This window comes from Aeromonas enteropelogenes (assembly GCF_000819845.1).
Classification (GTDB): Bacteria; Pseudomonadota; Gammaproteobacteria; order Enterobacterales; family Aeromonadaceae; genus Aeromonas; species Aeromonas enteropelogenes.
On the sequence record NZ_CDCG01000002.1, the window covers coordinates 1 to 109,254 of the forward strand.

106 protein-coding genes, 5 tRNA genes and 3 pseudogenes are annotated in these 109,254 nt (G+C 60.6%); 77 read left to right on the plus strand and 37 right to left on the minus strand.

Annotation, left to right across the window (positions count from 1 at the left end; translation table 11 throughout):
* Positions 1-160, plus strand: a pseudogene (locus BN1123_RS21935) (MFS transporter); the annotation flags it as partial.
* Positions 161-164: 4 nt separating this feature from the next.
* Here the strand turns inward: BN1123_RS21935 and BN1123_RS00015 are convergent.
* Together BN1123_RS00015 and BN1123_RS00020 are read right to left on the minus strand one after the other, a co-directional pair.
* Complete coding sequence (locus tag BN1123_RS00015) at positions 165-1,247, minus strand: protoglobin domain-containing protein (RefSeq protein WP_042024770.1); 1,083 nt, start codon at positions 1,245-1,247, stop codon at positions 165-167.
* A 181-nt stretch (positions 1,248-1,428) separates the two neighbouring features.
* Positions 1,429-1,782 (minus strand): DsrE/DsrF/TusD sulfur relay family protein, encoded by a 354-nt coding sequence (locus BN1123_RS00020; RefSeq protein ID WP_026458710.1) that lies wholly within the window; start codon positions 1,780-1,782, stop codon positions 1,429-1,431.
* Between the two features lie 162 nt (positions 1,783-1,944).
* Between BN1123_RS00020 and BN1123_RS00025 the strand changes: the two genes are divergently transcribed.
* Complete coding sequence (locus BN1123_RS00025; RefSeq protein WP_042024771.1) at positions 1,945-2,340, plus strand: DUF1090 domain-containing protein; 396 nt, start codon at positions 1,945-1,947, stop codon at positions 2,338-2,340.
* Between the two features lie 54 nt (positions 2,341-2,394).
* Here the strand turns inward: BN1123_RS00025 and BN1123_RS22035 are convergent.
* The 8 genes and pseudogenes from BN1123_RS22035 to astB form a co-directional block, all read right to left on the minus strand.
* Positions 2,395-2,475, minus strand: a pseudogene (locus tag BN1123_RS22035) (YfhL family 4Fe-4S dicluster ferredoxin); the annotation flags it as partial.
* 135 nt (positions 2,476-2,610) lie between these two features.
* Positions 2,611-2,859 (minus strand): YfhL family 4Fe-4S dicluster ferredoxin, encoded by a 249-nt coding sequence (locus BN1123_RS00030; RefSeq protein WP_005303946.1) that lies wholly within the window; start codon positions 2,857-2,859, stop codon positions 2,611-2,613.
* A 1-nt stretch (position 2,860) separates the two neighbouring features.
* Positions 2,861-4,225: a prephenate-dependent tRNA uridine(34) hydroxylase TrhP gene (gene trhP / locus BN1123_RS00035; protein ID WP_042024772.1), complete on the minus strand. Its 1,365-nt coding sequence runs from the start codon at positions 4,223-4,225 to the stop codon at positions 2,861-2,863.
* Between the two features lie 257 nt (positions 4,226-4,482).
* Positions 4,483-4,764 carry a hypothetical protein gene (locus tag BN1123_RS00040; RefSeq protein ID WP_042024773.1) on the minus strand — a complete coding sequence of 94 codons (282 nt, stop codon included), beginning with the start codon at positions 4,762-4,764 and terminating at the stop codon, positions 4,483-4,485.
* A gap of 140 nt (positions 4,765-4,904) precedes the next feature.
* Positions 4,905-4,989: transfer RNA gene (locus tag BN1123_RS00045), tRNA-Tyr, on the minus strand.
* A gap of 31 nt (positions 4,990-5,020) precedes the next feature.
* A tRNA-Tyr gene (locus BN1123_RS00050) sits at positions 5,021-5,105 on the minus strand.
* Between the two features lie 31 nt (positions 5,106-5,136).
* Positions 5,137-5,221: transfer RNA gene (locus tag BN1123_RS00055), tRNA-Tyr, on the minus strand.
* Between the two features lie 242 nt (positions 5,222-5,463).
* Positions 5,464-6,801: an N-succinylarginine dihydrolase gene (gene astB, locus BN1123_RS00060; RefSeq protein WP_042024774.1), complete on the minus strand. Its 1,338-nt coding sequence runs from the start codon at positions 6,799-6,801 to the stop codon at positions 5,464-5,466.
* 343 nt (positions 6,802-7,144) lie between these two features.
* Here astB and topA point away from each other — a divergent pair, with 343 nt between their 5' ends.
* Positions 7,145-9,766, plus strand: a complete 2,622-nt coding sequence (gene topA, locus BN1123_RS00065) for a type I DNA topoisomerase (protein ID WP_042024775.1) — start codon at positions 7,145-7,147, stop codon at positions 9,764-9,766.
* A gap of 97 nt (positions 9,767-9,863) precedes the next feature.
* Complete coding sequence (locus BN1123_RS21595; protein WP_197064410.1) at positions 9,864-10,028, plus strand: hypothetical protein; 165 nt, start codon at positions 9,864-9,866, stop codon at positions 10,026-10,028.
* A gap of 18 nt (positions 10,029-10,046) precedes the next feature.
* On the opposite strand, the gene BN1123_RS00070 is transcribed toward BN1123_RS21595, so the two are convergent.
* From BN1123_RS00070 to BN1123_RS00120, 11 genes are all read right to left on the minus strand, one after another.
* Entirely contained in the window at positions 10,047-10,400 is a 354-nt protein-coding gene (locus BN1123_RS00070; RefSeq protein WP_042024776.1) for an MGMT family protein, read from the minus strand.
* 65 nt (positions 10,401-10,465) lie between these two features.
* Entirely contained in the window at positions 10,466-12,019 is a 1,554-nt protein-coding gene (locus BN1123_RS00075) for a methyl-accepting chemotaxis protein (protein WP_042024891.1), read from the minus strand.
* Between the two features lie 209 nt (positions 12,020-12,228).
* Entirely contained in the window at positions 12,229-14,094 is a 1,866-nt protein-coding gene (locus tag BN1123_RS00080) for a beta-N-acetylhexosaminidase (protein ID WP_042024777.1), read from the minus strand.
* A complete protein-coding gene (locus tag BN1123_RS00085) occupies positions 14,079-14,951 on the minus strand; it encodes a glucosamine kinase nucleotide-binding domain-containing protein (protein WP_042024778.1) in 873 nt (290 codons plus the stop codon). Before BN1123_RS00085 ends, BN1123_RS00080 begins: the two co-directional genes overlap by 16 nt.
* Complete coding sequence (locus BN1123_RS00090; protein WP_042024779.1) at positions 14,944-16,659, minus strand: glycoside hydrolase family 9 protein; 1,716 nt, start codon at positions 16,657-16,659, stop codon at positions 14,944-14,946. Before BN1123_RS00090 ends, BN1123_RS00085 begins: the two co-directional genes overlap by 8 nt.
* A gap of 106 nt (positions 16,660-16,765) precedes the next feature.
* A complete protein-coding gene (locus BN1123_RS00095) occupies positions 16,766-17,758 on the minus strand; it encodes an ABC transporter ATP-binding protein (RefSeq protein ID WP_042024780.1) in 993 nt (330 codons plus the stop codon).
* 11 nt (positions 17,759-17,769) lie between these two features.
* Positions 17,770-18,789 (minus strand): ABC transporter ATP-binding protein, encoded by a 1,020-nt coding sequence (locus BN1123_RS00100; protein ID WP_042024781.1) that lies wholly within the window; start codon positions 18,787-18,789, stop codon positions 17,770-17,772.
* Positions 18,786-19,706: an ABC transporter permease gene (locus BN1123_RS00105; protein WP_042024782.1), complete on the minus strand. Its 921-nt coding sequence runs from the start codon at positions 19,704-19,706 to the stop codon at positions 18,786-18,788. The genes BN1123_RS00100 and BN1123_RS00105 overlap by 4 nt, the downstream gene beginning before the upstream one ends.
* Position 19,707: 1 nt before the next feature.
* The gene (locus tag BN1123_RS00110; RefSeq protein ID WP_026456977.1) at positions 19,708-20,691 is read right to left on the minus strand and encodes an ABC transporter permease; all 984 of its coding nucleotides are present in this window, start codon (positions 20,689-20,691) and stop codon (positions 19,708-19,710) included.
* A 118-nt stretch (positions 20,692-20,809) separates the two neighbouring features.
* Positions 20,810-22,495: an ABC transporter substrate-binding protein gene (locus tag BN1123_RS00115; RefSeq protein ID WP_042024783.1), complete on the minus strand. Its 1,686-nt coding sequence runs from the start codon at positions 22,493-22,495 to the stop codon at positions 20,810-20,812.
* A gap of 416 nt (positions 22,496-22,911) precedes the next feature.
* Entirely contained in the window at positions 22,912-26,343 is a 3,432-nt protein-coding gene (locus BN1123_RS00120) for a hybrid sensor histidine kinase/response regulator (RefSeq protein ID WP_042024784.1), read from the minus strand.
* A gap of 249 nt (positions 26,344-26,592) precedes the next feature.
* On the opposite strand from BN1123_RS00120, the gene BN1123_RS00125 reads away from it, so the two are divergent.
* Both BN1123_RS00125 and BN1123_RS00130 read left to right on the plus strand, forming a co-directional pair.
* Positions 26,593-26,668 (plus strand) — tRNA-Gly (locus BN1123_RS00125).
* 57 nt (positions 26,669-26,725) lie between these two features.
* Positions 26,726-26,799 (plus strand) — tRNA-Cys (locus BN1123_RS00130).
* Positions 26,800-26,851: 52 nt separating this feature from the next.
* Here BN1123_RS00130 and BN1123_RS00135 read toward each other — a convergent pair.
* Positions 26,852-27,145 (minus strand): hypothetical protein, encoded by a 294-nt coding sequence (locus BN1123_RS00135; RefSeq protein ID WP_042024785.1) that lies wholly within the window; start codon positions 27,143-27,145, stop codon positions 26,852-26,854.
* 213 nt (positions 27,146-27,358) lie between these two features.
* On the opposite strand from BN1123_RS00135, the gene BN1123_RS00140 reads away from it, so the two are divergent.
* From BN1123_RS00140 to BN1123_RS00185, 10 genes are all read left to right on the plus strand, one after another.
* On the plus strand, positions 27,359-27,559 hold the full coding sequence (locus tag BN1123_RS00140; protein ID WP_042024786.1) for a YbfA family protein: 201 nt from the start codon (positions 27,359-27,361) through the stop codon (positions 27,557-27,559).
* A 222-nt stretch (positions 27,560-27,781) separates the two neighbouring features.
* The gene (locus BN1123_RS00145; RefSeq protein ID WP_042024787.1) at positions 27,782-28,114 is read left to right on the plus strand and encodes a DUF6506 family protein; all 333 of its coding nucleotides are present in this window, start codon (positions 27,782-27,784) and stop codon (positions 28,112-28,114) included.
* Positions 28,115-28,132: 18 nt separating this feature from the next.
* Positions 28,133-28,945, plus strand: coding sequence for a helix-turn-helix domain-containing protein (locus BN1123_RS00150; protein WP_224212400.1), 813 nt, complete (start codon positions 28,133-28,135; stop codon positions 28,943-28,945).
* A 366-nt stretch (positions 28,946-29,311) separates the two neighbouring features.
* Positions 29,312-29,575 (plus strand): BufA1 family periplasmic bufferin-type metallophore, encoded by a 264-nt coding sequence (locus BN1123_RS00155; RefSeq protein WP_026457179.1) that lies wholly within the window; start codon positions 29,312-29,314, stop codon positions 29,573-29,575.
* A 64-nt stretch (positions 29,576-29,639) separates the two neighbouring features.
* On the plus strand, positions 29,640-30,488 hold the full coding sequence (bufB, locus tag BN1123_RS00160) for an MNIO family bufferin maturase (protein WP_042024789.1): 849 nt from the start codon (positions 29,640-29,642) through the stop codon (positions 30,486-30,488).
* Positions 30,481-31,233 carry an HvfC/BufC N-terminal domain-containing protein gene (locus BN1123_RS00165; RefSeq protein WP_042024790.1) on the plus strand — a complete coding sequence of 251 codons (753 nt, stop codon included), beginning with the start codon at positions 30,481-30,483 and terminating at the stop codon, positions 31,231-31,233. Before bufB ends, BN1123_RS00165 begins: the two co-directional genes overlap by 8 nt.
* Entirely contained in the window at positions 31,230-31,673 is a 444-nt protein-coding gene (locus BN1123_RS00170; protein ID WP_042024791.1) for a DoxX family protein, read from the plus strand. The genes BN1123_RS00165 and BN1123_RS00170 overlap by 4 nt, the downstream gene beginning before the upstream one ends.
* 106 nt (positions 31,674-31,779) lie before the next feature.
* On the plus strand, positions 31,780-32,247 hold the full coding sequence (locus BN1123_RS00175) for a GNAT family N-acetyltransferase (protein ID WP_042024792.1): 468 nt from the start codon (positions 31,780-31,782) through the stop codon (positions 32,245-32,247).
* A 177-nt stretch (positions 32,248-32,424) separates the two neighbouring features.
* Positions 32,425-33,720, plus strand: coding sequence for a methyl-accepting chemotaxis protein (locus BN1123_RS21940; RefSeq protein ID WP_042024793.1), 1,296 nt, complete (start codon positions 32,425-32,427; stop codon positions 33,718-33,720).
* A gap of 151 nt (positions 33,721-33,871) precedes the next feature.
* Positions 33,872-34,426 (plus strand): DUF3332 domain-containing protein, encoded by a 555-nt coding sequence (locus BN1123_RS00185; RefSeq protein WP_042024794.1) that lies wholly within the window; start codon positions 33,872-33,874, stop codon positions 34,424-34,426.
* Positions 34,427-34,503: 77 nt separating this feature from the next.
* Here BN1123_RS00185 and BN1123_RS00190 read toward each other — a convergent pair whose 3' ends face one another.
* The 6 genes from BN1123_RS00190 to BN1123_RS00215 form a co-directional block, all read right to left on the minus strand.
* Positions 34,504-35,562, minus strand: a complete 1,059-nt coding sequence (locus BN1123_RS00190; RefSeq protein WP_042024795.1) for an FUSC family protein — start codon at positions 35,560-35,562, stop codon at positions 34,504-34,506.
* Positions 35,563-35,626: 64 nt separating this feature from the next.
* Positions 35,627-37,372 carry a bifunctional molybdopterin-guanine dinucleotide biosynthesis adaptor protein MobB/molybdopterin molybdotransferase MoeA gene (locus BN1123_RS00195; RefSeq protein ID WP_042024796.1) on the minus strand — a complete coding sequence of 582 codons (1,746 nt, stop codon included), beginning with the start codon at positions 37,370-37,372 and terminating at the stop codon, positions 35,627-35,629.
* Positions 37,369-38,013 carry a molybdenum cofactor guanylyltransferase MobA gene (gene mobA, locus BN1123_RS00200; protein ID WP_042024797.1) on the minus strand — a complete coding sequence of 215 codons (645 nt, stop codon included), beginning with the start codon at positions 38,011-38,013 and terminating at the stop codon, positions 37,369-37,371. Before mobA ends, BN1123_RS00195 begins: the two co-directional genes overlap by 4 nt.
* Positions 37,985-38,680, minus strand: a complete 696-nt coding sequence (locus tag BN1123_RS00205) for an energy-coupling factor ABC transporter ATP-binding protein (RefSeq protein ID WP_042024798.1) — start codon at positions 38,678-38,680, stop codon at positions 37,985-37,987. The genes mobA and BN1123_RS00205 overlap by 29 nt, the downstream gene beginning before the upstream one ends.
* A 43-nt stretch (positions 38,681-38,723) precedes the next feature.
* Positions 38,724-39,425: an ABC transporter permease gene (locus BN1123_RS00210; RefSeq protein ID WP_042024799.1), complete on the minus strand. Its 702-nt coding sequence runs from the start codon at positions 39,423-39,425 to the stop codon at positions 38,724-38,726.
* Positions 39,426-39,480: 55 nt separating this feature from the next.
* Positions 39,481-40,311: an ABC transporter substrate-binding protein gene (locus tag BN1123_RS00215; protein WP_042024800.1), complete on the minus strand. Its 831-nt coding sequence runs from the start codon at positions 40,309-40,311 to the stop codon at positions 39,481-39,483.
* Positions 40,312-40,562: 251 nt separating this feature from the next.
* Between BN1123_RS00215 and BN1123_RS00220 the strand changes: the two genes are divergently transcribed.
* Together BN1123_RS00220 and BN1123_RS00225 are read left to right on the plus strand one after the other, a co-directional pair.
* Positions 40,563-41,921 carry a sigma-54-dependent transcriptional regulator gene (locus BN1123_RS00220; RefSeq protein ID WP_042024801.1) on the plus strand — a complete coding sequence of 453 codons (1,359 nt, stop codon included), beginning with the start codon at positions 40,563-40,565 and terminating at the stop codon, positions 41,919-41,921.
* 25 nt (positions 41,922-41,946) lie between these two features.
* Positions 41,947-44,100 (plus strand): sensor histidine kinase, encoded by a 2,154-nt coding sequence (locus BN1123_RS00225; protein ID WP_042024892.1) that lies wholly within the window; start codon positions 41,947-41,949, stop codon positions 44,098-44,100.
* 89 nt (positions 44,101-44,189) lie between these two features.
* On the opposite strand, the gene BN1123_RS00230 is transcribed toward BN1123_RS00225, so the two are convergent.
* Complete coding sequence (locus BN1123_RS00230) at positions 44,190-45,056, minus strand: helix-turn-helix transcriptional regulator (RefSeq protein WP_026458090.1); 867 nt, start codon at positions 45,054-45,056, stop codon at positions 44,190-44,192.
* A gap of 76 nt (positions 45,057-45,132) precedes the next feature.
* The gene (locus BN1123_RS00235) at positions 45,133-45,990 is read right to left on the minus strand and encodes a formate dehydrogenase accessory sulfurtransferase FdhD (RefSeq protein WP_042024803.1); all 858 of its coding nucleotides are present in this window, start codon (positions 45,988-45,990) and stop codon (positions 45,133-45,135) included.
* A gap of 261 nt (positions 45,991-46,251) precedes the next feature.
* On the opposite strand from BN1123_RS00235, the gene BN1123_RS00240 reads away from it, so the two are divergent.
* The 10 genes from BN1123_RS00240 (at position 46,252) to BN1123_RS00285 (ending at position 58,216) form a co-directional block, all read left to right on the plus strand.
* Entirely contained in the window at positions 46,252-47,505 is a 1,254-nt protein-coding gene (locus BN1123_RS00240) for a DUF3644 domain-containing protein (protein ID WP_042024804.1), read from the plus strand.
* Positions 47,506-47,861: 356 nt separating this feature from the next.
* The gene (locus BN1123_RS00245) at positions 47,862-48,416 is read left to right on the plus strand and encodes a DUF3305 domain-containing protein (protein WP_042024805.1); all 555 of its coding nucleotides are present in this window, start codon (positions 47,862-47,864) and stop codon (positions 48,414-48,416) included.
* A complete protein-coding gene (locus BN1123_RS00250; protein WP_042024806.1) occupies positions 48,409-48,975 on the plus strand; it encodes a DUF3306 domain-containing protein in 567 nt (188 codons plus the stop codon). The genes BN1123_RS00245 and BN1123_RS00250 overlap by 8 nt, the downstream gene beginning before the upstream one ends.
* A gap of 104 nt (positions 48,976-49,079) precedes the next feature.
* On the plus strand, positions 49,080-50,801 hold the full coding sequence (locus BN1123_RS00255) for a 4Fe-4S binding protein (protein WP_042024807.1): 1,722 nt from the start codon (positions 49,080-49,082) through the stop codon (positions 50,799-50,801).
* A 7-nt stretch (positions 50,802-50,808) separates the two neighbouring features.
* The gene (locus BN1123_RS00260) at positions 50,809-51,441 is read left to right on the plus strand and encodes a TorD/DmsD family molecular chaperone (protein ID WP_042024808.1); all 633 of its coding nucleotides are present in this window, start codon (positions 50,809-50,811) and stop codon (positions 51,439-51,441) included.
* A 77-nt stretch (positions 51,442-51,518) separates the two neighbouring features.
* Positions 51,519-51,722 (plus strand): transcriptional initiation protein Tat, encoded by a 204-nt coding sequence (locus BN1123_RS00265; RefSeq protein ID WP_026457913.1) that lies wholly within the window; start codon positions 51,519-51,521, stop codon positions 51,720-51,722.
* A 23-nt stretch (positions 51,723-51,745) separates the two neighbouring features.
* The gene (locus BN1123_RS00270) at positions 51,746-54,625 is read left to right on the plus strand and encodes a formate dehydrogenase subunit alpha (protein WP_042024809.1); all 2,880 of its coding nucleotides are present in this window, start codon (positions 51,746-51,748) and stop codon (positions 54,623-54,625) included.
* Positions 54,626-54,629: 4 nt separating this feature from the next.
* Positions 54,630-55,289 (plus strand): formate dehydrogenase FDH3 subunit beta, encoded by a 660-nt coding sequence (gene fdh3B, locus BN1123_RS00275; protein ID WP_026457829.1) that lies wholly within the window; start codon positions 54,630-54,632, stop codon positions 55,287-55,289.
* Positions 55,286-56,257 (plus strand): formate dehydrogenase subunit gamma, encoded by a 972-nt coding sequence (locus BN1123_RS00280; protein ID WP_026457830.1) that lies wholly within the window; start codon positions 55,286-55,288, stop codon positions 56,255-56,257. Before fdh3B ends, BN1123_RS00280 begins: the two co-directional genes overlap by 4 nt.
* 243 nt (positions 56,258-56,500) lie before the next feature.
* The gene (locus BN1123_RS00285) at positions 56,501-58,216 is read left to right on the plus strand and encodes an NAD-dependent malic enzyme (RefSeq protein ID WP_042024810.1); all 1,716 of its coding nucleotides are present in this window, start codon (positions 56,501-56,503) and stop codon (positions 58,214-58,216) included.
* A 77-nt stretch (positions 58,217-58,293) separates the two neighbouring features.
* On the opposite strand, the gene BN1123_RS00290 is transcribed toward BN1123_RS00285, so the two are convergent.
* Together BN1123_RS00290 and BN1123_RS00295 are read right to left on the minus strand one after the other, a co-directional pair.
* Entirely contained in the window at positions 58,294-58,635 is a 342-nt protein-coding gene (locus BN1123_RS00290) for an RT0821/Lpp0805 family surface protein (protein WP_042024811.1), read from the minus strand.
* On the minus strand, positions 58,632-59,771 hold the full coding sequence (locus tag BN1123_RS00295; RefSeq protein ID WP_042024812.1) for a hypothetical protein: 1,140 nt from the start codon (positions 59,769-59,771) through the stop codon (positions 58,632-58,634). The genes BN1123_RS00290 and BN1123_RS00295 overlap by 4 nt, the downstream gene beginning before the upstream one ends.
* 305 nt (positions 59,772-60,076) lie before the next feature.
* On the opposite strand from BN1123_RS00295, the gene BN1123_RS00300 reads away from it, so the two are divergent.
* The gene (locus BN1123_RS00300) at positions 60,077-61,315 is read left to right on the plus strand and encodes a uracil-xanthine permease family protein (protein ID WP_042024813.1); all 1,239 of its coding nucleotides are present in this window, start codon (positions 60,077-60,079) and stop codon (positions 61,313-61,315) included.
* Positions 61,316-61,431: 116 nt separating this feature from the next.
* Here BN1123_RS00300 and BN1123_RS00305 read toward each other — a convergent pair whose 3' ends face one another.
* Positions 61,432-61,878: a GNAT family N-acetyltransferase gene (locus tag BN1123_RS00305; RefSeq protein ID WP_042024814.1), complete on the minus strand. Its 447-nt coding sequence runs from the start codon at positions 61,876-61,878 to the stop codon at positions 61,432-61,434.
* 150 nt (positions 61,879-62,028) lie between these two features.
* Here BN1123_RS00305 and BN1123_RS00310 point away from each other — a divergent pair, with 150 nt between their 5' ends.
* Positions 62,029-62,529, plus strand: coding sequence for an SRPBCC family protein (locus BN1123_RS00310; RefSeq protein WP_042024815.1), 501 nt, complete (start codon positions 62,029-62,031; stop codon positions 62,527-62,529).
* A 196-nt stretch (positions 62,530-62,725) separates the two neighbouring features.
* On the opposite strand, the gene glk is transcribed toward BN1123_RS00310, so the two are convergent.
* Entirely contained in the window at positions 62,726-63,694 is a 969-nt protein-coding gene (glk, locus tag BN1123_RS00315) for a glucokinase (RefSeq protein WP_042024816.1), read from the minus strand.
* A gap of 352 nt (positions 63,695-64,046) precedes the next feature.
* Here glk and BN1123_RS00320 point away from each other — a divergent pair, with 352 nt between their 5' ends.
* The 43 genes from BN1123_RS00320 (at position 64,047) to BN1123_RS00530 (ending at position 103,986) form a co-directional block, all read left to right on the plus strand.
* A complete protein-coding gene (locus BN1123_RS00320) occupies positions 64,047-64,901 on the plus strand; it encodes a MurR/RpiR family transcriptional regulator (protein ID WP_167334817.1) in 855 nt (284 codons plus the stop codon).
* 162 nt (positions 64,902-65,063) lie between these two features.
* Positions 65,064-66,503, plus strand: a complete 1,440-nt coding sequence (pyk, locus tag BN1123_RS00325; RefSeq protein ID WP_042024817.1) for a pyruvate kinase — start codon at positions 65,064-65,066, stop codon at positions 66,501-66,503.
* A 229-nt stretch (positions 66,504-66,732) separates the two neighbouring features.
* Entirely contained in the window at positions 66,733-67,512 is a 780-nt protein-coding gene (befA, locus tag BN1123_RS00330; RefSeq protein WP_042024818.1) for a beta cell expansion factor BefA, read from the plus strand.
* Between the two features lie 149 nt (positions 67,513-67,661).
* Entirely contained in the window at positions 67,662-68,045 is a 384-nt protein-coding gene (locus BN1123_RS00335; RefSeq protein WP_026456069.1) for a hypothetical protein, read from the plus strand.
* A gap of 123 nt (positions 68,046-68,168) precedes the next feature.
* Positions 68,169-68,486 (plus strand): flagellar hook-basal body complex protein FliE, encoded by a 318-nt coding sequence (gene fliE / locus BN1123_RS00340; protein ID WP_026456070.1) that lies wholly within the window; start codon positions 68,169-68,171, stop codon positions 68,484-68,486.
* A gap of 11 nt (positions 68,487-68,497) precedes the next feature.
* Entirely contained in the window at positions 68,498-70,201 is a 1,704-nt protein-coding gene (gene fliF, locus BN1123_RS00345) for a flagellar basal-body MS-ring/collar protein FliF (protein WP_042024819.1), read from the plus strand.
* The gene (fliG, locus tag BN1123_RS00350; RefSeq protein WP_026456071.1) at positions 70,194-71,255 is read left to right on the plus strand and encodes a flagellar motor switch protein FliG; all 1,062 of its coding nucleotides are present in this window, start codon (positions 70,194-70,196) and stop codon (positions 71,253-71,255) included. Before fliF ends, fliG begins: the two co-directional genes overlap by 8 nt.
* Before the next feature lie 69 nt (positions 71,256-71,324).
* Positions 71,325-72,128, plus strand: a complete 804-nt coding sequence (fliH, locus tag BN1123_RS00355) for a flagellar assembly protein FliH (protein ID WP_026456072.1) — start codon at positions 71,325-71,327, stop codon at positions 72,126-72,128.
* Positions 72,129-72,185: 57 nt separating this feature from the next.
* Positions 72,186-73,517: a flagellar protein export ATPase FliI gene (gene fliI, locus BN1123_RS00360; RefSeq protein WP_026456073.1), complete on the plus strand. Its 1,332-nt coding sequence runs from the start codon at positions 72,186-72,188 to the stop codon at positions 73,515-73,517.
* Positions 73,518-73,542: 25 nt separating this feature from the next.
* Entirely contained in the window at positions 73,543-73,983 is a 441-nt protein-coding gene (gene fliJ / locus BN1123_RS00365; RefSeq protein ID WP_026456074.1) for a flagellar export protein FliJ, read from the plus strand.
* A gap of 66 nt (positions 73,984-74,049) precedes the next feature.
* Positions 74,050-76,005, plus strand: coding sequence for a flagellar hook-length control protein FliK (locus tag BN1123_RS00370; protein WP_042024820.1), 1,956 nt, complete (start codon positions 74,050-74,052; stop codon positions 76,003-76,005).
* 57 nt (positions 76,006-76,062) lie between these two features.
* Positions 76,063-76,584 (plus strand): flagellar basal body-associated protein FliL, encoded by a 522-nt coding sequence (gene fliL, locus BN1123_RS00375; RefSeq protein ID WP_042024821.1) that lies wholly within the window; start codon positions 76,063-76,065, stop codon positions 76,582-76,584.
* Between the two features lie 7 nt (positions 76,585-76,591).
* Positions 76,592-77,662, plus strand: coding sequence for a flagellar motor switch protein FliM (gene fliM / locus BN1123_RS00380; RefSeq protein WP_042024822.1), 1,071 nt, complete (start codon positions 76,592-76,594; stop codon positions 77,660-77,662).
* A 49-nt stretch (positions 77,663-77,711) separates the two neighbouring features.
* Positions 77,712-78,104 carry a flagellar motor switch protein FliN gene (gene fliN, locus BN1123_RS00385; protein WP_011705280.1) on the plus strand — a complete coding sequence of 131 codons (393 nt, stop codon included), beginning with the start codon at positions 77,712-77,714 and terminating at the stop codon, positions 78,102-78,104.
* Between the two features lie 112 nt (positions 78,105-78,216).
* Positions 78,217-78,600 (plus strand): flagellar biosynthetic protein FliO, encoded by a 384-nt coding sequence (fliO, locus tag BN1123_RS00390; RefSeq protein WP_042024823.1) that lies wholly within the window; start codon positions 78,217-78,219, stop codon positions 78,598-78,600.
* A complete protein-coding gene (fliP, locus tag BN1123_RS00395) occupies positions 78,587-79,336 on the plus strand; it encodes a flagellar type III secretion system pore protein FliP (protein WP_042024824.1) in 750 nt (249 codons plus the stop codon). The genes fliO and fliP overlap by 14 nt, the downstream gene beginning before the upstream one ends.
* Positions 79,337-79,363: 27 nt before the next feature.
* A complete protein-coding gene (gene fliQ, locus BN1123_RS00400; protein ID WP_042024825.1) occupies positions 79,364-79,633 on the plus strand; it encodes a flagellar biosynthesis protein FliQ in 270 nt (89 codons plus the stop codon).
* Positions 79,630-80,427: a flagellar biosynthetic protein FliR gene (gene fliR, locus BN1123_RS00405; RefSeq protein WP_026457794.1), complete on the plus strand. Its 798-nt coding sequence runs from the start codon at positions 79,630-79,632 to the stop codon at positions 80,425-80,427. The genes fliQ and fliR overlap by 4 nt, the downstream gene beginning before the upstream one ends.
* Positions 80,420-81,550, plus strand: coding sequence for a flagellar biosynthesis protein FlhB (flhB, locus tag BN1123_RS00410; RefSeq protein ID WP_026457795.1), 1,131 nt, complete (start codon positions 80,420-80,422; stop codon positions 81,548-81,550). The genes fliR and flhB overlap by 8 nt, the downstream gene beginning before the upstream one ends.
* 107 nt (positions 81,551-81,657) lie before the next feature.
* Positions 81,658-83,760 carry a flagellar biosynthesis protein FlhA gene (gene flhA / locus BN1123_RS00415; protein ID WP_042024826.1) on the plus strand — a complete coding sequence of 701 codons (2,103 nt, stop codon included), beginning with the start codon at positions 81,658-81,660 and terminating at the stop codon, positions 83,758-83,760.
* 16 nt (positions 83,761-83,776) lie between these two features.
* Entirely contained in the window at positions 83,777-85,201 is a 1,425-nt protein-coding gene (gene flhF / locus BN1123_RS00420) for a flagellar biosynthesis GTPase FlhF (RefSeq protein WP_042024827.1), read from the plus strand.
* Between the two features lies 1 nt (position 85,202).
* Entirely contained in the window at positions 85,203-86,078 is an 876-nt protein-coding gene (locus BN1123_RS00425; RefSeq protein ID WP_185378279.1) for a MinD/ParA family protein, read from the plus strand.
* Positions 86,071-86,790, plus strand: a complete 720-nt coding sequence (locus BN1123_RS00430) for an RNA polymerase sigma factor FliA (protein ID WP_042024829.1) — start codon at positions 86,071-86,073, stop codon at positions 86,788-86,790. The genes BN1123_RS00425 and BN1123_RS00430 overlap by 8 nt, the downstream gene beginning before the upstream one ends.
* 123 nt (positions 86,791-86,913) lie before the next feature.
* Positions 86,914-87,285, plus strand: coding sequence for a chemotaxis response regulator CheY (gene cheY / locus BN1123_RS00435; protein WP_425278690.1), 372 nt, complete (start codon positions 86,914-86,916; stop codon positions 87,283-87,285).
* A 12-nt stretch (positions 87,286-87,297) separates the two neighbouring features.
* Positions 87,298-88,038, plus strand: coding sequence for a protein phosphatase CheZ (locus BN1123_RS00440; RefSeq protein WP_026457228.1), 741 nt, complete (start codon positions 87,298-87,300; stop codon positions 88,036-88,038).
* Positions 88,039-88,049: 11 nt separating this feature from the next.
* Positions 88,050-90,260, plus strand: a complete 2,211-nt coding sequence (locus tag BN1123_RS00445; RefSeq protein WP_042024830.1) for a chemotaxis protein CheA — start codon at positions 88,050-88,052, stop codon at positions 90,258-90,260.
* A gap of 32 nt (positions 90,261-90,292) precedes the next feature.
* Positions 90,293-91,411, plus strand: coding sequence for a protein-glutamate methylesterase/protein-glutamine glutaminase (locus tag BN1123_RS00450; RefSeq protein WP_042024831.1), 1,119 nt, complete (start codon positions 90,293-90,295; stop codon positions 91,409-91,411).
* 2 nt (positions 91,412-91,413) lie between these two features.
* Positions 91,414-92,151 (plus strand): flagellar motor protein, encoded by a 738-nt coding sequence (locus BN1123_RS00455; protein WP_042024832.1) that lies wholly within the window; start codon positions 91,414-91,416, stop codon positions 92,149-92,151.
* 2 nt (positions 92,152-92,153) lie between these two features.
* On the plus strand, positions 92,154-93,074 hold the full coding sequence (locus tag BN1123_RS00460; RefSeq protein ID WP_042024833.1) for a flagellar motor protein MotB: 921 nt from the start codon (positions 92,154-92,156) through the stop codon (positions 93,072-93,074).
* A gap of 4 nt (positions 93,075-93,078) precedes the next feature.
* A complete protein-coding gene (locus BN1123_RS00465) occupies positions 93,079-93,873 on the plus strand; it encodes a ParA family protein (RefSeq protein WP_026456541.1) in 795 nt (264 codons plus the stop codon).
* Positions 93,870-94,736, plus strand: coding sequence for a chemotaxis protein CheW (locus BN1123_RS00470; RefSeq protein WP_042024834.1), 867 nt, complete (start codon positions 93,870-93,872; stop codon positions 94,734-94,736). The genes BN1123_RS00465 and BN1123_RS00470 overlap by 4 nt, the downstream gene beginning before the upstream one ends.
* 69 nt (positions 94,737-94,805) lie before the next feature.
* Positions 94,806-95,294: a chemotaxis protein CheW gene (locus BN1123_RS00475; RefSeq protein ID WP_026456542.1), complete on the plus strand. Its 489-nt coding sequence runs from the start codon at positions 94,806-94,808 to the stop codon at positions 95,292-95,294.
* Between the two features lie 18 nt (positions 95,295-95,312).
* Complete coding sequence (locus BN1123_RS00480; protein WP_124240523.1) at positions 95,313-95,699, plus strand: DUF2802 domain-containing protein; 387 nt, start codon at positions 95,313-95,315, stop codon at positions 95,697-95,699.
* Between the two features lie 165 nt (positions 95,700-95,864).
* Positions 95,865-96,500: a cytochrome c biogenesis heme-transporting ATPase CcmA gene (gene ccmA / locus BN1123_RS00485; RefSeq protein WP_042024836.1), complete on the plus strand. Its 636-nt coding sequence runs from the start codon at positions 95,865-95,867 to the stop codon at positions 96,498-96,500.
* Positions 96,501-96,504: 4 nt separating this feature from the next.
* Positions 96,505-97,173, plus strand: coding sequence for a heme exporter protein CcmB (gene ccmB, locus BN1123_RS00490; RefSeq protein ID WP_026456545.1), 669 nt, complete (start codon positions 96,505-96,507; stop codon positions 97,171-97,173).
* A 170-nt stretch (positions 97,174-97,343) separates the two neighbouring features.
* The gene (locus BN1123_RS00495; protein ID WP_026456546.1) at positions 97,344-98,084 is read left to right on the plus strand and encodes a heme ABC transporter permease; all 741 of its coding nucleotides are present in this window, start codon (positions 97,344-97,346) and stop codon (positions 98,082-98,084) included.
* Positions 98,085-98,086: 2 nt separating this feature from the next.
* On the plus strand, positions 98,087-98,293 hold the full coding sequence (gene ccmD / locus BN1123_RS00500; RefSeq protein WP_005298845.1) for a heme exporter protein CcmD: 207 nt from the start codon (positions 98,087-98,089) through the stop codon (positions 98,291-98,293).
* Positions 98,290-98,781, plus strand: coding sequence for a cytochrome c maturation protein CcmE (ccmE, locus tag BN1123_RS00505; protein ID WP_026456547.1), 492 nt, complete (start codon positions 98,290-98,292; stop codon positions 98,779-98,781). The genes ccmD and ccmE overlap by 4 nt, the downstream gene beginning before the upstream one ends.
* A gap of 76 nt (positions 98,782-98,857) precedes the next feature.
* Positions 98,858-100,813, plus strand: a complete 1,956-nt coding sequence (locus tag BN1123_RS00510) for a heme lyase CcmF/NrfE family subunit (RefSeq protein ID WP_042024837.1) — start codon at positions 98,858-98,860, stop codon at positions 100,811-100,813.
* Complete coding sequence (locus BN1123_RS00515; RefSeq protein WP_026458715.1) at positions 100,810-101,340, plus strand: DsbE family thiol:disulfide interchange protein; 531 nt, start codon at positions 100,810-100,812, stop codon at positions 101,338-101,340. Before BN1123_RS00510 ends, BN1123_RS00515 begins: the two co-directional genes overlap by 4 nt.
* Positions 101,341-101,351: 11 nt before the next feature.
* Positions 101,352-101,831, plus strand: a complete 480-nt coding sequence (locus BN1123_RS00520; protein WP_042024838.1) for a cytochrome c-type biogenesis protein — start codon at positions 101,352-101,354, stop codon at positions 101,829-101,831.
* Positions 101,828-103,093, plus strand: coding sequence for a c-type cytochrome biogenesis protein CcmI (gene ccmI, locus BN1123_RS00525; RefSeq protein WP_042024839.1), 1,266 nt, complete (start codon positions 101,828-101,830; stop codon positions 103,091-103,093). Before BN1123_RS00520 ends, ccmI begins: the two co-directional genes overlap by 4 nt.
* Before the next feature lie 83 nt (positions 103,094-103,176).
* A complete protein-coding gene (locus BN1123_RS00530) occupies positions 103,177-103,986 on the plus strand; it encodes an MlaA family lipoprotein (protein ID WP_042024840.1) in 810 nt (269 codons plus the stop codon).
* 122 nt (positions 103,987-104,108) lie between these two features.
* On the opposite strand, the gene sodB is transcribed toward BN1123_RS00530, so the two are convergent.
* The gene (gene sodB, locus BN1123_RS00535) at positions 104,109-104,693 is read right to left on the minus strand and encodes a superoxide dismutase [Fe] (RefSeq protein ID WP_026455806.1); all 585 of its coding nucleotides are present in this window, start codon (positions 104,691-104,693) and stop codon (positions 104,109-104,111) included.
* Between the two features lie 287 nt (positions 104,694-104,980).
* Here sodB and BN1123_RS00540 point away from each other — a divergent pair, with 287 nt between their 5' ends.
* Positions 104,981-105,325, plus strand: a complete 345-nt coding sequence (locus BN1123_RS00540; protein WP_026455805.1) for a Grx4 family monothiol glutaredoxin — start codon at positions 104,981-104,983, stop codon at positions 105,323-105,325.
* Between the two features lie 62 nt (positions 105,326-105,387).
* Here BN1123_RS00540 and BN1123_RS00545 read toward each other — a convergent pair whose 3' ends face one another.
* Positions 105,388-106,599 (minus strand): RsmB/NOP family class I SAM-dependent RNA methyltransferase, encoded by a 1,212-nt coding sequence (locus tag BN1123_RS00545; protein ID WP_042024841.1) that lies wholly within the window; start codon positions 106,597-106,599, stop codon positions 105,388-105,390.
* A gap of 281 nt (positions 106,600-106,880) precedes the next feature.
* Between BN1123_RS00545 and pdxH the strand changes: the two genes are divergently transcribed.
* From pdxH to BN1123_RS00560, 3 genes are all read left to right on the plus strand, one after another.
* The gene (gene pdxH, locus BN1123_RS00550) at positions 106,881-107,519 is read left to right on the plus strand and encodes a pyridoxamine 5'-phosphate oxidase (protein WP_042024842.1); all 639 of its coding nucleotides are present in this window, start codon (positions 106,881-106,883) and stop codon (positions 107,517-107,519) included.
* 42 nt (positions 107,520-107,561) lie between these two features.
* Positions 107,562-108,176 (plus strand): glutathione S-transferase family protein, encoded by a 615-nt coding sequence (locus tag BN1123_RS00555; protein WP_042024843.1) that lies wholly within the window; start codon positions 107,562-107,564, stop codon positions 108,174-108,176.
* A 233-nt stretch (positions 108,177-108,409) separates the two neighbouring features.
* Complete coding sequence (locus BN1123_RS00560) at positions 108,410-108,946, plus strand: GNAT family N-acetyltransferase (protein WP_026455800.1); 537 nt, start codon at positions 108,410-108,412, stop codon at positions 108,944-108,946.
* A 45-nt stretch (positions 108,947-108,991) separates the two neighbouring features.
* Here BN1123_RS00560 and BN1123_RS00565 read toward each other — a convergent pair.
* Positions 108,992-109,254, minus strand: a pseudogene (locus BN1123_RS00565) (hypothetical protein); the annotation flags it as partial.

A 109,254-nucleotide genomic window follows, 5' to 3' on the forward strand; every position in this document is an offset into this window, starting at 1 on the left:
GGCGGGGGCCTTGCTGGGGGGCTGGATCATCGAGCGGTGGAGCGGGCAATGGCTCTACCTGCTGATGACCCTGCTCTGTGTCGTGACCTTCATGCTCTATGAATGGGGAGCCAGGTTGCAGGGGCGCAGGCCGTCGTCCCCCGTGCTGGAGCAGGGTTAAGAGATCAGTGGGTGTTGCCCGGGTTGACCTCCTTGAGCGCCTTCTTGGCGGCATACATGCGTTCGTCGGCAAGGCGGATGAGACTCAGGCCATCGTCGTAGCGCTCCGGGCCTGTCTGCACTATGCCGATGCTGAGGGTGATGTCTTCCAGCTGTTCCTTGAGAGTCTTGGTGAGCCGCTTGAGGTAGATGTCGCGGGCCTGTGATTCGCTGCAGTTGGGCAGGATCAGGCAGAATTCGTCCCCGCCATAGCGAAAACAGCTGTCTTCGGTGCGAGAGACTTTGCGAATGCAGTTGCCCACGACCCGCAGGATCTCGTCCCCCCGCTGGTGCCCCTCCGTGTCATTGATTTGCTTAAAGTTGTCTATATCGAGATAGGCGATGGCCACGGGCTCGGCCCGGCGCTGACAGGTGCGCAGGGTCAGCAGCAAGCGCTCCTGCAGATGGCGCACATTGAGCAATCCGGTCAAGGCATCGGTGCGATTGAGCTCCTCCAGCTGCTGGGTACGCTCGCGCACCTTCTCCTCCAGCAGTCTGGCGTAGTTGTCCGATTTCTCCTTGGAGGATTCGATCTCCGATACCAGGCTGCGGATATAGGTCTCGAATACCAGGGTGATGTCGAACAGAAACAACTTGTCGAGAGCGGTCAGCATGGCGATGCGATCCGCCTCTTCGCTTATCTGGTCGAAGATGTCTTCAATGAGCAGCGCCTTGAGGGTGTTGATGGCGGCAAGATAGAGCTTGGGTTCCACTCCGATCCGCTTGTGTACCAGCCCGATCCGCAGCCGGTTGTTGACGTACTCCAGATCGTAGAGGCCGCTGAACAGGTCGAGGATGTAGCGGCGCTGGGCCGTGCGCAGCCGGGTCAGGGTATCGGCGTCGCCGATCAGCAGGGCAATCTCGGTGATGGCAGTTTGTTGCTGGTAGAACTGATCCACCAGGGTATCGATACGGGGTTCTATATTGCCGTGATAGCTGCCGAGCAGGTTGGCATCCCGTTCGGTGAACAGCAACAGCGCTTTGCGATGGGCAATTTCGAATTCGGTGATGCGCATCTGTTCGAGCAGGGTCTGTTCGGTTGGATTCATTGTTGTCCTCTGTCCATGGCGACGCCGTCGTCCGGCGGGGAATGCGGTGCAGATAAAGCCGTGATGGCAATTGATATTGTAGTCAGTTGAATGAGAAGGGGCCTTAATGACCCCCAAACTATGAGGGCCATGGTGTGGACTATTAGTCGATGGAGGATAAAAAGTAATTAAAAACAGAGCATTAGAAAGTAAGGACCTTGTCGGCGGCGAGCGTCCACTGGGCCAGCATCGGCAGGGTGCCCACCTCGATCCCTTCGATGAGCGGCAGCGCCGTGATGCCGCGCGCATCGGTACAGGTCTTGCACAGCCGTATAATCACCCCCTGGGCCAGCAGGATCTCCAGCATCTGGCGCAGATTGTACCCCTCGGCCGGGGCCTGACCCGCCAAGGCTGCGCTCACCGCGTCCGACATCAGAAACAGTTTCAATGTGATGCCACCCTGTTCATTGAGGGCGATGGCCAGTCGCAGGGCATTGAACAGGGATTCACTGCCGTAGGGGGCACCGTTGGCGATTACGACAATATCTTGCTTCATAACAGACTCCAGCTTGCAAAAGCGACATTGTAGAACCAACGGGAGAGGGATGGCGTGACTCAGTACAACTTCTGTCGCACCTGTTTCCCGTCGTCTTGACCCGGCCTCGGATCGAGGTTTTTATGGGCAGCTCGAAAAGCAGATATAACCGGGTGGATCCTGATGTGGAAGATGATAGGTGCGAGCCTGCTGTTGCTGGCGGGCCAGGCCTATGGCAGCCAGGCTGTCGGCTGCAAGGCTCGTTTGAAGGCGGTCGATGAACAACTGGTTGAGGCTAAAGCTCAAAAAAATGGCGACAGAGTAGCTGGGCTGGAGCGGGCAAAACGCAATATTCAGGCCTACTGTAGCGACGAAGGGCTTTACCGGGAGCAGCAACAACGGGTGGCAAAGATGCAGCAAGAGGTGGATGCGTATCTGAGTGAATTGCAACAGGCGCGTGTTGCCGGCAGACCGGACAGGGTAGCCGACAAGCAGGGCAAGCTTGATGCTTCCCAGCTTCGCCTGCTGGAGGCCGAACGCGAGCTGCTGGCGCTGCAGCAGCTGATTGGAAAGTCCTGAGCAGTAGCCGAAAGACACAAAACAAGGCCGGGATATCCCCGGCCTTGTCGCATTCTATTGCCTGTGTATCCGCACAAACTTTTCCATCAGCTGTTCTTCCGTTTCCACATGGACGGGGTCCCGGATGATGCAGTCCGTGAACTGCAGACGCCGATGAAGGCGTTACTGCCTGTGCATCCGCACGAACTTTTCCATCAACTGATCTTCGCTCTCCACATGAGCGGGATCCCGGATGATGCAGTCGGTGAACTGCAGACGCTGATGAAGGCGTTACTGCCGGTGCATCCGCACAAACTTCTCCATCAGCTGCTCTTCGGTCTCCACATGAGCGGGATCCCAGATGATGCAGTCGATAGGGCAGACACTGATGCAGGTCGGCTTCTCGTAGTGACCGACGCACTCGGTGCAGCGACTGGGGTCGATCTCGTAGATCTCCTCGCCGAGGCTGATGGCCTGGTTCGGACACTCGGGATCGCACATGTCACAGTTGATGCACTTGTCGGTGATGAGCAGGGACATTTCAGGCGGCCGAGTGGGGCTGACGGGTATCCTCGCGCTCGCCGAGGTTGCGCAGCAGGATGCCGTAGTCAACGTCCACTTCCTTCGGTACCGGCACGTAGACCACGTGGCCGTTGCCCGGTGCGGTGTCGATGAGCTCGCCCTTGCGGTTCTGCATCTGCTCCAGATTGAAGCTGAGGTTGCCCTGCGGGGTCATCAGCTCCAGGCTGTTGCCCACCAGGAACTTGTTCTTCACTTCGACTTCGACCATGTCGCCGTTGCGACCGGTGATTTCGCCGACGAACTGCTGGGTATCGGAGACAGAGTAGCCGTAGTCGTAGTTCTGGTATTCGCTGTGGTTGTGACGGCGCAGGAAGCCCTCGGTGTAGCCGCGGTGGGCCAAATTTTCGAGGGTGCCCATCAGGCTGCGGTCAAACGGCCGGCCGGCTACGGCATCGTCTATCGCCTTGCGATAGACCTGGGCGGTGCGCGCGCAGTAGTAGAAGGACTTGGTACGGCCTTCGATCTTCAGCGAATGGACGCCCATCCTGGTCAGCCGCTCCACGTGCTCGACGGCGCGCAGATCCTTGGAGTTCATGATGTAGGTGCCGTGCTCGTCCTCGAACGCGCTCATGTACTCGCCCGGACGGTTGGACTCTTCCAGCAGCACCAGGGCATCGGTCGGTTTGCCGGCACCCAGGGTCGGGTCCACTTTCTGCACGGCGATGGGCTCCTGGCGGTGGACGATCTGGCCCACCTCGTCCTCTTTACCCTCGTGCACCTTGTACTCCCAGCGGCAGGAGTTGGTGCAGGTGCCCTGGTTGGGGTCGCGCTTGTTGATGTAGCCGGAGAGCAGGCAGCGGCCGGAGTAAGCCATGCACAGCGCCCCATGGACGAACACTTCCAGCTCCATCTCAGGCACCTGCATGCGGATCTCCTCGATCTCGTCCAGCGACAGCTCGCGAGAGAGGATGGCACGGGTCAGGCCCATCTGATGCCAGAACTTGACCGTGGCCCAGTTGACCGCGTTGGCCTGCACCGAGAGGTGAATGGGCATGTCCGGGAAGGCTTCACGCATCATCATGATGAGACCGGGGTCGGACATGATCAGCGCATCCGGGTTCATCTCCACCACAGGGCGCATGTCGCGGATGAAGGTCTTGAGCTTGGAGTTGTGGGGCTGGATGTTGGCCACCACGTAGAACTGCTTGCCGAGGGCATGGGCTTCGTTGATGCCGAGCTGCAGGTTCTCGTGATCGAATTCGTTGTTGCGTACCCGCAGGCTGTAGCGGGGCTGGCCGGCATAGACGGCATCGGCGCCATAGGCGTAGGCATAACGCATGTTCTTGAGGGAACCTGCGGGGGAGAGCAATTCTGGTTTAAACATGTCGGACTCTTATGTCTGATTGCAAATCAGGACGGCGCCACCTGATGGCGTCGTATGGGTTGAGCGGGGCTCGAGCAGCTTCTCGATGCACCACGACCCGGCGGTGTCTCCATGCTGCACGTTCACAGGGGAGGCACCGGAAACACGGGGTGCGAGATTGTACTCGTCCCTACGTCATCATGCAATTTAGCAGGGGGCGCCGGGAAGGCGCGAGCTGGCATGCCAGCCGCGTTTTGGGGACAGAGCCTGGGGGCAGATCAGTGAGCGAGATGCAACTGGGGAAAGTGGCTGTTCATGAAGTGGCGGGGAACGCGGCCATTGCCGGCCTTGGCCAACCACTCCCAGTTCAGCTTCGGAGAGCCCGCCTTGAAGCGCTGGTAGGCAACCCCCTGATGCACCGTCAGGAACAGGGTGGTAGGCAGCCCCAGCTTGTTGCTGTAACGCACCATCAGATCCCCCTGATAGCGGCTGACCCTGAGCTTGAGTGCCTGCAATGTGAGTCCGTTGGCATGACCATCCTGGTCCCAGACTTCAAACATGATATGAAGACTCCAATGAAGATGTGTCCACGATGCGCAATAGCCAGGGTTTTGACAAGTGTCAGATCTGACAGCAAGCAGAGGATAGGCGAGGAGCCAAAAAGCGAAAACCCGGCGCAGGGCCGGGTTTTCTTGAATGATGGTGGAGGGAGAAGGATTCGAACCTTCGAAGGCAGAGCCGTCAGATTTACAGTCTGATCCCTTTGGCCGCTCGGGAACCCCTCCACAGGGGCACTACACAAATTGTTCAGGAAGATGGTGGAGGGAGAAGGATTCGAACCTTCGAAGGCAGAGCCGTCAGATTTACAGTCTGATCCCTTTGGCCGCTCGGGAACCCCTCCACGGGGTATTTTCCTGATTGTTGCACTTGAATGGTGGAGGGAGAAGGATTCGAACCTTCGAAGGCAGAGCCGTCAGATTTACAGTCTGATCCCTTTGGCCGCTCGGGAACCCCTCCCCAAGTGCGAGGCGCATACTAACAGATCCTTGGGCTTTGTGAACCCCTTGCGAACCCTTCTGGCAGTAAAAAGTGACTGTTCGTCGATTTTTTGATACATCCCGCTCAAATTTCATGCTTATCAGCAAGTTGTGTGCTGTTTTTCTGCACAATGCGCATCGGTTACCTGTTCTGCGGGAATGAAAAACAGCATAAAAAAACAAGGCCGCCCTTAATCGGCGGCCTTGTGCTGCGAGGCAGGCTCAGCGTTGGAACGGGTAGACGGAGCCGAGTTTGAGGATCTGGGTCAGCTCGTCCAGTGCATTGCGGGACTCCATCACCAGGGCCGGATCCCGCAGATCGTCCAGGGTCAGGCGATCGCGGTAGTGACGTTCCACCCAGGCGTCCAGACGGGCGAACTGGGCATTGTTGATGAGGCAGGCCGGATTGACGGCGGCCAGCTCCTCGTCATTCATGGCGACCCGCAGTCGCAGGCAGGCGGGTCCGCCGCCGTTGCGCATGCTCTGCTTCACGTCCATGTAGTGCACCTGCTTGATCGGGGTGCCCTGGGTCAGCAGCTTGTCCAGATAGGCTGACACAGCCGGGTTGTCGCGACACTCGGTGGGGGCGATGATGGCCATTTCGCCCGAGGGCAGGGTCAGGATCTGGGTGTTGAACAGATAGGATTTCACCGCATCCAGCACGGAAACTTCCGCCGTCGGCACCTCGATGAAGTGCAGGTCCCCTTCGCCAAACTTGGTGCGCACCTCGGCCAGCGCCGACTCGGTATTGAGGAACGCCTGCTGGTGGAAGAAGAGCACGTTCTGGTTGCCCACCGCGATCACGTCGTTGTGGAACACCCCCTGATCGATCACATCCGGGTTTTGCTGGATGAACACCACGCTCTCGTCACCAAGGCCATGGAGACGGGCGATGGCCTGGCTCGATTCCAGGGTCTGACGGGCCGGGTAGCGCTTGGGCGCGGGGTGGGAGAGATCAAAGGCGCTGCGACCGTAGACGAACAGCTCGACCCCCGCCTCGCCATAGGCACGGCACAACCGGGTGTGGTTGGCGGCCCCTTCATCGCCGAAGTGATCGTTTTCCGGCAGGTGGAGGTGGTGGCTGAAGTGGCGCTCGTTGTTGAACACGGCGCGCAGGATCCGGCCGGTAACCTCGGGCTCCAGGGAGCGGTGGAATTTGTTGGTCAGGTTGGCGGGGGTGAAGTGGATGCGGCCATCCTGGGTGTCGGCACTCGGTGATACGGTGGCGGCGTTGGCTGTCCACATGCTGGAGGCCGAATAGCAGGCCGCCAGTACGGCAGGGGCCTGTTTGGCAGCCTGTTCCAGCACTCTGGCATCGTTGCCGGTAAAACCGAGGCGGCGCAGGGTGGCGAGATCCGGCCGCTCCTGCGGGGCCAGCACCCCCTGGGTCATGCCAAGTTCGGTCAATGCCTTCATCTTGCGCAGCCCCTGTTTGGCCGCCTCCTTGGGATTGGAGGCTTCCTGGGCATTGCTTTGGGAGGCGACGTTGCCGTAGGAGAGGCCGGCGTAGTTGTGGGTCGGGCCGACCAGACCGTCGAAATTGACCTCGAAGTGCTTCATTGAGTACATCCTTTCGATTTTTATGATGGGTAGCGGTTCCTTCCGCGCGCAATGCGTCGGGGTGGGGCCATTATAAAGAGATTTTATGTTTTTGTAACAACCCGATAACCATCCTCTGTTTTTATGTCGTTTCAGATATAAAAAGAGGAGCGGTATGGCAGAAAATTGAAAAAGCGGTTGCGTCTGGCCCGCACCCTTCGCATTAATAAATAAAGAAGCATGGTAGTTCGGGCTGGTCTGGCAAATTTGTTCACAAGATTGCTTTTTCTCGTCAAATCTCTTATACAGCCCCACAAAACCGCACACCAACCCCGTCGGGTGCAATGAGGATAATAGTTACAGCATGGGCAAATCACTGGTCATAGTGGAGTCTCCGGCCAAGGCCAAGACGATCAACAAATATCTGGGCAAGGACTACGTGGTGAAATCCAGCGTCGGTCATGTTCGCGATCTGCCTACCAGCGGCAGTGCCAGCACCGAGCCCAAGAAACCTGTCATTCGCGGCATCAAGTTGAGCGAATCCGAGAAGGCGGCCAAGGAGCGCAAGGCCCTGTTCGCCCGTATGGGTATCAATCCGACCGCAGGCTGGCAGGCCAACTACCAGATTTTGCCCGGCAAGGAGAAGGTGGTCAGCGAGTTGCAGAGTCTGGCCGAGAAGGCCGACACCATCTATCTCGCAACCGACTTGGATAGAGAGGGGGAAGCGATCGCCTGGCACTTGCGCGAGATCATCGGTGGCGATGACAGCCGCTACAAGCGCGTGGTGTTCAACGAGATCACCAAGAGCGCCATCCAGGAGGCCTTTGCCCAGCCGTCTGAGCTGAACATTCACCGCGTCAACGCCCAGCAGGCCCGTCGTTTCCTCGACCGGGTAGTGGGTTACATGGTCTCTCCGCTCTTGTGGAAGAAGCTGGCTCGCGGCCTCTCCGCCGGCCGGGTGCAGTCGGTCGCGGTGCGTCTCATCGTCGATAAAGAGCGCGAGATCAAGGCGTTCGTGCCGGTGGAGTTCTGGGATCTCAACGCCGATCTGCTGACCGGTGATAAAGCTGATCTGCGGATGGAAGTGGTCAGCCGCAATGGCGCCGACTTCAAGCCGGTGACCCAGGCCGAGACCTTCGCCGCCGTGGCCGCTCTGGAAGGGGTCGACTACAAGGTGGTGAACCGGGAAGACAAGCCGACCGGCTCCAAGCCGTCCGCTCCCTTCATCACTTCGACCCTGCAGCAGGCGGCCTCCACCCGTCTGAGCTTCGGGGTGAAGAAGACCATGATGATGGCACAGCGTCTCTATGAGGCGGGTTACATCACCTATATGCGTACTGACTCCACCAACCTCAGCAAAGAGGCGGTCGACGCGGTGCGTGAATACATCGGCGAGCAGTATGGCGCAGCCTATCTGCCGGCCGAGCCGAATCTGTACGGCGCCAAGGCCAATGCCCAGGAAGCCCACGAGGCGATCCGTCCCTCCAGCGTGCAGGTGACTGCCGAGATGCTGGAAGGGATGGAGCCGGACGCCATGCGCCTCTACGACCTCATCTGGCGCCAGTTTGTGGCCTGCCAGATGACACCTGCCCAGTACGACTCCTCGACCCTGACCGTCAAGGCGGGCGAGTTCGAACTCAAGGCCCGTGGTCGCACCCTGCGTTTCGCCGGTTGGACCAAGGCGCTGCCCCCCATGGGCCGCAAGGGCGAAGACAGCCAGCTGCCGGCGGTGACTGTGGGTGAGGTGCTGAAACTGGTCAAGCTGGATCCGCGCCAGCACTTCACCAAGCCGCCCGCACGCTTTACCGAAGCGGCGCTGGTGCGCGAGCTGGAGAAGCGCGGCATCGGCCGTCCTTCCACTTACGCTTCCATCATCTCCACCATCGTCGATCGCGGTTATGTGCGGGTCGAGAGCCGCCGTTTCTTCGCCGAGAAGATGGGGGAAATCGTCACCGACCGTCTGGTTGAGAACTTCGTCGAACTGATGAACTACGAGTTCACTGCCAAGATGGAAGACAAGCTCGATGGCATCGCCGAAGGGAGTCTGGAGTGGAAGAAGGTGCTGGATGCCTTCTACGCCGAATTTACCCAGGAGCTGGCGCAGGCTGACAAGGCACCGGAAGAGGGGGGCATGCGTGCCAACCAGATGGTGCTGACCGACATCGATTGCCCGGATTGCGGTCGCAAGATGGGGATTCGCACCGCCACCACCGGCGTCTTCCTCGGCTGCTCCGGCTACGCATTACCGCCCAAAGAGCGCTGCAAGAAGACCATCAACCTGGTCTCCGCCGACGAGTTCGTCTCCGCCACCGATGGTGACGAGGCCGAAACCGATGCCCTGCGCGCCAAGCACCGCTGCGGCGTTTGCGGCACCGCGATGGATGCCTACATCATCGATGACAGCCGCAAGCTGCACGTCTGTGGCCGTAACCCGGATTGCGACGGCTACGAGATCGAGAAGGGCCAGTTCAAGCTCAAGGGCTATGAAGGGCCGAGCATTGAGTGCGATCGCTGTGGCTCCGAGATGCAGCTCAAGAACGGCCGCTTTGGCAAGTACATGGGCTGCACCAACGAGACCTGCAAGAATACTCGCAAGATCCTGAAAAATGGCGATATAGCACCGCCGAAAGAGGATCCGGTGCCGCTGCCCGAGCTGAAATGCACCCAGTCCGACGCCCACTTCGTGCTGCGTGACGGGGCGGCCGGTCTGTTCCTGGCGGCCAGCAACTTCCCCAAATCCCGCGAAACCCGCGCGCCCTTGGTGGAAGAGCTCAAGCGCTTCAAGGATCGCATATCGGCCAAGCACAAGTACCTGGCTGAAGCACCGCAGACCGACCCGGACGGCAACCCCGCCATCGTGCGCTTCAGTCGCAAGACCAAGGAGCAGTACGTGATGAGCGAGGTTAACGGCAAGGCAACTGGCTGGACCGCCCACTACGACAACGGCACCTGGCAACAGAGCTTGCCAAAAGCGAAGAAAGCCTGATGAACAAGAGGCCCCGATACGGGGCCTCTTTGTTTATTGGAGGCGATATACTGAGAGCCGGCTGCAAGGAGTGCAGCGTTGGAACAAGGAGGTTGTGATGGAGATTAGCGAGATCCGTCCGGGCATGAATTATCTGACTCGGGAAGGGGCGGCCTATGTGCTGGAAGTGGACAGGCAGAGCTTGCTGGTGCTGGTGCAGCGCGAGGATGAAACCATTCCGGTGCAGGTGCGCAGCGATGCCATCCTGGCCTTGCTGGAGTAGCGTCGCCCCGTCATCTCGTCAAAACGGTAACAGGAAAAGCAGCTCGGCGAGATCGGGCTGCCACTGCCACTCCCGCATCCTGACTCGCCCGCCTGTCACCACGACTCCCTCCTCTTGCAGGCGCCCGGTCTGCTCTGCAAATCCGTTCGATCCTTTTGGCAGCGAAATGGTGCCGCCGGCCCCTATCACCCTGTGCCAGGGCAGCACCTTGTCGGTTTCCCGCAGCACCTTGCCCACCAACCTGGCGCGCCCTGGCAGGCCGGCCAGATCGGCAACCTGACCGTAGCTCGCCACCTTTCCCGGCGGGATCAGGGCGATGATGGCCTCGATACGGGCGATCTTGTTGGTTGGCAAAGAGGCGGTGATGGACATGGTGTCAGGTTTCCAAAAAGCAGAAGCGCCATTGTGGCGCTTCTGCTGCTTGCCTGACAAGCCGCTCAACCAAAGGTCTGGCTGATCCGCTTGAGCTGCTTGGCCCGTTCCAGCAGTTGCTGGCTCGACGCGTCCACGCACTGGATCTGCTCGCTGTTGGCCCGGGAGTACTGGGAGATCTGGTTGATGCTGCGGCTGATATCTTCCGCCACCGCCTGCTGCTGCTCGGCGGCGGCGGCGATCTGGGCCGAAAACTCCGATACCTGCTCAATTTCATCAAGCACGTCGTGCAGGCTGCTGGAGCCCTGGCGGGTCATCTCGGCGCAGCGACGAGTCTGTTCCAGATTGCTCTGCATCATGACTTTCCACTGTCCCAGGGTTTGCTGGATCTGGGTGATGCTGCCCTGGATCTGCTCGGTCGCCTTGTGAGTACGGGTCGAGAGGGTGCGTACCTCGTCGGCGACCACCGCAAAGCCGCGCCCCTGTTCGCCGGCGCGTGCCGCCTCGATGGCGGCGTTGAGGGCCAGCAGGTTGGTCTGATCGGCGATGCCCTGAATCTCCACCATTACGGTACCGATCCGCTCAGACTCGCTGGCCAGCTCCACTGCGGAGTGGAAGGCCTGCTCGGCCTGGCGGGTGAGCTGCTCAATCTGCTGCTCGGTCTGGCCGAGCTGTCGATCGGTATCCATGCAGTGGTTGCGGGCCTCGCTCACCTGCTGATTGGTATCCTGGATGTTGCGGGCGATCTCCTGAGCAGTGCTGGCCATCTGGGTCATGGCGGTGGCCATCTGCTGGGTCTGGGCATCCTGCTCCGTAATGTCGTGATAGGCCTGGTGGGAAGCCTGTTGCAGATTGGTTGCCAGGGTTTGCAGCGGATGGGTGGCATCATTGACTCGTCCCAGCACGGTCCGGATGCGGGCCTGCCACATCTTGAGGTGGAAGTCGGCGATGGCGCCGGGTTTGTCCCCCGAATAGATGAGCCGGGTCAGGCTGTCATATTCGTGCTCCAGCTGGCGCAGGTAGCGGGGCAGGGCGAACAGCTCGCGCCAGTAGGCGACAGAGAGCAGCAGCAGGGGCAACAGCATCCACAAAGCACCCAGCCAGCCATGCCAGTGGACGGCCGCCGCCAGGATGGCCAGCAGCAGGGCGGGCACCAGCAGATGACGCACCCTGGTCAGCGAGACGTTCAATTTGGCATGACCCTGCTCGCTTCTGAGCAGGTTGCGATAGGTGAGGGTGGCAATCTCCTTGTGACGGGGGTCCGGCCGGGTGCGTACCGACTGGTAGCCGCAGATCTGGTCGCCCTCATAGATGGGAGTGACATAGGCATCGACCCAGTAGTAGCGGCCATCTTTGCAGCGATTTTTCACCATGCCGCGCCAGGGTTTGCCCTCCTTGAGACGCAGCCACAGATCGGCAAACGCGACCTTGGGCATATCGGGATGACGCACCATATTGTGGTTCTGGCCCAGCAACTCTTCGCTGCTGTAGCCGGCGATCTCGCAAAAAGCGGGGTTGGCGTAGGTGATCACGCCGCGAAGATCGGTCGTGGAGACGAGCTGCACATCGGCAGGAACGTCCACTTCGCTATCCACAGTGTGGACCTCTCGGTGAGTCATGATCATGCGCCCCTTTTGTTATTGATAATGAAGTTTTTTAAGTGTGGCATATCCGACCCGGAGTGCTTCTTTTCCATATGAAGGGTAGGGTGGTTTCGTTGGGCGCCGAATTTTGTCAGGATATGGTGAGAAAAGGTAGAGGAAAGTTGTATTTTTGTTGGTGGTTTATAAAAAAAGGCGGCCAGCAGGCCGCCCAAAAAGAGACAACATTACCTCTGTGGCATCCGGTAGCGCACCTGCTGCTGGTCGAGGATCTGCAACTGTCCCGGCAGACGGGCAGCGAAATGATCCCATGCCTTGTGGACCGGATTGCTCCAGGCCACTTCGGCAGTCGCCAGCATGCGCGGAAACAGCATGTAGTCGAGACGATCACGGGAGGTGATCAATTCTGACCACAGGGGGCTCAATACCCCGAGGATGTTATCGTTGGCATGGAAATCTGCCGGAGCCGGGTCGCATGCGTAGACCTGCTCCAGATTAAGGGTGCCCGCCCAGTAGAGGCCAGGCTCGTGAATGTCCTGGCTCCAGGCCAGATCGAGATAGAGATACTGGGCCGGCGCCATGACCACCGGGTAACCGGCGGTGGCGGCATCCAGTCCTGCCTGGAAGCTGGTCCAGGCGAACACGGCGGCATCCCGGCTCACCTTGTCGCCATGCAGTATCTCCTCCCAACCCAGCATCTGCTTGCCCTTGCCGGCCAGATAGTGCTGGCAGTGGCGCAGCAGATGGCCCTGCAGCTCGCGGCACTCCTGGTATCCCTGTTGCGCCATCAGTCGCTGGCAGGCTGGGCTGTCGGTCCAGACGCCGGTCGGTACCTCGTCCCCGCCCATGTGTACCTGGGGGCCCGGGAACAGCTCGCACACCTCGTCGATCACCGTTTCCAGGAACTGGTAGGTGCCCGGCAGCGCCGGGTTGAGCACGTTGTCGTCGAAATGCTGTACCGACAGGTAGCGGGAGCGATCCTCCTCCTCGGTCAGCAACTCGGGCAGTGCCTTGATGGCCGCATGGCAGTGACCCGGAATGTCGATCTCCGGGATGATGGTGATGCCGAGCCCGGCGCCGTAGGCCACCAGTTCGCGCACTTCGCTCTGGGTGTAGTAGCCACCGTAAGGTTCGGGGCCGCCGCTCAGCTGGGGATCCACCGCCAGCCCGTGGCCCCGCCAGGCCCCCTGTTCGGTGAGCGCCGGGAAGGCCTTGATCTCGAGGCGCCACCCCTCGTCATCGGTCAGATGCCAGTGGAAGCGGTTGAACTTGTAGAGACTCATCAGCTTGAGCAGGCGCTTGATGGTCGCGGTGCTGTGAAAGTGGCGGGCGCAGTCGAGAAAGATGCCGCGAAAGCCAAAGCGGGGGGCATCCTCCAGCTTGACGCAGGGCAGGCTCTCCCCGTGTTGCAGGTACCACTGGGCCAGGCTGACCAGACCGTGGCGCCAGCCCGCCTCGCCCGCTGCACTGATCACTATCTCCTCAGGCGTGATGGCCAGATGATAGGCCTCGGGGGGGAGGGGGGCCTCGATGAGGCGGATCCCGGCGTCGTGATCCTGATCCAGGGCCAGCCCGGTGAGCTCGTTGAAGTGGGCCAGCAGGGCGCTCAGGTTGCCCGGTCCACTGACGTGAGCACGCTCCGCCAGCCTGAAATTTCCCTCCAGCAGGGCGATCTGGGCCGGCTGTGGCACTATGCCGCACAGGGGCTCCACCGGTGGCAGGTCGGGTTCACTGACGGCGGGGGCATCCAGCGCGATATCCTGCCCGGCCAGGGTGACGGGTTGCAGGCTGGCGCCCGTGGCGGCCTCCGGCAGGCTCAGGAAAAATCCCTGCGGCATGTCGGAGAGCCGCTTGATGGGGGTATTGCGGCAGCAAAAAGTCAGCTCGCTGTTGCTACCTTGGGGCGCCAGCACCTTGTAACTGCCGCTCTGGCGCTCAAGTCGGCCCCCCTGTACCGACGCGGGGTCGATGTGACGCGCCAGGCAGAAGTGGAGCTTCCACTGGGCGTCCGGCAAGTGGGAGAGATTGAACCGGAACCAGACATCTTCGCCATCACGTCGGACGACCTGGGTGTGGATCAGGGGTGTAGACATGGATATTCCTCCGATTGGGCAAACAGGATGGCGCCGTCAAGGGCATCGGCCTTGGGGGTCGCAAGGTTGAAACGGGCGAGGCGGGGGGCGAGACGCATGCCGATGCCGCCAAGCAGGGCGATCCGGTGCGCGCCAAGCTGCTGCATGCCATCCAGCAGCTGCGCCAGCTGGGTACAGGTTTCGTCAAGCAGCTGGCAGGCGAGCTCGTCGCCATCGCTGGCGGCATCGAATACCCAGGGGGCGAAGTGGCCATATTCGGCCGGGATGGCACGGGCCGCCCAGCGCACCACCTGGGCCTGATCCCGCTTGAAGTGATCCATCAGTCGCACCGCCAGGGTGCTGGGGGGCAGGATACCGTCGTGGCAGAGCAGGGATTGCTGGAGGGCGCGCAGCCCCAGCCAGGCGCCGCTGCCGAGATCCGAGATGGGAAAACCCCGCCCCGAACAGGTGCGGATCTGTCTGCCCTGATAAATGAGGCCGGCCGAGCCGGTACCGGCGATGAGGATGGCCCCCTCCTGGCCGCCGAAGGCACCGAGACAGGCACCGAAGGCATCGGAAGTCAGCTTGACGCTGGCAAAGGGAAAGGGCATGGCCAGCATGGCGTGATAGCAATCCGCCAGCTCGGCGGAGGCGAGCGCGAGGCCCACTCCCATCTGCTGTTTACACTCGGGGCCAAGTCCGGCCGCCTGCCGGGCGCTGACGATTGCCGCCAGCACGTTGGCGTGGGCATGCAGGATGCCGAGCTCCAGATTGGAGCCGGCGGCCCGTCCCTCGCCCAGGAGTTTGCCCGCCCGGTTGCGAATACGGGCGCGGGTGTGGGTGCCACCGCCATCTACCCCGACCCAGTACTCAATCATGGTGGCCTCCCTGCACGCTTTGCCAGCTGATGGCCAGGGCGAACCAGGCGGCGTGGGGGATCCACTGCTCGCCCCAGCGCCAGTTTTGATCGAGCCGCTCCTTGTACTCTTGCGGAATAAAGGCGACGTCAGCCTCGTCATCGAAGCCGGCAGTGATGCCGTTGCAGATCCCGCCTTGCGCATTGGGGTAGCCTGCGGTGTAGCTCGGGTTGTTGATGCCGTGGCCCGCCAGCATGCAGGCATTGAAGGGGTTTTGTCCCAGGATCCAGTCGAGCTGGCGCTGACCGAAATTGAGCAGAAGCTTGCGCTGGCGAGGCAACTGGGTGGCGGCGGCAAAGGCCATGGTGGCTAGAGAGGCCAGCCGGGCGTTCTCCCCCTGCCACCAATAACCGGATTCGTTGTGGTGGGGCATAAAGAAGCTGATACGCGGCGCTTCGCCAACCCCTTTCACATACTGGCGAGCGAGAGAGAAGGGGTTGCCCGCCCGGGCGCACAGCGCCAGCTCGGCGGCCAGCGCCTGCTCGATCACGCTCTGCACCGCGGCCTTGCGCTCCCGATCCGTCTCTACCCCCAGGTATTCAAGCAGCGCCAGCACCGGCAAGCCCGCTTCGGCGGCGTGGTAGTAGGGGCGCGAGCCATCCTGGTTGGCGGACCAGTAGTGGCCGAGCTCCGGGTGGCTGTGTTGGCGGGCGCACAGCTTGCCGGCCCGATCCCGCGCCTCGCCGAGCCACTCGGGCCCCAGCGTTTTGGTCAGCTCGACCGCCGCCAGCAGGGCGCAGTAGTCGTCGATGATGTTCTCGCAGCCATCGTCCAGATAGGCGTGGTTGTGCTCGCGCAGGTGCAGGTAGCCGCGCCGCGCCGCCTCGGCGTAACGGCTGGCATCAAAGTCGCCGCTGACGCTCTCGCGGGCGGCGCGGGCCAGGGCGGCGATGGCCATGCCGCCCCCTTGCCGAAAACCCGCCTGCCAGCTGGCGGACTTGAGCCCCTGCTGGGTAGCGTAGGCGCACAGTTCCCGCTGCTCGGGATCCTTGCTCCACTTGTCGAACAGGGTCATGTAGAAAAAGCCGCTCTCATCCTGCATGCGGCAGAGGAAATCGGCGCCGTGCAGCGCCTCGTCATTGAGTCGCTTGCACAGGTTGATGCCGTCGATGTCGCGACGTGTCGCCAGCAACTCGCGGCACTTGAGCAGGGCCCACACCACCATGGGGGTCTGCTGGGGATTGAGGTAGTTGGCGTAGGAGAGGTGGCTCAGATACTTGCTCATGTCACCGCTGGCGTCGAACCAGCCGCCGTGCACATCCCGGCACTGGTCAGCGCCAAACAGGCGGGCGTTGCGGTCGGCCCGATCGAAGGTGCCGCTGGCGCGCTGTCCCTTGAAATAGTGAATGACATCGGAGAGGCAACGGCTAGCCAGCAGATCGGAGCCGATGGCAAAGCGGGCGGAACGTACTATGCCCTGGGCGGTGATCGCCTCCAGCCGGTAGTGGCCGGGCTCCTTGCAGGGTGAGAAATCGGCTTTCCAGTAGGCCCGCCCCTGCCACCCATCCACCCGGCCGGCCGGTTGCAACGGGGTTTCCAACAGAGTCTGGCCATCATCGAGGCGCTGCAGCCGGACATAGCCGCCGAGATCGTGGGGGGAGCAGGTTTGCAGCAGGGCAATCTTCTGGGCGTCGCAGTCGTAACCCACCTGATTGATCAAAAGTTCCATCAAGGTTTACTCCAAAGGTTCTGCGGTCGGGGGGATGCATGGCCCAGGGCCAGAGTCCCCGAATCGAGGCAGGCCGGGCAAGGCTGCCCGGCCAGGGTGTGGCACATCACTCGTACAGGTAGCAGCGGACAAAATGGTTGCTGGCAAGTTGGGTGATGGGGGGCAGGCTCTCCTTGCAGCGGGGCATGGCCTGGTTGCAGCGTCCGGCGAACGGGCAGCCGCAGGATTCCGGCGTCCAGAGCGGGATCTCCCCCTTGCGGCCCCCCTCCAGCTCGGCATGGATGCTCTTCTCGGGATCCGGCACCGCCGAGATGAGCAGCTGGGTGTAGGGGTGCTGGGGGTGGTGCAAAATTTCGTCCACCTCACCCCACTCCACCATGTGGCCCACATACATCACCGCCAGATCCTCGGCCACGTAGCGAGCGGTGGCTATGTCGTGGGTGATATAGAGCATGGAGACGCCGAGCTCGTTCTTCATCTGCTCCATCAGGTTGAGGATGCCGATGCGAATGGAGACGTCGAGCATGGAGGTGGGCTCGTCCGCCAGCACCACCTCCGCCTCCACCGCCAGGTTGCGGGCGATGTTGACCCGCTGGCGCTGGCCGCCGGAGAGCTGGTGCGGGTACTTGGCCGCCGTCGCCTTGGCCGGGGTCAGCCCCACTTTTTCCAGCAGGGTGTAGACCATCTCGGGCAGATCTTTTTTGTCGATCACCTTGCTGTGCAGCAGCAGGGGGCGGGCGATGTGGTGGTAGATGGTGTGGGTGGGGTTCAGTGAACCGAACGGATCTTGCCATACCATCTGCACGCTCTGGCGATAGTCGAGCAGGGCTGTGCCCTTGTTGAACTCCTCCAGATCCCGGCCGCGATAGAGGATGCGGCCAGCGCTCAGCTTGTACATCTTGGCGATGATCTTGGCGATGGTGCTCTTGCCGGAGCCCGACTCACCCACCACCGCCAGGGCGCGGCCCCGGTGCAGGTTGAAGGTGATGTCGGAGAGGGCCCGCATCTTGCCACTCTTGATGGCATTGGAGTTGATGGGGAAGTCCTTGTAGAGGTGCTGGACTTCGATGATGGGGGCATCGGTGTTGGCGATTTGCATGACAGACATCCTTAACAGCCAGCGGCCTTGTCCAGATAGAACACGGGCTCTTGTTGTTCATCCTGCGCCTCATGGAGGTGGCAGGCAGTTTGTTGACCGGGGCGGATCTCGGCCAGCCGGGTGTACTCCTGGCGGCAGCGATCGTGCACCTTGCTGCAACGGGCCTGGAAGCGACAACCCACCGGCACCTCAAGCAGGTTGAGCGGGGTGCCCGGGATCCCCTCCAGCACCTTCTTCGGCCCGTGCAGGGGCGGGAAGGAGTTGCCGAGCCCCTTGGTGTAGGGGTGCAGCGGCGCGGTCAGGATTGCCTTGGACGGGGCCACTTCCACCAGCTCGCCGGCGTACATGATGCCGATGCGATCACAGAACTCGACCATGAGCGAGAGGTCATGGGTGATGAAGAGGATGGAGAAGTTGAACTTCTCTTTCAGGGCATAGACCTTCTGCAGGATCTCCCGCTGCACCACCACGTCCAGCGCCGTGGTCGGCTCGTCCATGATGAGCAGCTCGGGGTTGAGGGCCATGGCGATGGCGATCACCAGCCGCTGGCGCATGCCGCCGGAGAACTGGTGCGGGTAGTCCTTGAGCCGGCTCGGGTGGATGTCGACTATGGTGAGCAGCTCCTGGGCGCGTTTTATCGCTTCGTAACGGGTCATGCCCCGGTTGTGGGCCAGCAAGACGTCGCAGAACTGCTCCTCCATGCGCAGCACCGGGTTCAGCGCGTTCATGGCGGACTGGAACACCACAGAGACCTGGCGCCAGCGGTAGGAGCGCAGCCGCTCGTCACCGTAGTGGAGGATGTTCTCCCCCTTGAACAGGATCTCGCCGCCGCTGATGTAGGCGGGCGGCTTGTGCAGCCGGGCCACCGAGAAGGCGACGGTGGACTTGCCGCAGCCCGACTCGCCGGCGAGACCGAAGATCTCGCCCTGCTTGATATCGAAGCTCACCGAGTTGACGGCGCGCACGTCGCCGTTTTCGGTGATGTAGTCGACGCAGAGATTGCGTACCGACAGCAGAGGTTGCTGGTTCATGCTGTCTTCTCCTGTGCTGTGGCAACCGGCGTGGTGACCGGGGCCGCGAGTTTCTTCCAGCGGCTCAGCCCTTTGTGGGAGCGCAGCTGCGGGTTGGCGATTTCATCGATGGCGAAGTTGAGCATGGCCAGACCCGCGCCCAGGGTGGCGATGGCAAAGCAGGGGGCCAGGATCTCCCACCAGGCGCCGATCAGGATGGCGCTCGAGGTCTGGGCGTTGTAGAGCATGATGCCCCAGCTCACCACGGTCGGGTCGCCCAGACCCAGGAACTCCAGGGTCGCCTCGGTGACGATGGCGTAGATGATGGAGCCGATGAAGCTCACCCCGATGATGGAGATGAGGTTGGGCAGTATCTCCACCAGGATGATGCGCCAGGCCGGCTCCCCCAGCACCTCGGCGGCAATGACGAACTCTTTTTCCCGCAGGGCCAGGGTCTGGGCCCGGATGACGCGCGCGCCATAGGCCCAGGAGGTTAACCCTATGATGACGGCAATCACCGTCGGCGACGCCTCCCCGATAAAGCTCGCCAGCACCAGTAGCAAGGGGAGGTTGGGGATCACCAGCACCACGTTCATCAGGAAGGTGAGGCACTCGTCCACCAGGCCGCCGAAGTAACCGGCGGTAATGCCGATGGCGACCGCCAGGGCGCAGACCAAGAGACCCGCGCTAAAGCCCACCATCAGGGAGACGCGCGCCCCGTTGGTGAACTGGGCCCAGATGTCGTGGCCCATGCGGGTGCTGCCCATCACGAACTCGGCACTGGGGGGCTGGTGGGGGCGGGCCACCCGCTTGGTCGGCTCGTTGCTGGCCAGCAGGGGGGCAAAGATGGCCATCAGCACGAAGGTGACGACGATGGCGAGGCCGAAGGCTGCCTTCTTATTGCCCAGTAAAATCTTGAGAATGGTCGGCATACGCATCTTATTTGCCTCCTGTACGCAGACGGGGATCCAGGAAGACGTAGAGCACGTCGGCCAGGAAGTTGAAGCTGAGCATGGTGATGGTCATGATGAGCAGCTGCCCCTGAATGAGCGGGTAGTCGCGGGCCAGAATGCCCTGATAGAGGGTCAGACCCAGCCCCGGGTAGTTGAAGATCACCTCGGTGATGAGGGAGCCACCGATGACGAAACCGAGCGCCATGGAGAGGGCGGTGACGCTGGGCAGGATGGCGTTGCGGGCGCCGTAGTTGAAGATCACCCGGTTGCTGGAGAGCCCCTTGGCCTTGGCCATGGTGATGTAGTCTTCGCCGAGCAGGTTGATCATGTTGTTGCGCATGGTGATGAGAAAGCCCCCCACCTGCACCATGGCCAGGGTGCCGACCGGCATGATGGCGTGGAGCAATATGCTCTTGATGTGCTCCCAACCCCAGTCAGGCTTGATCTCCGGACTGTAGGCGTAGCCGATGGGCAGCCACTCCAGGCTCACCCCGAACAGGAAGAGGGCGAGCAGGGAGACCACCACCGGGGGGATGGCCTGCATCACCAGGGTGAGTGGCGAGAGGATGCTGTCCATCCGGCCACCGCGATACCAGGCGGCGAAGATGCCGACGATGGAGCCGATGGAGAAGCTCAGAATGGTGGAGGTGCCCACCAGAAACAGAGTCCAGCCGATGGCGCGACCCAGCACGTCAGAGACCTGCTGCGGGTAGAAGCGCACCGAGGTGCCGAGATCCCAGGTGAAGACGCTCTTCACATAGGTCAGAAATTGGGTGCCGATGGGGCCATCCACGAAGCCGAAGGTGGCTTTGAGGGCCTCCAGGGCGGCCGGCTCCATCATGGCGCCGGCGCGGGCAAACATCACGGAGACAGGATCGCCAGGCATGGCGCGGGGTAGCAGGAAGTTGATGGTGGCGGCTACCAGGAAGGCAACCAGATAGAAGGAGAAACGTCTCAGTATGAATCCCATGATAGTACCTTTTACTGCAAGCCTGCCCCGCATCGGGTATAGCTACCCCAACCCCGGCAGAACCGGGATAAAGGGGGATGAACGGGGAAGATGGCCCCCCGCAGGGGGCCGGGATTGATTAGCTGTTTGGCTTGAGGGACAACACGTGCAGCAGACGCTCGGGTGTGTCCGGGTGGAGCTGGGGTTTGGCAACCGGGTTGTCGGCACTGAACCAGCCATTGAAGCGCTTGGTGCTGTACTCGTACCAGGTCGGGTTGTTGAACACAGGGATGATGGTCTGGTTGGCACCGACCTTCTCCTGGATGGCGAACATGATCTCCTTCTGCTTGGCAGCATCGGCGGTCTGGGTGAAGTCGTCGATCAGCTTGTCCAGTGCCGGATCCTTGTAGCGGGGGGCCGCGAAGCGGTTGCCACGCTCACCCATGTTGCGGGAGTGGAACGCGGTCTCGAAGTACTTGTGCGGGTTGGCACCGGCAAAGTAACCCTGCAGCGCCACGTCGAAGTCGCCGGTGATCAGGTTCTCGGTCCACACGGTGGCTTCCGGGGTGGCGGTCTTAGCATTCAGGCCCAGTGCCTGCAGCCCTTCCACGCCGATCTGGACGGTATTGACCCAGTCGGTCCAGCCGTTCGGTACCAGTACCTTGAACTCGATCTTCTTGCAGCTCGGGGTGTCGAGGAACTTGTCGCCGTCACAATCCTTGTAGCCTGCTTCCTTCAGCAGTGCCTTGGCTCCTTCCAGATCGAACTTGTTGTACTTGCCGTACTTCTTGTCCACTTCCGGGTTGTTCCAGGAGTCGAATGCCTTGCCAAGGCCGGACGGGTATTCGTTGACGGTCGGGTAGCCGTAGCCCGCGATGTCCACCATGGACTGGCGGTCCATCGCCATGGAGAAGGCGCGGCGGAAGTTGATGTCGTTGAAGGCTTCGTGGTTGCCCGGATTCTTGGTCTGGAAGTTGACGTTGAACGCCACGGTACCGGAGGCCGGGAACCAGTACTTGTTGTTCTTCGGATCGTTGCCGACGTAGAGACGCTCGATATCCGGCACGAAGGAGCCGAACCAGTCGATGTCGCCCTTCATGACGGCGGCCAGCACCTGGTCGTTGGTCGCCATCTGCGGCATGCGGATACAGTCGATGGCGAGGTTGTCGTTATCCCAGTAGTGCGGGTTGCGGCACTGGGTGTAGAGCTGGGCGGAGAAATTGTCTACCTCGGTGAAGGGGCCGGTACCGACCGGCTTGTCGTTGGTGAAGGCGACCGGGTCTTTCACCGACTTCCACTGGTGCTCGGGCACGATGGGCACCAGCACTATGTCGTTCACCACGTTGGTGTTGACCTCGGTCAGATCGAAACGGACCTTGTTGGGGGCCAGCTTCTCGACATTCTTGATCTGGGTCCAGATAGAGCGCTCATCCAGGGCCTTGTTGGCCTTGACCAGGTTGAAGGAGAAGAGGATGTCGTCTGCATCAAAGGCTTCGCCGTCAGACCACTTCACCCCGTCACGGAGATCGAAGGTGACGGATTTGAGGTCATCGCTGAACGCATAGTTGGTGGCCAGACGATAGACGGGTTTGCCACCCTGCATATCGTTGAAGATCACCAGCGGCTCATAGATGAAGTGACGGGTGGTGTGCAGCAAGCCCGCTTGCAGGAAGGGGTTGAAGTTCTTGACCCAGGCGGTTTCCTGTTGCGCGACCATGGTCAGCACGGTTTTGTTTTCTGCGGCCATGGCGTTGCCGGCGGCACCGGCGAGCATCATGGTGCCCAGCATTACAGCGGTAGAGATTTTGGATACTTTGGCAAGCATATGTTTTCCTTTCTTATTTTTTAGGCATTCCTGAGGGATTCGCCTTGTTTTGTGTGAGCACCGGCTTCGCATGCTGAGGAAGTCGGCCCTCCATGTTGGTCGGGCTGTGCACCCTTGTCGTTCTGTTTTCCAACGCTCTTAGCAAAACAGAGTTAACAGGAAAACAACAACTATTGATTTCGTCGTTTTCGTAAAAATTGACGGGGTTACGTCAATTTCGTCAAAACTCATTTTTATCTGATTAATATCATACGGTTACGTTATTTGGTTTCGCGTAAAAAGTGCCCGTTGCCAGGCTGGTTATGACAATTTTGTGAATTGGATCCGCTCGCTGTGGCGGTGTGGGCGGAACCTTTAATTTGTGCAAAAAAGAAACGGGATGGGCCGGTGTGAGCCGGCTCACATCCCGTCTTCCATCACGGCTTGCGATTGGCCAGCTGGCGCAGGGTCTGGGCGCTGTGTTGCAGCTGCTGGCGCTGCTGTTCGTTCAGCGGGCAGTGTCCCAGCACGAACTCTGTGGTGGCTACCACCGTCTTCCAGCGCGGGGATTTGGGCAGGGTATCCAGGCTCAGATACTTGTCGAGGGTTCGGGTCTGCGGGCTGGATCTGTCCATGTAGACTCGCCACAGCTTGCTCTTCTCCGCCAGCACTATCTTGCCCTTGCCGGTGCCCTGCTGCCAGGCGTCCAGCGTCAGCTGCATGGTCTCGACCAGGGCGCGGCGCAGGGGTTCGTCATCCTGCTGACGAATGAGATTGTCAGCCAGGGAGCGGAACTCGCCGCCGAGCCGGCTCAGCTCGCCGAGCAGTTGATCGTCCTCGATGATGGCCTGGCGTGAGAGGTTCTTGAGGGCGTTTTCCAGCGCCATCACCCGGTTGTCATCCTGGCGCTGGCCTGTGCTGAGGGTGAGGGCGATGGCTGCCTGTCCCCCCAGACTGATGGGCAGGGCGCGGGCGTTGAGCCTGTCCTCGACCCCCGCCACCAGAAAGGTCAGATCCCGCTCACCGGTCGGTTCCGGCCACTGCTGCTTGAGCGGGCTTGCCAGCCACTCGTCGAGGGCGTGTCCCTCCATGGCCTCGGGCTCCTGGCCCAGCAAGCCGGCCAGCACCCGGGAGGCAAACAGCACTATGCCCTGCTGGTCGATGAAGATCATGGGATCGGCTCCTTCCCCGAGCAGGGTCAGCAGCCGCTGCTGATCCTGATGGAGCCGCTCCTGCAGGGTGAGGCGGTGCTCTATTTCCTGCTTGAGCAAGCGGTTCTCCACCAGGGAGGCGCGCCCCGCCTTGGCCTCCAGCAGTGCCTTGACCCGGGCGAACAGCTCCTCCTTGCAGAAGGGTTTGACCAGATAGTCGTTGGCCCCGGCACCAAACCCCTCTTCAATATCCTTGGGCTGGTTGAGGGCGGTGAGCAGCAGCACCGGCAGCTTGTCCTTGGGGTGCTGCTCGCGCAGCCGGCGGCAGACATCGAAGCCGGAGAGGGTGGGCATCATCACATCGAGCAGCACCAGATCGACCGGCTCCCGGGCCAGCTTGGCCAACGCGTCGTGGCCATCGCCGCTCGGCAGGATGCGATAGCCGCAGGGTTGCAGCAGGTGGCGCAGGATGTGCAGGTTGATGGGCTCGTCGTCCACCACCAGGATGAGGGGGGCATCCTGCGGAGGCGGGGGCAGATCCTCGCTATCCCACTCAGGCAGGATCAGGGGCTGCTGGCGCACCAGCTGGTGTTCAATCTGGCGATTGCCCAGCAGCTGGCCGGCGGTCTGGCCGATGGCCAGCGGCAGGGTAAAGGAGAAGGTGGAGCCGACGCTTGGCTCGCTCTCTACCAACAGCTCTCCGCCCATCAAATGCACCAGCTGGCGGGTGATGGAGAGGCCAAGGCCGGCCCCCTGCTTGCCCGCCTCCGGGCTCATCTGCACCAGCGGCTCGAAGATGTGTTCCAGATGTTCCGGTGCGATGCCGATGCCGGTATCGGTCACCTTGATGCGCAGCATCTGCTCCTCGACGACGGCGCTCAGCACCACCTTGCCCTGAGGCGTATATTTGATGGCGTTACCCACCAGGTTGTAGAGCACCTGTTCGAGGCGCTGTTCGTCGGCCAGCACAGGTGGCAGCTCGGCGGGGCTGATGTCCACCAGGGTGAGGGGCTTGGCCTGCACCAGGTGCTGGCAGAGATCCAGCACCAGCCGGATGACCCCTTTCGAGGAGACGGGCTGGGGGTGGATCTCCAGCTGGCCGTAGCGCATCTGGTGATAGTCGAGCAGATCGTCCACCAGTCGGGCCAGACCGTCGGCACTCTTGATGATGAGGCCAAGCTGTTTCTGCTGGCCTTCGGTCAAATCCTGCTGGCTGGCGAGCATGGATTCCGCCATCCCCTTGATGCCATGAATGGGGGTGCGCAGTTCATGGGAGGTGTTGGCCAGCAGTTCATCCTTGAGCTTGTCGGCCTGCTGCAGGCTGAGGTTCTGCCTGTGGGTCAGCTTGACCTGCTGTTGCAACTCCTGGGTTTGCCGCTCGATGAGCTCGATCTTCTCCTTGACCGAACGCTGCATATGGCGAAACGACTGGGCCAGACGGTCGATGTCATCGTCGGTGCGGGCGATGGTAATGGGGTGATCCAGGGCGCCATCGGCCACCTGCTCCGCCGCCGCAGTGAGAGAGCGCAGCGGCGCCGTGATGGAGTGGGAGAGCCAGCGGGAGAAAAGGATGAGCAGCAGCAGGGAGCCCGCTCCCAACAGGACCACCAGTGCTTCGAGCTGGCGGATGGGGGCATAGGCTTCCCGGGTCGAAATCTCGGCGATAAAGGCCCACTCGGTATCGAATACCTTCACCTGGGTGTAGGCGGCCAGCACCTCGTCTTCATGGTAGGAGAGAAACTGGCCAACTCCCTGCTCGCCGGAGAGGGCCTTGGTGACGAGGGGGGTCTGCAGTGGCCGGAAGTGGGGGCTGAAGCTGTTCTCGACGCTGAACTCGGGTGCCAGCCAGGCATCGGCGCGCATCCGCTTGTCGGGGCCGATGAGGATGGTTTCACCGGTCTCCCCCAGCCCTTCCCGCTCCGCCATGATCTGGTTGAGCTTGTCCGGCAGCAGCTCGAAGATCACCACGCCGCGCACATAGTCGTACTGCATCACGGGGGCAGCCAGGTAGGCGACCACCTGGCCGGTCAGCTCGTTGCGACCAAAATCGGTGAACTCGAAGATCTGCTGCGGCTTCTGGCCGCCGTCGAGGCGACGCTTGATCTTGGCGAAGGTCTGGCCGAGGCCGCTGCCTTGATAGGGACCGGAGAGCAGATTGGTGGCGAAGTTGACCTGTTTGGTGACCGAATAGACCACATCACCATTGAGGTCCACCAGAAAGATGTCGCTGTAGTCGGACTTGCGCACCATGTCGGCATAGCCGCGGTGAAAGCGCTGGTGGACCCGGCCATACATCTCGTCGGCCAGGATCAGGGCACTGATGGAGGGCTCGGTATTGACCTTGGGGTCCGGTTTTTGCAGTTGATCCCAGGATCCGGGCACATAACGGGACTGGGCCCGGGTACGCGCCTCCTGGGAGCTGGTACCCAGCTTTTCGAAGGCGCCGGTAAAGCCGTAGAAGCGGCCGATACTGTTGCCCGCGAAGTCCTGCTGGGAGAAGTTGATGATCTGCTGTTTGAGGTTGCCGAAGTAATCTTCCAGCTGGCTCTTCTTGATGTTGCGAACGGAAACCAGATGGTTGGAGGTTTGGGTGGTGAGATCCTTGCCGTGGCTATAGAGGAAAAACAGGGTGACAACCAGGAAGGGCACCATGCCCAACATGAAAAAAGCCAGCATTAACCGCGGTCTGAGTCCACGCAGCGTGAAGATCCATTTCATCTTGTGATTTTCAATTGAGAATCCGGTTACTAAGCTGTGCCAGTCTCGAATGAAAGCATAATCATTTCAATGGCTTTATCCCAAATTCGCTTGTCTGGTCACAGCCTGACGGGGAAAATTTCAGCAACCCGTTTAAACCCTGAGCAAACAGTCGCGGGCGGGGTTAAAAGTGCGAAAAAAGGGTTGTGCTGACGCTCGGGGTACGTATAATGCGCCTCGTTGTCAGGCAACTGGCAAGAAAGCAGTGACGCGGGAATAGCTCAGTTGGTAGAGCACGACCTTGCCAAGGTCGGGGTCGCGAGTTCGAGTCTCGTTTCCCGCTCCAATCTTCCATCGCACCAACGATGGATATCACTCTCAAGACAATCAGTCTTGTCAGCATGGCGCGTTAGCAAAGCGGTTATGCAGCGGATTGCAAATCCGTTTAGTCCGGTTCGACTCCGGAACGTGCCTCCATCTTCTTCCTGTCTTATCTTTATCGCACCATGCCGCGATAATCGATCCAAGCTCAATACCCTTGTTGCATCAGCAGCTGTTCGCAGCCCATCTGCTTCCACTCGCGCTGCAGGTAGTGAGTCACCTCCGTCATATCCTGTCCCCGATATTGAAACTGTATGTCTGCCCTGTGCGCATCTATATCCGCCATTCGCTGTTTCAGGGTGCCGCATTGCCATACGCTGACGGCGGGAGCGCCCTTGTAGGCGAGCTCGATGGCGTCATCCCGGTTCAGTTGCCACTCCTGCCACTCTGACCAGAGCAAGATGCCCATGATCCCAATCATCACCACTTCTGCGGGTTTCATCGTACCAACTCCATTTTGACGACCAGCATATTAACTCTGGTCAAGGGTGGCTGTTTTGTCAGCTTTTGTTGCTTTTAGGTTAAGCAATGTAACTTAATTCCAATTTGTCATTTATGGTGCATTAATTGAGAAAAAATGAACAAATTGATGTAGTAATCCTACAAATTGTGGAGTAATCTTTACCCAGTGGTCTTACCAGTGAGGCGTCATATCATGTTTCATCCTTATTCCCTGACTCAGATTATTCTTCGTCGCACCTTTGTGCTGCTGGTTGGCATCCTGGCGTTTCCCGTGATGTTGTTTCGTCGCGATCGTGCGCGCTTTTACAGCTATCTGCACCGGATCTGGAGCAAAACCAGCACCAAGCCGGTATGGCTCAAGATGAGTGAGCGGGGCAACCGGATCTTCTACTAAGGCCCCACCTTGATGACAAAAGAGACAGCTTCGGCTGTCTCTTTTGCATTTATGGCCTCTGGAAGCGCAAATAGCCTCCAAAAGGGCGAAATGAGGTCTGTATGGCGCCCTTGAAGCGTTTGGATCTATGTCTGGTAGAGGCGTGCGAGTGGCGCAGCGGTACAATCCGGCCTGCGGGATCCTGGGTAGAGTGGCGACTCATTCATCCGAGGAGCTTTTTATATGTCCGATATTTTCAAGGCCGCATTCATCTTCGTCGCCCCGGGGGCAGATCCTGCCGAGCACACCTCCTGGGTCAAGACGGATAAGGTCCATGTGAAGACGATCGCCGTGCCCGATTACCAGGGAGGCAGTGAACTGCTCGACGAGCTATATCGGGAGGGGATCCGGGCGGTGGAGCTGTGCGCCGGGTTCGGCCACCTGGGGGTTGCTGGTATGGTCGAGGCGGCTGCAGGGCGCATGGAGATCGGCGTGGTGCGCTTCGATCGCCATCCCTGTCTCAATCATGTCAGCGGTGATACCCTCTTCCTGTCCGCGTCTGAACCGAGCCAGTGAGAAACATCGCCTTCCATCATGCAGTGCCGTAAATTTCAGCCCGCTCCCGATCTGGCCCCCTGGTTGGCGCAAGGTTGGGAGTGGCGCCTTGACCAACACCAGCCGATGCCGGAGATCTTCCCCGGCACCGGAGCCGAGATCCTGTTCAATCTGGGGGATCCCCTTACCATCACGAGCCTCTCGCCATCAGGTTTGCCCCGCACAGTTGCCGTGGCCACGGGGGTGGCCGTGTTGCTCTGCCCGCGGCATGTACGCCTGCGCTTTGCCGCCCATGGTCAAATTCATCTGCTGGGGCTGCGGCTGCGCTCTTCGGCCTGCTTCGACCTGTTTGGCGTGCCTATGGAGCATCTTTGCGATCAGGTGCTGTCGCTCGATGAGCTGGGGATTGTTGCCCCTGAGGTTGAGCCCTTGGTAGAGCAGGGGCATGGGGCATTGGGCCACTGGCTACGCCAGCGAGTCGCAAGGCGCTTGGAGCGGGATCTTGCGCTGGTGCGAGCCATAGAGCGGCTCTATTACGGCACGCCGGCTACCGAGTTGCAGCAGCAACTGGGGATGAGCCCGCGCACCTTTCAGCGGCGCTTGCGCAACCATGTCGGGGTGGATGCCCGCTATTTTCTGCGTACCGCCCGCTTTCAAAGAGCGCTGCGCCAGCTGCTATCGGGCGCTCCGTCGCTCGATACCCTGCTGGAGCAGGGGTATTGCGATCAGCCCCATTTCATCAAGAGCTGTCACTTCTTTACCGGTCGCTCGCCCGGGCAACTGCTCACCCCGGAGCACAAGTGCCTCAACCACTACAACCCGCAAGTAAACCGGCTGGCCGGTTATCTTTGAAAGCGCTGATCGTTCGGCGCTTTCCCGTATGTTTCATCTTGTCCGTTCGTTTTACCTTGTGACCTCTATTCGCACTGTGCTTGCCAGGATGTGCTGGCAGACTCGTTTTGGGATGGCCGGGGAGGCAACTCTATTTACCTTCCCGATGGTAATGCCAGCACCTCGGGTGCCGCCTTTTTGTTAACGGCCCGGAACGATAAATAATCTGAATATCCCTTTAAAAACAGCGTGTTGCTTATTGTGTTTTTTGTAGATGTCTCTGTTTTGCATTTTTTTTGAAATCTTTTGCCCGCCACGCCGGTTCTATTGCAGGTAACCGGTCACGACAGGCTGGAGACATCACACTCAACAACAAGGAATAGCAACATGAACGTTAAAAAAAGCACTGCCATTGCCTCTGCCATGACTGGCTTGCTGGTACTCGGAACCCAGTTCATCGCGGCCCCGGCGATGGCGGCCGAGGCGAAGGAGAAATGCTACGGCGTGGTCAAGGCCAGCAAGAATGATTGCGCCACCAAGACCAGCTCTTGCGCCGGTACGGCCAAGGAAGACGCCATGGGTGATGCCTTCGTGGTGATGCCAAAAGGGCTGTGCGAGAAGCTGGTCGGCGGTTCGCTGCAACCCAAGTAAGCGCCATGCGGCAGGGGGCTTCGGCCCCCTGCGTTCTCTCTGGCAGGTGAAAGCGAGTGTTGCCATGAATCCTTTGATTGGAATCGGATTGAGAACCCCCCATTACGACGGGATCCGGCAGACACTGCCGGCAGTCGGCTGGCTGGAGGTTCACAGTGAAAATTACTTCGAGCGCCACAGCCACGGCTTTCAGGTACTAAGCGAGCTGGCCGGGCACTATCCCGTCAGTCTGCACGGGGTCGGCATGTCCCTGGGCTCGGCCGATCCGCTCGACCGACGCCACCTTCAGCAGCTTGCGGAGCTGGTTGCGGCCATCAAGCCGGTCAGGGTGTCCGAGCATCTGAGTTGGGGCAGCATAGACGGGCGTTATTTCAATGATTTGCTGCCAGTGCCCTATACCCGGGAGGCGCTGGCCAGGATGAGCGACAAGATCCAGCAGGTGCAGCAGACCCTGGGTTGCCAACTGCTCATCGAGAACCCTTCTTCCTACCTGCAACTGGCGGGCGAGATGAGCGAATGGACGTTTCTGGCCGAGCTGCAGCGGCGCAGCGGCTGCGGCATCCTGCTCGATCTCAACAATCTCTACGTCAGTGCCTTCAACCACGGCTTTTCCTGTGACGACTACCTGGCGGCCATCGACCTCGACACAGTGGGCGAGATCCACCTGGCCGGGTTTACCGAGAAAAAGCTGCCCGAGGGCTCTCTTTACATAGATACCCACAGCGCCCCCGTGGTTGCCCCGGTCTGGGAACTTTACCGCGATATTTGCCGCCAGCGGGCCATTCCGACCCTGATCGAATGGGATCTGGCGATCCCGCCGCTGCCGCAATTGTTGGCAGAGGCCCAACGGGCCAGCGACATACTGGCGCAGGCGCAAACCGTGACGGCCGCCCGGGAGGTGTGTCATGGCTGAGCTGGCGCAGGTGCAACAGCTGTTTGCCGAGGGCCTGCTGGGGGAGGCGAAGGGGATTGCGCCCCATATCTCGTCGCGGCTCTTTTCGGCCGAGTCGGTACTGCAGGTTTATCGCAACCACTTCATCCTGAGCCTTGGCGAGGTGCTCGCCAGCAGCTATCCCGCGGTCAAGGCCATGGTGGGGGAGGAGTTCTTTGTCGCCGCGGCCCGCGGTTTCGTGCTGGCCGAGCCGCTGGAGGAGGGAAGCGTGATGCACTATGGCGCCGGTTTTGCCGACTGGCTGGCCGCCCTGCCGACCACGGCGGCCCTGCCCTGGCTCGGGGAACTGGCCCGTTTCGAGTGGTTGCTGGAGCGGGGGAGTCTGCTCCCGCTCGACTCCTGCAGCTGGCCCGCTGACCGTATCGCCATCCTGAGTGAGCACGACTGGGAGAGGCTGGTGTGCCTGCCTGCCAGCGATCTGTTGCTGATGGCGAGCGATTATCCGGTGCTGGATCTCTGGCAGATGGCCATTCATGAGGGGGCGGAGGTGACGGCGCTCGATGCGCCGGCCTGGCTGGCGCTCAAGAAGCAGCCTGACTGCCGGGTGATGCCGCTGTCGCTGGCCGCCGGTGAGTGGTCCCTGTTGCAGGGGGGCCTCACGGGTCGGCGGTTGATTGAGCTGTTTGAAGAGGATCCCGGGGCGAGCGAACATCTGGCTCGCCTGATCACCCTTGGCCTGCTGGTCGACGTGGAGGTGTTGCCATGATGGCAAACAAATGGATGCCGATCGCGCTGGGCGATCGGGAGTTACCCGGCTGGCTGACCGGTGTCGTGTTGTTGCTGGCCAGATGCTGGGTGGCCTTGGTGTTTTTCAACGCAGGCTGGCTCAAGCTGACGAGCTGGGACTCCACCCTCTATCTGTTCGAATTCGAGTATCAGGTGCCCCTGCTGCCCTGGCTGTGGGCGGCCTGGCTGGGCACGGCGGCGGAGCTGGTGCTGCCGCTGTTTCTGCTGGCCGGCCTGCTGACTCGTCCGGTTGCCCTGCTGCTGTCTGGCTTCAACATCATGGCGGTGATCTCCTATCCGGCATTGTGGGCCGGGGGCTTTCACGATCACCAGTTGTGGGGCTGGATGTTGCTGACGCTGGTGATCTGGGGGGGCGGCAGCCTGAGCCTGGATAGCTGGCTGAGCAGACGCAGGGGGTGACCTTTCTCACACTTCTGCCATGACAAAGGGCGCCATCAGGCGCTCTTTGTCATGATGGCGCGGGCGCAAGAGGCACCAGGCAAGATCGGGTGGCAAGGAGAAAGAGATGAACATTCGTCAGGCAAGAGCGGCGGACATTCCCGCTTTGGTGAGGCTGCGCATGGCGCTGTTTTGCGAGGTGGGGGAGCTCATCTCACCCGACACGGATCCTTCTCTCTTTCACGCCACCCTGGATTATTTCACCCGTGCCAGTGAGGAGGGGAGCGCCCTCTCCTGGGTAGCGGAGTTCGATCATCAGATAGTGGCCGCCGGTACCCTGGCGTTGTTCGTGCGCCCGCCCTATCCCGGCAATCTGGCGGGCAGGGAGGCTTATCTGCTCAACATGTATACCCTGCCGGCGTGGCGAGCACGGGGGATCGCCACCGCTCTGCTCGACGCCATGACGGCCCATGCCCGGGCAATGGGGCTTGGCAAGGTGTGGCTGCATGCCAGCGATGCCGGGCGTCCTCTCTACGAGCGGATCGGTTTTGTTGCCAATCCGGCCTATATGGAGTGGCAATCGCCCGCAATATGAGGTATCAAGCTCCCCCTTGTTTCCCGTGGCGCTGACGGTTGGCACGACCTTGCAGGCAAGGTACCGGGGTGAGGGGGCAACTATGCTCATGGAACAAATTGCCACCCTCTTCTCTATCCATTGCGATATCCACTGAGTGGTTTGGCCGGGTGGGGCCAGTCTGGAGGATAATTTTCGATGTTCAATAGCAAACTGAAAGCCGAGCTGCAGCAGTGCCGGGAGCAGCTGCTGGAGCAGCAGGGATTTTTCGAGGCGGTGCATGGCAGCGTGGCCACCATCACCTTCACGCCGGACGGCACTGTGCTGGCGGCCAACGATCTCTTCCTCGACGTGATGGGTTTTGCCGAGTCAGAAGTGGTCGGTCAGCATCACAAGATGTTTTGCGATAGTCACTATGCCCAGAGTACCGAATACCAGCAGTTCTGGGCCGATCTCAAGCAGGGGCGCACCCGCTCCGGGGTATTTATGCGCCTCAACCGGCGGGGCGAGCCGGTGTGGCTGGAGGCGACCTATTTTCCGGTCAAACTGCGGGGTGTCGTGACCCGGGTGATCAAGATAGCCAGCGACGTGACCGAGCAGCAACTGAAGTTGCAGAGCCAACAGGCGGTGGCGTCGGCCCTCGAGCGCTCCCTGGCTGTCATCGAGTTCTCCCCGCAAGGGGAGGTGCTGACTGCCAACAGCAACTTCCTGCACACCATGGGCTATACCCTGGCGCAGCTCAAGGGCAAGCATCACAGCCTCTTCTGTGACGATGCGTTCTTGCGCGAGCAGCCCCACTTCTGGGATGAGCTGGGCCGTGGCCAGTTCAAGTCCGGCCTCTTCTGCCGCCTGAACAGCCAGGGTGACAAGGTGTGGCTGGAGGCAACCTACAACCCGATCCTGGACGAGCGGCGCAAGGTGGTGAAAGTGATCAAGTTTGCCAGCGATATCACGGAGCGGATCAACAAGAGCCACGCCGTGCGCGAGGCCACCATGCTGGCCCATGATGCGGCGCACGAGACCCTGAGCTGTGCCGAGCGGGGAGCGAGCCTGCTCTCTGGGGTGGTCGATACCTCGAACCTGATCGCCAGCCAGCTTGCTCACAGCATAGAGCTCATCAATCGGCTCAACGAGCAGTCGCGCAGCATAGAGGCCATCGTCGCCACCATCAGCAGCATTGCCGATCAGACCAATCTGCTGGCCCTCAACGCGGCCATCGAGGCGGCCCGGGCCGGGGATCAGGGGCGAGGCTTTGCCGTGGTGGCCGACGAGGTTCGCCAGTTGGCGGCGCGCACCTCTCTCTCGACCGACGAGATTGCCAAGGTAGTGCAGAACAATCGAGATCTGACCAGCCGGGTCACCGCCGAGATGAGCGGGGTGGCCGACAGCGCCGAGCTTGGCAAGCAGCAGGTCGGCGAGGTCAACCAGGTGATGAGCGAGATCCGCCGGGAGGCGAACAACGTCTCCCGCACCGTCTCGGATCTCGCTATCTGATCCCGTCTCCGGATTGAGGGCTGACCAAAAAAACATCGGTCAGCCCCTCAATCTGAACGCCTCCTGTATCGCCTCCTGATTGAGAATTGTCCTCCTGCCATGGCTTGATTAGGCTTGCGTCCTCATTAATCCGGAGCAGGAGAAGAACAAGATGGCGTTACAACGCAAAGGGCGGGCAATGGCCCTGTTGGCAGTGGTTGCAACCATGGGGCTGAGTGGCTGCATGGGGCAGATGGGTCTATCCAGCATGGTGACCAAGGGCAACCTGAGTGTGGTGGATAACCGCTACGGCCGCGCCGGCGTCTTCATCCTGCTCTCCCCTGTCTATGGTCTGGCGGCCACCGCCGATCTGTTCGTGTTCAACACCATCGAATTCTGGACTGGCAAGAACCCCATCACCGGCAAGTCGCCGGCCCTGGTGGATCAGAAGCTGGATGCGGTGATCAAGGTGAACCAGCATCTGGACTCCTCCCTCAAGACGGTGCCGCTGGCCATGTTGCCGCAAGGGGTGAGCGAAGTGGAGATAAGCTACCTGGACGAGACCACCGCCCAGATGGAGGTGCACTATCTGGATGGTCGCAGCAGCATGATGCGCGGTGAAAAGCGCGGCGAGCAGCTGGATATCTACCTCGATGGCCGTCTGGTGTCGACCCTGAGCCAGGCCGAGCTGGAGAAGATGAGCGCTGCCCAGAAAGCCGCCGCCTGATCCCGGCACGAGCCGACAAGCGGGCACCTGGCCCGACAAGAAAACGCCCCGCTGTTGCGGGGCGTTTTGCATGGTGACTAGCGGGTCTGCTTGCGGTGGGGCGGGGTGAGGATCAGCCCCAGCAGGCGGCGCAGATGGGTGAGCTGTTCGGTCAGCTGGACATTGAGCCAGAGGTAGCCATTGATGGCTGCTTCGTCGTTGGCGGGCAGGGCTATCTCGCGAGCCACCTGGTGCAGCCGGGCGATGGCGGCCTCGGCGCCGCGGCCATCGCCGCTTTTCACCATCAGGGAGAGCTGGTGGAGCACCTCCTCGGTGGCCTGGTGACAGGCCTGCAGCTGGGCCGTGCTCTGCATCAGAAAGTGGCTCTGGCGATCGTTCCAGTAGGTGTTGGCCAGCATCTCCAGGGTGCAGAGCAGGTTGCGCATGCTGGTCTGCACCGCCTCGAACAGCGAGGCACCGAGGCGGGTCTCCTTGGCCGCCGGAGCCAGCAGGGGGCGCAGCCCGACCATGGTGGCCAGCAGCTTGGAGTGACTCTGCTTGAGCCTGGGTCGCTCCAGCACGTTGGGGGAGAGGTGGGTGTGATAGAGGCGACCGGATTGCTGCAGGATCTGGTGCATCTGCAGTCGCCAGTGGCTGTAGGCGCGCTGGGGATAGATGCTGCAAAACAGCAGCGCCAGCAGGGAGCCGAGCACCACGTCGCCGCTGCGCCACAGGGCGGTCTGGATCTCCCCCGGCTGGGCTCCGATGGTGACTGCCAGGGTGATGCCGATGAGCAGCCCCACATAGGGGCGCTTGCCCAGCGCCAGATAGCCGCACAGGAACATGATGGCGCCGCACCAGGCCAGGGTCAGCGGCAGGGAGTAGATCTCCAGATAGAGTGCCACCACACCGCAGCTGGCGCCGAAGATAGTGCCGATGACCCGTTGCAGGGCGCGGGCCAGCACATTACCCCAAAAGGAGATGGGTCCCATCACCACCACCAGGGTGATGAGGGGCCAGGTGCTTTCGGGCAGTTCCAGCTCGCGGGTCAGCAGGAAGGTAAGCATGAAGGCGAGCGCGATGCGCAGGCCGTGGACGATGCGATAGTGGCCATAGACCAGGATGTCGAGGCGGGAGAGGGGAGTATCAAGACGCACTGTCAGTCTCGTATCAGGTTGATGGCGGGGCCCGGCTCCTCCCTGCTGCGGGCCCCGCGCTTTCTCAGGCCAGTCGGCCCTGGAGCGGGTGGATCCAGACCCGCTCCCCGATGGCGATCCCGGGTTGGGAAGGCACGATTTCGATGAGGCAGTTGGCATCGCTCATGGAGCTCAGGATGCCTGAGCCCTGGGGGCCTGTGGTGCGCACCCGAAGCTCTCCATTGCCATCCTGATGGAAGACGCCGCGCAGAAACTCGGTGCGCCCCGGGCGGCTTTTCATCCGCTCGCTCGCCAGGGCCGACAGGCGCAGCGGTTGCCAGCTGCGCCCCTGCAGGCGGGCGATGGCGGGCTCGACAAACAGCAGGAAGCAGATCATGGCGGCCACCGGGTTGCCTGGCAGGCCGAAGAAGGGGGTATCCCCCAGCTTGCCAAAGGCCAGCGGGCGGCCGGGGCGCATCTGGATGCGCCAAAAATCAATGTGGCCCAGCTCTGCCAGCACCCCCTTGATGTAGTCGGCGTTGCCCACCGAGACGCCCCCCGAGCTCAGCACCAGATCGGCGCTGGCGGCCGCCTCGGCGAGGCGCTGGCGCAGCACGGCCTGATCATCGGGGATGATGCCAAGATCCATCACCTCACAGCCGGCGCCGCGGATCTGTGCCATCAGGGTGAAGCGGTTGCTGTCAAAGATGTGGCCGGGAGCGAGCGTTTCGCCCGGGGCCTGCACCTCGTCCCCGGTGCTGAACAGGGCGACCTTGAGGGGCGTGCGCACCGGCAGGGCGGCCTGACCCAAAGAGGCAGCGAGCCCGAGCTGGGGGGCGCCGAGGCGAGTACCGGCCGGGATGGCAACGGCCCCTTTGGCCAGATCCTCTCCGGCCTGGCGCACGTTCTGCCCCGCCTTGATGGGGGCCTGAATGGTGACCCAGCCATCGGCCATCACCGTCTCTTCGCGCATCACCACTGTATCGACCCCGGGAGGCACGGGGGCGCCCGTCATGATCTGCACCGCCTGACCCGCCAGCACCGGCTCGTGGCGCTGCTGGCCTGCCAGCACTTCCCCCACCAGTTGCCAGCGGCCGGCGGCGAGATCGTCACTGCGCAGCCCCACCCCGTCCATCGCCGAGTTGGCGTGGGGCGGCACATTGATGGGGCTCACCAGATCGGCGGCCAGCACGGCACCGTGGCACTGCGTCAGCGGCGTGAGGGTGCTGCCACTGCTCGGCGTCAGGGCCGCCAGTATGGTGTCGCGGGCGGCCTCGACCGACAGGAAGCCGTTGCCGGCACCCTGCTCCCGGGTCTGGCAGCCTGCCAGGTAGTCACAGACGAAGTCGGCGATGGCATCGAGATCATTGATGTCGAGCCTGGGCAGGGTGGTGTCTGCCGGTTGATCGCTTGCCACGGCGATGATGTCCCTGTCGTCGGGGAACAGCAGAGGCTTGCCGATCGCCGCCCGATGCAGCTCTATCTTGGGGAAGTGCTCGTGTTTGAACCCTTCCACCAGCAGCAGATCGAGGCTGGTCTGATCGAAACTGGCCAGTAGCTCGCGAAAATCGGCCTCTGCCAGCTCGGTCTCAATAATGCGTGCATGGCGGCGGCGGGAGGCGACCATCATCTGGCTGGCCCCTGCCTTGCGCAGGCGATGGCTGTCCTTGCCCGGCTGATCGATATCGAAGTCGTGGTGGGCGTGCTTGAGCACCCCGAGGCGCAGGCCCCGTGCCACCAGCAGGGGGATCAGCTGTTCCAGCAAGGTGGTCTTGCCGGTCCCGCTCCAGGCGGCGAAGCCAAGCAGGGGGAGGGTTGGGGCTGGGGTCATTGGGCGGCTCCTTGTTGGGATTCGGTGGCCGGGGTCAGCAGGCGCGTCTCGTAGGCGGCCAGTTCGGCCGGGCTGTTGAGGTTGATGAAGGCATCCAGCTGATCGGCAAAGCTCACCACCGCCATCTGGTGGCGAGCGAACCAGATATCTATCTTGCGCTCCCCCTCGGCCAGGGCCTGGCTGAGGGAGGGGAGCAGGGATTTGTGCAGCAGCGCCACCACGGGTTGCAGCCAGTCGCCGTCATGGGCCACCACCAGTTCGGTGGTCGGGGTGAGTGCGGCGCGAAAGCGGCTCATCAGATCAAGGGGCAGGGCCGGGCCATCGCAGGGGACGAACAGCACCCAGTCGTGGCGGGCGGCGGCCAGGCCCACCTGCATGCCCGCCAGCGGGCCCAGATAGTCGTCGTTGTCATCGCTGATGACGGGGGCCAGCGCCTGGTAGCGGGGCTGGTTGCGGTTGGCGTTGATCAGGATCTCGTCGACCTGGGGGCGCAGCCGGCACAACACGTGGTCGATGAGGGGACGGCCCGCCAGCTGGACCCATCCCTTGTCTTCGCCCCCCATGCGGGTGGCGCGGCCACCGGCCAGGATCACGGCCGAAACGGGGAAGGGGTCAGAGTGGGGTTCGCTTCTTGAAGTCATGTCGCTCGATGATTTTTAAAGGGGTGGTCTCTTGCAGTTGACCGCGAGCGAGGGTCCACTCTCGCTCGCACAGATCGGTCAGGGCGTTGCTCTGGTGGCTGATAACCACCAGGCCGCAGCCATGTTCCCGCAGATCTTGCGCCAATGCGGCCATCAGGGCAACCGAATGTGTGTCCAGGTTGGCGGTGGGTTCATCCATCAGCAAAAAGGCGGGTTGCAGCGCCCAGGCCCGCGCCATGGCCAGACGCTGGCGCTCGCCGCCGGAGAGAATGCTGATGTGCTCCCGGGCCAGCCCCTCCAGCTCGACCCGGCGCAATGCCTCGAACACCCGGATCTCGCTCTCCGCCTGTTTGCCAAGCGCCCAGGCGATGTTGTCGTGCACGCTGCGATCGAACATGTAGGGGGTCTGGTGCAGATAGGTGACCCGACCGGGGCCCACGTCCCGCTTGAGCAGCTGGTTGAGCCGGCGTTGCCAGCGGCCGGGCAGATTGGTGTGGCCCCGGGTGGGGCGCAGCAGGCCGGCCAGGATCTTGAGCAAGGTGGTCTTGCCCACGCCGTTGGCGCCGTGCAGCCAGATGGTGTCCCCGCGGGCGATGGCGAGCCGCTCGATCTCGAACAGCTGGCGTTCGCCAAAGCACATGGAAAGGTGATGGGCGGTCAGGGCCATGGGCGGGCTCCGTCAGCGGTCAGCAACAAGGGGAACCTCTTTCTCAATTCTTCAGATAGCTGTGGCCGCGGCAGGCGGTCAGCAGCAGGTTGAGCAACAGCGCCAGACTGAGCAGCACTATGCCGAGCGCCACCCCCTGGGTAAAGGCGCCCTTCTGGGTCTCCAGCGCGATGGCGGTGGGGATGTTGCGGGTAAAGTGGAGAATATTGCCCCCCACCATCATGGAGCAGCCCACCTCGGTGACGATGCGGCTGAAGGCGCCGATCACCGCCGCCAGCAGGCCAAAGCGGCACTCGTGCATCAGGCCGAGCAGCGCCTTGGGCCAGGAAACCCCCAGGGTGAGGGCTGTTTCCCAGGCGCGGCGATCGCTCTGGATAAAGGCGGCGTGGGCCATGGTGGCGATGACGGGGAAGGCGATCAGCATCTGGCCCACCACCATCGCCTGCTGGGTGAACAGCATCTTCCAGTCGCCGAAGGGGCCGGCCCGCGACAGCAGCATGTAGAGCAGGAGGCCAATCACCACGGTCGGTACCGATTGCAGGGTATTGATGCAGGAGAGCCAGAGCCAGCGGCCGGGCAGCGGCAGGTAGGCCAGGGCAAAGCCCAGCAGCAAGGCCGGCAGCAGCACCAGCAGCAGGGCGAGCCCGGAGACGGAAAACGAGACCCCCACCACCTGCCACAGTTCGCTATCACCGCTGAACAGCAGGGCGAGGGCCGCCAGAGTCGTGTCGAGGAGCGTCGGCATCAGCGCGCTCCCCGACAGGGGGGCAGAGCCCCCCTCATATCACACAGGGAGGTCATCACTTCCCGTTGGCATCGGCCACGAACAGGGCCTGACCGGCCACCTTGAAGTCACCGATCAGCTTCTGGCCGTGGTCGGAGACCAGCCAGTTTTGCAGGGCGCGGGCGCCGTCGGTGTTGAGGTCGGGATAACGGGCCGGGTTGACCAGGATCACCTGATAGGGGTTGAACAGACGCTTGTCCCCTTCCAGCAGCACGGCGAGATCCAGCTTGCTCTGGTAGGCGAGCCAGGTACCGCGGTCGGTCAGGGTGTAGGCGCCAAGCTCGGAGGCCATGGTGAGGGTCGGGCCCATGCCCTGGCCGATGGATTTGTAACCGGCAAACTCGGGTTTGACGTCAGCGGCCTGCCACAGGGTCTTCTCCTTGATGTGGGTGCCGGACTCGTCACCGCGGGAGATGAAGGTCTGGCCCTTCTCCTTGATGGCCTGCAGTCCCTTGGCGGCATCCTTGATCTGACCCAGACCCGCCGGATCCTTGATCGGACCCACGATAACGAAGTCGTTATACATCAGAGGGGTTGGATTGATGCCAAAGCCGGCATCGACGAAGGCCTTCTCGGCGGAAGGAGCGTGGGTCATCACCAGATCGGCGTCGCCGTTTTCCCCCATCTTCAGGCTCTGGCCGGTACCGGCGGCCATCACCTGCACCGGGTAGCCGGTCTCGGCGGTGAATTTTGGCAGCAACCAGCCCAGCAGGCCGGACTGCTCGGTGCTGGTGGTGGTAGCGAGGCGAACCGGCGGTTTCGGACTCTCGGCCTGGGCGGCCGTAGTCAGCAGCAGGGCGGCGCACAGGGAGAGCGCGGCACGTTTCAAATTGGCATTCAGGGTCATGGTGATGCAACTCGTTCGGGTGAATGGGAGGCCTCTGACTAGCAAACAGGGTGCCAAACATGTTCCACGCCCCCCTTTTTTCATCTTTTGCTGAGTGAAAACAGCAGTTTATTGTATCTTTTCAGATTATCTGACGGGCGTTATTTACTAATTGGTATTGGTGCTTCGCTCCGGGTAGGACAAAATGTCTCACTCGCGTTCCGACTATCGGGACATTCTCCGACCTTGAGTGCATTTGAGGAATTTTTTTCATGACAGCCCCGCTCAACCGCTGGTCCGCCCTCTCCCTGCTCATCGTGGACGATGAACCCGGCATGCGCAGCTTTCTGGCCAAGGCACTGGCCAAGCGCTTCGCCCAAATCGAGACGGCCGCCAGCGTGGAAGAGGCCGAAGCCCTGCGCAGCCGCCTCCATTTCGATCTCATCATCGCCGATATCCGATTGCCGGGCCGCTCCGGCATTGAGTGGCACGAGGCGGTCGATCCCGGTACCCGCCGCAGCGACATCATCTTCATGACCGGCTTTGGCGACATGGAGACCGCCCTCAAGGCGCTGCGTCTCGGTGCCAGCGATTTCATCCTCAAGCCGTTCAATCTGGAACAGATGATCCAGGCGGTGGACCGGGTGATCGAGCGCCGCCAGATGGAGCGGGAGAACCTGTTGCTGCGCCGGGAGGTGAGCAAGCTCTTTCCCCCCACCCTGATCGGTGACAGCGCCAAGACCTGCGAGCTCAAGACGCTCATTGCCAGGGTGGCTCCCTCCAACGCCGCCGTGTTGGTGGAGGGGGAGTCCGGCACCGGCAAGGAGCTGGTGGCCCGGGCCCTGCATCAGCTCTCCGGCCGCATGGGGGCTTTCGTACCCCTCAACTGCGCCGCCATCGCCCCCGAACTGCTCGAAAGCGAGCTGTTTGGCCATGTGCAGGGGGCCTTCACCGGCGCCCGCAAGGGGCGCGACGGTCTGTTTAGGGTTGCCCATCAGGGCACCCTCTTTCTCGATGAAATCGGCGAGATGCCGCTCGCCATGCAGGCCTCCCTGCTGCGGGCGCTGGAGCAGAAGGCCATTCGTCCGGTCGGCGCCGAGCGGGAGCTGGCGGTGGATGTGCGCATCGTGGCCGCCACCAACCGCAACCTGAAGACAGAGGTGGATGCCGGGCGGTTTCGCGAGGATCTCTTCTACCGCCTCAACGTGGTCGCCCTGCAGGTGGCGCCCCTGCGCGAGCGGATCGACGACATCCCGGCCCTGGTACACCACTTCACTCGCCAGCTCACCGCCGAGATGGGGATGGGGTCGCTGAACTGGACCCACGAGGATGTGGTGGCGATGCAGGCCTACCCCTGGCCCGGCAACGTGCGCGAGCTGCGCAACCTTATCGAGCGCTGCCTGTTGCTGGGCAAGCCCCCCGCCGAGTATTGGCGCAGCAGCCAGCCTGACAATGCTGCCGGCAAGGGGGAAGAGGGGTATCCGCTGGAGTGGCCGCTGGCTGAGGTGGAAAAAGCCCACATCCTGCAGGTGGTGGCAAGCTTTGATGGCAACAAGTCGGCCGCTTCCCGGGTACTGGGGGTAGCGCGCAAGACCCTGGAGCGCAAGTTCAAGGAGTGGGCCATCGAATGATCCCCAAGAGCCGCTGGTGGCTGCCATGAGGTGGACCCAACTCCCGCGCTGGCTGCGCACCAAGGTGCGCTGGCGCCTGCTGCTGCTCACCTCCGTGCCCATTATGCTCACCCTGGTGGGCCTGATGGGGCTCACCCTCTACTGGACCCTCACCTACAGCTGGCAGAACCTGCTCACCAATGTGCGCGGCGATCTCGGGGTGGCCCATCACGCGGTGCGCGTGCAGCAACAGCGCCAGGCCGAGCACCTGGAGCACCTGCGCGATGCCTGGACTTTCCAGACCAAGCTGCGCCAGAACCCGGCAGAGCTGCAATCCTGGGTGATGCCGCTGGCGGCCAACTACGACCTCGATTTTCTGCACCTGCGCACGGGTGCCGAGCTGGATCAGCTGGCCCCGAAACAGCGGGCCACCCTGAGCACGGGACGCAGCATCAGCCACTTCGTGGTCTGGTCGCGGGAGCAGTTGCTGGCCCACTCGCCGGCCCTGGCCAGCCGCGCCGTGCTGGACAGGGAGTACAGCGCCGCCAACGGCCAGGAGACCCGGGGGCTGGTCAGCCTGACCCTGACGCCCGTGATGGCGCGGGACGGCTCACTCTGGGCCGTGCTGGAGGGGGGCGAGCTTATCAACGGCAGTACCCGGCTGGTGGACGAGCTCAAGAGCCAGGTGTTTGCCAAAAATACCTTGCCGGAGGGGAGCATAGGCACGGTCACCCTGTTTCTCGGCGATCTGCGGGTCAGCACCAATGTGCCCGCCAGCAGCAGTCGCCAGATAGGGCGGGCGCTCGGCACCCGGGTCTCGGCCCCGGTGCGCGAACAGGTGCTGGAGCGGGGGGAGGTGTGGATCGATCGCGCCTTCGTGCACGACGCCTGGTATGTCTCTGGCTATGAGCCGCTGCTGGGGGCCAATGGCGAGCGGATCGGCATGCTCTATGTCGGCTTTCTCGAGTGGCCCTTTATCCGCACCTACCTCACCAACCTGCTGGAGCTCGGCTCCGGCGTGGTGTTGCTGTTGTTTATCTCGGGCCTGTTGGTCTATCGCGGCGCACGGGATCTCTTCACCCCCATCGAGCGGATGCACCGGGTGGTGCGCCAGGTGCAATATGGCAAGTCGGCCCGGGTGGGGCCTCTGGCGCTCGATCCCGATCACGAGCTGGCCCAGCTGGGGCGCCAGTTTGACGCCATGCTGGACCGCCAGGAGGCTCATCAGCAGCAGATGGCCCGCAGTGCCGACGAGCTGGAGCAGAAGGTGGCCGAGCGCACCCGAAGCCTCGAGCAGAAGACTGCTGAGCTCGAGGAGCACATCCATATGTTGACCCAGGCGCGCCAGCAGCTGCTTATCAGCGAGAAGCTGGCGGCCCTCGGCGAGCTGTGCGCCGGGGTGGCCCACGAGATCAACAACCCGCTCGCGGTGATCCTCGGCAACGTGGAGCTGATGAAGCTGGAGCTGGGGGAGGCGGCCGAGCCCGTCAGCGAGGAGCTGGCCCTGGTGCTGACCCAGATCGAGCGCATTCGCGCCATCACCCGCAGCCTGTTGCAATACTCCCGCCCCGGCGATTACGAGACGGCGCCGGTGTGGCAGCACCTCAATCCCATCATCGAGGAGAGCCTGACCCTGGTGCGCTCCGCCCTGCGTCAGCAACAGGTGGAGCTGGTGGCCGATCTGCAGGCCCAGCAACCCATAGAGGCGGATCGCCAGCAGTTGCTGCAGGTGCTGATAAACCTCCTGGTCAACGCCAGTCACGCCCTGGGCGAGCGGGGCCAGATCCGGGTCGAGAGCCGCGACTGGCACAGTGAAACGGGCCAGTTGCTGGGGGCCGAGGTGCGAGTCATCGACAACGGCAGCGGCATCGAGGCCGCCATCATGGACAAGATCTTCGACCCCTTCTTCACCACCCGCGCCACCGGCACAGGTCTCGGGCTTGCCTTGAGCCACCGCATCATCAGTCGCTGGGGCGGGGAGCTGTTGGTGGACTCCACCCCGGGAGAGGGGAGCTGCTTTACTATCCGCTTGCACAGCCATGCCCTGCTGCCCGCCGGCCGCGAGCCAGACCAGCTGGAGGGGTGGCGCATCGCGCTGGGAGCGGAAGGGCGTGAGCCCGATATCGCCGGGGACGAGCCGGCCGCAGGGCAGGCAGGTTCACCAGAAGGCGGGCCAAGGGAAGGGCCAAAGGAAGGGTAAGCGTCTTTCACTCCATCAAACAGACGGGCCTGCCAATCTGGCAGGCCCGTTTTCATGGTGGTGGCAAGGGATGACGAAAGCGGATGGCCCTACTGCGGGCTCCACACCAGCTTGCCGGTCTGGGTCAGATCGTAGCCGCCAAGGCGGGAGGCCAGCTCGCGTCCCTCGGGGGATTGCAGCCAGCCGATCAGCTGCTGCAACAGGTTGCGAAAGAAGACCCCCTGCGGCATCACCAGATCGAAACACTCCTGGGAGAGCGGCATAAACTCCAGGCCAAACTCGGTCGCCGTGCTCTGGGCCCCCGGCCCCACGTCGGCATCGCCGCGGCTGATGGCGGCGGCTAGCTCCCGTTCGCTGTTGACCTGCACCGTGCTCTCGATCCGGGTCAGGGACTCCCCCTGGGTTTGCAGCCACTCAAACAGGGCCCGCTGGCTGCCGGCCCCCTCCTGGCGCAGTGCCCAGCGCCACTCCAGGGTTTCTCGGGCCTCCCTCGGTCTGGCCCCGCGTCGCAGTACCAGCCCCTGGGCGCGGCGAAATCCATGAACGATCACCCATTGGCGATGGCCCTGATACTGCTGCACCAGCGCCGGGTGGCGCAGGTGGGCTTCTTCGGCCTGACCCCAGTGGATGGCGCACAGATCCACATGGCCGCGGGCCAGCATCGCCAGTCCCTGGCGAGTGCCGCAGGGGGTGTACCCCACCAGCGCTTGGGTGCCAAGCTGCTGGGCCAACCGGCTGCTGGCGTAGTGGAGCAGCACGTCGTCCGAGCCTGCCAGCAGCAGCCGGTCGTTCATCACCCCCTCGTGGCAACTGCCGAGCAGCCAGCGATCCAGCAGGGATCGCGGAAACAGCCACTTGCCGGTGGCCTTGGTGGCGGGGATGCGCGCCTCGTTGGCCAGCTGATAGACCTTCTTCTCGTTGAGATCGAGGTATTCGGCCACCTGCTTGACGTTCATAAACTCATTCATGGTTCAGTCCATCAGCCTGTTGCATGGCGGGTAGAAAACGGATCTTGCTCATGATCGGCCGGGCTCAATCCCGCTGGCCACGGCCGGACGGCCCCTGGGGCAGCACTGGCGGTTTGTCATCCAGCACCAGATGCTGCTGGCCGGTAAAGACCTGGAAGTGGCGCCCCTTGGCGCGGGCAATCATGGTGATGCCGAGCTGGCGGGCGAGATCCAGCCCCATCTGGGTGACGCCGGAGCGTGACAGCAGCACCGGAATGCCCATCTGCGCCACCTTGATCACCATCTCGGAGGTGAGGCGCCCCGTGGTGTAGAAGATCTTGTCGGCGCCGCTATCGCCCGCCATCCAGAGCTCCCCGGCCAGGGTATCCACCGCATTGTGGCGGCCCACGTCCTCGACAAAGGAGAGGATCTCGGCTCCGCGGCAGAGGGCGCAGCCGTGCACGGCGCCAGCCATCTTGTAGGTTTCGTTATGGGCGGAGAGCGCCTTGAGCAGGGCATAAAGGGTGCTCTGTTTAAGCTCGGGGGCGGGCAGCACCACTCCTTCGAGCTTCTTCATCACGCTGCCATACATGGTGCCCTGGCCGCAGCCCGAGGTGACCGTCTTCTTCTCGAGAGACTTGTCCAGATCCTCGGCCTGCTGGCTGCTGACCACGGCGGCGGCCTCGCTATCCCAGTCGACGATCACCGATTCGATGGCCGAAATATCCTCGATAAAGCCCTGGTTCTTGAGATAGCCCAGCACCAGCGCCTCGGGGCGGGCCCCCAGCGTCATCAGGGTCACTATCTCCTTCCAGTTGAGGTAGACGGTGAGTGGGCGCTCACAGGCGATCTGCTGGGTCTGCAACTCCCCCTGCTCATTCATCACCTCGACGGCCATGGTGAGCTGGGCGGCGGCATTGCTTTTGATAAAGGTCGGTGTCATGGGGGCCCTCGTGACCGGTTGACAGGATCAAGATGGGGGGATACAGCAAGATTTGTTCCAGATTGTTTAACGATATTTGCAGAAAAGAATGAAAACTATTTTCCACTTAAAATGATTTAAATCAAAAAAGTCGATTTTAATGTGTAATTATCTTTAGCAATTTTATCTGGACAACATGAGCTTATTTCATAACTATGATGACTCATTTGGGTTTAGATGGTGCTGGCTAGCATAAATACTGGATTGTAAGGGGAGTTAAGAATGGGTAAATATAAGCAAGTCGATTTGGCATACTCCTTCTTGGTTGATAAAGAAAAACAAGGGGAGTCATTTACCATCGCTCAACTCTCTGAGGCAACTGGTTGGAAAGTAGATACATGCAGAACATACCCATCAAAAAGATGGCATCAGTATATAGAAAAAGATGGGGAGCAATATTCTAGTTCAGGAATTTGCTTCTTGAGTAAGGATGAATTCAGATCTGTGCATAGTCAAAAACTACAGCAAACCGCAGATCATTCAACTAAAGGTATATTGATCCATAAAGCTAAAGAGTTTGCATTATTAGCTGTTTCGATTTATAACAACCCTTACACTGAATTTAAGACCTATGGTTTCATCGTAAATATTGTTATCGCATACACTGCATTGATGCATGCAATTTTCGAAAAACGAGGGTTCGATTATTTTCATAAGAACCAGAACGGTGAGTTTTTATTTATTGATGGAGAAGAGAAAGCTTGGGAGCTAAGTGAGTGTATTGATGAATATTGGAAAGGCATTGAGTCTCCAGAGAAAGCAAATATCAAGTTTTTGATAGGCTTGAGAAATAAAATAGAGCACAGAAGTCTTCCTGCTATTGATTTAGCTGTGTGTGGTGAATGCCAATCCGCTTTAAGTAACTTTGAAACGATGTTGGTTGAAGAGTTCGGCGATGAACATGCTTTAACCGCTAGCCTTGCTATAGCGATGCAACTAACTCGTATCTCAGAACAATCTCAAATTGATGCCTTGAAACAACTTCAAAAAGAAAATTACAAGATAGTAAGAGAGTATATGGAAACATATAAGAGGGATCTTCATGATGATATTGTTCAAAGTCAAAAATATCGTATAAGAGCTTTCTTGGTTCCCAAATTAGGTAATCATGCAAAATCAGCGGATATGGCTGTAGAGTTTATTAATGTAAATAGATTGAGTGATGCAGAAGTTGCAAATTATGAGCGAGCTGTTGCCTTTATTAAAGGTGTTGAAAATCCATTTAAATTAAGACCTAAAAATGTTGTTGGGCTAGTAGCCAAAAAAGTACCATGTTTCAATATGGCCTTACACACCAAGTGTTGGAAATACTATGAAGCAAGACCTCGTGATGAACAACGTGCATTTAAAGGTCAGTATTCTGGATTTGTGGAAGGTTTCGAAGGCTATCTTTATTCGAACCAATGGGCCAACTTTCTAATTGAAGAACTCAGTAATCCTCAAAAGTTGGAGCTTGTGAAACAGCAGGATATTTAACTCGTAAGTAGGGCTTTAAATCGTAGGTTGGTGCTGAACGAAGTGAAGCCCAACGTTTTAAGCAAGGCAATAATCGGATAATTCGGTGTTATTCGACTCTTGCCATCCCCTCGATCAGGCTCTGGCGGATTGGTTTTACGCTGCATGTTGGGCTTCGCTGCGCTCTGCGCCAACCTACGTCCCGCACGATGCCTAACCTGTACATCGAAACTTCCCAATCGGTCACCAAACCCGCCTTGGCCCCACTCTTGCTATGTTTTCTCCCATTAAGGCCGTGGCCGCCCTGAACTGACCGCTGTGATTGCCCCAAGCAAGGGCGAAACAAGGGGGGAGGGCGGCCCGGCAGAGACCTTCTGATGGGAGTCGTTACCGTGCAAGACACAACCAATACCTTGTCCCACCAGCGCTGGCTGCGGGTCGAACTGCAGGCTATCGACAGCCAGGTTGGCCGCTGGCAGAGCCGCCGTTTCGAGATTGCGGCGCTCCACCCCGCCGAGCCCGAGGCGGCCGGTGCTTTGCCCCTCACCCTGTTTCGCGACGAGCGGGGGGATTATCGCTTCAACCTGAGCTCCGGCTCGCCGCGCCTCTTTGTCACTGGAACCCGTGTCGATAATGACTTTGTCGCCGATGGCCTTACACTGAGTCAGACCGTGGCCGCCGCCTATATGGACGGCGAGCGCCAGGTGCTCTCCTGCCCGTTGCCGGAGGCGCTGCAGGCCTGGACCGAGGCTTTTATCGGCCGCCACGGCGAGCTGCTGGAGGCCCGTCGCAAAGGCAAGAAGGGCAAGGGACGAGCTCAGGATCAGCTGGGGGTCGATGGCGCGCCTCAGGGCAACTGCGGCGCCGTCAAGGCCACCGGCCCCGATGGCCGCGAGCATGGCAGCGACGTCGGAAGCCGCTCCCATGAGTGAGTTTTTCAAGCGCTGGTCGGCCCGCAAACGGGAGGCGCAGCAGGCCGCAAGCGAACAGCCGCAGCCGCTCGATATGGAAGGCGTATCCACACCCCAATCCGACCTTGTCGAGCCGAATACATCAGAAAATACGCCACCTCCAGCTGAAGTAAGCACTGACAAGGGGAGTGCCCCTTGCGCCGGTTCCAATCCCGCCGCCGCGCCTTCCACCGCCGCATCGGGCAAGCCCGCCCTGCCGGACAGAGAGGCGCTGCGCGCCATGTTTCGTAGCCATCAACCCGATGGCCTCGATGACTACACCCAGGATTTCAGCCAGCCCGAGCTGCTGCCTGCCGCCCTGACCGCAGGGCTGCGCAACTGGCTGGTGGCCCCCGCCTCTGAGCAAGATGCCGACCAGACTGAACCATCGCCAACCACGCCAGGTGAAGAGGCGGATGACGCAGCTTCACCCGCAGCGGCGTTGCCACAAGACCATGACAAGGGTCGGGACATTTTGGCTAACAAGGTGGGACAAAATGTCTCTACTGATAAGGCGGGAATGGAACCTCTGGGATCCTGACTCCCTGTCAGTCACTTTTTTTCCGGGGGAGTTGGCTCGTCTCTTGCTCTCCCATGAGACCAACAAGCACACCATCCCATGAGGTGGTGCGCACAGGAGTGCATGTGAGCATCGAACAATACAACTCAAGCCTGAGCCCCGCCAGCGCTGCGGGGAGCAATGAGCGAGCGCGCGCCTATGCCTTGCGCCACACGGTCAAGACCGACAACCTGATCCCGGCCACTGTCTCCTACCAGAGTCAGGGCCGCTTGCTGCTGGTAGGGCCGGAGGATCGCATCCGCCGCGCCGCCAGCCTCTTGCCGCAAGGGGCTGTGCCGACCTTGCTGGTGAGCGAACAGGTCCATGACGCCGCCGCGACGGATCTCGAGGCCATCTTCGCCGCCACCGCCTCCCTCGAGGCGCTGACCCTGCGCGAGCCGGCGCTCAAGGGGTATCTCGGCCAGTTTCAGTTGACCGGTCTTAACGGTCAGGGGGAGCGTATCTCTTTGGCCGAGCTCTGCTTCCCGGCCCAGGCCGCCGGTGGCCACGCCAGCTTTGATCTGGTGGCCGATCTGGGGGCGACACCGCTGTTTGCCCTGGAGCGCCCGCCCGTGGGTTATCAGTATCTGGCGGATGATGCGGGTCTGGCGGAGCAGCTTGGCGAGCTGTGCGCCCTCACCGGGGTGTTCGACAAGCCGCGCTATTTTCGCCTCGATCCGGAGGCCTGTGCCTTCACCGCCCGTGGCGTGCCCGGTTGCAGCCGTTGTCTCGATGTCTGCCCGACCGATGCCCTCAAGCCCATCAATGGGCGGATCCAGATCGATCCACATCTTTGTCAGGGCTTTGGCAGCTGCGCCTCCGCCTGCCCGACCGGGGCGATCGCCTATCACCAGCCCGATGCCAATACCAGCGGCGACTATCTGTTTCGCCTGCTCAAGCACTATCGGGAGGCGGGCGGCGAGCATCCCGTGCTCTTGATCGCAGGGGAGAGCGAGCGCAGCGACGTCGAGGCGAGCCTTGCCGCTCTGCCCAGCCACTGGCTGCCGGTCTGGGTGGAGGAAGTCGCGAGCCTCGGGCTTGAGAGCTGGGTGGCGGCCCTGGCCTATGGCGCCAGCGCGGTGCGCATTGCGCTCGGTGACGATACCCCGGCCAGCGTGCGCGCCCTGGTGGAGCGGGAGCTGGCCAGTGCCGCCGTGCTGCTGGCCGGTGCCGGATTGAGCGAGGATCGCATCGCCATCCACTCCCTGCAGGCGGTGGTGCAGGCGAGCGACCAGGGGACGGCCAATGTGGCCGGCTCCTTGCTGGAGAAGCCGCTCAAGGGGGAGAAGCGGGAGACCCTGTTTGCCGCCTTCGACGCCCTCTGGCAGGCCCACGAAGGGGGTCGCGAGCCCCTGGCGGTGCCCCACGGCGCCCCTTATGGCGCAGTGGCGCTGAAAGAGGCGGATTGCACCCTCTGCATGGGCTGCGTGGCGGTCTGTCCGACTCGCGCCCTGCATGCGGTGGGTCACGAGCCCGGCCTCAACTTTATCGAGCAGGACTGTATCCAGTGCGGTATGTGCGAGAAGGCGTGCCCCGAGCAAGCCATCGCGCTTGTGCCGCGTCTGCAGCCTGTGCCCGAGGCGCGCCGCGCCGTGCAACACCTCAAGGCGGAAGAGCCGGCCTGCTGCATTCGCTGCGGCAAGCCGTTTGCTCCTGCCTCCCTCATTCGCCGCATCCAGCAAAAACTGGCCGGTCACTCCCACTTCCAGAACGAGGCCGCCAAGCGGCTGCTGATGTGCGAGGACTGCCGGGTCAAGGATGTGTTTGAAGCCATGGCGGCGGATCCCGCCGCCCAGCTCAAACTGTGAGGGCCAAATGTATCAGCAACAAGATGACAACCAGAGCACCCTGCCCATGACAGATGCCATGACCCCCCTCGAGAGCAACAGCGCCGAGCTCTATGCCCTGCTGGCAAGCCTGTGGCGCGCCGCCCCCAAGGGCGAGCAGTTGCAGTGGCTGCGTGACCTTGAGCCGGTTCCCGGTCCCTTTGCCCGGGGCCTCGGGCTGGTGCAGCTCGCCGCCAGCAGCCACGACGAGGGATCTCTGGCCGAGGAGTATCAGGATCTCTTTATCGGTATCGGCCGGGGGGAAATCGTCCCCTTCGCCTCCTGGTATCTCACCGGCTCCCTGATGGAGCTGCCGCTCGCGGTGCTGCGCGCCGATCTGCAATCCCTGGGCTTCGAGCGCCAGAGCGGGGTGTGCGAGCCCGAAGATCACCTGGCGGCCCTGTGCGAGGTGATGGCGGTGCTGGTCAGCGAACAGCACCCCGAGCGCAACCGCTTCTATGAGCGCCACCTCGCTCCCTGGGTAATTAAGTGCTGCCACGATCAGCAAAAGGCCAAGGGAGGCTGTTTCTACCGTGCGGTGGGGCTACTTGCCGAAGATTTCTTCAAGCTGGAAAACGAATTGCGCCTGCCGTTTGGCGCCCGGGTGGTAACTCGCCCATAACCATATGACAGATACCGTTCGTAGCAATGTCGGCCCCCGGGCCGGCCATAACAAAAACAAGAGTCGGAGAGAACAAGATGAGCGATGACAAGCTGCAAGATCCGTCACGACGCAACCTGATCAAGGGTGTCGGCGTGGTCGCCACCATAGGGGTATTGGCCGGTGCCACCGGCCGGGTGGTGGGTAAAGAGGTGCTCACCCACGACACCGAGCCGGACAAGGGCTATCGGGAGACCCCCCATGTTCACGACTTTTATCGCACCCTGCGCGGCACCGACTGAGCCGGCTCAGTGAAGGAGATTTTATGAAACTGACGAAACGTGCCGAGCCGGCAACTTCCGCCGACCAATCCAGTGCCGCCACCTCCCGTGGTCAGGGGCTGACTCGCCGCGCCTTTATGGTCAACTCCGGCCTGGTGGCCGGTGGTGCCGTGGCCGCCGGCTGGCTGGCACCGGCCATGATGCAGCGAGCCGAGGCCAAAACCGTGGCCGCCGACGTACCGGTCGAGGTGAAACGCACCATCTGCTCCCACTGCTCGGTGGGCTGCGGCGTTTACGCCGAGGTGCAAAATGGGGTCTGGACCGGTCAGGAGCCAGCTTTCGATCACCCCTTCAACCTCGGTGGCCACTGCGCCAAGGGGGCAGCCCTGCGCGAGCATGGCCACGGTGAGCGTCGCCTCAAGTACCCGATGAAGCTGGTGGGCGGCAAGTGGCAGCGCATCAGCTGGGATCAGGCCATCGAAGAGGTGGGCAACGAGGTGCTGCGTCTTCGCCAGGAGTCCGGCCCCGACAGCATCTTCTGGCTCGGCTCCGCCAAGCACTCCAACGAGCAAGCCTACCTGTTTCGCAAGATGGCTTCCTTGTGGGGCACCAACAACGTGGATCACCAGGCGCGCATCTGCCACTCCACCACGGTGGCCGGTGTGGCCAACACCTGGGGCTACGGCGCCATGACCAACAGCCTGAACGACATGCACAACAGCAAGTCGATCATGTTTATCGGTTCCAACCCGGCGGAGGCCCACCCGGTCGCCATGCAGCACATCCTGCTGGCGAAAGAGCGTAACGGCTGCAAGATCCTGGTGGTGGATCCGCGCCGCACCCGCACTGCCGCCAAGGCTGACATGTACCTCTCCCTGCGCCCGGGTACCGACGTGGCCTTTATCTGGGGCATGTTGTGGCACATCTTCAAGAACGGCTGGGAAGACAAGGAGTTCATCCGCACCCGTGTCTTTGGCATGGACGAGGTGCAAAAAGAGGTAGCGCGCTGGACCCCGGCGGAAGTGGAGCGGGTGACAGGCCTCAGTGAAAAAGAGGTCTATGGCGCCGCCAAGCTGCTCTCCGACAACCGTCCGGGCTGCGTGGTCTGGTGCATGGGGGGTACCCAGCACACCACAGGCAACAACAACACCCGCGCCTACTGCATCCTCGAGCTGGCCCTTGGCAACGTGGGCAAGAGCGGTGCCGGTACCAACATTTTCCGCGGCCACGACAACGTGCAGGGCGCCACCGACTTTGGCGTCACCTCCGACTCCCTGCCGGGCTACTACGGCCTGGAAGAGGGGGCCTGGAAGCACTGGGCCCGGGTGTGGGATGTGGACTTCGAGTGGCTCAAATCCCGTTTTGACAACAAGGCCTACAACGGCAAGCTGCCGATGAACAACAACGGCATTCCGGTCTCCCGCTGGGTGGATGGGGTGCTGGAGAACGCCGACCTTATCGAGCAGGGCACCAACATTCGCGCCATGTTCTACTGGGGCCATGCGGTCAACTCCCAGACCCGCGGTCCCGAGATGAAGAAGGCGATGCAAAAGCTCGACATGATGGTGATCGTCGACCCGTACCCGACTGTGGCGGCGGTGATGAACGATCGCACCGACGGCGTCTACCTGCTGCCGGCCACCACCCAGTTCGAGACCTATGGTTCCGTCACCGCCACCAACCGTTCCATGCAGTGGCGCGACAAGGTGATCGAGCCCCTGTTCGAGTCCAAGGTCGACCACGAGATCATGTATCTGTTGAGCAAGAAGCTGGGCTTTGCCGATGAGCTGTTCAAGCACATCAAGGTGGAGAACAACCAGCCGCTGCTCGAAGACATCACCCGCGAGTACAACCGTGGCATGTGGACTGTCGGTTACACCGGCCAGAGCCCGGAGCGCCTCAAAGAGCACCAGCAGAACTGGCACACCTTCCACAAGACCAGCCTCAAGGCCGAAGGTGGCCCGGTGAATGGTGAGATCTACGGTCTGCCCTGGCCTTGCTGGGGTACCCCGGAGATGAAGCATCCGGGCAGCCACATCCTCTATGACACCAGCATCCCTGTGTCAGAAGGGGGCGGCGGTTTCCGTGCCCGTTTCGGTCTCGAATATCAGGGTGTCTCCTTGCTTGCAGAAGACTCCTGGCCCAAGGGTAGCGAGGTGGAGGACGGTTATCCCGAGATCACCGCCGATCTGATGAAGCAGCTCGGCTGGTGGGATGAGCTGACCGAGGCCGAGAAAAAAGAAGCCGAGGGCAAGAACTGGAAGACCGACCTTTCTGGCGGTATCCAGCGCGTCGCCATCAAGCACGGCTTCGTGCCCTACGGCAACGCCAAGGCGCGCTGCGTGGTGTGGACCTTCCCGGATCAGGTGCCCAAGCACCGCGAGCCGCTCTACACCCCGCGCCGGGATCTGCTGGCCGACTACGCCACCTGGCCCGATGCCAAGAGCCTGTGGCGCCTGCCGACCCAGTACGCCTCGGTGCAGGAAAAAGATGTCAGCAAGGAGTTCCCCATCATCCTCACCTCCGGCCGTCTGGTCGAATACGAGGGGGGCGGTGACGAGACCCGCTCCAACCCCTGGCTGGCGGAGCTGCAGCAGGAGATGTTCGTCGAGATGAACCCGGCGGATGCCAACGATGTCGGCGTGCGCGACGGTCAGGATGTCTGGGTCGAGGGGCCGGAAGGTGGCCGCGTCAAGGTGAAAGCCCTGATCACGCCGCGGGTGAAGCCTGGCCTTGCCTTTATGCCGTTCCACTTCGGCGGTCACTTCGAGGGCAAGGATCTGAGATCCAAGTATCCGGAAGGGTCAGACCCTTACGTACTGGGCGAGTCGGTCAACATAGTCACCACCTATGGTTATGACCCGGTTACCCAGATGCAGGAGACCAAGGTCACCCTGTGCCGTTTTCGTAAAGTAGGAGCCTGATCCCATGGCCAGAATGAAATTCATGTGTGACACCAAGCGCTGCATCGAGTGCAACGGCTGTGTGACGGCGTGCAAGAACGAGAACGACGATGCCCTCGAGTGGGGCATCCAGCGTCGCCGGGTAGTGACTCTCAACGATGGCCTGCCGGGGGAAACCTCCATCTCGGTGGCCTGCATGCACTGCACCGACGCCCCCTGCATGGCGGTCTGTCCGGCGGACTGCTTCTACCACACCGACGACGGCATAGTGCTGCACAACAAGGATCTCTGTATCGGCTGCGGCTATTGCCTGTTCGCCTGTCCGTTCGGGGCGCCCCAGTTCCCGAAGACTGCCGCCTTTGGCGATCGCGGCAAGATGGACAAGTGCACCTTCTGCGCCGGTGGCCCGGAGGAGGATCACAGCGAGGCGGAGCGCCAGAAGTACGGTGCCAACCGCATCGCAGAGGGCAAGCTGCCCATGTGTGCCGAGCTCTGCTCCACCAAGGCGCTGCTGGCCGGTGACGCCCAGGTCATCTCCGACATCTTCCGCGAGCGGGTCGCCTATCGCGGCGCACCTCACGCGGCCTGGGGCGGGGATGAGCAGGATCTGTTCCACGACGCCAGCAAACCCCGCGATGGCAGAGGCAAGGGGCTCAAGCTTGGCAAGCAGGAGGGCGGCCAATGAGACACTGGCTGACAGCGCTGCTGACAGCCTTGCTGCTGTTCAGCGCGCCTGGCTTCGCCGATGCCCAGAAGGAGACGATCGGCTTTGCCGGCGCCGACTACTGGCGCGCGGTGAAGGACGGGCAGGAGGGAACCACCACCTCCCGCTCGCCGGAGCACGGGGTACTCATCTCGGTGCCGGGTCAGCTCTGGTTCGAGGTAAAGACCAAGTGGGTATCGCCGCTGGGTGCCATCGCCATTTTCGGGTCGCTCGCCATGTGCGGCCTGATGTACTGGGTGGTGGGGCCGACCAAGCTCTCCAAGCCCAGAACCGGGCGCAAGCTCAAACGCTGGAGCAGGATGGACAGGGCCCTGCACTGGACCACGGCTGCCATGTTCCTGACTCTCTCGGGGTCGGGGCTGGCGATCATCTACGGCAAGTACTTCATCAAGCCGGTGGTGAGCATGGGGGTGTGGGAGAACTGGATCTGGTTCGCCAAGGTGTTCCACAACTACGTGGGCCCGCTCTTCTTCCTCTGCCTGCTCGGGGTGCTCATCAAGTGGTTCCGCCACAACATCGTCAATATGGTGGATGTGCAGTGGTTCCTGAAATTTGGCGGCATGCTGGGCAAGCACAAGGGGAGTCACCCCTCGGCGGGCTTCTCCAACGGCGGCGAGAAGGCGATCTTCTGGCTGCTGATCTGGTTTGGCGGCATAGTCGTGGCGACCGGGCTGTTTCTGGACTTCCCCATCTTCGGCCAACTGCGCCGCCAGATGGAGTGGGCCAGCTTCATCCACATCGTCGGGGCCCTGATCCTCATCTGCGGCTTCATCTTCCATATCTATATGGGCCTGTTCCAGCTGGAAGGGGCGCTGGAGGGGATGGTGACTGGCGAGGTGGACGAGACCTGGGCCAGGGAGCACCACGATCTCTGGTATGAAGAGGTCAAACACAAGCTGGATGAGCCCAAAGAGGGCAAATCCAGTTAAACAGACGTTGTTTAAACAGGGGCGCTGCGGCGCCCCTTCTTTTGCTCTCCATCCGGGGAACAAGGCCATGTCGGTCTGCTGGTTGGATAGTTCGGCACAACTTTCTCGCCCTGACCCCTGGCAGGAGGGCAGGGGTATGCCCAAGCTCACAAAATCGAATTGATAAACGTCATATGATTGATTTCATTATGTGTCTCGCTCTCCTGCCGAACGGCAACTTCATGTAAATCAACGAGAATGACTATGGCTACCGGACAATATCTGCTGTGGAAAGATGCACAGGGACAAGATTTTCGCCCCGTTGCACTGACAGGCACCGATCTGCTCAACGATCGCAATCTCAACAAGGGCACCGCCTTTACCGAACAGGAGCGGGCCGACTTCGAGCTCGACGGCTTGCTGCCACCCCAGGTACAAACGTTTGAAGCCCAGCTGGAGCGGGTCTATCAGGGCTTTCTGAGCGCCTGCAACGATATCGAGAAATACCAGAACCTGCGGGCATTGCAGGATCGCAACGAGACCCTTTTCTATGCCCTGCTGTCGCGCCATGTGGAGGAGATGACCCCCTACATCTATACCCCGACCGTGGGCAAGGCGTGCCAGGAGTTCAGCCACCGCTTCCAGAAGCCGCGCGGCCTCTACATCACCCCGAAAAACGTCGAGGACATGGGCTCCCTGGCCCGCCATCTCGATGCCAAATCCGTGCGCATTATCGTAGTGACCGACAGCCAGGGGATCCTGGGGATCGGCGATCAGGGGGTGGGCGGCATGGGCATTCCCATCGGCAAGCTCTCCCTCTACACCCTGGGCGCCGGGATCCATCCCGCCTGCTGCCTGCCCATCGCGCTGGATGTGGGCACCGACAACCAGGCGCTGCTTGATGACCCCATGTATCTGGGTCAGCCCCACAAGCGCATTCGCGGCAAGGAGTATGACGACTTCATCGACAAGTTCGTAGCCGGGGTCAAGCGCCACTTCCCCAATGCCGTACTGCAATGGGAAGACTTCAGCAAGTCCAACGCCTTCAACAATCTTTCCCGTTATCAGCAGTCGCTGCCTTCCTTCAATGACGATATCCAGGGCACGGGGGCCGTGGTGCTGGCGGGTATCATAGGGGCGGTCAAGGCCAAGGGCGAAAGCCTGGGTCAGCAGAACTATCTGGTCTATGGCGCCGGTGCCGGCGGGGTCGGGGTGGCGGATCAGATCTGCGCCGGCCTCATCCGCGAGGGCATGGATCCCCAGGCGGCGCGGGATCGCATCTATATCCTGGATACCCAGGGGCTGGTGTGTGACAACCGCGAGGGGCTTGACGAGTACAAGCGCCGCTATGCCAAGCCGGGCCTGTTGCTGTCGGGCTGGGACACCGAAGTCCCCGGCAAGGCCAACCTGACTGATGTGCTGCGCCATGTGCCCATCACTGTGTTGCTGGGCACCAGCGGCGCCGGTGGTGCCTTCAAGGAGCAGCATATCCAGCTGATGCTGACCCATTGCGAACGCCCAATGGTGTTCCCGCTCTCCAATCCGACCGCCAACTGCGAGGCGCTGCCGGAGGACATCTATCGCTGGAGCAAGGGCAAGGCCATCGTCGCCACCGGCAGCCCGTTCAAGGATGTGCACTACGAGGGGCAGGATTACCGGGTGGGGCAGGGCAACAACGTCTTCATCTTCCCGGGAGTGGGGCTGGCGGCTATCGTCAGCCAGATCCGCGAGATAAGCCCCGACATCTTCACCACAGCCGCCTTTGCGCTGGCCGAATGTGTGAGCGAGGTAGATCTGGCGCAAGGGGCGGTTTATCCGCGCATTCGCGAGCTGCGCAGCATCTCGGTGCACGTGGCGACCGCCGTGCTGAAAGACATAGTGCGCAAGGATCCCGGCCATCCGCTGATCGGTCAGGATCTGCAGCAGCATATCCTGAGCCACATGTGGGAGCCGGTCTACCTGCCCTATCGCCGGGTGTGATCCGGGCAAGCTTGAAATGAAAGGGGGTGGCCATGGCCACCCCCTTTGTTTTGATACCCAGGCTGTCACCGGCGCGGTCAGCTGCGCAGTGGCAGCCAGCGCCCTGCCTTGCTGCGACAAGCGGTGTCCTGCCACTGCTGGCTGGCTTGGCCTATGTAGAGTTGCTCGCGGTAGTCGCGGCACCAGAGGCCATTGGGATGGCGAAAGGTGCGCAGCGGCGTGACGCTGCCCGAGTGGCGGTTGGTGGGGTTGAACCAGGTGAGACTCTGGCCCTTGGGGCGGGTTTGCAGAGCCTCACCCAGCGCCTGGTTGGCCAGCACCACGTCCTGCTTGTCCATCTGGTGGTAGAGCGGGGCCGACTGCTGGGCGGTACAGCCGAACAGCCACAAGGAGAGGCAGATCAGCAGATAACGGCTCATGGCTGCTCCTTGGTGCTAAAGCCCTGTTGGATCAGCGCTTGCTCCTGCGCATCGGTCAGGGTCTGGTCGCGATCGTCTACCGTACCATCCCCCCGCAGCTTGTTGCCGTCAGCATCGACGGTGTCTACCCCGTGGTCGTCGATCGTGCCGTCACCCCGGATCTCGTTGCCGTTGGCATCGACGGCGTCCACGCCGTTATCGTCGAGACCGCTGTCATCCAGGCCGTTGCCGAGGCCACGACCACCGCCATGACGCTCACCGCCGGCGTGACGATCCCCTCCGGCATGTTGGTCGCCACCGGCATAGCGATCTCCTCCTGCATGTTGTTCGCCACCGGCGTGTTCACCCTGACCATGGTCATCGCCGCCATGGCTACTGCCGCCGCTGTTGCTGTTTCCGCCGCTGTCGCTGTCACTGCCGCTGTCGCTGTCGCTGTCGCTGTCGCTGTCGCTGTCACTGCCGCCACTACCACTGCTGCTGTTTCCACCACCACCTCCGCTGCCACCCCCACCGCTATTACCATCGCCATCCTTGTTGTGAACGATCAACTCATTGGCGATATAGCTGTGGCTGCCATCGAGGATCAGGTTGAACAGTGCCGTGGTGGGCGGGGCGTCAATCCAGCAGAGGGACTCCACCAGCAGTAGGGCGGGCTGCGGGGCCAGCGCCAGGTTGCCTGCACTGCCGGTTTCCGACCAGCCCAGCAGGTGCATGCCGGTAAAGAGCGGCAGCACGGCGAGGGTCGGGTTTTCGGTGCGGGTCATGGCCGGCGCGATGGCAGCCCAGCCGCGGGTGGTCAGGAAGGGGTGCTCGGCGGTGAAGAAGGGGGCCAACTGGTTGAGCCCGTAGAGCCGGCGCTCCCCCAGCAGTACCCGCTCGACCGCCAGGATGCGGTTGCTGCGGCCATATTGATCCCGCACCCGTTCACCGGCCTGCAGGGTTTCAATGGGACGCTCCTCCCCATCGGCCATCAGGATGCGGGTGCCGGCCACGAAACAGGACTTGGCATAGGCCTGATTCACCTGCCACTGATGGTGGCTGAAGTCATAGCTGTACGGGGTGGCAAACAGGGCCAGGGCGATGGCCGAACCCACCAGCAGTCTGCGCTGGCTGGGTTTGAAAGCGGGCAGTGACATGGGGGACTCCTTGTCCGGCTGGGTTCACGTCATCAAGTATAGGGCGGGCTGATGGAGGGGTAGGGGAGCCATTGACAAACAAAACAGCATGGAAAAACGATTGGCGCCGGCCATAAAAGTGCGTAAAATCGCTTCCTCGATGCTTGTAGCAACGAATCCCGCCTAAAAAGCCAGTTTCATGCCCTCCCCAAGCAGTAAGAGGTAACAAATGACGCCAGCCGGCTCGTTCAGTGCCTTGAAAAAGTCTTGTGATAACTGAAAAGTGTCAAATATCCCTGTCAGTTATCAAAAAATTAAGGACATCCATGTTTTCCTTAGTCAAGCAAAGCGTCGCCGGGCTGCAAATCCTGTTTGTCGCCTTCGGTGCCATGGTTCTGGTGCCCCTGCTCACCGGACTTAACCCCGCCATGGCCCTGCTTGGCGCCGGTGTGGGAACCCTGCTGTTCCAGCTCTGCACCCGCCGTCAGGTTCCGATCTTCCTCGGTTCCAGTTTCGCCTTTATCGCTCCCATCATCTATGCCACCCAGACCTGGGGTCTGCCATCCACCATGTTCGGCCTGTTTGCCGCCGGTTTCATGTATTTCATCCTGGCTGCCATCATCCGGGCTCGCGGCATGGGGTTTGTGCACAAATTGTTGCCGCCGGTGGTGATTGGCCCGGTGATCATGGTGATTGGCCTCTCCGTCGCCCAGGTTGCTTGCAACATGGCGATGGGCCGTGCCGGTGGTGAACAGGTAGTGCCTGCCACCACGGCGCTGACCCTGGCGGGCATCTCGCTGGCGGTGACCCTGATTGCTGCCGTGTTCTGCAAGGGCTGGATCAAGCTGATCCCCATCCTGTGCGGTGTGATTGCCGGCTATGTCTCTGCCGTGCTGATGGGCCAGGTGAGCTTCGATGGCATGGCCAATGCCCCCTGGCTGGCGTTGCCCCACTTCGAAACTCCCGAGATCAACTGGGCTGCTGCGCTGTTCATGCTGCCGGTGGCCATCGCCCCCTGCATCGAACATATCGGTGGCGTGCTGGCCATCGGCGGGGTGACTGGCAAGGATTACACCAAGAATCCGGGTCTGCACCGCACCCTGGCCGGTGACGGTATCGGGGTCTGCTTCGCCGGCCTTATCGGTGGTCCTCCCGTCACCACCTACGCGGAAGTGACCGGCGCCGTGATGATCACCCGCAACTTCAACCCGGTCACCATGACCTGGGCCGCCGTGTTCGCCATCATTCTGGCCTTCTTCGGCAAGTTCAACGCCCTGCTCACCTCCATCCCCATGCCGGTGATGGGCGGTATCATGCTGCTGCTGTTCGGATCCATCGCCGCCATCGGTCTCAAGACCCTGGTGGAGTCCAAGGTGGACCTGGGGTTGTCGCGCAACATCGCCATCGTGGCCGTGACCCTGACCGTGGGTGTCGGCGCGCTGGAGATGAAGATCGGTGACTTCGCCCTGGCTGGCGTGGGCCTGGCGTCCGTTGCCGCCATCCTGCTCAACCTGATCCTGCCCCAGCACTCCGAAGAGGGTGCCATGGAGTCCGCCAAGGATTGAGTGGCAACTTGATTGTTCGCATTGAAGGCCACCCTTGGGTGGCCTTCTTTATTGATGTGCTCCGGGGAATAATCAGGAGCGCCATAAAAGATGAGAGGCAAGAAGGCGTCGGGTAGTCAGGCTTGCCGGGAGTTGCCTGACCAGGGGGCGACCAGTTTGCACCAGGGGCCGGTTATCTCGCAGTGTCCGGTCTCTTCGGTCGTCTGCCACCCCAGGCGATGGTAAAACGCCACGGCTGCAGTATTGCGGGTCGCCACCTTGAGACTGGGTTGGCGCCGCGCACTGGCCAGGCCCTGTTCGAGCAGGGCTCGCCCTATCCCCTGGCCGTGCCAGTCTGCGCTGACATAGAGGTGATGCACAAAGTCATCGGGTTGCCAGATGGCAATGAAGCCACACAGATATCCCCCTCGCTCTGCTACCCAGATGGTTTCTCCCTGGGTCTGGGTTGCAAAATCGTCTGCTCTGAAGCAGGCTGGATCGACCCAGTGAAAGGTGTCCCGACGGCTCTTGAGAAACAGGTTGGCAAGATGGTGCCTGTCTTCTGGTGCCATGAGTCGGATCATGATGATCTCCCTGTTGAGGTGGTTGAGCGCTGGCAATACTTTGCAGCACGAGGCAGATAAGAAGGGTGTGATTAAGCGCTGTCCATTGTCTTTGCCCTGAGGCTATACTGCCGGAGTCCCCTGTATGGATGGCTTGAGGATCGCTGATTTATGGAAAATAAACAGATAGAAGGCAACATTTTTGTTCCTGCTCACATCGACGATGTCTGGCATGCCTGGACAACCGAGAGCGGTCTGCGCAGTTTTCTTGCTCCCGAGTGCCTGATGGTGGCGGAACCGAATGGTCCTTTCGAGATCTATTTCAGGCCAGATGCCCCACTGGGAGAGCGAGGCAGCGAAGGGTGCAGGGTGATGGCGGTCATGCCCTATGACCTGCTCAGCTTCAGCTGGAATTTCCCACCTTTTCTGTCTCATATCCGCCAGCAAAAAACCCAGGTCAGCCTGCGTTTCGTGCCCGAAGGGCAGGGTACCCGGCTTTATTTCCTGCAAACCGGCTGGGCCAATGATCCTGACTGGGAGCAGGGCTATGCCTATTTCAGGGAGGAGTGGCTGGAACTCAGCCTGCCAAGGTTGCAGTACCGGTTTACCCACGGGCCCATCGACTGGAACAATCCCCCCGACAAATCCCAGCTCAAATCGCTGGCCCAGTAAGCCGGACATAAAAAAAACCGGCCAAAAGGCCGGTTGAAACAGTTCAGGCTTGTCAGGTGACAAACGTAACCAGTGGATGAGAGAGGTTTCCACTCCATGTGAAGTCCAGCCCTCTTGATTACGTGACGTCACTTTATGTCATGGTCACTGAATCGAGGCTGAACCATGGCATGATCCTTGCGGTGGCAGGCTTTGCTCATATCTTGAGTCCCATCGACTGGCGCAAATAGGCTCCCGCGCCGAGTAGTCCCGGACCCTCATGGGTGATCAGAAATACCGGGATATCCTTGAGGTAGGATTTGAAACGCCCCTTGTCTTCAAACGCCACCCGAAAACCCGAGCCGGTAAAGAACTCCTGGAAGCGCGGCACTATGCCGCCCGCAATATAGACGTCGCCAAAGGTGCCCATGTTGAGCGCCAGGTTGCCGGCAAAACGGCCCATCAGCACGCAGAACAGGCTCAAGGTGCGGCGACAGTCCAGGCATGAGTTGGCCAGGGCGCGCTCGGTAATGTCTTTCGGCGCCAGTGCTTCGGGTTCGCGACCATCGGATTTCACCAGGCCGCGATAGAGATTGACCAGCCCCGGGCCAGAGAGGAAACGCTCGGCCGAGACATGGCCCAGCTCGCCACGCATCACCTGCAAAACGGCGTCTTCCTCTTCGCTGTTGGCGGCAAAATCCACATGCCCCCCTTCACCCGGCAGGCTCAGCCACTGCTCACCCGCCTTGACCAGATGGGCCACGCCAAGGCCGGTGCCAGCCCCATAGATGGCGATGGGCTTGCCTGCCACGGGGGCCCCTCCGCCCAGCTGGATGCGATCTTCTTCCGGCAGCACGGGAACGGCCATGGAGACGGCGGTAAAGTCGTTGATCACCAGCAGGCGCTCAAGACCGAGATTGGCCTGCATCTCCTTGATAGAGAATTCCCAGCTGTGGTTGGTCATCGCGACCCAGTCACCATTGATGGGGCAGGCGATGGCGATGCAAGCCTCGCTGACTTTTGCTACGTGCTCATCCAGATAGAGGCGTACGACGGCTTCGAGAGAGGGGTGGGCAAGACCTGAATAGGTTTTTGCCTGGGAGATAGTGCCGGTGGCCAGCTCACACAGGGCCAGACGCGCATTGGTACCGCCGACATCGCCGACCAGCGCATGGGTATGCTGCATAACAACTCCTTCGTTACAGGCTTCGGACGACCGTTGGCGTCCCGAGATTATTGTTGGATTGTGACGAACCATTCTATCCGAGCTCGGCCCCGCTCACCCACCGGAACGGCACAAACGTGCGCCTGCTCACAGTGTTGTTGCTTTGCAACATTTGTAAGCGCTTTCAGGGCAAGGTGACGTTTTGTAACGAAAAGTACGAAATAATTAGAGATGAGTCATACTTTGTATGGCAGGTGTTAGTTGCGATAACCACTTGTCTTGTATAGTCATCAGGTTGATTGGAAACCTGCTTAGCCGTAAGTTGAGTGCAAAGACACTGAAGCTAAATTACAAAAAATGCCTGGTGGTGATGATGAATACCCTTGATAAAATTACAAACAACTTGGAAAGTTTCAGTAAATCAGAACGCAAGGTCGCCGAGGTGATCCTGGCGTCTCCCCAAACTGCCATTCACTCCAGCATCGCCGCCCTGGCCAAAATGGCCGACGTCAGTGAACCGACCGTCAACCGTTTTTGTCGTCGTCTCGATACCAAGGGTTTTCCCGATTTCAAACTGCACCTGGCCCAGAGCCTGGCCAATGGTACACCCTATGTGAACCGTCACGTAGAGGCGGAAGACGGCCCCGATACCTATACCGCCAAGATCTTCGAATCCACCATGGCCTGCCTGGATGCGGCCAAAAACAGCCTGGATATCTCAGCCATCAATCGCTGCGTCGATATCCTGACCCAATCCAAGAAGATCAGCTTCTTCGGCCTTGGCGCCTCTTCGGCCGTCGCCCGCGATGCCCAGAACAAATTCTTCCGCTTCAACATCCCGGTAGTGAGCTTTGATGACATCGTCATGATGCGCATGAGCTGCATCAACAGCTCAGAGGGGGATGTGGTGGTGCTCATCTCCCACACCGGCCGCACCAAGGCGCTGGTCGAGATTGCCGCGCTGGCCCGCGAAAACGATGCCACCGTCATCGGCATGACCGCCAAGGATTCGCCGCTGGCCCGCGAGTGCAACCTGGTGCTCTCCATGGATGTGCCGGAAGACACAGATGTCTATATGCCGATGGCTTCCCGTATCGCCCAGCTGGCGCTGGTGGATGTGCTGGCGACCGGTTTCACCCTGCGCCGGGGGATGAAGTTTCGCGAAAACCTGAAAAAAGTGAAAGAGGGACTGCGCGAATCCCGCTTCGATACACCGCACTCTTCCTGAATCGTCGGGGGGTGACCCCCGGCTGTCTATGCCACCCTGCTTTGGTGTAGTATTGTAATTTAATAACAAAAGCCACCCAGATGGCTGGCAAACGGATGCCTGTCGGCATCCGCTTGATGGGGCAGAATTTCAAGTCATATCAACTTCATATTGGAGTCTTTCATGCCTAGACGTACAAAGATTGTAACCACACTCGGTCCGGCAACCGACCGCGAAGGGATCCTGGAAGGGATCATCCGCGCTGGCGCCGACATGGTGCGGATGAATTTCTCTCACGGCACTCCTGAAGATCATATCCAGCGCGCCAACCAAGTGCGTGACATTGCTGCCAAACTCGGCCGCCACGTGGCCATCATGGGTGACCTGCAGGGCCCGAAAATCCGTGTTTCCACTTTCAAGGATGGCAAGATCTACCTGGCCATCGGTGACAAGTTCGTGCTGGACGCCACCCTCGGCAAGGGTGAAGGCTGCCAGGAGCAGGTGGGGATTGACTACAAGAGCCTGCCCAATGACGTGGTGCCGGGCGACATCCTGCTGCTGGACGACGGTCGTGTGCAACTGAAGGTCGAGCGTGTCGAAGGTACTCGCATTCACACCACAGTGACTGTTGCCGGCCCGCTCTCCAACAACAAGGGCATCAACAAGAAAGGGGGCGGCCTCTCCGCCCCGGCCCTGACCGAGAAAGATAAGGAAGATATCAAGACCGCCGCCCGCATGAATGTGGACTACCTGGCCGTCTCCTTCCCCCGCTGCGGCGATGACCTGCGCTACGCCCGCGAGCTGGCCCGCGAAGCCGGTTCCAACGCCAAGATCGTGGCCAAGGTCGAGCGCGCCGAAACCGTCGCCACCGACGAGGCGATGGAAGACATCATTCTCGGCTCCGATGCCGTCATGGTGGCTCGTGGCGATCTGGGCGTCGAGATTGGCGACCCCGAGCTGGTGGGTGTGCAGAAGAAGCTGATCCGCTACTCCCGCCGTCTGAACCGGGTGGTGATCACCGCGACCCAGATGATGGAGTCGATGATCAATGCGCCGCTGCCGACCCGTGCCGAGGTGATGGACGTCGCCAACGCCGTGCTGGACGGCACAGATGCAGTGATGCTCTCCGCCGAAACTGCCGCCGGCCAGTTCCCCATCGAGACAGTGACCTCCATGGCCAGCGTCTGCGTGGGCGCCGAGAAGCACCCGAGCCTGAACGTCTCCAACCACCGCATGAGTTACACCTTCACCTCCGTGGAGGAAGCCGTCGCCATGTCCACCATGTATGCGGCCAACCACCTGGAAGGGGTCAAGGCGATCGTGGCGCTGACCGAATCCGGCACTACGCCGCTGCTGATGTCCCGCATCAGCTCCGGTCTGCCGATCTTCGCCCTGTCACCGCACAACAAGACCCTGGCCTGGACCAATCTCTACCGCGGCGTGACCCCGGTGCTGTTTGATGGCGACGAGACCAAGCCGGTCTACGAAGTGTGCCGCGACGCGCTGGACGTGCTCAAGGCCAAGGGACTGCTGCAAAGCGGCGACATGGTACTGCTCACTCACGGCGACAAGATGGAAACCGTCGGCAGTACCAACACCTGCAAGGTGATGATGGTCGAATAAGGCCTTTCATCCGCCAAGGCAACCAGAAAGCTGTTCACCGTGAGGTGGGCAGCTTTTTTTTATATTCGTCTGCCGGGCCGGTTACGAGGACTCATTGGCGACAGAGGCCGGGGATGTAGTGCGGCTCTCTGGCCTAAGCGGCACCCCACGGCTAAAACATGGTATGGTTTGCTGTCACAGCTGAAGACAGATTGCTTGTTACATCGCGAAGCATACGAGGAGATCTGGCATGAATCCGGGTAAAAAATGGGTGATGGCCCTGTCGCTGGGGCTGGTGTTGTCACCGGCTCACGCGGACTGGGCCAAGTTGAAAGAGGCGGCGTCCGATCTCGGCACTGCGGTCAGCGAGACCAGCAAGGAGGTCTGGCAGGATGTCAGCGATTTCTCCAAGAAGAGCTGGGCCTCCGTCTCCGCCTGGGGCGAGGATGCCTTCAATACCGCCGGGGCCTGGACCGACAAGAGCATTGCCACCGGCAAGGAGTGGCTGGCGGTCGCCGACAAGAAGCTCGACGAGATGCTCGAACCCGAGACTCCGGAAGAGGCGCGTCTTGCCCTCAACACCATGGCCGATACCGCGCTGGTGAGGTTGTTCAACGAGCAACCTTCGGCCAAGTTGCTGTTTGACAAGGCATATGGCTATGCGGTGTTCGATTCGCGCAAGTTCTCCCTGATGCTCCATACCAATCAGGGGGCCGGGGTGGCAATCGATCGCACCATGGGCAAGCACACCTACATGAAGATGTTTGGCGCGGGTATTGCCGCGGGTCTGGGGGGCAAGTTTTACCAGCAGGTGATCCTGTTTGAAGACAAGGCGCGGTTTGATGCCTTCGTCACCCAGGGATGGGAAGCGACCTCGGAAGTGGGGGCCGTCGCTGGCAAGGAGAGCGCCGAGCTCACCGCCAAGTACAACGGTGGCATGGCCATCTACCAGATCGGCGAGAAGGGGTTGCTGCTGGACGCCAATATTTCCGGCTCCAAATACTGGATCGACAAGGATCTGACCCAGTGATTGCGCAGGCTTTGAGCAACCGCATCTTTTTCTTCGCTCACAGTGAATTGTTGTCTGTTTAAATGACGCAACTTGCAGTAAAAAGAGGGCCATCGGCCCTCTTTTGCATGGGCGCAAGCAGGATTTGTCAGCAGAACAAGGAGAGTGGCATGACACAAGCAGCAGAACAGGGCGGGATGGACGCGGCCCCGAGCTGGGACAAGCAGAGCGTCTATCTGCGTCTGCAGGATGGGATCCCCATGGCCTTCTGGGTCAAGGGGGAGCAGGTCTCTCCCCTCGAGCCCAGCCCTGAAGGATCGCAATATCGCGGGCATTTCGGCTGGGGGCGTGCCGATGAGGCGACCATGGCCCTGGCGGATGCCATCGTTGCCAGGCTGGTGGTGGAGAGACTGATCCCTCCCGAGCTGGCGGCGAGCCGCGCGGGTTACCTTCACAACGAAGTGCTGGTCAAGCTGCCCGCCGGGGAACACTACGATCTGCATCTGAGCTATCTGAGGTTGTTGCTGGGCGAGGGGGCCGTGCCGCGGCCGTGACTGGCGCCGGTTCGTCATCGCCTTCTGCGACTACCCAATCCCCTGGCCTGAGGGCATTTTTCCTAATTGGCACTTTTATTGCTTGGAGCCTGTCAGCGTCAATGATTTGTCTGGGGATGAAAAATGGAAATTAGTGCAAGCAGCCTGATGCAAGAGATGCAGGCCCTCAAGATTGAGGCAGGTGCCACACCACTGACACAACCCGGTCGCCAGGTGACTTCCGATTTTGGCCAGTTGCTGCAGCAAGCACTTGGCAACGTCAACGAATTGCAAGGGGCAGCCAACGATCTGCGCACCCGTTTCGATATGGGTGACAAGTCGGTGGATCTGTCGGAAGTCATGATCGCAGGCCAGAAGTCCTCCATTGCCTTCGAGGCAACGGTACAGGTCCGCAACAAGATGGTCGATGCCTACAAGACCATCATGAACATGCCAGTGTAAGGATTTGAATCGTGGCTACTGACCAAAACGGCGAACTGCTGATGAACGATGAGGGCACCGCCGCCCTTGATGAAAATGAGCAGAAGAGTTCGGCGCTGGGCTTTCTGTCCAACACCGACGTGCTGCGGCAAATCACCCTGATCCTGGGGCTGGCCATCTGCCTGGCCATCGCCGTCTTTATCCTGTTGTGGGGCAAGGAGCCGGACATGCGTCCCCTCGGCACCTACACCACCCAGGAGCTGGTCAAGACCCTCGATTTTCTCGATCAGCAGAAGATCCCCTATCAGGTGGATGGCAAGAGCGTGCTGGTCAGCGCCGAAAACTACCCCAGCATCAAGCTGGCCCTGACCCGTGCCGGTCTGGTCAATGCGAGCGACATGACCAATGATGGCGAAGATATTCTGCTCAAGGATTCCAGCTTCGGCGTCAGCCAGCGGATGGAGAGCGAGCGCCTCAAGCTGAGCCGCGAGCGCCAGCTGGCCAGCGCCATCGAGCAGTTCCAGAGCGTGGCCAGTGCCCAGGTGCTGCTGGCCATCCCCAAAGAGAACGTGTTTGCCCGCAACGAGCGCAAACCCAGCGCGACCGTGGTTCTCAAGCTCAAGGGCGCCGCCCTCAATCAGGGGGAGGTGGACTCCATCGTCGACATGGTCGCCTCCGCCGTGCACGGCCTGGTGCCGACCCGCGTCACCGTGACCGATCAGAACGGCCGTTTGCTCAACTCCGGTTCCCAGGATCCCGTCTCTGCCCAGACTCGCAAGGAGTTTGCGATGCAGCAGAAGCAGGAGCTCGAATACAAACAAAAAATTGACGCCATCCTGATCCCGGTGCTTGGCGCCGACAATTATACGGCGGAGGTCGATCTCTCCCTCGACTTTTCCCAGCAGGAGCAGACCCGCAAGACCTACAATCCCGACTTGCCGGCGGTGCGCTCCGAAATGACCCTGGAGGAGAACAGCTCCAGCGGCAGCAATGGCGGTATCCCGGGGGCCCTCTCCAACCAGCCGCCTGCCGCCTCCAATATTCCCGAACAGGCGACCGGTGGCGAGTCCGGCTCCGCTGCCTCGGGCCGTTCCCGCAAGGAGGCGACCCGCAACTTTGAACTCGATACCACCGTCAGCCACACCCGTCGCCAGATGGGAGGCATTCGCCGTATGACCGTCTCGGTCGCGGTGGATTACAAGTCGGTGACCGGTGCCGATGGCAAGGTAACTCGCGAAGCGCGCACCCAGGCCGAACTCGATACCCTGCGCCGTCTGCTCGGCGGTGGCCTCGGCTTTGATGTGACCCGGGGTGACACCCTGGAAGTGGTCGCCATTCCGTTCAACCGTCCCGAGCTGGAAGTGGTGGGTGAGCCGCCGCTCTACGAACAGCCCTGGTTCTGGCGCGCAGTGCGCATCGCTGCCTCCGTGCTGGTCATCATCGTCCTTATCGTCACCGTGGTGCGCCCCATGCTCAAGCGCCTGCTCTACCCGGATGCCAAGCCGGAAGGAGAACTGGATTTCGACAACCACACCGTGCTGGGTGGCGACGACGAACTGAGCCTGTTGGCAGCCCAGGCAGAAGCCGAGCCCGTGTTTGGACTGCGCGATGGTCAGCTCAAGCTGCCTGATCTGCACCGGGATGAAGACTTGCTCAAGGCGGTCCGTGCGCTGGTGGCGAACGAACCGGATCTGGCCGCTCAGGTCATTAAAGAATGGGTAACCAAAGATGCCTGAAGAGAATAAAAGCCAGGTCACCGGCAACGATATCACCGAAAGCCAGCGTCTGATCCTGGATCAGATGTCCGGCATGGAGATGGCGGCGGTGCTGATGCTGAGCCTCAACGAGGAGGATGCCGCCCAGATCTTCCGCCACCTCGAACCCAAGCAGGTGCAGCGGCTCGGCATGTCGATGGCCTCCATGTCCGATTTCAGCCACGATCGGGTGGCGGCGGTGCACCGCCAGTTTATCGACGACATCCAGAAATACACCAATATCGGTATCGGCAGCGAAGACTTCGTGCGCAAGGCCCTGGTGGCCGCCCTTGGCGAAGACAAGGCGAGCAACCTGGTGGATCAGATCATTCTGGGTTCCGGTGCCCGCGGCCTCGATTCCCTCAAATGGATGGATGCTCGCCAGGTGGCCAGCATCATCCAGAACGAGCACCCGCAGATCCAGACCATCGTGCTCTCCTATCTCGAGCCCGAGCAGTCTGCCGAGATCCTGAGCCAGTTCCCGGAGCAGGTGCGCCTGGATCTGGTGATGCGTATCGCGAACCTGGAAGAGGTGCAACCGGCGGCGCTGCAAGAGTTGAACGACATCATGGAGAAACAGTTCGCCGGTGCGGCGGGCGCCCAGGCAGCCAAGATGGGCGGCCTGAAGGCGGCGGCCAACATCATGAACTACCTGGACACCAACATCGAAGGCCAGCTGATGGACTCCATCCGCGAGTCGGACGAGGAGATGAGCCAGCAGATCCAGGATCTGATGTTCGTGTTCGAAAACCTCATCGATGTGGACGATCGCGGCATCCAGACCATGCTGCGGGAAGTGCCCGGCGATCTGCTGCAACGGGCCCTCAAGGGCTCCGACGATCAGATGCGCGAGAAGATCTTCAAGAACATGTCCAAACGGGCCGCCGAGATGCTGGCGGACGATCTGGAGGCCATGGGCCCGATCCGGGTCTCCGAAGTGGAGGCCGCCCAGAAGGAGATCCTCTCCATCGCCCGCCGTCTGGCGGATGCCGGCGAGATCATGCTGGGCTCCGGTGGCGGCGACGAGTTCCTCTAAGCCATGATCAACAAGTGGTATGGTGATGGCGGGCCAGCAACTGGCCGCGACGAGGAGCGCTGCTGAAAGATGAACAACAAACTGCGTGGCTATGTGCGCCCGGACAACGATAACACCCAGGTAGAGACCTGGGGCTGGCCCGAGATGGAGGTCGAGTCCGAAGTCGAGACCAATGCGCTGGGACTCTCCCCTGACTGGTACCAGCAGGAAGAGGAGGTGGTGGAGCCGGAGCCCGAACAGGAGCCGACTCCCAGCATCACGGCCGAGGAGCTGGAGGCCATTCGCCAGGCCGCCTGGGAAGAGGGAATGGCCGAAGGCCGTGAGGCAGGATTTGCCAAGGGGCTGGAAGAGGGCAAGCTGGAGGGCTTGCAGCAGGGGCATGCAGCCGGCCTCGAGCAGGGACGTGAGGAGGGGCTGGCCATGGGCCGCGAGCTGGTGGAGCAGGAGATTGCCCACTGGCAGGAACTGGCCTCCCGATTGGCCAATCCCCTGAATGAGCTGGATCAGGCCGTGGAGCAGCAGCTCATCGCCCTGGTACAGCAGCTGGCCCGTGCGCTGATCCGCCATGAGGCCGAGACCTCGCCCCGCCTGCTGCTGGAGGCGCTCAAAGAGGGGCTGGCCCTGCTGCCCGCCGCCGAGCAGGGAGTCACCCTGATGCTGCATCCCGACGATGTGGCCCGGGTCGAGCAGGCGTTCGGGGCCGAAGAGTGCGCCAAGCGCCACTGGCGACTGCAAAGCGATCCCACCCTCTCCCCCGGCGATCTGCAGCTGGCGACCGAACTCTCCAGCATTGATCTGACCCTGGCTGGGCGTATTGATCAGCTGCTGCGCAACTTTCTGCGGGACAACGCATCCCGGGAACCCCATTCATGACAGCGTCCGGGTTGGCTGAGGCCGACCCGGGCGTTTTTTCGTATCAGAGGAGGCCAGATGAGCGGCTCGTTGCTCAACCGGTTGCAAGGGTACCGGGTTCGCGATAGCGCGCCCAAACCGCCCGTCGCCGGAAAATTGACCCGGGTGGTGGGGCTGACCCTGGAAGCCATAGGTTGTCGCGCCGCCATCGGGGCCCTCTGTCGCATCGATACCCTGGATGGCACTCTGGAAGCGGAAGTAGTCGGCTTTTCCGGCGATCGCCTCTATCTGATGCCGAGCGAGCAGCTCAAGGGGGTGATCCCGGGAGCCCGTGTGGTGCCCATCACCGAGGAGCACGGCATTCCGGTCGGCATGAACCTGCTCGGCCGGGTCATCGATGGCATCGGCCAGCCCCTCGACGGCCTCGGTCCCATCCTCTCCTCCCACTCGGTGCAGTTCGCCCAGCATCGCATCAACCCGCTTTCCCGCCGTCCCATTCATCAGCCGATGGATGTGGGGGTGCGCGCCATCAACGCCGTGCTGACCGTGGGTCAAGGCCAGCGGATGGGGCTGTTCGCCGGCTCCGGCGTCGGTAAATCCGTGCTGCTCGGCATGATGACCCGTGGCTCGGTGGCGGACGTGGTGGTGGTAGGCCTCATCGGTGAGCGGGGCCGGGAGGTAAAAGAGTTTATCGAGGAGATCCTGGGGGAGGAGGGGCGTGCCCGCTCCGTGGTGGTGGCGGCCCCTGCCGATGCCTCGCCCCTGATGCGCCTCAAAGGGTGCGAGACGGCGCTCGCCATCGCCGAGTATTTTCGCGATCAGGGGCTCAATGTGCTGTTGCTGATGGATTCGCTCACCCGCTATGCCCAGGCCCAGCGTGAGATCGCGCTGGCGGTGGGTGAGCCCCCGGCGACTAAAGGGTATCCGCCCTCTGTGTTCGCCAAATTGCCGGCGCTGGTGGAGCGGGCGGGCAACGGCAGCGACGGCCAGGGCTCCATTACGGCGTTTTTTACCGTGCTGACGGAAGGGGACGATCTGCAGGATCCCATCGCCGATGCGGCGCGAGCCATCCTCGATGGCCACATAGTGCTGTCGCGCGAACTAGCCGATTCGGGCCACTATCCGGCCATCGACATCGAGAAATCCATCAGTCGGGTCATGCCCATGGTCACCTCGCCGGAGCACATGGAGCTGGCGCGCACCCTCAAGCAGTTCTACTCCCTCTATCAGCAGAACCGGGATCTCATCACCATCGGCGCCTACAGCCAGGGCTCGGATCCCCGCATCGACCGCGCCATCATCCAGAAACCCTATCTGGATCAGTTCTTGCAGCAGGGCATGCGCGAGGTCATCCACTATGACGATGGCCTGCAAGCCTTGCAGATGGTGGCCATGCCGCTGATGCGCTGACGACGGATGAGGGGAGAGAGCGGCGATGAGTAAAGGGTTGGTGTTGCTGGCCGAACGGCTGGTCGAGGCCGAACAGCAGTGTGCGCTGGCGCTGGTCAAGGCGCAGCAGGATCTGAAGCTGTTCATGGATCAGCAAAACGCCCTCAACCAGTACCGCCAGATCTATCACCAGCAGTGGACCGATCGCGGCCTGCAGGGGATCAGCGCCCAGCAGAATACCCAGTATCACGCCTTCATCAACAAGCTCGAACAGGCCGCCACCCAGCAGAGCGAAGGGGTGCAGCAGGTGCGCCAGGCGCTGGAGCAGCGGCGGGAAGCCTGGCTGGCGGCCCAGCAGCGGCGCAAGGCGGTGGAGCTGCTGCTGGAGAAGCAGGCCAGCCGCGAGCAGCAGAAGGCCCAGCGTCAGGAGCAGAAGATGCTGGATGAGTACGCCATACTGAGGCGTTTCCATCAATCTGGCCTGTAACTTGCTTTGAACTGAACATTGCCGGTGGCCCTGACGTGGGCACCTCCAGAATTCAGGGATCCCATCATGATGCAGACAGTGTTGACACAGGCGCCTTCGACTCTGACGAATGGCTTGGAAAATGCCTCCCTGAACGGCGTGGCGGAAACCGGCGGCAGCGATGGCGGCAACCCGTCCGGACAGAGAGGGGATTTCGCTACCGAGATCGCCAAGGTTCAGGGGACGGGCTCGGCGCCAGAGCGCGTAAAGAATGCCCCCGAGGCTTCTTCTTCCCAGATAGCCAAATCTTTGGCGACCGATGAGGTGTCGTCCGAGGTGGAGGCTGCCGGCTCTGACAAACCCGCCAAATCCGATAAATCCGACACGAAAGCAGAGGATCTCCCCGCCAGCGATTTTCTGCTCCGTCTGCAAGACTCCCTCAAGCTCGACACTACCCTGGTCACGGCGCCGGCGGTGCCCTTGCCTGCACAAGTGGTGGCGGAACAAGACGCGGCCATCGACCCCGCTTTTGTGGCGAACGGCAATCTCTTGCCGCAAGAGGGGGAGGGTGACGTGCTGGCCGATAACGACGGGCTCTCGTCATCAGCGGGCAAGTTGGCTCAGACTCTGGCTGCAAAAGGCGGCGAGACGGCCCAGTCGGCTTCAAACGCTATGCCTTCCTTGTCGTCGGCCCTGATGCAGGGAGGTCAACCCGCGACGCCACTGATAGATGAAGCAGAGGGCGTGCAGCCCAAGGTCTCCCCTGCCGATGAAAGCAAGGTGGTACTGGCCGATGACGTGCTGGAAGGGGATGAGGATAACGTCTCCCTCAAGGATGGCCCTCGACAGCCTGATGGTGTGAAAGGGGACAAGCCCCTCTCTGCCCAGGAGCGTTTGGCCCAGCTGGCTGGCCGCCTGCCCGGCGAGGAGCAGACGCCTCCCCTGAAGCAGGCTGAGGCGGTGCAGGGGAAAGAGGGCGAAGAGAGCAAGATCAAACCCGATATTCCCCCCATGGCGAGCAAGGTGCCATCTGCTCAGGCTACGACCCAGCAGGGACCGGCAGCGGCGGCCAGGGCGTTCGGTGAAGGCATCAAGCAACCTGATGCCAGCGTGCAGGTCAGCGCCTCCGAGGCTCGGAGCAAGGGAGAGGAAACCGCTCAGAGTGGCCAGCAGGCCGCACCCGCCAATTCTGCCAACAGTGATGCCAGCGCGGCCAAGGTGGCCAGAGCCGCAGTGCCGAGCAGCCCGGTGGCCGCCAGCGATGCAGGCACCACACCCCCTGTGATGACGGCGCCGCAACAGGTACTGGCTCAGGCTCAACCCCAGGGGCCCCAGGCTCCGCTGTCGACCATCTCGGCCGGTATCCAGCAGATGGAGGTGACAGGTAGCAGCGAGCTGCGCAAGGCGATGGCCCAGGAGGTGAAGCAGAAGGTCGCCGAGGCGAGCAAGAGCCGGCCGGGCGCCGCCTCCGCCAGCACTGGCAATGACGCCCAGAGCGTGCAGCCGGGGCAGGGCAGCCAGCCGCAACCCCAGGTAACGGAGAGCAAGGGGCCAACCATGCCGGAGGCCGGCGTGCGCCGTGAGCCGCAATCCTTGCCCCATCTGAACCTGGCCAGCAAGGATGCTCCCGCCGAGCTGCACCAGAAGGTCAATGTGATGCTGGCGGACAAGCTGCAACAGGCGGAGATCCAGCTCGATCCTCTCGGCCTGGGCAAGATGAAGATCCAGATCCAGATCGGGGCCGACAGCCAGGCCAACGTCCATTTTGTGGTACAACATGGTCAGACCCGCGAGATGCTGGAGCAGACCATTCCTAGGTTGCGCGAGATGCTGGCCGGTCAGGGTATCCAGCTCGGCCAGACCCAGGTGCAGCAGCAGGCGCCCCAGCAGGGTCAACAGGGGCAGCAAGGCTTCAGTGGACAGGGCCAGCAGGGTGGCCAGTCAGGCGCCTCCGAGGGACAAGGTAGCGTCGAGGTGGCGAGTTCCGGCCGAAGTTTGCTGGCGGAATCGACAAACGGTTCCGGAATTGATTTCTATGCTTGATGCAATCCCGAGTAAGTTTATGATACCGAACAAGTTTGAGACTAGGGTGGACAAGGGATGGCTGACGATAACGAACTGACGCTAAAAGACCCCGCTGCGGGCAAGAAAAAAAAGCTGATCATTATCATTGCCCTGGCCGTCATCTTGCTGGCCGGTGGCGGTGCAGGGGCCTGGTTTATGCTCTCCGGATCCGACAAACCGGCGGAGGGTGAGCAGAGTGAGCAGACCGATGGCGCGGCGGCCAAGGATGCGGCGCCCCAGCCGTCACTCTATGTCGGCATGCCCCGCCCCTTCGTATTCAACGTGGCGGGGGCGCAGCGGGATCGGCTGGTGCAGATCAAAATCCAGTTGATGGTGCGCGGCACTGCCGACGAGGCCCTGGCCAAGCAACATATTCCGCTGATCGAAGGGACCCTGCTGCGGGTCTTCAGTGCTGCTCCCGCCGAGCAGTTGATGACCTTTGAGGGCAAGGAGAAGCTGCGCAAGGATTCACTGGAAGAGTGCCGTCGGGTGCTCAATGACCTGGTCTCTTCCCCCGTTATCGAACAAGTGCTGTTTACCGGCTTTGTAATGCAATAGGTGAAGCGTGAGCGATCTGTTAAGTCAGGACGAAATTGATGCCCTCTTGCACGGTGTCGATGATGTCGAAGAGGAAGAGATAGGGGCGGCGGGGGATCCCGGCGTTGCCCAGTTTGACTTCTCCTCCCAGGACCGCATCGTCCGTGGCCGGATGCCGACCCTGGAGCTGGTGAACGAGCGGTTCGCCCGCCATATGCGCATCAGCCTGTTCAACATGATGCGCCGCACCGCCGAGGTCTCCATCAACGGCGTGCAGATGCTGAAATTCGGCGAGTATGTCCACACCTTATTCGTGCCGACCAGTCTCAACATGGTGCGCTTTCGTCCCCTCAAGGGCACGGCGCTCATCACCATGGAGGCGCGTCTGGTCTTCATCCTGGTGGAGAACTTCTTCGGCGGCGATGGTCGCTATCATGCCAAGATCGAGGGGCGCGAGTTTACCCCGACCGAGCGACGCATCATCCAGATGCTGCTCAAGCTGGTCTTTGAAGATTACAAGGATGCCTGGGCGCCAGTGATGGATGTGGGCTTCGAGTACCTCGACTCCGAGGTGAACCCGGCCATGGCCAACATCGTCAGTCCCACCGAGGTGATCGTGGTGAGCTCGTTCCACATCGAGCTGGACGGCGGTGGTGGCGACTTCCACGTCGCCATGCCCTACTCCATGCTGGAGCCCATCCGCGAGCTGCTCGATGCTGGCGTCCAGAGCGACAAGGGCGACACCGACGTGCGCTGGAGCAAGGCCCTGCGCGACGAGATCATGGACGTCAAGGTGGAGCTGAGGGCCAAGCTGCTGGAGACAGAGCTCACCCTGCGCGAACTGATGGAGCTGCAGCCCGGAGACATCATTCCGGTGGAGATGCCGGAGAACCTGCTGGTGTTTGTGGAGGATCTGCCCACCTTCCACGCCAAGATGGGTCGCACCAAGGACAACGTGGCGCTCAAGATCACCGACAAGCTCAAGCGCCCGGAAGGGGTCAAGACAGAGATGCATCTGGTGACCCGGGGCGGTGTACGCATCGATGGTGAAGCCGAGCTGGAAGAGCTCGAGCGCAGCATCGAAGATCAACAGCCATAATCGGCCCCTGAAGCCATTCAGGGGTCACGAAGTAGCATAAGGAACCAAGATGAGCGGAACTGATGAAGAGGATCTGATGGCGGATGCCTGGGCTGCCGCGCTGGAGGAGCAGGTAACGGCGGAAGCCAAACCGGCCCCCCTTGAGGAGCTGAAGGATGATGCGCCAATCAGTGCCGAGGAGCGGCGCAAGCTCGACACCATTCTGGATATTCCGGTCACCATTGCCATGGAGGTGGGCCGCAGCCAGATCAGCATTCGCAACCTGCTGCAACTCAACCAGGGCTCCGTAGTGGAGCTGGATCGCGTGGCGGGTGAGCCGCTGGACGTGCTGGTCAACGGCACTCTGATCGCTCACGGTGAGGTAGTGGTGGTGAACGACAAGTTCGGTATCCGTCTGACCGATGTCATCAGTCAGATAGAAAGGATCAAGAAGCTCAAATGACAAGATTCATTGTGTCGCCGATATGGGCTCCCCGGATGCTGACCAAGAAGTTCGGCATCCCTTCTGTGTTGGCCGATGCCATCAGTCAGATTGAACGGATCAAGAAACTCAAATGATGCGCCTGCTCCTGTTACTGTTGCTGCCCCTGCCTGCGCTGGCCGACGTCGGTGGCGCGGCCAATCCCCCCAGCCTGAGCTCCTGGCTGCTCTCCAGCCTGATGGTGATTGGCCTCATCCTGGTGCTGGGCTTTCTGCTCAAGAAGAGCAAGATTGCCAACGCCATGGGGGGCGGGCAGATGCGGGTCATCGCCAGCCTGCCGGTCGGCTACAAGGAGAAGCTGATGGTGGTCAAGGTGGGCGAGCAGCAGCTGCTGATCGGGGTCACCCCGCAGCAGGTCAACTTCCTCTATCGTCTGGAGGAGCCGCTGGACGAGAGCCAGCCCCAGGCGTTTTCCCAGCAGCTCGGCAAATTGATGGGCAAGCATGAACAAAGCTAACTGGATCTGGCTGCTGGTCGGCCTGCTGTCACCCCTCGCCATGGCCCAGGACGGCGGCATGTCGGCGGTGACCGTCAAGACCATGGCGGACGGCAGTCAGGAGTACAGCCTGACCCTGCAAGTGCTGGCCTTGATGACGGCGCTCTCTTTCCTGCCGGCCATGGTCATCATGATGACCTCGTTTACCCGCATCGTCGTCGTGCTCGGCATCCTGCGCCAGGCCATCGGTCTGCAGCAGAGCCCCTCCAACCAGGTGCTGATCGGCATCGCCCTGTTCATGTCGTTCTTCATCATGTCGCCGGTGCTGGATCGCATCAACAACGAGGCGCTGCAGCCCTATCTGGCGGAGACCATCCAGGCCAAGGAGGCGCTCGAGCGGGCCCAGTTGCCCATCCATCAGTTCATGCTGGCCCAGACCCGGGTCAAGGATCTCAATACCTTCATGGAGATCGCCAACGTCCAGGTGGCCAAGCCCGCCGACGTGCCGCTGCGGGTGCTGATCCCGGCCTTTGTTACCAGCGAACTCAAGACAGCCTTCCAGATCGGCTTCATGCTGTTCCTGCCATTCCTTGTCATCGATCTGGTGGTGGCCAGTATCCTGATGGCCATGGGTATGATGATGCTCTCCCCGATGATCGTTTCCCTGCCATTCAAGCTGATGCTGTTCGTCATGGTGGATGGCTGGAACCTCATTCTGGGATCGCTGGCCAACAGCTTCGGACTGGGTGCCGGCTAAGCCGGCCAAGCGCAAGGAGCCCTGCATATGAGTCCGGAAACCTTTGTCGACGTCTTTCGTGAGGCGCTCTGGCTGGTGAACATCATGGTGAGCGCCGTGATCCTGCCCAGCCTGTTCGTCGGCTTGATGGTGGCCATCTTTCAGGCGGCCACCTCCATCAACGAACAGACCCTGAGCTTCCTGCCTCGTCTCATCGTCACCCTGTTTGCCCTGGGGGCGGGGGCCCACTGGGGCCTGCAGAGCCTGATGGACTTCTTTACCCTGATGGTCAGCCAAATCCCCGAGGTGGTGGGATGACCTATACAACCGCTCTTATCATGGAGTGGTTGTCTTCCATCCTTTGGCCACTGGCGCGGGTGAGCAGCCTCCTGATGGTGATGGCGGTGTTTGGCAGTCGCCTGACGCCGGCGCGCGTGCGCATGGGACTGGCGCTGGCCATCACCTTTCTGATCTCGCCGCTACTACCCAAGATGCCACCGGTCGAGCTCTTCTCCGTCGGCAGTTTTCTGGTGCTGGCCCAGCAGCTGCTCATCGGTGTGGCGCTGGGTCTGATGACCCAGTTTCTGATGGAGAGTTTCGTGATGGCCGGCCAGGTCATCGCCATGCAGACCAGCCTGGGTTTTGCCACCCTGGTGGATCCCATGAATGGCCAGTCGGCCCCCGTAGTGGGCCAGTTTTATCTGATGCTGGCGACCCTGGTCTTTCTCGCGGTGGATGGTCATCTCATCATGCTGCGCCTGGTGATCTTGAGTTTCGAGACGCTGCCGGTGTCGGATAGCGGGCTGTCGCTCCCCTCCATCCGGACCCTGATCGGTTTTCTCGGGGTCATGTATCAGGCCTCTCTGGTGATGGCGCTCTCCGCCATCGTTGCGCTGCTCCTCATCAACTTCGCGTTCGGTGTCATGACCCGGGCGGCGCCCCAGCTCAACATTTTCAGCATCGGCTTTGCGGTCAGCATGATGTCGGGTCTGCTGATCCTCTGGCTCACCATCGGCGGCTTCCTCGGTCATTTCGATACCATGTGGGAGAGGGTGCAGGAGGTCAGCTGCGAGCTGATCGGCACCCAGTGTTTCGGAGGCACCCATGGCTGATACCGATCAGGAACGTACCGAACAACCCACGGGCAAACGACTGCAACAAGCCCGTGAAAAAGGGCAGATTGCACGCTCCAAGGAGCTGGGAACCGCCAGCGTGCTGCTGGCGGCCGTGTTCGGATTGCTGATGATCAAGGCTTCCCTGGCGACCGCCATGATCAAGGTGTTGACCATGGGCTTCACCTTGGATCGGGATCAAGCCTTCGATCCCGCGGCCATGATCGCCATGGTGCCGGCCCTGTTGTCGGAATTGATACTTCCCTTGGGGATGCTGTTTGCGCTGGTGGCCATCGCCGCCTTCGTCGGCAACATCTTGATGGGGGGGATGAACTTCTCCACCGAGGCCATGATGCCCAAGTTCAGCAAGCTGAGCCCCATCAACGGCTTCAAGCGGATGTTCGGCGTTCAGTCCCTGATCGAGCTGGTCAAGTCCATCGCCAAGGTGGTCTTCATCAGCCTGTTTGCCTGGTGGATGCTGTCGAGCCAGTTCAACCACCTGCTCAACCTCTCCCTGGAGGGATTCCCCGGCGGCATCATAGATGCGCTGGAGCTGTTTTTGTGGATGCTCATCATCCTCTGCTGCGCCCTCATTCCCATCGTGGCCATCGACGTGCCGTTCCAGCAGTGGAACCACATGCGCCAGCTCAAGATGACCAAGCAGGAGGTGAAGGACGAATTCAAGGACAGCGAGGGCAAGCCCGAGGTGAAGGGGCGGATCCGCCGTCTGCAGATGGAGATGGCAATGCGGCGCATGATGGGGGAGATCCCCAAGGCCGATGTGGTGATCACCAACCCGACCCACTATTCGGTGGCGCTTCAGTATGAGGCGGGCAAGCCCGGTGCGGCGCCCAAGGTGATCGCCAAGGGGACTGACGAGATTGCAATGAAAATTCGGGAAATTGCGCGGGAATATGAAATTCCCATCATGCCCTCCCCCGAACTGACCCGGGCCATCTACCACTCCACCGAGCTCGGGCGCGAGATCCCGGAAGGGCTGTTTGCCGCTGTGGCCCAGGTGCTGGCCTATGTCTTCCAGCTCAAGAAATTCCGCCGTGGCCAGGGGCGTCGTCCGCAACCGCTGGCCAAGGATCTCCCCATCCCGCCTGAATATCGCAAATGACAAACTTCTGACGTCGTCAAAATAAAATCATTCAAAATCAATGCATTGAATTGTTGGCTCAATGTTTGCTTTAATTTGCCATCTGCGAGTTGAAATTGAGAATGGCGATGGAATTCAAGGCATCATTGGGCCGCTTAAAAGAGTACAGAGGGCTGCTTGGCAAAGGGTTTGGCACCCCCTTGCTGGTGCTGGCATCCCTTGGCATGGTGGTGCTGCCCATCCCGCCGCTGATGCTGGATATCCTCTTCTCCTTCAACATCGCCCTCTCCATCGTCGTGTTGCTGGTGGCTGTCTATACTCGGCGTCCGCTGGAATTTGCCGCCTTCCCGACCGTATTGCTGGTAGCCACCTTGTTGCGACTGGCCCTCAACGTCGCCTCTACCCGGGTGGTGCTGCTGGAAGGTCATAACGGTAGCGCGGCGGCCGGTCATGTGATCGAGGCCTTCGGCAACGTGGTGATCGGCGGCAACTATGCGGTCGGCATCATCGTTTTCCTGATCCTCATGATCATCAACTTCGTGGTGGTCACCAAGGGTGCGGGACGGATTTCAGAAGTTAGCGCCCGCTTCACCCTGGATGCCATGCCGGGCAAGCAGATGGCCATCGATGCCGACTTGAACGCCGGCCTTATCAATCAGGAAGAGGCTAAGAAACGCCGTCAGGAGGTCACCCAGGAAGCGGACTTCTACGGCTCCATGGATGGTGCCTCCAAGTTTGTGAAAGGGGATGCCATCGCGGGCATCATGATCCTCTTCATCAACATCCTGGGTGGTTTCATCATAGGGATGGCCCAGCACAATCTGACCTTCGGCGAATCGGCCGAAATCTATACCCTGCTCGCCATCGGTGATGGCCTGGTTGCCCAGATCCCTTCGCTGCTGCTCTCCATCGCCGCCGCCATTATCGTAACCCGCCAAAATACCGATCAGGACATGGGCACGGCCGTGTTGGGCCAGCTGTTCGATAATCCCAAGGCGCTGATCATCTCCGCCGCCATCCTGCTGATGATGGGCCTGGTGCCCGGTATGCCGCACTTTGCCTTCCTGAGCCTGGGCGGCCTGGCGGCGCTGGGTGCCTGGTGGCTGTTGCGTCGCGAGAAGCTGGCTGCGGCCAAGGCGGCCAAGGGCGAGCTGATGCCAGCCAGTGCAGAACAGCCCCACGAGCAGAAAGAGCTGAGCTGGGATGACGTAATGCCGGTGGACATCATCGGTCTCGAGGTGGGTTATCAGCTCATCCCGCTGGTGGATCGCAATCAGGGCGGGGAGCTGCTCAACCGGATCAAGGGGGTGCGCAAGAAGCTCTCCCAGGAGCTGGGCTTTCTGGTGCCGGCGGTACACATTCGCGACAACCTGGATCTGGCACCCAACCAGTATCGCATTACCCTGATGGGGGTCAGCACCGGCGAGGCCAATGTCTACTATGACAAGGAGATGGCCATCAACCCGGGTCAGGTCTTTGGTCAGGTGCAGGGGATTGCCACCCGGGATCCCGCCTTCGGGCTGGAGGCGGTCTGGGTAGCCAAGGAGCAGGTCTCCCATGCCCAGACCCTGGGCTATACGGTAGTGGATACCGCCACCGTGGTGGCGACGCATCTGAGCCAGATCCTCGCCAACCATGCGGCCCTGCTGCTGGGTCATGACGAGGTGCAACAGCTGCTCGACATGATCGGCAAGCATCAGAGCAAGCTGGTGGAAGGGTTGGTGCCCGAGGTGATCAGTATGGGCAACCTGGTGAAGGTATTGCAGAATTTGCTCAATGAGGGCGTGCCAATTCGCGACATGCGCACTATCCTGCAGACCCTGGTCGAATACGCGCCGCGTAGCCCGGATCCGGAAGTGCTCACGGCCGCCTGCCGGATTGCCCTGCGCCGCCTCATCGTCCAGGAGATTGCCGGTCCCGATCCCGAGCTGCCGGTGATCACCCTGGCTCCAGAGTTGGAACGTATATTGCATCAATCACTGCAGGCAGGTGGTGGTGATGGTGCAGGGATTGAACCTGGCCTGGCGGAGCGGATGCAGCGCTCGCTGGTGGAAGCCACACAACGGCAAGAGCTGGAAGGTCAGCCGGCCGTGCTTCTGACATCGGGGATCTTGCGCAATACCCTGGCCAAATTTGTCAAGAATGCCATTCCTGGATTACGTGTTCTGTCTTATCAGGAAGTGCCTGACGACAAGCAGATTCGCATCGTCAGTGTGGTGGGACAGAACTAGTTAGCGGAGACGACGGGTGAAGATTAAGCGGTTTTTTGCCAAGGACATGCGAACGGCTCTGGCCGAGGTCAAGGAGACTCTCGGGCCCGATGCCGTCATCATGTCCAACAAAAAGGTCACCGGTGGGGTGGAGATAGTCGCGGCTGTCGATTATCAGTCCCAGGTACCGGGGCCCAAAGATGCGCCAGTTCGCCGTCAGTTGAACGATGAGAGCGTCAATATTTCGTCTGCCGCGCGGCAGATGAATCGCCCCGAACCTGCCCAGCCTCAGGGGCAGAACGAACATTATGCCGATACCCTGGCTGCCCTGCTGGCCCGCCAGCAAAAGCTCAAACCGGCCAGCCAGGCACCGCTTGGTGGCCAGCAGTCCGCCGGCCTGGCGGCGGCGAGTAGTGCTCCCAAAACCCTGGCCGAACAGGGACAGTGGGGGGCGGCTCCCGAGCCTGCCAGGCCCAAGCCTCGGATGGCGGCCGGTGGGCGTTCTTCTCAGCCTGCCCAGCGGGATCAGGAGATGGAAGGGATGCGCAAGGAGATGGCCAGCATCCGCAAACTGCTGGAGCACCAGATCTCCGGACTGATGTGGCAAGAAGTGGAGCGCCGCGAGCCGATGCGGGCTTTGCTCATCAAGGAGCTCAAGAAAATGGGCTTTGATGACGCTTTTGCTGATCAGCTGGCAGGCCTCATCCCGGAAGACATGCCCATTCATCAGGCGATGGCCCAGCTGGCCGAGGTGCTCACCGCCCAGCTCAAGATCAGCGAAGACGAGATCTTGCGCCAGGGCGGGGCCGTGGCTCTGCTTGGCCCGACCGGGGTGGGCAAGACCACCACCATCGCCAAGCTGGCGGCCCGTTTTGCCATGAAGTATGGCGCTGAGCAGGTGGCGCTCATCACCACCGACAACTACCGGATCGGTGCCCATGAACAGCTGCAGACCTATGGCCGCATCATGGGCTGCCCGGTTCGCCAGGTGCGGGATGCCGAGGAGCTGGCCAATGCGCTCTATCAGTTCCGTCATCGTCGTCTGGTATTGATCGATACCGCCGGGGTTGGCCAGCGGGATGTGCGGTTGACCGAACAGCTCGATACCTTGGTCAAGAATGCCAAGGTACGGATCCGCAACTATCTGGTGATGTCGGCGACCTCGCAACGCCGGGTGATGCAGGAAGCGGTAGACCATTTCCGGCGGATCCCGCTCAGCGGCTGCATACTTACCAAATTGGATGAAAGTCTGAATCTGGGCGAAGTGATTAACGTGTGTATCCAGAACGCCTTGCCGATCAGTTACATCACTGATGGCCAGCGGGTTCCGGAAGATATTCAGGTTGCCGATGCGGCGCAGCTCGTCGGCGCGGCCATGGGTTCGCTGGAGCGAGAAACGCAAGAGCCCTATTTCTGGGGCACGGGCTTTGGCGAAGCCGAAGATTCGGAGTTTTATGAGTAACATGTATATGGATCAGGCAAGTGGTCTGCGCAAAATGCGTCAAAACAATCGAGTGAAAGTGATCGCCGTGTCCGGCGGCAAGGGTGGCGTGGGTAAAACCAACGTGACACTGAACGTGGCGGGCGCCATGGCGGCACAAGGCAAGCGGGTGATGGTGCTGGATGCCGACCTGGGTCTTGCCAACGTCGACGTCATGCTGGGGCTGAGGGTGCATCGCAACCTCTCTCACGTATTGGCCGGCGAGTGCACTATAGACGACATCATCGTTGAGGGGCCCTACGGCATGATGATAGTGCCGGCGACCTCGGGTACCCAGTCCATGGTGGAGCTTACGCCGGTGCAGCATGCCGAGCTGATCCGTGCCTTCAGCGAGATGAAGACCCAGGTCGACGTGTTGCTGGTGGATACCGCAGCCGGTATCTCCGACATGGTGCTGAGTTTCACCCGTGCGGCCCAGGACATCATGGTAGTGGTGTGTGATGAACCCACCTCTATCACGGATGCCTACGCTCTCATCAAGATCCTCTCCAAGGAGCACGGGGTGTTCCGCTTCAAGGTGGTCGCCAACATGGTGCGCAGCCTGCGGGAAGGACAGGAACTGTTCGCCAAGCTGACCCGGGTGACGGATCGCTTCCTGGATACCTCACTCGAGCTGGTGGCTTGCGTGCCTTATGACACCAACTTGCGGGCCGCAGTGCGCAAGCAGAAGCTGATTGTCGAGGCGTTTCCGAAGTCGCCGGCCGCCCTGGCCTTCCGGGCCCTTGCCAACAAGGCTGCCAGTTGGCCGGTGCCGAACCAGCCGGGCGGTCACCTGGAGTTTTTCCTGGAAAATCTGTTGCAAAAACCGGCCACCACACAGGAAGGTTCCCGTGAATAAAGCCCAAGCGTACTTGCGTCATCAGGATTCCTATGCGCTGGTGGAGCGTCACGCTCCTCTGGTCAAACGGATTGCCCAGCACTTGTTGGCTCGCCTGCCAAGCAGTGTCTTGCTGGATGACCTGATCCAGGCAGGTATGATTGGGCTGCTTGAAGCCTCCCGCAATTTTGACGGTAGCAAGGGCGCCAGTTTTGAAACCTATGCCGGGATCCGCATCCGCGGTGCCATGCTCGACGAGATCAGGCGTGGTGACTGGGTGCCTCGTTCCGTGCATCGCAACAGCCGGGCGATCGCCGAAGCCATCGAGAATGTGGAGCAGTCGCAGGGGCGGGATGCGCGTGATACCGATGTCGCGGCTCATATGGGGGTCTCGATCAACGAGTACCACGCCATGTTGCAGGATGTTTCTTGTGGAAAAATTATCGGTATCGAGGATCTCGGGGTCAGTGAAGACGTGATCGGGCAGCCCGATGATACTCCTGCCGGATCCGGATTTGATGAATTGGCCGCAGAACGATTTCAGATTGAATTATCCGAGCAAATTGGTCGCCTGCCAGAGAGAGAAGCCCTGGTTCTCTCTCTTTACTACGACGAAGAGCTGAATTTACGCGAGATTGGCGAGGTTTTGAGCGTCAGTGAGTCCCGGGTGAGCCAGATCCATAGTCAGGCAATGCACCGACTGCGCGCCCGTTTGCGAGATTGGCATCTATAAGTGTCTGTACTGGCTACACTGAGGTGAAACACTAAGGCATAATCCGCAGGACACAACCCGTTTTTAGCATCATGTAAGTGAGCCGCCGAGGCGGCTATTTAGGAGGGAATTTTGGACAAGAACATGAAAATCCTCATTGTTGATGACTTTTCAACGATGCGCCGGATTATCAAGAACTTGCTGCGCGATCTGGGATACAACAATACCCATGAGGCGGATGATGGCAATACCGCATTGCCGATGCTGAAAAATGGTGATTTCCAGTTTGTGGTAACCGACTGGAACATGCCCGGCATGCAAGGTATCGACCTGCTCAAGGCCATTCGTGTCGATGACAAACTCAAGCATCTGCCGGTATTGATGGTAACGGCGGAGGCCAAGCGTGAGCAGATCATCGAAGCCGCTCAGGCTGGGGTCAATGGCTATATCGTCAAGCCTTTCACTGCTGCGACGCTCAAGGAAAAGCTCGATAAAATTTTTGAACGCATTGGCTAAGGGGTGGCAGGGATGATGGCCAAAACGAGAGCAATGATTTCGCTCGACCAGGCAAGGATGCTTGTTGCTCATCTGGAGCAAGGCGAATTTGAGTTGGCCGACGATTTGCTTGCGCAAGTGTGTGCCCCCAATGCCTCCGATCTGTTCGATAAGGTCGGTCAGCTGACACGACAACTGCACAATTCCCTGCAAGAATTTCGTCTCGATCCCCGTATTCCCGATCTGGCTACTCACGAAATTCCGGACGCGCGGGAGCGCCTCAGTTACGTCATCGACATGACGGACAAGGCTGCCAACCGCACCATGGATGCCGTAGAAGCCAGTTTGCCGATAGCGGATCGCCTCAACGACAATATCCAGCTGGTGTTGCCAAACTGGAATGCATTGATGTCCCGTGACATGAGCGTGGGCCAGTTCAAGGCGTTATGTCACCAACTCGATGATTTTATTAAGGCTTCTGAGGCTGATGCCGATAAATTACGGCAACTGCTGACTGAAATTCTGATGGCACAAGATTTTCAGGATTTGACCGGGCAGATGATCCGCAAGGTCATCAAGCTTGTTCAGGAAGTTGAAACAAAATTAATAGAAATGCTGACCATGTTTGGTGAAGCCTCTGCCGAGCATTCAACTCGTAGCCTTCCTGTCAACGGGATTGAAGCAGAAGGTCCCATCATGAACCCGGAAGCGCGTTCCGATGTGGTTAATGGTCAGGATGATGTGGACGATCTGCTGTCTAGCCTGGGATTCTAATGGAGTGACGCATGGCCTTCGAAGTTGATGAAGACATACTGCAAGATTTTTTGGTCGAAGCCTCCGAAATATTGGAACAGTTGTCTGAGCAGCTGGTCGACTTGGAAAAACGGCCAGATGACAAAAACCTGTTAAATGCCATCTTCCGCGGTTTCCATACCGTGAAAGGGGGCGCCGGGTTCCTGTCGCTGGGAGAACTGGTTGACGTATGCCACGGTGCGGAAAACGTCTTTGATATTTTGCGCAACGGCAAGCGTACCGTCACCGCAGAGCTGATGGATGTCATTCTGCAGGCACTGGATGCGATCAACGTTATGTTTGCCCAGGTCCAGAATCGCGAAGCACCAAGCCCTGCCTCCGACGATCTGCTCCATGACCTGCATGAGCTGTGCAAGCCTGAAGGGGAAGAGCAGTTGATCACTTCGGGTGGTGGTGCTGTGCCTGCTGTGGCAGAACCGGAACCCGTAGTAGAACCTGAGCCCGTTATGGCTTCAGAGCCTGACGTCGCGGCTCCCATGGTTGACGATAATGAACCCGCACCGGTCAATGGCGGTGGTTCAATAGATGAAATTTCTGCGGACGAATTCGAACGTCTGCTGGATGAGTTGCATGGTGTCGGCGGAGCACCGACCAAGGTCGTTTCGGCCTCGGCCCCCGCTCCCGTTGCCAGCGATTCCGGTGATATTACCGATGATGAGTTTGAAGCTCTGCTGGATCAGCTTCATGGCCAAGGCCAGCATATTGGGGCGCCAGACATCAATCCGTTGAAATCGGTTCAAAAGGAAGTCGATGAACTGATTGATGATGACGAGTTTGAGCGCCTGCTGGATGAGCTGCATGGCCGCGGCCAGGGGCCGCAGAGCACAATGGCATCTGCAGCCAAGACCTCTTCACCTGTAACATCATCGGCGGCGCCCGCACCTGCTGCACCGACACCTGCTCCAGTCGCCAAACCGGCTCCAGCCGCTCCGGCGAAACCGGCCGAGACACCCTCTAAAGCAGCACCAGCGCCTGCGAAGGCGGCTGCGCCGGCTGAAAACAGCGCGGTACAAAGCGATACCACGGTACGAGTCGACACCAAGACCCTGGACGTCATCATGAACATGGTGGGAGAACTGGTGCTGGTGCGCAATCGCCTGGTGAGCCTGGGGATTGCCAGCAATGATGAAGAGATGTCAAAGGCGGTCGCCAACCTTGATGTCGTGACTGCCGACTTGCAGGGGGCGGTCATGAAAACCCGCATGCAGCCCATCAAGAAGGTGTTTGGCCGCTTCCCCCGGGTTGTGCGCGATCTTGCCAGAACCCTCAAGAAAGAGATCGAACTGGTGATGGTCGGCGAAGATACCGACCTGGACAAAAATCTGGTTGAGGCGCTGGCGGATCCGCTGGTGCACCTGGTGCGCAACTCTTGCGACCACGGCGTCGAGATGCCGGATGTGCGCGAGAAAGCGGGCAAGCCGCGTCAGGGTACCATCACCCTGAGCGCTTCCCAGCAGGGAGATCATATCCTGCTGTGTATCGAAGATGATGGCGCAGGTATGGATCCCGAAAAACTCAAGTCCATCGCCATCAGTCGTGGTGTGCTTGATGCGGATACCGCCGCCCGCATGAGCGATAACGATGCCTATAACCTGATCTTTGCCCCCGGTTTCTCGACCAAGTCGGAGATTTCCGATATTTCCGGTCGTGGGGTCGGCATGGACGTGGTGAAGACCAGCATCGTCAGCCTCAATGGCTCCGTGCATATCGATTCCACCTGGGGCAAGGGCACCCGTCTTGAGATCAAGGTGCCACTGACACTGGCCATTCTGCCGACCTTGATGGTAGAGGTTGGGGAACAGACCTTTGCGCTACCCCTTGGTTGCGTGAACGAGATTTTCCATCTGGATCTGAACAAGGCCAACATGGTCGATGGCCAGCTCACCATCATAGTGCGCGAGAAAGCTATTCCGCTGTTCTACCTGCACAAATGGCTGGTGCGGGGGCCCAACAAGCGTTCCCGTCAGGATACCGGCCATGTAGTCATCGTCCAGATCGGTACCCAGCAGATCGGCTTTGTGGTCGACAGCCTGATTGGTCAGGAAGAGGTGGTCATCAAGCCGCTGGACAATCTGCTGCAGGGGACGCCGGGCATGGCAGGGGCAACCATCACCAGTGATGGCGGTATCGCCCTGATCTTGGACGTGCCGAGTCTGCTCAAGGCATATGCGCGTAGACATTAATCACCCAGCTCCGAGGAGTTAGAAAAATAACAATGGCAGTCAAGGTATTAGTTGTCGACGACTCGAGCTTTTTTCGCCGTCGAGTGAGCGAAATCATCGCTCAGGATCCCATGCTGACGGTGATCGATACAGCCCAGAATGGCCGTGAGGCAGTCGAGAAGGCGATGTCACTGCGTCCTGACGTGATCACCATGGACATCGAGATGCCCGTGATGGATGGCATCAGCGCGGTGCGGGAGATCATGGCCAAGTGCCCGACTCCCATTCTGATGTTCTCCTCACTGACCCATGAGGGTGCCAAGGCGACGCTCGATGCCCTGGATGCCGGTGCGCTCGATTTTCTACCGAAGAAATTTGAAGATATCGCCCGAGATAAAGATGAGGCGGTCAGGTTGCTGCAACAGCGGGTAAAAGAAATCTCCCGCAAGCGTTTCATGATGAACTCGGCAGCTCGTCCCAAGGCTCTCGAGCCCGCGACTCGCAGCCCGCTGGGCGGGGTTGCTCCGACTCGTGGTATTGAACGTCAGGCGGAGCCGACCCGCGCAGCTCCCGCTGTGGCGTTTAAACGTAGTGGCAAGAGCTACCAGTTGGTGGCCATCGGTACCTCGACCGGTGGGCCCGTTGCTTTGCAAAATGTTCTGACCAAGTTGCCAAAGGATTTCCCTCATCCGATTTTGCTGATCCAGCATATGCCGGCGACCTTCACCGCTGCGTTTGCTGCACGCCTCAACGGCTTGTGCCAGATTGGGGTCAAGGAAGCCGAAGATGGCGACGTACTCAAACCGGGACATGCCTATCTGGCGCCGGGTGGCCGACAGATGCTGCTGGAAGGCCGAGGTGCCGGCGCACGCATCCGGATTGTCGATGGCAATGACAAGGTCAACTACAAGCCTTGTGTCGATATCACCTTTGCCTCCGCCGCCAAAACCTATGCCGACAAGGTATTGGCCATCGTCCTGACCGGGATGGGTGCCGATGGTCGGGATGGCGCACGCCTGCTCAAAGAGCAGGGATCCACCATCTGGGCTCAGGATGAAGCGTCCTGCGTGGTGTATGGCATGCCCCAGGCCGTTGCCAAGGCAGGCATTGCCAGCGAATCACTCCCTCTGGACAAGGTGGCTCAGCGTATTCTGGTCGAGTTGGGGCGCTGATCATGGGCCTGCTCGGTCTGCTCCTTGCGCTGGGAGCCATTGCCATTGCCCAGGTTTGGCATGGTGGCTCCCTGCTCACTCTGGTTGACGGACCCGCGTTTCTCATCGTGGTGGGCGGCACAATCGGTGCCGTGACACTGCAGACTCCCGCAAAATACATCATGCTTGCCATCCGGCAGACGTTATGGATGTTTTCCCCGCCCCATCAGGATCTCGCAACCCAGGCCGAGCGGTTGCAATCCTGGGCCGCCTTTGCCCGGCAACAGGGATTGTTGGCGCTTGAGAACCAAGCGGAGCAGGAAGAGGATGAATTTACCCGTCTGGGGCTCGGCATGATCGTCGATGGGGTCTCGACGGAAGATATCCGCATGTTGCTGGAGGCGGACATCGATATCGAACAGGAACGCAACGAGCATGCCGCCAGAGTGTTTGAAGCTATGGGGGGATACAGCCCGACTATCGGCATCATAGGTGCCGTCCTTGGGCTTATCCAGGCCATGTTTCATCTGGAAGAGCCGTCAGCGCTGGGGGCGGGCATCGCGGTTGCGTTCGTGGCGACCATCTATGGGGTGGGGTTTGCCAACCTGATCTATCTGCCGCTCGCCAACCGGCTACGGGCTTTTCATTATCATTACGCGTTGTTCCAGGAGCTGACCCTGGAGGGGTTGATTGCCATTGCCCATGGTGAAAACGGCCTGCAGGTTGAACGGCGCCTCAGGGCCTATCTGAAAGGAGAGTAGCCATGCGCAAGCGCTATCGGTTGCACTTGCAGGGGCGTGAACACCTCGATCGCTGGCTGGTCTCCTATGCCGATTACATGACGCTGATCTTTGCCCTGTTTGTGGTGCTCTACTCGGTCGCGCTGGTCAACAAGGACAAGTATCGCGCCGTCATCGATGGCATGAGCCAGGCATTCAGTGTCATGCAATCTCCCACAGATGGCTTGCTAGAAGGACAAGGGGATTCCCTGCTCTCTAACCCCGTTTCTGCGGCCCCCTCCATTCTGGATGGCGCCACGACTCCAGCTCCGTCGCTTGCGCCTATCTCGGGGGTGCCGGTACTGCAGGATGGTACCACGCTGGCCAAGCTCGACCTGCAACTGCAGGAGAACATGGGTTCCTTGGTGGATGCGGGGATCGTCAAGCTGACTCAGGATGAAAACTGGCTGACCATCGAATTGAGCGCCGGTCTGCTGTTTGGCAGCGGTAGCGCCTTTTTGGGAACAAATGCGGCGCCCGTCATTAATACCATTTCAAGTATTCTCAAACCGGTCGATAACTATGTGAGAGTCAGGGGTTATACAGATAACCAACAGATTCATAATGAAATTTTTCGTTCAAACTGGGCTCTCTCAGCCGCTAGGGCCGAAGCAGTACTCAATGGGCTGATTGCCAATGGCATCGCGCCCGAGCGGCTTGCTTTCGAGGCATATGGCGAGTTCTCACCGTTTGCCGACAATGGTAACGAACAGGGGCGAGTGCAGAACCGCAAGGTGGTGGTGGCAGTATCCAAGTTTGCATGGGTACCGCCGCCCGCACCGGCCAAGGTCTCGCCGGTGACCGTTGAACCCGTGCCAGAGGTTCAGAAGGCGCTGGATGCAGGAGAGGTCAGGGTGATCGCCTTGCCCGGTGGCGGCATACGTATAACAACAAGGCAGGATTGATACAGTGATTGTTTGGACGGTTGCCAACCAGAAAGGCGGGGTGGGGAAAACCACCACAGTGGTCTCGCTTGCCGGGATCCTGGCCCAACGTGGCCAACGAGTGCTGCTGATTGACACCGATCCGCACGCCTCGCTGACATCTTATCTGGATTATGATTCCGATCGCCTGGATGGCACTCTCTATGAACTCTTCCAGTCGGTGAAGCCTACCGCCGAGCTGGTCAATAAACTGACACTCAGGACCAAGTTCGAGAATATCCACCTGTTGCCGGCCTCCATCACGCTGGCGACTCTGGACAGAGTCATGGGCAATCGGGAAGGGATGGGGTTGGTGCTAAAGCGGGCTTTGCTGCGCATTCAGGATCAATACGATTACGTGTTGATCGATTGCCCGCCCGTGCTGGGGGTCATGATGGTCAATGCGCTGGCGGCCTGCGATCGCATCCTGGTGCCGGTCCAGACCGAATTTCTTGCCCTCAAGGGGCTGGAGCGCATGATGAAGACATTCGAGATCATGCAGCGTTCCAAGCGGGACAAGTTCCGTTATACCGTGATCCCGACCATGTTTGACAAGCGTACCCGTGCCTCCCTGATGACCCTGAAATCGATCAAGGAGCAATACGGTGATGCGGTGTGGAACGCGGTGATCCCCATCGATACCAAATTCAGGGATGCCAGCTTGCTGCATATTCCGCCCTCCATCTATTCACCTGGCAGTCGGGGAACCTATGCCTACGAGACACTGCTCAACTATCTCGATGCCCTTGAACGGCAGCGGGCGCAGGAGGTGATGGCATGAGAGACACCATTCAAGTCCGTGCTATGGACGACTATTTCCACTCCCTGCTGCTGGATGAAGCCCTCTCGCTGGATGAGGCCGACGAGCCTGAGCTGGCTCCCGTGGTGCAACTGCAGCGCCAGAGCGTGGTTGAACCACTGGTTGAGGCAGCCCCTTATCTGGAGGCAGATGCACGCCTGGCCCAGTTGAGTGAATTGCTGGCGCAAGTGGGTCAGGTGCAGTTCGAAATTGACGCCCTGTCCCATGAGGAACCCGTCAGCGAGCTACTTGAGATAGTTGCCGAAGAGTCCTTGCTGCCCGTCGAACCTGCCTGGCCTGAAGAGGTGGTGGCTGTCGCAGAACCTGTGACCACTGTCATCACCGAAACGGCGGTGGAGCTTGCCCCCGATCCGGCTCCCGAGCCGGTCAGCTGGCAGAATATCGACAGCGGCAATGAGTTTCAGGCCCTGTTTTTCGAAGTCGCCGGGGTGACCTTTGCGGTTCCCCTGACCGATCTTGGCGGGATCCACCAACTGGGGGAGGTGACCTCCCTGTTTGGTCAGCCATCCTGGTACAAGGGGTTGATGACTTCCCGCGAGCAGAAGATGAATGTGGTCGATACGGCTCAGTGGGTCATGCCGGGTCAACATCTTGAGATGGACGAATACAAGTATTTGATTATGCTTGGGCAATCCCCTTGGGGTCTCGCCTGCCATCATCTCAGGGGAACCGAGCTGCTGCACCGGGATCAGGTAAAATGGCGCCATCAGGCGGGCAAGCGCCCTTGGCTGGCGGGCATGGTCAAAGAGAAAATGTGTGCCCTGCTGCATGTCAGCGAATTGCTCCTGTTGCTGGAGCGCGGGGTCAACATAGAAGGTCGCTGATAACTTCTGCAGTCGAGTTGTTTTATTGCTAGTTTTTAGCAGTAGACGTTTTTATAAAAGGAATAAAACATGACAGAAAAGCGCAATATTGCACAGAATCTGGCCGAAGATGAAGTGCTGCAATGGGTAACCTTCCAACTGGAAAACGAGACCTACGGCATCAACGTGATGCAGGTTCAGGAAGTGTTGCGCTATACCGAGATCGCGCCTGTGCCTGGGGCTCCGGATTATGTGCTCGGTATCATCAACCTGCGTGGCAACGTGGTGACTGTCATCGATACCCGTTCCCGCTTCGGTCTGCCGTCCGGGGATGTCAGTGAAAATTCCCGTATCGTCATCATCGAGGCTGAAAAGCAGGTGATCGGCATCATGGTGGACAGCGTGGCGGAAGTGGTTTATCTGCGTTCTTCCGAGATCGATGCCGCACCGGCGGTAGGGACCGAAGAGAGCGCCAAGTTCATCCAGGGTGTGAGCAACCGTGATGGCCAGCTGCTGATCCTGGTCGATTTGAACAAGCTGCTCTCCGATGAAGAGTGGGACGAGATCGGTTCTCTCTAACAAAAAGGTGATGTTTTGATCATTGAGATTGTTGCCTTGGGGTTGTCCCTGATTGCACTGGCGTTTGCCTGTTTCATCTGGTTCAGGAGCAAACGAAGCAAGCAGGAGTCCGAGGCCAGCGTGGCGGCGCTGCAGGGCCAGCTCGAGAGTCTGCGCAAGCAGATGATGGAGCTTCATACCGGGGCCATCGGCATGGGCCAGCGGTTGCAGTCGGTGGAAGGAGCAATGCAGCAGATCAACGATCGTCAGCAGGAGCTGACCCTGCAGGATCCGGAACGCCGGCTTTACAGCCGTGCCGCCAAGATGGTCGAGCTGGGCGCCGATATCGACGAGGTCATGAGCGAGTGCGAATTGCCGAAGGCAGAAGCTGAGCTCCTGATTTCATTACGAAAAGGGCGCTCTTGATGAGTCAGGAAGGCAACTGCCTTCCTGATTTGTTTTGGCCATTTTTCTAAGCGTTTGTGGCGCGATCTTCGCCACAAATCCTGCTGATTATTGGCATCTTTGAAAAGACCCCCTCCAATACTGTGTTAATATGCAGGCCGCTTCTTTCCACCTGACAACATCCTCATGCTGCTTCAAGTCAACAATCTGAGCTGCGTGCGTGAAGATCGCACCCTGTTTGAACATCTCTCCTTTACGGTAGCGCCTGGCGATCTGCTGCAAATCGAAGGTCCGAACGGAGTCGGCAAGACCAGCTTGTTGCGTCTGCTGACCGGGTTGTCACAGCCATTTGCAGGCGAGGTGTGCTGGAATGGAGAGAACATTCGCCACTGCCGCGATGAATATCATGCCAATCTGCTCTATCTGGGCCACCATGCCGGGGTCAAAGCGGCATTGACACCGTTTGAAAACCTCAAGTTCTATCAGCAGTTGCATCACCCTCAGCAACAGGACAGCGACCTGTGGCAGATCCTTGCCCGGGTGGGACTTGCCGGTTTCGAGGAGAATCCAACTGGCCAGCTCTCTGCCGGTCAGCAGCGTCGGGTCGCCCTGGCCCGCCTGTGGCTGTGCGACAAGCCGTCACTCTGGATCCTGGACGAGCCGTTTACCGCCATCGACAAGCAGGGGGTCAAGGTGCTCGAGCAACTGTTCCTGACTCATGCGGAGCGGGGGGGCATGGTGATCCTGACCACCCACCAGGATCTCACCCTGATGCAGGGACGTTTGAAAACCCTGTCGCTGACCCCTCTGTTGCAGGAGTAAGCTCATGCTGCGCGCCGTTATGCACCTTATTCACCGTGAACTGCTGATCGCCTTGCGCCAGCGTTCCGATATTCTCAACCCGATCTGGTTTTTCCTGATCGTCATCACCCTCTTTCCCCTTGGCATAGGGCCGGAGCCCAAGTTGCTGGCCCGTATCGCTCCGGGGATCATCTGGGTGGCGGCCCTGCTGGCGGCCATGCTGTCGCTGGAGCGGCTGTTTCGCGATGATTTCAGCGATGGTTCGCTGGAGCAGATGATGTTGATGCCTCATCCACTCGGGCTGCTGGCGCTGGCCAAAGTGGTTGCTCACTGGCTGTTGACCGGCTTGCCCTTGCTGCTGATCTCCCCCTTGCTCGCCATCTTGTTGTCGCTGGACATGAACACCTATCTGGCGGTGGTGGCGACCCTGGCACTGGGTACTCCAGTACTGAGCCTGCTCGGCGCAGTCGGGGTAGCCCTGACTGTCGGTCTGCGCAAGGGTGGCGTCCTGCTCAGCCTGCTGATCCTGCCGCTCTATATTCCGGTACTGATCTTTGCAACATCGGCCATCGATGCGGCTGGAATGAGCTTGCCCTATGGCGGCCAGCTCGCTATTTTGGCCGCCATGCTGGTGGGGGCCCTGACCCTGACCCCGCTGGCGGTCTCGGCAGCCCTGCGGGTCAGCCTCAACTGACTTCACAGTTAGTCAGATTGCAGAAGTCCCGAATGGGACGCTGTTTGAAAAAATTAAGTTGCGGTGGATCAAGGAGAGGCTCGCTTATCGCTTTCGGGGTATTTGATGTAAACCCGTGACAGGTATGGTAGGCCTCGCCAAACGATTAATAACAAAAGGTTTTGTGAGCTATGTGGAAATGGTTGCACCCTTACGCCAAACCGGAGCGGGCCTACCAGCTGGCTGGTACCCTGTTGCCCTGGTTTGCGGTGATTAGTCTGCTCTCGTTTATCATCGGCACCATCTGGGGATTGGCATTTGCCCCCGCCGATTATCAGCAGGGGGATTCGTTCCGGATCATCTATATCCACGTGCCTTCCGCGATCCTCTCCATGGGGGCTTACTCCACCATGGCCGTCGCTGCCTTTATCGGACTGGTATGGCAGCTGCGCATGGCCGACATGACGGTGGCCGCCATCGCGCCGGTCGGGGCCGTGTTCACCTTCATCGCGCTCTTTACCGGTGCCGCCTGGGGCAAGCCCATGTGGGGCACCTGGTGGGTATGGGATGCTCGCCTCACCTCGGAGCTCATCCTGCTGTTCCTCTACCTTGGTGTCATCGCACTCTACAACGCCTTCAGCGACAAGGTGCTGGCAGGTCGCGCCGCCGGTATCCTGGCGCTGGTGGGGGTGATCAACCTGCCCATCATTCACTACTCGGTGGAGTGGTGGAACACCCTGCACCAGGGCGCCACCATCACCAAATTCGACAAGCCCTCCATTTCGGCCGAGATGCTGTGGCCCTTGCTCATCATGATCCTGGCATTTGCCACCTTCCTCGGGGCCTTGACCCTGATGCGTTTTCGTAACGAGCTCTTGATGCGGGAGTGGCATCGCCCCTGGGTCAAAGAGATTGCAGAGCAGGAGAAGTAAGCATGCACTTTGCCTCTTTCAGTGACTTTCTGGCGATGGGCGGCTACGCCTTTTACGTCTGGCTCTCCTTCGGCCTGACCCTGCTTTGCCTGGTCGGTATCGTCATTTCTACCCGTATGAAAACCCGCAGCCTGCTCGGCGAATTGCGCAGCAAGCAGGCACGCGAGGCCCGTCGCAAGGCGGCCCAGCAGATGGAGAACACCCTATGAACCCGAGACGAAAAAAACGCCTCACCATTATCCTCGCCATCACCCTGGGACTGGCGACCGTGAGCGGCCTGGTGCTCTATGCCCTCAGCCAGAATATCGATCTCTTCTATACCCCGAGCGAATTGGTTGAAGGGAAAGGACCGGACAAGATCAAGCCGGAAGAGGGGCAGCGTCTGCGCATCGGGGGCCTGGTGGTGCCCGGTTCGGTGAAGCGGGATCCCCAGAGCCTCAGGGTGGCCTTCCAGCTGGTGGACAACGGCGGCCATCTGGTGACGGTCGAATATGACGGCATCCTGCCGGACCTGTTCCGCGAGGGGCAGGGCATCGTCGCCCAGGGCACCCTCAAGGATGCCACCACGGTGGAAGCCTTCGAGGTGCTGGCCAAGCACGACGAGAACTACATGCCGCCGGAAGTGGCGGAAGCCACCAGCGGCATGCACTACAAGCCGGAGTATACCGACGCGCAATTGAAGGGCTCCAAGCAATGATCCCCGTCGCTTTCGTTTCATCGTTTCGTCTCCGTGCCCCTGTCAGGGGCACGGCTCACCAGAAAGGAACCCGTCCATGATCCCGGAATTAGGACAGTTTGCTCTGATCATGGCTTTTGCCACCGCCCTGTTGCTGGGGAGCTACCCGCTGCTTGGCGCAAAATGGGGCCGTCTTGGCATGATGTCGGCGGCTCGCCCGCTCGCCTATGCCCAATTTTTGCTGTTGTTGTTGTCGTTCCTCTGCCTGACCTGGGCTTTTATCGACAATGATTTCACCGTGCAGTATGTGGCCACCAACTCCAACAGCCGCCTGCCACTGGCTTATCGCATATCCGCCGTGTGGGGCGCCCACGAGGGTTCCCTGCTGTTGTGGGTGCTGACCCTGGGGGGCTGGACCGCGGCCGTTGCCCTGTTCAGCCGCCGTCTGCCGCTGGATGCGGTGGCGCGTGTGCTCGGCGTGCTCGGCCTCATCTCGGTCGGCTTTACCGCCTTCGTGCTGTTCACCTCGGATCCCTTCACTCGCACGCTGCCCTACTTCCCGGTGGATGGGCGCGATCTCAACCCGCTGCTGCAGGATCCCGGTCTCATCTTCCATCCGCCCATGCTCTATATGGGATACGTGGGCTTCTCGGTCGCCTTCGCCTTCGCGATTGCTTCCCTGATGACCGGGCGCCTCGATGCTACCTGGGCCCGCTGGTCCCGTCCCTGGACCATGGCGGCCTGGGTTTTCCTGACGCTGGGTATCGTGCTCGGCTCCTGGTGGGCCTACTATGAGCTCGGCTGGGGTGGCTGGTGGTTCTGGGACCCGGTAGAAAATGCCTCCTTCATGCCCTGGCTGGCGGGGACCGCACTGCTCCATTCGCTGGCGGTGAGCGAGAAGCGCGCCACCTTCAAGGCCTGGACCGTGCTGCTGGCCCTGTCGGCCTTCTCCCTGAGCCTGCTCGGCACCTTCCTGGTGCGCTCCGGCGTGCTGGTGTCGGTGCATGCGTTTGCCTCTGACCCGACCCGCGGCCTGTTCATTCTCGGCTTCCTGCTGGCGGTAATTGGTTCCTCCCTGCTGCTGTTCGCCTTCAAGGGCTCCCATGTGAAGAGCCACGGCAAGCACGAGCTGTGGAGCCGCGAGACCCTGCTGCTCGCCAACAACATCATGCTGGTGGCGGGTCTGCTCACCGTGCTGCTGGGCACCCTGTTGCCGCTGGTACACAAGGAGCTGGGACTTGGCAGCATCTCCATCGGGACACCCTTCTTCAACCACATCTACAGCTGGCTGATCATCCCGTTTGCCCTGCTGCTGGGGGTTGGCCCGCTGTTTCGCTGGCGTCGTCAGGAACTTGGCGAGCTCAAGGGCAAGGTGATCCTGGCCCTGCTGCTGAGTCTGGCGGCCGCCTTGCTGTTGCCGCTCGCTTTTGCCGAGGCATTCAAGCCCTGGGCTGCGGTGGGCATTGGCCTGGGTGTCTGGATCATCGTCACCAGTGCCCAGGAAACCTGGGCCCGTGCCACCCACAAGCACAGCTTTGCAGTCGGCGTGCGCCGCCTTGGCAACAGCCACTGGGCCATGATCCTGGGTCACGTGGGCCTTGCGGTCAGCATCATCGGCATCGCCTGTACCCAAAACTACAGCATCGAGAAGGATCTGCGGATGCAGGCCGGAGACAGGGTGCAGTTTGCCGATTACGAGTTCGTCTTTACCGGCATTGCCGAAAAGAACGGCCCCAACTACGACGGCTTCAAGGGCGTGCTGGAAGTGCACAAGAACGGCAAGCATGTCGGTACCCTCAAGCCCGAGAAACGGGTCTATACGGTGAGCCGCATGCCGATGACCGAAGCCGCCATCGATGCCGGCGTGACCCGGGATCTCTATGCCGCGCTCGGCGAGCCCCTCGACAACGGGGCCTGGGCGGTACGCATTTACTATAAGCCATTCGTTCGTTGGATCTGGTTCGGTGGCGTCTTCATGGCCATCGGTGGCGTGCTGGCGATGCTCGACAAACGCTACCGCTTCGGCCGTCGTGAAGAGGAGGTGAAAGCATGACTCGCAAGACCTGGCTGTTTCTGATCCCCTTCGTGGTCTTCCTGTTGGGGGCTGTGTTCCTGTTCAAGGGGCTCTACTCCGATCCCACCAAGCTCGAATCCGTGATGGTGGGCAAGGAAGTGCCCGAATTTACCCTGCAGGACATCTACGATCTCGACAAACGGTACGATCGCAACATCTTCAAGGGGCGCCCCATGCTGCTCAACGTCTGGGCGACCTGGTGTCCGACCTGCTACGGTGAGCACACCTACCTCAAGCAGCTGGCGGGGCAGGGGATCACCATCGTCGGCATGAACTACAAGGATGAGCGGGACAAGGCGATCAAGTGGCTGGAAGAGCTCGGTAACCCCTACCAGATCAACCTGTATGATCCCGATGGAATGCTGGGGCTGGATCTGGGGGTGTATGGCGCGCCGGAAACCTTCTTCATCGACAGCCAGGGGATTATCCGCTACCGCCACGTGGGGGACATCAATCCCCAGAACTGGGCCTCGACCCTCAAACCCATCTTTGATGCCATGAAGTGAGGGCGCCCCGGATGAGAGTATTGATTGCATCCCTGTTGTTGCTGCTGGGTCTGGGCGTGCAAGCCCCGGCCATGGCTGCCATCGATGTCTACACCTTCGACAACGACAATCAGGAGCAGGTATTTCGCGAGCTGACCAAGGAGCTGCGCTGCCCCAAGTGCCAGAACCAGGATATCGCCGACTCCAACGCCGGGCTGGCCAAGGATCTGCGTGACAAGACCTACCAGATGGTGCGCGAGGGCAAGGACAAGGAGGAGATCGTGGACTACATGGTGGCCCGCTATGGCAACTTCATCCTCTACAACCCGCCGTTGATGGCCTCCACCCTGATCCTCTGGCTTGGTCCCCTGCTGGTCATCGTCATCGGCCTTGCCGTGGTGGTGATGCGCAGCCGCCGTACCCCCGTGGCCGACAAGCAAGTGGATAATCACCTGAGCGAAGAGGAGCAGCGCCGCCTGGCCAAGCTGCTCAAAGAGGAAGAGAAACAATGACCGCCTTTTGGATAGTGATCGCGGCTCTGCTGGTGCTGACGAGTCTGGCGCTGGTACTGCCCCTGTGGCGCGGCGAGGGCAGGCAGAGCATCAGCCGTTCGGCCCTCAACAAGCAGCTTTATCGTCAGCGTCTGCTGGAAATTGGCGAAGAACGAGAACAGGGGGTATTGGCGGAGGAGCCGGACTCGCTGGTCGAACTGCAGCGCAGCCTGCTGGACGACATTCCCGATGTGGAGCAGACCGCCCGGGCTGGCAAGAGTCTGATCTGGATCCCGGGTGTACTGGTGCTCCTTATCGTGAGCCTGGGACTCTACTACAAGCTGGGCGCCTGGCAGGAGGTAGCCCGCTGGCAGGATGCCAGCAGCCGCATCGGCGAGCTCAGCAATCGCATTCTGGTGGAGCGCAATGCCGAGGTGACCGAACAGGATCTGCTGGACTTCACCCTGGCCCTGCGCACCCGCTTGAAAGACGAGCCGAACGATTACCGCGGCTGGCTGCTGCTGGGTCGCCTGTCACTGGATGGCAACGATCCCGAGATGGCCCGTGAGGCGCTGGCTCATGCTTATGATCTGGCACCCCAGAAAGCCATGGTGGCGGTACCTTACGCTCAGGCCCTGATGATGACCGGGGATGAAGCCCTGGCTGATAGTCTGCTGAAGGCGGCTATTGCCGAGGAGCCGGGCAATATCGAGGCGCACTCCGTCTATGCCTTCATGGCGCTGCAAAAAGAGGATTTCCAGACCGCGCTGGCGCGCTGGCAGGCCATGTTGCCGCTGATGGAAAAAGGGACGCCTCGCTATGTGATGGTGGAGCGCTCCATGGAATACGCCAGAGCGCAGCTCAAGGCGCGTGGCATCGCGGCGGCGCCAGTAGCCGAATCTGCCGGGCAGACACAGGCTTCCCAGAGCCAGGTGAAGGAGGGAGAGTTCCCCCTGCACATCACCCTGGCCGAGGGCATTCAGTTGCCGCCTGATGCCCATCTGTTCGTGTTTGCGGTGGTGCCCAACGGGCCGCCCATGCCCATCGCGGTAAAGCGTATCGCCGGCCCCACTCTGCCTCTTACCCTCTCCCTCGGGGACGGGGATGCCATGATGGAAGGGAGCAAGCTGGAAGCCTATCCCGAGCTGCAATTCAAGGCGCGTCTCTCTCGTGGTGGCAACGTCATGAACAAGGAGGGGGCCTTCGAAGGGGTCTCTGCAACAGTCAAAACGGCGACTATCCCATCAGCGCCGATTGACATCCGTATCGATCACGCCCTCTAATATACCTCTCTACCCGGCTCCCATCATGGGAGCCGGGTTGCCTATAATTCTGATTAATCAAAATAAAAATCTAGGACTTCCATATGTATCTGCGTTCAGGGGCCGTGCTGGCAGCCCTCTTGATAACAGGTTGCGCCGGCGGGCCGCCCAAGCCCGGCCCCGAGAGCCTGGATCTCGATCCCGGCATGAATGTGCCGGGGGCAACCAGTACGGCGGCCGATCCCCGCGATCCCTTCCAGGGGGCCAACCGGGCGATGTGGGCGGTCAACTACGACGTGCTTGAGCCTTATGTCGCCCGTCCCGTGGTGCATGCCTACGCCAACTATGTACCCGAGCCGGTCAAGGTCGGCCTCGAGAACTTTGTGGAAAACTTCAACGAGCCGAGCAGCATGGTCAACCACCTGCTCTCGGGCGATCTGAAGGGGGCGGGCACCAACCTGGGCCGCTTTACCCTCAACACCACTGTGGGTCTGCTGGGTATCTTCGATGTGGCCAAACACGCCGGGCTTGAGCGCGACAAGCTGGAGCTCTCTACCGTGTTCGGGCGCATGAACATTGGCGAAGGGGCCTACGTCATGGTGCCCGTCTATGGCCCCACCACCACCCGCGAGATAGTGGGGGATACCATAGACGTGCTCTACTTCCCCTACGCACTGCTCACCTTCCCGCTCAAGGTGGCCCACTGGGCGCTGGATGGGCTGGGTTCCCGTGCCAAGCTGATCGATCAGGAGCGGATCATCGACAACGCACTCGACCCTTACGCCCTGACCAAGGACTTCTATCTGCAATACAACGAAAACAAGGTCACTGGCAGCCAAGGGGCTCCCAAGCAGGATGAAGCCAGTGGCGATGATGCCAATCTGGACGAGTATCTGGATGAAATAGACCAGTAACTGCACATGCTTGAACACATGTACAAAAGAGGGCACCTTCAGGCGCCCTCTGTGCTTTCATCGCCGGATGTCAGATATAAAAAAACGCCCTGCAATGCAGGGCGTTTTGGCAAGAGCGGCTATCAGGCAGCCAGGTTCTTGGCCACGAATTCCCAGTTGACCAGGGCCCAGAAGGTTTCCATGTACTTCGGACGCAGGTTGCGGAAATCGATGTAGTAGGCGTGCTCCCACAGGTCGACGGTCAGCAGCGGAGTAGTACCGGCTTCGGTCAGCGGGCAACCGGCGTTGGAGGTGTTGACGATGGCCAGGGAACCGTCAGCCTTCTTGACCAGCCAGGTCCAGCTGGAACCGAAGTTGCCGATGGCAGACTTGGTGAAGGCATCCTTGAACTCGGCGAAGGAGCCAAAGGATTTGGTGATGGCGTCGGCCAGGGCGCCAGTGGGCTCGCCACCGCCGTTCGGGGAGAGGCAGTGCCAGTAGAAGGTGTGGTTCCAGATCTGGGCTGCGTTGTTGAAGATACCGCCGCTGGAGGTCTTGATGATCTCTTCCAGAGACTTGCCTTCAAACTCGGTACCCGGCACCAGATTGTTCAGGTTGACCACGTAGGTGTTGTGGTGCTTGCCGTGGTGGTATTCCAGAGTTTCCTGGGAGATGTGCGGTTCCAGAGCATTGATTGCATAGGGCAGAGCGGGAAGTTCGAATGCCATTTTCTACTCTCCATTGGCTGGACCGTGCGAAAGCGACGGTTGCAAGACATTGCGTGCTCTTTTCTTATTTGAAAAGAGATGTTTATAAAATGATGAGGCAGGATAGCCCAAAGCCAAGGGATTGTAGCAGCATCAAAGATGGGCTAACAACTCCTGATTGGCGCCATGATCGCGATCAATGCAGGTGCAATTCTCTGTGCAATTCATATGCACATTTCCCTTTGTGAGTTTGTGCTCAGGCCAGATTGCAGTAGAATGGCCGCCGAAATCGCTCTAGTGAGGCATCTATGGAAACTATTGAAAAGATTAAGCAGCAGTTGGCTGACAACCCCATCATCATCTACATGAAAGGGTCTCCCAAGCTGCCCAGCTGTGGCTTCTCTGCCCAGGCCTCCCAGGCGCTGATGTCCTGTGGCGAGCCGTTTGCTTATGTCGATATCCTGCAAAACCCGGATATCCGTGCCGAATTGCCGAAGTTCGCCAACTGGCCGACCTTCCCCCAGCTGTGGGTCGAAGGCGAGCTGATCGGCGGCTGCGACATCATGATCGAGATGTTCCAGGCCGGCGAGCTGCAGACCCTGATCAAGGAAACTGCCGCCAAGTACAAGAAAGATGACGCTGCCGCCGAGTAAGATCGCATCAGCATCATGAAAAAGGGGAGCCAATGGCTCCCCTTTTTATTGTGGCGGTACTATCAGGCGATGCGCTCGATACGCGCCATGTAGAAGCCATCGAAACCAGTGGCGGCAGGGCTCACGGTGTGATCGTCACGCAACCGGAAATTTTCGTTGGCGGCGAGAAACTTGTCCACTTGCTGGCGGTTTTCCTGGGGCAGGATGGAGCAGGTGGCATAGACCAGCAGACCGCCGACCTTCACCATCTGGCTGTAGCGCTGCAGAATTTCTTCTTGCAGGGCCACCAGCACCGGCAGACGCTCGGCGGTGTCGCGCCACTTGGCATCCGGATTGCGCTTGAGTACGCCAAGACCGGAGCAGGGCACGTCGAGCAGGACGCGATCCGCGCTCTCTTTCAGGCGCTTGACTGTCTTGCTGCTGGTGATGACCCGGGTCTCCACGTTGTGAGCCCCGGCGCGGCGGGCGCGCTGCTTGAGGTTCTCCAGCTTCCACTCTTCCACATCCATCGCCAGCAAGCGGCCCTTGCCGTTCATCATGGCGGCCAGATGCAGAGTCTTGCCACCGGCACCGGCGCAGGCGTCGATGACGCGCATGCCTGGGGTGACCTCCAGGGCGGCGGCCACCAGCTGGGAGCCGGCATCCTGCTGCTCGAACCAGCCATCGGCGAAGGCATTGGTGCGGAACAGGGCGGCATCCGAGGTGACCTGCAGGGCACTCTCGACCCCTTCAACCGGGACTGTGGTGACATGTTCTTTCGCCAGTGCAGCCTGCAGCTCATCCTTGTTGCACTTGAGGGTGTTGACCCGCAGGTAGCGCTTGGGCATGGCGGTGAGGGCGGCACGCTCGGCAGGCCAGGCTTCGCCCAGTTGCTCGCTGCCGAGTTTTTCCAGCCAGCCAGGGCAACCATCCATCAACACCGGATTCTTCTTGGCTTCGGCCAGACGACGGCGAAACGCCTCTTCGTTGAAGCGATCCAGGGTCGGATGGTTGGGCTGGGCAATCTTGTGGAAGGCGTGCCAGCTGTGCAGCAGCGGCCAGACGTTCTTGGCGGCCTGACGGACCTGAATGCCGGTCAGGGCGCAGTAGAGACTGAGACGACGCAGCAGGTCGCCGGTGACCAGGGCAATCCTTGCCTGTTCTTGCGGTTTGAGATCGATGCCGGAGAAGTGACGGGCATAGGCGCGATCGAGGGTCAGGCCCTGCGCCAGTACATCGTCAACGATGGCAACGACCAGATCCCCGAAACGGGGCAACAGTGGGGATTTGAGCATGAGATTAACCTTGGCCAGATAAGGATGAACCGCCTTCTCGCGAGCGCGGTTCTAAAACGGATAAATCCGCGCAATGATAGGGGGAAGGGTCATGGTGTGCAAGGTGGATGTACGTTGTGCTCTCCGCTTGCATCCCTTGCTCGGCTCCCTGAATGTGGCGCCATTCATGATGGTTAAGACATTGGCCTGTTATGGCTTGTCACTGGGAAGTTGCCGGAGCACAATGCCTGCATCGCTCTTTTGATGGTCGTGGAGCCATCATTTACTTAAGGAAAATCAAGATGATGGATGTGGCTGATCTGCGCCGCGAATATACCCGGGGCGGATTGCACCGGGCCGATCTGCCGGCCGAACCACTGACGTTGTTCGAAAAGTGGCTGGCTCAGGCCTGCGAGGCCAGACTGACGGATCCGACCGCCATGGTGGTGGCTACCGTGGATGCCGACGGCCAGCCCTGGCAGCGTACCGTACTGCTCAAGCACTACGACGCCCAGGGGATGGTGTTCTACACCAACATGGGCAGTCGCAAGGCACATCAGCTGGAGGGTAATCCCCGCATCAGCCTGCTTTTCCCCTGGCATCCCCTGGACAGGCAGGTGCACGTGACTGGTCGGGTGGAGAAGCTTGGCACCCTTGAGGTGATGAAGTATTTCCACAGCCGTCCCAAGGACAGCCAGATAGCCGCCTGGGTCTCCAAGCAGTCGACCCGCATCTCGGCACGCGGCGTGCTGGAAGCCAAGTTTCTCGAGCTCAAGCAAAAATTTGCCAGCGGTGAAGTGCCCCTGCCGAGTTTCTGGGGCGGCTACCGGGTGGTGATCGACACGGTCGAATTCTGGCAGGGGGGCGAGCATCGCCTGCACGATCGTTTCTACTACACCCGCGAGGGGGATGGCTGGCATATCGAGCGTCTGGCACCCTGATTATTCAACCTGGTTTCAACCCCCGTTTCACAAGGAGTGTGTATGCGTCTGTATGGTGATTTGCGATCCGGCAACTGCTACAAGGCATGGCTGCTGGCCCGCTGGCTCGAGTTGCCCCTGACCTGGGTCAATGTGGATATTCAGGCGGGGGATACCCGAACTCCCGAGTTTCTGGCGCTCAACCCCAACGGCAAGATCCCAGTGCTGGCCCTCGGTGAGGGGGACGCGCTGGCCGAGTCCAATGCCATTATCTTTTATCTGGCGCAGGGCTCCGCGCTCTGGCCATCGGACCCTCGCCAGCAGGCGGAAGTGCTCAAGTGGATGTTCTTCGAGCAGTACAGTCACGAGCCCTATATCGCGGTCGCCCGTTTCATCGTTCACTATCTGGGCCGACCGGAATCCCAGGAGGCGCGACTCGATGGCCTCAAGGCTGGCGGTGAGAAGGCTCTGGCGGTGATGGAGCGGCAGCTTAAACAAAGCCCCTATCTGTGCGGCGAGGCGCCGACCATCGCCGATATCGCTCTCTACGCCTACACCCATGTGGCGGAGGAGGGGATTTTCTCCCTGCAGGGGTGGCCGGCCATTCGCGCCTGGATCGACCGTATCGAGTCACACCCCCGCCATCTGAGCCTGCCGGCTGCCTGTCAGGCAGAGTAAGGCGAGCCTGACAAAACCATCGGGCGCACCCAGGGTGCGCCCGGCATTTCCATCTCATCCCTTTGTGTGGAAGAGCCTGGCCACGGGTCGATCCGCGTTCACTTTCTCTCCCTCGTCAGAGGTATGCCAATCGTTTTCCTGAGTGCACACTCCCATTTCTGGATAAAGGCGCTCAGGCCGCTCGCCACTTGTGTGGAATAATGGCCGCTCCGCTGTACGAGGAGTAACGCTGTATGTTGAGAACCGAGCGCCCTGGCGACATGTTGCCGGTCTATGAGCTGGTGAGCGCCGCCTTTGGCCGTTGCGATGAGGCCGAGCTGGTCAACCGTCTGCGCGAATGCGGCGCCGCCGTGGTGACCATGGTCGAGGAGGAGGAGTACGAGTTCATGGGGCACCTGATGCTGAGCCCGATCACCATTGCGGGTGAGGAAGGTCCCTGGCTCGGGCTGGCTCCGGTGGCGGTACATCCCGACTGGCAGGGGCAGGGCATAGGTTCGGATCTGATCCGCGAAGGACTGGATACGGCGCTGGAGATGGACTGGAAGGCGGTGGTGGTGCTCGGTGACCCGGCCTATTACAGCCGCTTCGGGTTTCGTCCGGCCAGCGAGTTCGGCCTGCACTGCATCTACGAAGTGCCCGCCGACTGCTTCATGGCGATGGAGCTGCAACCGGGGGGCCTTGCGGGCGTTGCCGGGGAAGTGCTCTATCACCCCCTGTTTGATGAACTGCCTGATGAAGTGGCGGAAGAACACCAGGAAGCGTGTGAATAGCAAAAAGCCCTCGATGAGGGCTTTTTTCATCTGCATTGATGGGGATCAGGCCATGATGTCGAGCAGGTTGCCCCGCTTGTCGCCCTGACCGACCATCTCTCCCATCTGCTGGCCGAGGGGGCTCTGCCTGAACTGCAGGTAGTCGCCGAGCTGCTGTTGCTGCTGGTGGCGCGCTTCCATCCGGTAGATATCGGCGGCCGTCGGGGCGCTCTGCCCGTCGCTCTCCTGGCCGCTGGCTTGCATATAATGATCCACCGCGGCTTTGTCCTGCTGCTGCTCGGTATAGGAGACGGCCAGAGTGCGGCGGG

Bases quoted from the DNA above. Each gene is read 5' to 3' on its own strand.
- fliE (WP_026456070.1), top strand. From the start codon at position 68,169: ATGGAAATTAGTGCAAGCAGCCTGATGCAAGAGATGCAGGCCCTCAAG.
- BN1123_RS00020 (WP_026458710.1), bottom strand. From the start codon at position 1,782: ATGAAGCAAGATATTGTCGTAATCGCCAACGGTGCCCCCTACGGCAGT.
- BN1123_RS00285 (WP_042024810.1), top strand. From the start codon at position 56,501: ATGGCTACCGGACAATATCTGCTGTGGAAAGATGCACAGGGACAAGAT.
- BN1123_RS00140 (WP_042024786.1), top strand. From the start codon at position 27,359: ATGTTTCATCCTTATTCCCTGACTCAGATTATTCTTCGTCGCACCTTT.
- sodB (WP_026455806.1), bottom strand. From the start codon at position 104,693: ATGGCATTCGAACTTCCCGCTCTGCCCTATGCAATCAATGCTCTGGAA.
- BN1123_RS00070 (WP_042024776.1), bottom strand. From the start codon at position 10,400: ATGTCCATCACCGCCTCTTTGCCAACCAACAAGATCGCCCGTATCGAG.
- BN1123_RS00165 (WP_042024790.1), top strand. From the start codon at position 30,481: ATGGCTGAGCTGGCGCAGGTGCAACAGCTGTTTGCCGAGGGCCTGCTG.
- astB (WP_042024774.1), bottom strand. From the start codon at position 6,801: ATGAAGCACTTCGAGGTCAATTTCGACGGTCTGGTCGGCCCGACCCAC.
- BN1123_RS00145 (WP_042024787.1), top strand. From the start codon at position 27,782: ATGTCCGATATTTTCAAGGCCGCATTCATCTTCGTCGCCCCGGGGGCA.
- BN1123_RS00235 (WP_042024803.1), bottom strand. From the start codon at position 45,990: ATGACACCGACCTTTATCAAAAGCAATGCCGCCGCCCAGCTCACCATG.
- BN1123_RS00170 (WP_042024791.1), top strand. From the start codon at position 31,230: ATGATGGCAAACAAATGGATGCCGATCGCGCTGGGCGATCGGGAGTTA.
- BN1123_RS00510 (WP_042024837.1), top strand. From the start codon at position 98,858: ATGATCCCGGAATTAGGACAGTTTGCTCTGATCATGGCTTTTGCCACC.
- BN1123_RS00225 (WP_042024892.1), top strand. From the start codon at position 41,947: ATGAGGTGGACCCAACTCCCGCGCTGGCTGCGCACCAAGGTGCGCTGG.
- BN1123_RS00305 (WP_042024814.1), bottom strand. From the start codon at position 61,878: ATGATCCGACTCATGGCACCAGAAGACAGGCACCATCTTGCCAACCTG.
- fliH (WP_026456072.1), top strand. From the start codon at position 71,325: ATGAACAACAAACTGCGTGGCTATGTGCGCCCGGACAACGATAACACC.
- BN1123_RS00215 (WP_042024800.1), bottom strand. From the start codon at position 40,311: ATGACCCTGAATGCCAATTTGAAACGTGCCGCGCTCTCCCTGTGCGCC.
- BN1123_RS00220 (WP_042024801.1), top strand. From the start codon at position 40,563: ATGACAGCCCCGCTCAACCGCTGGTCCGCCCTCTCCCTGCTCATCGTG.
- bufB (WP_042024789.1), top strand. From the start codon at position 29,640: ATGAATCCTTTGATTGGAATCGGATTGAGAACCCCCCATTACGACGGG.
- fliN (WP_011705280.1), top strand. From the start codon at position 77,712: ATGAGCGGAACTGATGAAGAGGATCTGATGGCGGATGCCTGGGCTGCC.
- BN1123_RS00440 (WP_026457228.1), top strand. From the start codon at position 87,298: ATGATGGCCAAAACGAGAGCAATGATTTCGCTCGACCAGGCAAGGATG.
- BN1123_RS00120 (WP_042024784.1), bottom strand. From the start codon at position 26,343: ATGAAATGGATCTTCACGCTGCGTGGACTCAGACCGCGGTTAATGCTG.
- fliJ (WP_026456074.1), top strand. From the start codon at position 73,543: ATGAGTAAAGGGTTGGTGTTGCTGGCCGAACGGCTGGTCGAGGCCGAA.
- topA (WP_042024775.1), top strand. From the start codon at position 7,145: ATGGGCAAATCACTGGTCATAGTGGAGTCTCCGGCCAAGGCCAAGACG.
- BN1123_RS00095 (WP_042024780.1), bottom strand. From the start codon at position 17,758: ATGCAAATCGCCAACACCGATGCCCCCATCATCGAAGTCCAGCACCTC.
- fliI (WP_026456073.1), top strand. From the start codon at position 72,186: ATGAGCGGCTCGTTGCTCAACCGGTTGCAAGGGTACCGGGTTCGCGAT.
- mobA (WP_042024797.1), bottom strand. From the start codon at position 38,013: ATGACTTCAAGAAGCGAACCCCACTCTGACCCCTTCCCCGTTTCGGCC.
- BN1123_RS00260 (WP_042024808.1), top strand. From the start codon at position 50,809: ATGTATCAGCAACAAGATGACAACCAGAGCACCCTGCCCATGACAGAT.
- BN1123_RS21940 (WP_042024793.1), top strand. From the start codon at position 32,425: ATGTTCAATAGCAAACTGAAAGCCGAGCTGCAGCAGTGCCGGGAGCAG.
- BN1123_RS00205 (WP_042024798.1), bottom strand. From the start codon at position 38,680: ATGGCCCTGACCGCCCATCACCTTTCCATGTGCTTTGGCGAACGCCAG.
- BN1123_RS00450 (WP_042024831.1), top strand. From the start codon at position 90,293: ATGGCAGTCAAGGTATTAGTTGTCGACGACTCGAGCTTTTTTCGCCGT.
- fliR (WP_026457794.1), top strand. From the start codon at position 79,630: ATGACCTATACAACCGCTCTTATCATGGAGTGGTTGTCTTCCATCCTT.
- BN1123_RS00470 (WP_042024834.1), top strand. From the start codon at position 93,870: ATGAGAGACACCATTCAAGTCCGTGCTATGGACGACTATTTCCACTCC.
- BN1123_RS00290 (WP_042024811.1), bottom strand. From the start codon at position 58,635: ATGAGCCGTTATCTGCTGATCTGCCTCTCCTTGTGGCTGTTCGGCTGT.
- BN1123_RS00100 (WP_042024781.1), bottom strand. From the start codon at position 18,789: ATGAACCAGCAACCTCTGCTGTCGGTACGCAATCTCTGCGTCGACTAC.
- BN1123_RS00075 (WP_042024891.1), bottom strand. From the start codon at position 12,019: ATGACTCACCGAGAGGTCCACACTGTGGATAGCGAAGTGGACGTTCCT.
- BN1123_RS00455 (WP_042024832.1), top strand. From the start codon at position 91,414: ATGGGCCTGCTCGGTCTGCTCCTTGCGCTGGGAGCCATTGCCATTGCC.
- BN1123_RS00265 (WP_026457913.1), top strand. From the start codon at position 51,519: ATGAGCGATGACAAGCTGCAAGATCCGTCACGACGCAACCTGATCAAG.
- BN1123_RS00175 (WP_042024792.1), top strand. From the start codon at position 31,780: ATGAACATTCGTCAGGCAAGAGCGGCGGACATTCCCGCTTTGGTGAGG.
- BN1123_RS00135 (WP_042024785.1), bottom strand. From the start codon at position 27,145: ATGAAACCCGCAGAAGTGGTGATGATTGGGATCATGGGCATCTTGCTC.
- BN1123_RS00240 (WP_042024804.1), top strand. From the start codon at position 46,252: ATGGGTAAATATAAGCAAGTCGATTTGGCATACTCCTTCTTGGTTGAT.
- flhA (WP_042024826.1), top strand. From the start codon at position 81,658: ATGGAATTCAAGGCATCATTGGGCCGCTTAAAAGAGTACAGAGGGCTG.
- BN1123_RS00245 (WP_042024805.1), top strand. From the start codon at position 47,862: ATGGGAGTCGTTACCGTGCAAGACACAACCAATACCTTGTCCCACCAG.
- BN1123_RS21595 (WP_197064410.1), top strand. From the start codon at position 9,864: ATGGAGATTAGCGAGATCCGTCCGGGCATGAATTATCTGACTCGGGAA.
- flhB (WP_026457795.1), top strand. From the start codon at position 80,420: ATGGCTGATACCGATCAGGAACGTACCGAACAACCCACGGGCAAACGA.
- BN1123_RS00105 (WP_042024782.1), bottom strand. From the start codon at position 19,706: ATGCGTATGCCGACCATTCTCAAGATTTTACTGGGCAATAAGAAGGCA.
- BN1123_RS00445 (WP_042024830.1), top strand. From the start codon at position 88,050: ATGGCCTTCGAAGTTGATGAAGACATACTGCAAGATTTTTTGGTCGAA.
- BN1123_RS00230 (WP_026458090.1), bottom strand. From the start codon at position 45,056: ATGAACGTCAAGCAGGTGGCCGAATACCTCGATCTCAACGAGAAGAAG.
- ccmD (WP_005298845.1), top strand. From the start codon at position 98,087: ATGCACTTTGCCTCTTTCAGTGACTTTCTGGCGATGGGCGGCTACGCC.
- BN1123_RS00560 (WP_026455800.1), top strand. From the start codon at position 108,410: ATGTTGAGAACCGAGCGCCCTGGCGACATGTTGCCGGTCTATGAGCTG.
- BN1123_RS00520 (WP_042024838.1), top strand. From the start codon at position 101,352: ATGAGAGTATTGATTGCATCCCTGTTGTTGCTGCTGGGTCTGGGCGTG.
- pyk (WP_042024817.1), top strand. From the start codon at position 65,064: ATGCCTAGACGTACAAAGATTGTAACCACACTCGGTCCGGCAACCGAC.
- BN1123_RS00030 (WP_005303946.1), bottom strand. From the start codon at position 2,859: ATGTCCCTGCTCATCACCGACAAGTGCATCAACTGTGACATGTGCGAT.
- cheY (WP_425278690.1), top strand. From the start codon at position 86,914: ATGAAAATCCTCATTGTTGATGACTTTTCAACGATGCGCCGGATTATC.
- BN1123_RS00540 (WP_026455805.1), top strand. From the start codon at position 104,981: ATGGAAACTATTGAAAAGATTAAGCAGCAGTTGGCTGACAACCCCATC.
- ccmB (WP_026456545.1), top strand. From the start codon at position 96,505: ATGCTGCGCGCCGTTATGCACCTTATTCACCGTGAACTGCTGATCGCC.
- pdxH (WP_042024842.1), top strand. From the start codon at position 106,881: ATGATGGATGTGGCTGATCTGCGCCGCGAATATACCCGGGGCGGATTG.
- BN1123_RS00460 (WP_042024833.1), top strand. From the start codon at position 92,154: ATGCGCAAGCGCTATCGGTTGCACTTGCAGGGGCGTGAACACCTCGAT.
- ccmA (WP_042024836.1), top strand. From the start codon at position 95,865: ATGCTGCTTCAAGTCAACAATCTGAGCTGCGTGCGTGAAGATCGCACC.
- BN1123_RS00495 (WP_026456546.1), top strand. From the start codon at position 97,344: ATGTGGAAATGGTTGCACCCTTACGCCAAACCGGAGCGGGCCTACCAG.
- BN1123_RS00370 (WP_042024820.1), top strand. From the start codon at position 74,050: ATGATGCAGACAGTGTTGACACAGGCGCCTTCGACTCTGACGAATGGC.
- fliL (WP_042024821.1), top strand. From the start codon at position 76,063: ATGGCTGACGATAACGAACTGACGCTAAAAGACCCCGCTGCGGGCAAG.
- BN1123_RS00090 (WP_042024779.1), bottom strand. From the start codon at position 16,659: ATGGAACTTTTGATCAATCAGGTGGGTTACGACTGCGACGCCCAGAAG.
- fdh3B (WP_026457829.1), top strand. From the start codon at position 54,630: ATGGCCAGAATGAAATTCATGTGTGACACCAAGCGCTGCATCGAGTGC.
- BN1123_RS00300 (WP_042024813.1), top strand. From the start codon at position 60,077: ATGTTTTCCTTAGTCAAGCAAAGCGTCGCCGGGCTGCAAATCCTGTTT.
- BN1123_RS00310 (WP_042024815.1), top strand. From the start codon at position 62,029: ATGGAAAATAAACAGATAGAAGGCAACATTTTTGTTCCTGCTCACATC.
- BN1123_RS00110 (WP_026456977.1), bottom strand. From the start codon at position 20,691: ATGGGATTCATACTGAGACGTTTCTCCTTCTATCTGGTTGCCTTCCTG.
- BN1123_RS00025 (WP_042024771.1), top strand. From the start codon at position 1,945: ATGTGGAAGATGATAGGTGCGAGCCTGCTGTTGCTGGCGGGCCAGGCC.
- BN1123_RS00425 (WP_185378279.1), top strand. From the start codon at position 85,203: ATGTATATGGATCAGGCAAGTGGTCTGCGCAAAATGCGTCAAAACAAT.
- BN1123_RS00040 (WP_042024773.1), bottom strand. From the start codon at position 4,764: ATGTTTGAAGTCTGGGACCAGGATGGTCATGCCAACGGACTCACATTG.
- fliG (WP_026456071.1), top strand. From the start codon at position 70,194: ATGCCTGAAGAGAATAAAAGCCAGGTCACCGGCAACGATATCACCGAA.
- BN1123_RS00530 (WP_042024840.1), top strand. From the start codon at position 103,177: ATGTATCTGCGTTCAGGGGCCGTGCTGGCAGCCCTCTTGATAACAGGT.
- BN1123_RS00475 (WP_026456542.1), top strand. From the start codon at position 94,806: ATGACAGAAAAGCGCAATATTGCACAGAATCTGGCCGAAGATGAAGTG.
- BN1123_RS00335 (WP_026456069.1), top strand. From the start codon at position 67,662: ATGACACAAGCAGCAGAACAGGGCGGGATGGACGCGGCCCCGAGCTGG.
- befA (WP_042024818.1), top strand. From the start codon at position 66,733: ATGAATCCGGGTAAAAAATGGGTGATGGCCCTGTCGCTGGGGCTGGTG.
- BN1123_RS00085 (WP_042024778.1), bottom strand. From the start codon at position 14,951: ATGATTGAGTACTGGGTCGGGGTAGATGGCGGTGGCACCCACACCCGC.
- ccmI (WP_042024839.1), top strand. From the start codon at position 101,828: ATGACCGCCTTTTGGATAGTGATCGCGGCTCTGCTGGTGCTGACGAGT.
- BN1123_RS00545 (WP_042024841.1), bottom strand. From the start codon at position 106,599: ATGCTCAAATCCCCACTGTTGCCCCGTTTCGGGGATCTGGTCGTTGCC.
- BN1123_RS00515 (WP_026458715.1), top strand. From the start codon at position 100,810: ATGACTCGCAAGACCTGGCTGTTTCTGATCCCCTTCGTGGTCTTCCTG.
- ccmE (WP_026456547.1), top strand. From the start codon at position 98,290: ATGAACCCGAGACGAAAAAAACGCCTCACCATTATCCTCGCCATCACC.
- BN1123_RS00270 (WP_042024809.1), top strand. From the start codon at position 51,746: ATGAAACTGACGAAACGTGCCGAGCCGGCAACTTCCGCCGACCAATCC.
- BN1123_RS00250 (WP_042024806.1), top strand. From the start codon at position 48,409: ATGAGTGAGTTTTTCAAGCGCTGGTCGGCCCGCAAACGGGAGGCGCAG.
- BN1123_RS00015 (WP_042024770.1), bottom strand. From the start codon at position 1,247: ATGAATCCAACCGAACAGACCCTGCTCGAACAGATGCGCATCACCGAA.
- BN1123_RS00320 (WP_167334817.1), top strand. From the start codon at position 64,047: ATGAATACCCTTGATAAAATTACAAACAACTTGGAAAGTTTCAGTAAA.
- fliP (WP_042024824.1), top strand. From the start codon at position 78,587: ATGAACAAAGCTAACTGGATCTGGCTGCTGGTCGGCCTGCTGTCACCC.
- BN1123_RS00210 (WP_042024799.1), bottom strand. From the start codon at position 39,425: ATGCCGACGCTCCTCGACACGACTCTGGCGGCCCTCGCCCTGCTGTTC.
- trhP (WP_042024772.1), bottom strand. From the start codon at position 4,225: ATGTTTAAACCAGAATTGCTCTCCCCCGCAGGTTCCCTCAAGAACATG.
- BN1123_RS00555 (WP_042024843.1), top strand. From the start codon at position 107,562: ATGCGTCTGTATGGTGATTTGCGATCCGGCAACTGCTACAAGGCATGG.
- BN1123_RS00115 (WP_042024783.1), bottom strand. From the start codon at position 22,495: ATGCTTGCCAAAGTATCCAAAATCTCTACCGCTGTAATGCTGGGCACC.
- BN1123_RS00195 (WP_042024796.1), bottom strand. From the start codon at position 37,372: ATGACCCCAGCCCCAACCCTCCCCCTGCTTGGCTTCGCCGCCTGGAGC.
- BN1123_RS00280 (WP_026457830.1), top strand. From the start codon at position 55,286: ATGAGACACTGGCTGACAGCGCTGCTGACAGCCTTGCTGCTGTTCAGC.
- BN1123_RS00185 (WP_042024794.1), top strand. From the start codon at position 33,872: ATGGCGTTACAACGCAAAGGGCGGGCAATGGCCCTGTTGGCAGTGGTT.
- BN1123_RS00295 (WP_042024812.1), bottom strand. From the start codon at position 59,771: ATGTCACTGCCCGCTTTCAAACCCAGCCAGCGCAGACTGCTGGTGGGT.
- glk (WP_042024816.1), bottom strand. From the start codon at position 63,694: ATGCAGCATACCCATGCGCTGGTCGGCGATGTCGGCGGTACCAATGCG.
- fliQ (WP_042024825.1), top strand. From the start codon at position 79,364: ATGAGTCCGGAAACCTTTGTCGACGTCTTTCGTGAGGCGCTCTGGCTG.
- BN1123_RS00155 (WP_026457179.1), top strand. From the start codon at position 29,312: ATGAACGTTAAAAAAAGCACTGCCATTGCCTCTGCCATGACTGGCTTG.
- BN1123_RS00150 (WP_224212400.1), top strand. From the start codon at position 28,133: ATGCAGTGCCGTAAATTTCAGCCCGCTCCCGATCTGGCCCCCTGGTTG.
- fliO (WP_042024823.1), top strand. From the start codon at position 78,217: ATGATGCGCCTGCTCCTGTTACTGTTGCTGCCCCTGCCTGCGCTGGCC.
- BN1123_RS00080 (WP_042024777.1), bottom strand. From the start codon at position 14,094: ATGTCTACACCCCTGATCCACACCCAGGTCGTCCGACGTGATGGCGAA.